Genomic DNA, 115,343 nt, shown 5'->3' on the forward strand with positions numbered 1-115,343 from the left:
AGCGATAATCTGTAAATGAGGATTCCCCTTTTAGGCCCTCGTCTGAATTGGCTCCGAGAAATTTTGGAACTACACCCACACTGACGCCCAAAAACTCATAATCCAACGAAAGAAACAAGCGGTACACGTTGTTGGGAATAAGATGCAATCGTGTGCCATCGTCCTCATTAAGATATTGGTATTCATCTGTTTGGGTTTCAAGATTGGCCTTTACAATAATCTTATCCAAATAGGGAACAAGATAAGTGGTGTCTCTTTGGGTTGAATCACCTTGTGAAATGCCCAATGTCGTCAAAAAGGAAAAGCAAATTAAGACCAGTCCTGATGAAGGCCTAAGATGAGGTCGAAATTCCGTGCCGGTGTTCATGCAAACACAAGATACACAGCTTATCTGATACTTTCTTGGTTTTCTTTGAATTGTATTTCCCTGAAGATTTTACAGATAGTTCTTCAGGATTGGGATTTGATGACGGTTCAGCCAAGCCAGAATCAAACAGAAAATAAACGTAACAGCGGCTAGAGTAAATAAGGTTCCACCATCATTTTGCACCACAATACCTAATTGCGTCAAATGGGAGAAAATGGCCCCGGCCATGAGTCCAATACCCAAGAGAGCCCCTGCCCAGGTTGTTCTAGGGATGAGAATAAGAATGGCGGTGATCAGTTCAAGGATTCCAATGCCAATTCGGCCAAACGGTTCAAGTCCCAAGGTTTCAAAAATGTAAACCGACTCAGGTGCAGCGGAAAATTTAAAGTAAAGGGTTTGTAACAGGATTACGGCAGGAACAATTTTAAGCGCTAGATTGATGATGGATTTTAGGTTCATTGTTGTCAGTGTTTTTAGGATACCCTAACTTGGTCGTAAAAGTTTGATTCAGATAACTTTAAAAATGTCAGAAAGTTTTCAAAATGCTTCCGCATTAGAGTGTATCCATTAAAAGAGTATCACTGATTTCGACAATATAGTACCATAACTCGCTAATATTTAGTGCAGAATCCATGCGCTTAGTCCTAATTTTACTGGAATTGCTTTTTACCTACTGATTTTTAATGTGTTGAAAAGGCGATGTATTAAGTTGGAACAGAAACAGTAAGTAGGAGCAAAACCAATCGTCACTTAAAATTGAAAACAAATACCATGAAAAAATCAGCCGACCAACGCTTCGTTTTATTTTTGATCAGTTGTGCTTTTTTCGGTCTATCCCTAAGTGCACAATCCACAGAGATAGAGACAATAAGTACAGATGACTTCGAAGTGGAATTCAATAATAGGGGAATTTCAAGCTTTTGGTCAAAATCTGATGAGCACAAGGCCAACATTGTTGGAAGAAGAGGTGTTTGGGGCGATGCTGACATAAAGTACAGAGTTGCGGATGGTGATTGGCTCAACATTTATAAAGGAGCATCCTCACGGGAAGTTATATCTCCGGAGAAAGTTAAGTACACCGATTACAAAGAAGGGGTGGTCCTAAAAATGGAGCGGACCTTTGAGCGCGTTGGAAATGGTATTGACTGGACCATTAAACTGGAATCCATGTTTGATTACCCAATGACCATTGGCGATTTTTCAATTCCTATTCCATGGCCAAGACCTTCAGGCGAGGAACCCAACTATATATTTGAAGAAACCTTCATTAAACACCAATATATTGGTGGCAACAGTTCGTTTATTTACTTCTCTAGACCCTCAGGGGAGCCTCCTTTTTTGGTGTTGATGACAAAACCGGGCACCAAATTGGAGTATTTTGATTCTGCATCAGGCTATTCTGCCCATATTCATTCCCAATGGGCGGCCGCGCAAGAGGAGGGAAGCTGGCGCATGGAGAATACCGCCGTGGAACTTGCTCCAAAAGGAAAAACGGGCAGCAGCGTTGAATACGGATTTCGAATGCAATGGGTGAACAGTTATGACGAATTAAGGGATGCACTTTACCAAAACAATCTTTTTGATGTTCGTGTGGTTCCCGGAATGACCGTTCCGCAGGGTTTGAGTGCTAAATTTTCATTGCGTACCAAAAATAAGATAGACTCCATTTCTGCCGAGTTTCCCGAGCAGACTAAAATAAATTTCATCAAGGAAAAGGAAAAAGACCTGTACATCTACGAAGTACAATTTGAACGTTTGGGTGAAAACAAGCTCACCATCCATTATAATGGGGACGAAAAATCCATATTGGAGTTTTTCTCCACGGAACCTGTGGAAACCTTGATCAAAAAGCGAAGTACCTTTTTAACGCAGTCACAACAGCACAAAGACCCATCCAAATGGTACAATGGCCTATATTCAGTTTGGGACATGAGTGAAGGTGTACTCCGTGGACCAGATAATACCGATGGTTTTGACCATTGGTGGGGCTATGTGTTGGCCAGTGATGATATTGGTCTAGTGAAAGCACCCTACATCGCCTCCAAGAATGTTCATTTTCCTGATGATGATGAAATAGCCTCTGTGGAATATCACATCGAAAACTACGTTTGGGGAGGCCTTCAACGTACTACTGAGGAAACAAACCCTTACGGAGTGCACGGAGTGCCTAACTGGCATGAGGCCAGGGACCCACTATTAAGGGCAAGGTCGAGGGACTACAATTTGGACAAAATGAAAATATGGAGGTCCTATGATTACCCCCACATTGCAAAAATGTATTACCACATGTTCCAAATTGCGGAGTATTATCCGGATAAGGTCCATTATTTGGATGCAAAAGGGTATTTGGAGCGCGCTTTTCAAACGGCCAAAGCCTATTTTACCTATCCTTATCAAATCCTACCTTGGTATGACACTTATAAATGGGGCTGCTATAATGAATTGATTATTATTCCCCTCATAAAGGATTTGGAACGCTACGGTAGAAAATCCGATGCAGATTGGTTACGTAAGGAATGGGAGAAAAAGGTAAAGTATTTTGTGTATGACGACAAGTACCCGTTTCGTTCCGAATATAGCATTGACCGAACTGCTTTTGAATCCAGTTACGCTTTTGCCAAATATGGTACCCTTAACAAAATGCAGCCGGATGAAAAACTGTGGTACGATGTCAATCTAGAAAAATGGTATTCACACCCCAATGTGGATCAGGAGGACAGCAGGGATTTCATGAACAGACAGAATACGGCCGGACTTGCGGTTCGTGGCTGGGTAAATCCCACCTATTATTCCTTGGGTTCAGATGATTCCGAAGGAGGCGGATTGAGCTACATGGCACGTATGGGAGGATGGAGTATTTTGGATTATGGTCTCCATTTTGCCGACAAACCCTTTGATTGGATTCAGTTGGGATATGCCTCCTATTTGAGTTCTTATGCACTGATGAATACAGGGACCGAAGAAAGCAACTATGGCTATTGGTTTCCTGGAAAAGAAAATGATGGCGCACTCGGTTGGGCTTTCAATTCACAAAAACATGGTAGAATTTGGCTCCAAGGACGAGAAATTGAACGTGGCCCATGGAATTATGATGGAGAAGCCGATTTGGGTATGGGAGCCATTGAACATACCGCAACCACCGTACTGGTCAACGACCCCATTTTTGAATGGTTCGCTTATGGTGGAAATCTTGAAGAGAACAATGATGATTTTTCCATTGTACCAAAAGATGGTCTGCGCACCCGTTTTGCCATTGTGGCCAATGACACAAGGTTTCAAATGGAGTTGGAACGCGATGGATTTGCAAAGGATGTGCCCATTTCAGTTTCCAAATCCTTGAATGAAGTTCGTTTTGTTTTGGAGAATCGCGCGGACAAGCGTCATCGTACAAAACTAAATCTGGAAACCTATGGAAACCAAACCTTCGAATGTTTTGTGGATGGTAAGTCGGTCAAAATAAAAAAGGAGGGCAACATGCAAACTGTTGAGATTCCAGTATCAGGGAAAACACACAATATAACCCTTACATTGAACTAAGGGAAACCGTTAAATAACCACTAAATAACCAATGAAAAAGCCCCATGTAAAAGTGGGGCTTTTGCTTTTTGTATGGATTGACGTATTAGAACATGAATCCAAGTCCAGCAGACCATACGGAATTATGTAAATCCACATCCTCTATCATTTCAGAGAAGCCGTAGCTATATCTTCCTTGGATAAAGAATCCACTAGGAAATTTATACTCAAGTCCAGCGGCACCCTGAAGGTCAAACCCATTGATGGAGTCTGTGTCAAAATCACCACCGTCTTCTGTTGGGTCAAAATCTATCTCTTCATTCACTTTAAAACCAAACTGTGGTCCAGCCTGAATGTTAAGTCCATCTGCAATGTAGAATTTCAAAAGTACAGGCACCTGAATGTAGTCCACTTGAAATTGGGCATCCGGCGTATCTGGCTCATCGGTAATATCAAAACCTTGGGCTGAGTAATACACCTCTGGTTGTAGGGAAACATGGTCAGACAAAGGAGCTTCGGCCAAAAGACCCAAATAAAATGAAGTCCTGGAATCTGGGCTATCAAAATCATCACCAGCCACTGTGGCAAAATTTGCACCACCACGTACTCCTAATTGTACGTTGTTCGTGTTTTGGGCGAGACAAATAGATCCCACCATAAGAGCTGCTATAATCAATACATTTTTTTTCATCATCATTAAGATTTAAGGGTTATTGATTGTTATCATCGCAAACGAAAGTAGTATGCAATAATCCGCAGGGTTGACCCAATGAGCACAAAAATTGACGGAAACAAATAAGTATCACATTATCAAGTTATTAAAAGTGTAAGTTGATGAGTAAATAGAATTATGAAGTATCCGAAAACAAAGAGAGCCCCATTTTGGGGCTCTTTTACATGCGTTTGAATTACGTCACCTATTCTGTTTTAAGGCTGCTTAAAAAGGTGATGAGGTCTCTGAGTTCCCGTTTGGAAACCATTTTACCCATCGCCGGCATTCCAGATGGTAAATTTCTTCTGCTTTGTATCCGTGAGTGCGCAACTTCCAACGGTTCGGCATCTGAGGTTCGCAAAATGAGTCCCTCTTCGTTCTCTTCCTCCAAAAGTCCGGTTACTTCCTGTCCGTTGGTCAGGGTCAGGGTTACACTCCCAAAACCAGGGGCTATCCGTTTTGAAGGTTCAATCAAGGCTTCCAAAATCTGTTCTCGTGATAGTATATTTCCAATATTATCTAAAGCAGGCCCCACTTTTCCACCGGCACCTCCCAAGGCATGACAGCGCACACACTGAGCGGTAGGATTGCTCATAAAGACAGTTTGTCCATCCCATCGGTTACCTCCATGGAGGGTTTCGGTATAAGCATCTGTTCCATAACCTTGGTTCTGCAGCGTCGCTAGTTGGTCATTCAATTTTTGGGAGCCGTTATTTGAGGCAGCTTCAATTAAATCCAGCATGACTTCGTCATCGATCCCCCCCCGAATGGCTTGCTGAACCAAACTTGAAAGCACCGTTTCGCTTTTTTCTTGAGGCATCTTGGACAAGACTTCCAGTACAGCCTGTTGTTCGCCCGTTCCACCCTTGCTGAAAATAGGATTTACAACTCCAGGTAATTCTTCTTTTGTCAGGGAGAGTTCTCCGATTAAGCTTACGGCGGTTCGTCTTACCAGAGCATTTTCGTCACTCATGCCCATGCGCATTACCTGAGCCAATCCGTCATAACCTGAGCTACCCAAGGCGTTCAAGGCTTCGGACCTTGCTTGGGGTGAAGGATGGGTTCTCAGAATTTGCACCAAACGGGTTTCATGTCCTTTTAGTTGAAGGTTGGATACTAATTTTAATGCACCAACCAATACTTCAGGGTTGTTATCATTCAAGAAGCCAGACATATTTCCGCTCAATTTATTTTGAATGGGTTCCAGGGGCCTGGATACTTCACCCAAATGATATCCGTCCACGCGGTCCATTACAGATGGTTCTATCCAAGTGCTCAATGCGGCCAAAGCTTCGCCCCGTAACACAGAAGAAGCATTTTCATTCATGGCGTAACCTATCAAATCATCCAATTGTTTTTCCCCGCCCACCCGAAGCGCGGCATTAATGGCACGGCGAATTAGGGGTTCAGAGCTCGATTTTGGATTTTCCAATAGCGCCGCCAATTGAGGCAGGGCTTTTTCAATTCCTCTATCATCATTTATGGCCCGGGCGGCCTCCGTTACAATATATTCATCAGCATCGCTTAGGAAAGTGGCTACTTCGGGACGCTTCATTCTGCGTAAAACAAGGACAGCCGCAATTTTAAGGGAACGATTTTCGCTTTTTGCCAATTCCACCAAAGGTTGATAATCACCAATTCTTGAAAGGGCCAATACGGCTGCATGTCTCAGGTAAATGTCTTTGTCCGCATTTTTGGCGAGCATATCCAATAAGGGTTGTACTGCATCCTTGGCTTTTATTCGACCTAGTGCCTGAGCTGCGAAAAATTGGATTCTTGGATGTTCGGATTGTAAGAGCGAAATCATTTTTTCACTTCCTTCAGATTGACGTACATCTCCAAGTACTTTTAAACTTTGGGCCACAATTTCTGGGTCTGGGTCGTTCAAAAGTTCCAAAAGGATATCAGCTTTATCCAAATCTTTTGCAGCCTGTTGACCAATACCCCAAATGGCATGGATGCGCGCCAATTGATTGGTATTTTCCTCCGCTACACTTTTTAATTTTCGATACCCCCAAAAGGTACTTTTTGCCAATTGAAACTGTGCTTTTTGTCGGATGCGCATATCTGGGTATTGAAGCAATTCGGCCAACTCACTTGTGCTCAACTCCTCAAAATCGGTCGTCATCCATTTTTGGGTTTCTTCCCGTTGTTCCGCTAGATCATTTTCAGATTCGGTTACATCCAACTTCCAGACACGCCCAGAATTTTTGGTTCCCCAGCCATTCATCCAGTCGGCCAAATAGAGTGCGCCATCTGGCCCAAATTTTATCGCCGTGGGCAATATGCCGCTAATCATGTCCACTTCAGAATTGAGTTCAAATGATGCGCCTTTTGGTTTTAAATCGAAAGACCAAATGTGGGAAAGCGAAGGGTCTCCTACAAATTCCACCAAAAAGAATTTGTCCACCCAATCTGAACCTAATGCAGTTCCAGGGTTAAATTGCATTCCTGTTGGACCATTATGGTAGTTCATGATAGGAGGGATGATATGGGCCGCTTGGCCTTCCCATCGAGGCTGATAGAACCGTTCGTCCATCCATACTTTATATTCATTGTTTTTGGGGTCGGTGTACTTTCCATATTGCCAGTTGGAACGCCATCCAGCATCCGAACCTTCCACAATGTGTACCAATCGCTCACTTTCACCGCGGTGGTCCCCATCATTGTCTGAAGAGATGATATTTCCGTATTTGTCAAAAACAAATTCGTGCGTATTTCTTAACCCATGGGCATATACCTCAAAGTTGGACCCATCGGGATTGCAACGGACAATCACCCCTTGGTTGGGATATGGATAACGATTACCATCTTTATCCGTGATATTGGCACCGATATCGCCAATACCCCAATAGAGTTTTCCATCCGGACCCATGATTGCTCCCGACATGCCATGACCACTGAAACCAATATGGATTCCGAATCCAGTGGCCAAGGAAGTTTTGGTATCGAATACTTCGTCCCCGTTGGTGTCTTCCATGCGCCACATGTCTGGGGCGATACCAACAAATAGGTTTTCACCATCTACGAGTAGAGCGTTGGCCACATCGCTTTCCACGGAATTAAAATCATGGACGACGCGAGTCGCTTTCTCGGCCATCCCGTCGTTATCAGCATCTTCCAAACGCCATACTTCATCTTCTTCCACGGCTAAATCCTTCCAATCATGGCTGCCATCTAGGTTAAGGTCTGCAACCCAAGAATTTTCTTCACTTTTTTCTGGAGCAAAGGTCTCGTGTAGAAAAGCGATTCGGTCAGCAACAGATTCAAAGCTATTGGAAGCGGTCATCCAATGGCGATATCCCCGAATATCAAATTCGGAGTTTTTTTGTCGATTGGTCCGGGTAAAGAAAATTCTTCCCTGGGGATCAATATCCATTGCAATAGGGTCTGGAGCTAGAGTGTCCGGTGCCCACAGTTGAAGCCTAAGTCCATCAGCAATCTGTATTGTACCTACTTTATCGGCCTCAGCGGCTTCTGCATTGAGGTAGGTGGTGTCCAGCTCAATTACAATGGGCTCTTCAATGGGTTTTAGGGGTTCTTTTTTGCAAGAAACAATGATGAATATGCCGTGTAGAAGTATCACAGCTAAAAATTTTATGCGCCTCATTTTTTCGGTTTGGTATGTTTGGCGCTGAAAAGGTATAAAAAACACACTTATAACCGTAGCTAATGGGAAAAGTAATTGCCTATAATTTTCAAAACAGAATTTTTTCTAAGTTAAAATGAAGAATTGTCAACCAAAAAACAAAAGCCCCTAAAACAGGGGCTTTTCACGTCATAAAGCGGAGGAAGAGGGATTCGAACCCCCGGAGGTGTGACCCTCAACAGTTTTCAAGACTGCCGCATTCGACCACTCTGCCATTCCTCCCTAAAAAAATGCGGGCTTACCCGCCGTAGCCTTTGCGTAGGCGGGTGCAAATATAAAAAGCTTTTTTGGTTCTGTGAAAGTTTATAAACTTTAAATTTTTCATTCTTCACTTTCTAAAATTACCTAGTACATTTATGCCAATGGAAGAATGGTATCACTATCCACTTTTGGTGGCCGTAGGTTTTGCCGTAGGCTTTATCAACACTGTTGCTGGGGGTGGTTCTCTGCTATCGCTGCCGACCCTTATATTTTTGGGATTGCCTTCTGCCGTGGCCAACGGAACCAATCGGGTGGCCATTGTTATTCAGACGGCTATGGCAACTGCAGGTTTTAAAAGCAAGGGGGTAAGCACCTTTCCGTTCAATATTTATCTGGGAATATCTGCTTTACTAGGGTCCATTTTAGGGGCGCGAATTGCTGTGGATGTCGATGGCAGTCTCTTCAACCGCATTTTGGCTATTGTCATGATAGCGGTAATCTTGATTATTGTGTTTAAGCCTAAAATGCGCCTAGAAGACATGCAAGAGCGGCTTACTGGCAAATACCTTTGGCTGGGGATTATTGTTTTCTTCTTCTTTGGAATTTATGGTGGTTTCATCAATGCGGGCCTTGGTTTGTTGATGATCATCTTTTTGCATTACGTAAACCGGATGAATTTGGTGCGAAGCAACGCTACCAAGGTCGTTGTGGTCTTTATTTACATGTTAGCGGCACTGGCAGTGTTTGCGTTCAACGATAAGGTCAACTGGAAAATGGGATTGATTTTGGCCATTGGAAATGGTTCCGGAGCATGGGTGGCCAGTCGGTTTTCAGTGAAAAAAGGCGATGGATTCATTAAGACCTTTATGGTGGTCGTGGTGGTGGCCATGGCGATAAAACTTTGGTTTTTTGGCTAAAATTAATAGGCACTGTATGATAACAGGAAATAAAGGAGATAAAATTGAGATTTTGTAGTTTCAATAACCAATAACCAATAACCAATAACCAATAACCAATAACCAATAACCAATAACACAATACACTATGCCGGGTTTTGAACTTTTTGGAGATAAAGAACGGGAACAGGTACAGGACGTGCTGGATTCAGGGGTGCTCATGCGCTACGGATTTGATGGAATGCGCAACGGACATTGGAAGGCAAAAGAGCTAGAAACCGCTTTGGCCAAAGTTATGCGGACACAACATGTGCATCTGGTCAGTAGTGGCACTGCAGCACTTACCGTTGCCTTGGCCAGTGCTGGGATAGGAGCAGGGGATGAGGTCATTATGCCCACCTTCACCTTTGTCGCCAGTTTTGAGTCCATTTTGGCACTCGGGGCCATTCCTGTGTTAGTGGATGTCGATGATACGTTGACGTTGGACCCTTCTGCGGTGGAAAAGGCCATCACACCAAAAACCAAAGTTATCATGCCTGTGCACATGTGTGGTTCCATGGCCGATTTGGATGCACTTCAACAAATCTGCAAAAAGCATAACCTTTTACTGTTGGAAGATGCCTGTCAGGCCATTGGTGGCGGTTATCACGGAAAACCTTTGGGCAGTATTGGGGATTTGGGTTGCTTTTCTTTCGATTACGTAAAGACCATCACCTGTGGTGAAGGTGGTGCCGTCATCACGAATAATGAGGCTTATTATCAGAATGCACATAAATATTCGGACCACGGTCATGACCACATCGGAAATGATAGGGGAGCGGAAGGGCATCCATTTTTAGGATATAATTTCCGTATTTCAGAATTGAATGCTGCGGTTGGAGTGGCCCAATTGGCGCGATTGGATGAATTCATCGGCATTCAAAAAAGAAACTATACCATTTTACGCGAAGCCTTAGCGACTATTCCAGAGGTGACGTTTAGAAGAGTTCCCAGTGGCGGGGAAGAGAATTATTCCTTTTTGAGTTTCTTTCTTCCTTCGGAAGCAGTGACCCAAAAAGTACATCAGGCCTTGGGAAAAAATGGGATTGACGCCTGTTTTTACTGGTACAATAACAATTGGCATTATTACCGAAAATGGGCACATTTGACCCATCTTACATCCTTGGGGAAATTGCCAAAAGATGTTATTGAAGGTCTTCCAGATTATACCCAGGCTGATTTCACCAAGTCGGACAAATGGGTAGGAAGAACCATCTCCTGTTTGATAAAATTAGGCTGGTCGGAAAAAGAAATGGAAGCGAGGTCACGGATTATAAAATCAACTATCTTCGAGTGCTTAAAGTAAGTAAGTCACTCATTTTATGAAACTAGGTTTTCTCTCATTTCTACTTTTGATGGCTATCAATGTATTGACTGCCCAAAAGGATTTTCACACCATTTCACTGCTGCCAAACAAAACTGAATCTGCCGAAAATGTAGATTTTTACATCTCTGGGATAGTGGATAATAGAGTTTATAAGGACCATGTGGGCATCGCGCAAAAAGGCATGCTCAACAGAAAGGTACAGGCCCAATTTGAACAGCCCTTTGAGGAAGAACTCTTGGCTTATTTGAATACTGTTTTTCCGCCAGAGGCTTCAAAAAAGCCGCTAATCCTTCGGATAAACCAATTGTTGATTTCCGAGAATACCGGTGCTTTCAAGGAAACAGGCACGGCAACGGTCAATCTAGACGTTTTAATCTATTTGAACAACGAGTACAATTACCTGGGCAGTTTTGCTTCCGAAGCAGAAAAGAACAGTATGGATGTTACCGGAAAACATGATGACCGAATTAGGGCTATCTTAAAAGAGTGCTTGATGGAATTTGATTCCTTGCCCAATAAGTATGAAGCCAAAAAAGTTGTTACGCTGGAGCGTCCAGAGGTGGCCAACATTTTAACGGAATCTCCCGGTACAGGCTACTATTTTTCATTCAATGAGTTGTACAACAATGAGCCGGTTCAGGATACAGCTGTTTCTATCAAGCCTAAGGATGAGAATTTGTTCAGGGTGGAGGATGCCAAAGGTAAACCTGCACCATACTATGGTTTCTTTGATGGAACTGATTTTTATCTGAATGCGCAAAATTATTCAGGGGACAGGCATTTTGTGAAAGCCCAAAAAGTCAATGATTTTTTACTCTTCAATGACATTTTCATAAACCAGGACAAGGTAAGTGGTCTTGGGTTGGCCTTTGGTATTATTGGTGTTTTGGCTTCCAATGAAAGAAGCAACACCTTGTTGGACCTAAATACGGGAAAATTCATTGTGCTCACCCACAAAAGGGTAAAGCTCCTGCTTGAAAAAGACTATCCTGAATATTATGAGCGATATACCAAATACGAAAACAATCCCATTTTGGTCCGAGGTATTTTGGAGCAGGTAATCAATGAAAAGGGTTACGAATATATTATCAATACGGCCATCTAGTAGTTGACGTATTCCACAATTTCCAAACCATAACCCACCATTCCCACGCGACGGGTCTGTCCGGAATTGGACAGCAAACGAATCTTGGAAATATTCAAATCGTGCAGGATTTGTGCGCCAATACCAAAATCCTTGGTGTCCATGTCGATTTTGGGAGCTTTGTCAATACCTTGGGCCTGCAATTTCTTGAATTCGGCCAGGCGGCTCAACAAATTCATGGATTGGTTTCCTTGGTTGATAAAAATCATCGCACCCTTTTCTTGGGAATTCAACACATGGAACATGCGTTGTAAAGCTTCATCTGGGTTATTGGTCAGGGTGCCCAACATATCATTATTGACCAGTGTAGAATTGATGCGGGTGAGAACCGGCTCACCAGATTTCCAACTTCCTTTTACCAAAGCAATATGGACTTGGTCATTGGTGGTCTGTTTGTAAGCACGTAAACGGAATTCACCAAAGCGTGTTTTTATATCGAAGGACTCCCTAAGTTCAATTAGACTGTCGTGCTCCATGCGATAGGCAATCAAATCCTCGATGGAAACGATTTTCAAATCGAATTTCTTGGCTACGTCCAGCAATTCTGGCAATCGGGCCATACTGCCATCCTCATTCATGATTTCAACGATGACTCCAGCTGGTTCCAAACCGGCCAATCGTGCAAAATCAATGGCGGCCTCTGTATGGCCAGTACGACGTAAAACACCACCTTCCTTTGCTATTAATGGAAAAATATGTCCAGGGCGCCCCAACTCATGGGGTTTGGTAGCTGCATCTGTCAATGCCAGCACAGTTTTGGCTCTATCCGCAGCTGAAATTCCGGTGGTTACCCCGTTTCCCCTTAAATCCACCGAAACGGTAAAGGCCGTTTCCAGTGGGTCTGAGTTATGGGTTACCATTTTATGAAGTCCCAAGTCCTTGCATCTTCCCTCGGTCAAAGGAGCGCATATAAGCCCGCGACCGTAGGTGGCCATAAAGTTTATGGTCTCTGGGGTAACAAGCTCCGCAGCGGCCAGAAAATCTCCTTCATTCTCTCTATTTTCATCATCTACCACAATAATGACCTTGCCTTGACGGATGTCCTCAATAGCCTCTTCTATGGCGTTCAGTTGAATTTTCTTGTCCTTGGTAACCATTACTCTTCTTCTTCAGAATCTTTATCTTTCTTTTTAAATAGGGATTTAATTCGGTCGAAAATATGTCCAAATCCAAACAACCCTCTATCCGCAGTGGCTCTCCTGGTCAATGATATGCCCAATGGTAACATGATCAGTGTGGATAGCCAAGCTCCAATTGCGGGATGGATATTTCCTTCCTTGGCATAGTTCCCAGCAAACACCCCAATAAAATAATAGGTCAAAAATAAGACAATGGCAATCACCATGGGCAAACCAAGTCCTCCTTTTCTAATAATGGCCCCCAACGGCGCCCCAACAAAAAAGAGAATGATGCAGGAAAATGCCAAAGCATATTTATTGTGCAATGAAAGAATATGACTGTTGTAAAATTTATATCTCTTTTGGAGCTCGTCCTTTTTGGACACTACCGTATTTAAAATTCCAGTGATGGAATTTTTGGCATTGTTCACTACCTGAAGTCGCTGCCATTCCTGAAGTTTGTCCAACAGTTGGTCTGTATCTGTGATGGGAGCTTCTTCAATGGAATCCTTTTCAATTTCCTTTGCTTCATTTTTTACCAGCTGCAGAGTGTCAATTCGGGGAGGTGGGGGGAAGGCTCCCATTCTGTTGACAATGTTTTTTGAAAATGCCTCTACCTTTTCCAGGTTGTTTTTTCCCAAGGAATCGATATCCTTGATCAAACGCCCCACATTTTTCATCTTGTCCGTGGTGATGTTCCCATCCTCTTCCAAATCTTGGTCGTTCAATTCAGAAATATCAATATTGATGATATACCGTTCAAACTCAGATTTTGCAAATGGATATTTTCTTCGCTCTTTACCATCTTTGGCTGAAATTTCCTCATAGTAATGGCCATCTTTCAATACCAATTGAATGATGTCTGACTCTTCGCTACTGATCAACTCACCTGTTTTGGCTTTTATGACTGTGTTATTAATGTTTTGGGCGGTTTTTTTATGGATGATGACATTATCCAAAAAACGGTCTTGCTCCCCGTATTTTTTGTCAACCTTGATGTTCATTCCCTGTCCTGTGCCTTCAAAATCGCTGAAAACTCCTTCGGTGATGGCCGCAGCGGGCTTTACCTTGGCAATGTTCCGTCTAAGGTTGAACATTTTTTGTTCGGATTTTGGTATGACGTTGTTGGCAAAGAAAAAAGTGACCACACCCAAGAAAAGTACAAAGACAATCAAGCTGCGCATTCCTCGTTGGAGCGAGATGCCCGAAGCTTTCATGGCGGCAAACTCATAATTTTCGGCAAAGGTTCCAAAAGTAAGGATGGAGGAAAGTAATACGGTTAATGGGAGAACCTTATCAACCAAAGTGGGGATGAAGTAGAAAATAAACTTTCCAATAATGACAATACCTAGACCTTTTCCAGCCAAATCATCGATGAAAAGCCATATTCCCTGAAATATGAATATGACGATCAAGATGAAAAATGAACTGAAGAAATTGTAGAGAAACCTCTTTAATATATACTGGTCTAGTATTTTCAATCCCTAGTTTCTTGTAATGTAATACCCTTTGTCTTCGAATTTTTTCTCGTCAAAGGTAAACAGCGTACTCGAAAGTGGCTGATTGGTTTTGAAAGAATTAACGGTGATAGTGGTCTTGGTGCCATTATTCCCCGTCTGAATGAGCTTGTAAATATGCTTGGTCTGCGTGTCAACCCCCAACAGAATGGATTTGATCTCAGTGTTGGAATCGATGGGAATCAATTTGACATACTGGATTTTTCGTCCGTCTACATTTTGAAGAATGTCCCACTGATAGTTATGTCCCGTTTTGTAGAATGTCAACATTTTTGAAGGGCTTACATTGTCATCTTCCTCGTTGACATCCTCAATGGTGACCTCTTCATTTTCAGGAACGATAGTGTATACTTTCTTTCCGTCAAAAAGTTGTTGGGCGCCGAGATAATTTAGGAAATACTTTTCACCATCCAAGGTTACGTTTCCGTTTGTTTCCTGCTTTAGGTTAGCTTCAGTATTCTCCAAAGTGGACCTAAAATCGATATAAATGTTGTCGTAGCTTTTTACTTTGTTGTAGACTTCATCAAGCAAGGCTTTGGCCTTGTCCGAATTTTGTCCGTAGGAAAAAAGAGCAACGGTAAACAGTCCGATAAAAAGAATATGTTTCTTGAGCATGATTTTATTTTGATTCATTTTCTAACAATTGATCTAAAGAGTAAATGTCTGGCACTAAAACCTGACGAGCCTTGCTGCCTTCAAAAGGACCAACAATTCCGGCAGCCTCCAATTGGTCAATAATTCTACCAGCCCTGTTGTATCCCAATTTTAATTTACGCTGTATGAGGGAAGCGGAACCTTGCTGCGCCGTTACAATCACTTCAGCAGCTTCGCGGAACATGGCATCCCTGTCCGAAATATCATAATCAATACCCGTGCCAGATTCTTCACCGACATACTCTGGCAGTAGGTGGGCTTCTGGGTAGGCACGTTGGGACCCAATGTATTCCGTAATCTTACCGACTTCGGGGGTGTCAACAAAGGCACACTGTAAACGGGTAACGTCGTTTCCTTGCGTGAAGAGCATGTCACCACGACCGATAAGCTGGTCGGCGCCTTGAGCGTCCAAAATGGTTCTGGAATCTATTTTAGAGGTTACCCGAAACGCAATCCGTGCGGGGAAGTTGGCTTTAATAATACCGGTAATCACATTCACGGATGGACGTTGCGTAGCAATGATCAAGTGGATTCCTATGGCCCGTGCCAATTGCGCCAATCGAGCAATAGGGGTTTCCACTTCCTTACCTGCGGTCATGATCAGGTCGGCAAACTCGTCAATCACCAAAACAATATACGGTAGGAATTTGTGCCCGTCATTCGGGTTCAGTTTTCTCGCCTTAAACTTGGCGTTGTACTCCTTAATGTTTCGTACCATGGCCGTTTTGAGCAGCTCATAGCGATTATCCATCTCAATACAGAGCGAATTCAAAGTATTGATGACCTTGGTGTTGTCCGTAATAATGGCATCATCGGAATCGTCTGGAAGCTTTGCCAAAAAGTGCCGTTCAATCTTGTTGTATAGGGTGAGCTCCACTTTTTTGGGATCTACCAGAACAAACTTTACTTCTGCAGGGTGCTTTTTATAAAGCAGGGAAGTGATAACGGCATTCAATCCAACAGATTTACCTTGACCGGTGGCTCCTGCCATGAGCATGTGGGGCATTTTGGCCAAATCCACCACAAAAGTTTCATTGCTGATGGTTTTTCCGAAAGCAATGGGCAACTCCATTTCGGCTTTTTGGAATTTGTTGGAAGCAATCACCGAACGCATGGAAACCACAGTGGCATTTTTATTGGGTACCTCTATACCGATGGTTCCTTTTCCGGGGATAGGGGCAATGATACGAATCCCCAAAGCTGCCAAGGAAAGCGCAATATCATCCTCCAAATTTTTGATCTTGGAAATACGGATACCGGCCTCAGGCACAATCTCATAAAGGGTCACTGTTGGACCAATGGTTGCCTTGATCTGCGCAATGCCGATTTTATAATTTTTGAGGGTGCTAACAATACGGTTTTTGTTTTCCTCAAGTTCTTCTTGGTTGATGGTAATCCCTCCTGAAGCGCCGTGGGCCTCTAGCAAATCCAACGGCGGAAATTTATAATTGCCTAACTCCAGTTTTGGGTCGAACTCCCCAAAATCCTTGACGAGTTTTTCGGATTTGATATCTTTTTCCTCTTTCTCTTCTTCAACTTTTTCAACTTCCAGACTAATATCGACGTCTTCTTCCTCTGGAAGATTGACATCGAGCCCAGCTTCATTTGTAAGGGGTGGGATATCTTTTTTGTGAGTGTATGTATCCACCTTTATAGGCTCGTTATCTTCTGGACTTAGATCCAAACTATGTTCTTCGGATTCTTCAGTCTCATCTGAAACGGATGACGTTTTTTGAAAATCGGATTTGATTTGTTCCCGTTGCTTCCTGAAGAAATTGGCAGCACCTTCGGGGGTAAAATTGAACAGTCGTACCATGATGACCATCAACACAAACACCAAAATGAGGAACACCCCAATTTTCCCAGTGTAGTCTTGCAGGAAATCATTCATTTCATAGCCGATAAGTCCACCTAAAAGAGGTTGGTCAATCGCGAAGAAACCAAGAGCCACGGAAACCCAAATGATTCCCGTTAATCCCCAAATCCATTTTCCTATCAAGCCTTTTCCGCTGAGCCCCAAGAACAAATAGAGTCCGGTGACGGCCAATAATAGCGGGAAGGCAAACGACGCCAATCCAAATCCACGGTACATAAAAAAGTGGCTTACACTAGCACCAAACTTGTTTAGTAGGTTGCTGGCTTCGGCATTTCTATTGGCAAACTCGGAGAGCATGCTTTGGTCTTCCTGCCATGTGAAATAATAGGATAGAAAGGAAAAGAAAAGCGCAATGCTCAGGACAATAAGCAAACTGCCGAAGATAATCTTGTTTTGCTTAGAAGGTTTCAAGGAAACCTTCTTTTTGGCAGCAGTAGGTTTGGATTTAGATTTTGTCCTTTTTTTTGCCATTGAAACTGGTTTATGCGGGGCTAATTTACAAATTTACGATGCTACATTGACCTTGGATGTTGCTTATAGCAATTTGGGTACGTAGATGATGAGTCCAATGATGCTTGCAACAATGGATACTATCATAACGGCTCCCGCGGAAATATCTTTTATGAAACCGATTTTGGGGTCATTTTTCGGTTGGATGTAGTCCGATATTTTCTCGATGGCCGTATTCACACCTTCAATGCCCATGACCAAGCCAATGGCAAAGAGTTGTAGAATCCATTCCGTATGGGAAATTTGAAAATAGAACCCGGCAATGGTCATGATGACCGCAATACCAAATTGGATTTGTATGCTGGCCTCGGTACGCAAGAGTAAAATCATGCCCCTTAGTGCGTAGCCCACACTCCGAATCCTATTCTTCAAAAAAGATTCCTTAGGCATCCATCAATGCTTCAAGCGCAGCTTTATAGTTGGGTTCGTCCACGGTTTCAGCAACCTGTTCCGAATAAACCACATCGCCATTCTCGTTCAAAACAACAACGGAACGTGATAATAAGCTCTTTAAAGGGCCATCTGTGAACTCAACATTGTAGGCCTTACCAAAGTTACCATCCCTAAAATCAGATAGCGTTTCCACTTTATCAATTCCCTCAGCACCACAAAAACGGGCCTGGGCAAATGGAAGGTCTTTGGAGATACACAAAATGGTGGTATTGTCGAGTTCAGCGGCTTCTTGGTTGAACTGACGCACCGATTGCGCACAGGTTCCGGTATCGATACTTGGAAAAATGTTCAAGACCACCTTTTTCCCTTTGTAATCTGACAGGGAAGTTGATGAAAGGTCGTTCTTGGTCAATGTAAAATCTGGAGCTTTGGCACCATTTGTAGGGAGGTTGCCAAGCGTATGTATTTCGTTTCCTTTTAAGGTAACAGTAGCCATATTTTCATATTTTGGTTCGAGGCCAAAAATACTTAAAAAAAACCTTCCCACCGGGGGTTGTGAGAAGGTTCTTTGGAAAAAATGGTTGGCATTTATTTGTCAATGGAACTCAGTACCCGAGACATAAAGCTGTTCATCGCTTCTTTCTTGGGTGCTCCATTTCTGATTTCGTTTGAAACCTCGAGGGCACCGTAAATATTGGAGATCAATTCACCAATAAGATTCAGTTCCTCATCTTTTAAACTTGGAACTTCGCAGATGCTTTCCAAGGTTTCTGCTGTTTCCAGCAAAAAGTCCTCGTCATTTTCCTCAGCAAAATTGACCAGTTGTTTAATTATGGGCAACTTCATTGATCAAGGTTTTTAAAACATCATATTTGTTGGTCTGCACCTGATTCTTCAAGGCCCCATTTGAAAATGCAGCGAATGTGGGCAGGTTGTCCACATTGGCCAATTTTCGTGATTCCGGGAACTTTTCTGCATCCACTACCACAAATGTTACGTTCTCGTTCAAAGAGGCTTCCTTCTTGAACTTTGGTTTCATGATTCGGCAATTACCGCACCATGATGCCGAGTATTGCACCACAACATTGTTGTTGTTGGCAATTACTTTGCTCAAATTATCTTGTTCCAGTTCTAATAGCATGGCAATTAGTTTACGTGGTTGGCCAAATAGGAGGAAACACCATCACGGTTGGCGTCCATGGCTTCTTTACCTTCTTCCCAGTTGGCTGGGCAAACCTCTCCTTTTACTTGAACGTGGGTGTAGGCATCCACCAAGCGTAAAAATTCGTTTACGTTTCTACCCAATGGCATGTGGTTGATGCTTTCATGGAATACAGTACCTTCCTCGTCAATTAAATAGGTGGCTCTGTAGGTAACATTGTCACCTTCCACGATGGGGGAACCGGTTTCCTCGTTATAGTCTTCGTTGGTAATGTCCAAAATGCCCAATGCATTGGAAAGGTTTCTGTTGCTATCGGAAATGATAGGGTAGGTAACCCCTTCAATACCTCCGTTGTCCTTGGCGGTGTTCAACCAAGCAAAATGTACTTCGGGAGTATCGCATGAAGCACCGATGACCAAGGTGTTTCTTTTTTCAAACGCTCCTAAACTTTGTTGAAATGCAAACAACTCGGTAGGGCAAACAAATGTGAAATCTTTCGGATACCAGAAAAGCAAAATCTTCTTTTTTTCTGCTTTGGCTTTCTCTACAATGTTGATTTTGAATGTGTCGCCCAATTCATCAATGGCATTTACCTCTAGATTTGGAAATTTTTTTCCGACTACTGTCATTCGTGTTGATTTTATTTATGGTTTAGCCGCAAAAATAGCCCGACAATTGGGCTTAGCACCACTAGAAAATCACTATTTCTTATCCATGGATAAACGGCGTTTATGGCACCAAAAAGAGCATATATTTTTTAGGACACCCATAAAATCGGGATATGAAAATTGTGGACTTCACAAATCTGAAGGTGTAACTACAAAAAGCAGGTTGAAAATTTTTTAGGCAGGCTCACTTTTTGTAACAAGCATCTTGATTTTGATTTTGAGGGCAGCGAAGAGCAAGGTCATCATTGGGCTCAACCAATTGAAGATTGCATAAATCCCATATTCAGCTACCCCAACGCCCAAAACACTGCTGTGGTAAGCCCCACAGGTGTTCCATGGCACCAATACGGACGTGACGGTCCCGGAATCTTCCAGCGTCCGGCTTAAGTTCTCAGGGGCCAATCCACGTTCTTTATAAGCTTTGGAGAACATTTTTCCAGGAACCACAATGGCCAAATATTGGTCGGAAGCAGTTACATTCAACGCCAAACAGCTTCCCACAGTGCTCGCAAAAAGCCCGAAAGTTGTCTTGGCCATTTTCAATAAGGACTCTGTGATTCGTTCCAAAGCACCAATTCCATCCATAATCCCGCCAAAGACCATGGCACACATAATCAACCAGATAGTACCCATCATTCCGGACATTCCTCCGGAAGAAAAGAGGTCATTCAACGCTGGGTCATCTGTGGCAATGTTGGTATCTACGGTGATGGCATTCAAAATCCCTTTATAACCCGATTCCAAAGTTAAATTTGTGCCCCCTCCAATGGTGGCAACAATGTCTGGTTGAAAAATAAGAGCGAACAATCCACCTAAAAGTGTTCCAATCAACAAGGCTAAAAGTGGTGGTGCCTTTTTTACAATCAGAAGGATAACCGCAACGGGAACAATAAAAAGCCAACCACTGACATTGAAGGTTCCCCTGATATTTTCCAAGATGGAACTGGTATCAGCAACCCCTGTGGTGTCGATGGTAAACCCAAGAATGATAAAAACAATCAAAGTGATGATAATGGTAGGGGTGGTGGTGAGCGCCATATATTTAATGTGCGAAAACAAATCCCCACCCGCCATGGCAGGGGCCAGATTCGTTGTATCACTTAAAGGAGACATCTTGTCTCCAAAATAGGCTCCAGAAAGCACAGCGCCAGCTGTCATTCCCAAAGAAATGCCTAAGGCATCACCAATACCCACCAAGGCTATCCCCACAGTGGCGGCCGTGGTCCAACTACTTCCTGTGGCCACAGAAATGATGGCACAAATGATTACGCAGGCAGCCAAAAATATGGTGGGATTCAAGATTTGAAGCCCATAATAAATCATGGCGGGAATGATCCCACTGACCAACCAAGTTCCAGAGAGGGCCCCTACCATCAACAGGATGAGCAAAGCTCCAGTGGTGGACCGGATGTTCTCGGCCACTTCGGCAATCATCTGATCGTAAGAAACCTTATTGAAAAATCCAACGATGGCAGCAACAGCACCGCCCAAGAGCAAGATGAATTGGTTGGAACCGCTGAGGGCATCATCACCAAAGACAAAGACATTATAGGCCAGCATGCCCACTAGGGCAAATACGGGAATTAGGGCTTCCCATATACTCAATTCTTTATTTTCTACAATGTGTTCATTTTCCCTGTACTTTGATTCTTCCTCGTGGTTTGGCATGTGGTCTGAGTTTGTAAGGAAGTAATATTACAACTTTGAGGCTTGTTCTCCAAACGGCAAATAGTAAGTTGTTAGGCCAATGTTACATCCTCGGATAGAATTCCCAACTTTTCCATACAGCTGCGCATGGATAGGTAGGTTTTGTGAATGTCATTGTCCAAGCCAATGGAAAATCGGATTAAACCTTGGGTCAGTCCAAGTTCTTCTTGTTCCTCCAACGGAATTTCGGAAGAGGTAGAGGTGCCCGATGCACTAAAGAGGGTTTTGTAAAACCCGAGGCTCACCGCCAGATAGCCCAACTTCTCTTCCTGCATCATTTCCATAAGCGCATTGGCTTTGTCCAACGTTCCCACATCCAACGTAAGGAGACCGCCAAATCCGTATTCTGGATTCATCTGGGCTTTCATGGTTTGATGTCCTGGATGACTTTCCAGACCGGGGTAGACCACCGTAAGACCGTCTTTTTCGAATTGTTGGGCCAAATAATGGGCATTTTCACTATGCTTTTTGATTCGGATGTGTAGCGTCCTCATGTTTTTTAGGATGGAAGCCGCCCGTAAACTGTCCAACGTACTACCCAGTAACATTCCGGCACCATCATTTACATCCTTTAGGCTGAGGCAAAAGTCAGAAGAGGCGCATACCGCTCCTGCTACGCAATCGCTCGTCCCGTTGATGAATTTGGTAAGGCTGTGCACCACAATATCCGCTCCCAGTTTGGCAGCGTTGATGCTCAATGGTGAAAAGGTGTTGTCGACCACCAAGGGAATGCCATGTTTTTTTGCCAATTTGGACAAGGCCTGGATATCGGCAACTTCCAATAAGGGATTACTGATGGCCTCGCAATAAATCATTTTGGTTTTTGGGGTGATGGACTTTTCAACAATTTCCAGATCGGTGATATCGATAAAAGATGTGGAGATGTTGAACTTTTTCACAAAGTTTTTCAGGAAAGCGTAGGTGCCTCCGTAAATGGTTCGGCTGCACACAATATGGTCGCCAGCATCACACAATTGAAAGATGACGGAGGTTATCGCGCCCATGCCACTAGCGAAAACATTGGCTGACTCGGTTCCTTCCAGTTGGGCCATGGCCTCGCCCAAATAAAGATTGGAAGGGGAGGAGTGCCTACTATACAGATAGCAGCCTTCCGTGTTGCCTTCAAACGTATCGAACATGGTCTTTGCCGACAGAAAGGTGTAGGTGGATGAATCTGATATTGAAGGGTTTACACCGCCAAATTCACCAAAATATTGAAGGTCTTGGATGTGTTCTGATGCTTTATAGTCCATAGTTGAAAGTTTTTGTGAAATTACCAAATACAGGTTCTAAAGTCAATAAATACAACAAAATATAGAATATAAGTCTATAATAATTGATAAGTAACGAATAATAGTCTAATTTTGATGGATTCACTTCTTAAAATAGAATATTCGTCATGGATACTTTGGACAAACAATTGATTCAACTCCTTCAAGAAGATTGCAAAAAGACCACCAAGCAATACGCAGACCAACTCCAATTATCCAAAACCGCGGTATATGAGCGAATCCGAAGATTGGAACGAATGGGAATCATCACCGATTATGTGGCGCTAGTGGATAAGCAAAAGGTAAACCGCGATTTTACCGTCTTATGTCACGTTAGATTGGTGCAGCATACCAAGGAAAATGTTTTAAAATTTGAACGCGAAGTGCTAAAACTGGAAGAAGTTTCCGAATGCTTTCATGTGGGCGGCGATTATGATTACATCCTTAAAATTAATGTGGAGGACATGAAGAGCTATCGGGAATTTATGGTGACCAAACTGACGGTCATCAATAATATCGGAAACACCCAGAGTTCCTTCGTAATCAGTGAAGTAAAGAACCGACCATCCGTACATATTTAGCAAAGTTTAACCTAAAGCGATGTTAAAATAGACAGCCCCAACGGTTGGTATTTCTATTTTGGGGTATCAAAAAACGAACTGACCGCATAATATCGTCATGCAATCCCGAACTAGAATTTTTCTGACCGTACTGGCCACGGCAATTGGAGGATGTTGTTTGCAACTGTATGTTACCCTCTCCAAAGACGTCCTTTTTAATGGAATACAGTTTTGTACGTCGTCCAACCAAGATTTGGTCCTGGGTACTGTTGCTATGTTCCTTTCTGCTACTTTCGCAGGATTTATTTCCTCATTGATTGTGGTGCGTGACAATTTTTGGCCACACTTCTTTATTTCACTTTTTATAATAGGCAAACTTTCAGTAGCTGCGCTTTGTGCGCCTTGGGGTGGTCCCCTTTGGTTTGAGATTGGCCTGCACAGTTCCCTGTTGGCCGGACTCTGGCTTGGGTGGTACAGTGCCGAAAAATTTCCATTGGCACCCGTTTAGTGGAATTATACCAGTTTTTCTCTATCGACCCCTATCTTGTTGATGAATGACATTCGGTGTAGATTTGATAAAGTATGAACTTGGATAATATATTGTTGTTATTCACACATATTGAATAAAGCCCGTCCCGAAAAACATTCGTATTTTTACAGTCGTTTTTACGAAAAACAGCTAATAAAATTATCCTTACAAATTCAATAATATGAATCAATACGATGTAGCCGTTATCGGCTCCGGACCTGGAGGCTATGTAGCGGCAATTCGATGTGCCCAATTGGGAATGAAGACTGCTATCATTGAAAAGTATGACACTTTGGGGGGCACTTGCCTTAATGTGGGCTGCATTCCTTCCAAGGCGTTGTTGGACTCTTCGCACCATTATGAAGATGCCATCAAGCATTTTGAAGAGCATGGAATCGACATTCCCGGCGAAATCAAAGTCAACCTAAAACAGATGATTGCCCGCAAACAAGATGTGGTCGACCAAAATACCAAAGGCATTGAGTTTTTGATGGGCAAGAACAAAATTGAGGTATACCACGGAATGGGTAGCTTTAAGGATGCCACTCACATCAACATTGTTAAAGATGGAAAAACGGAGACCATTGAAGCGAAGAATATCATCATCGCCACGGGTTCCAAACCCTCTACTTTGCCGTTCATCAAATTGGATAAGGAGCGCATTATCACCTCAACCGAAGCCTTAAAACTCACAGAAGTTCCAAAGCACATGATTGTCATCGGAGGTGGTGTCATTGGTTTGGAATTGGGCCAAGTCTACAAGCGTTTGGGTGCTGAGGTTACCGTGGTAGAGTTTATGGACCGAATTATTCCGGGTATGGACGGTGCACTTTCCAAGGAGTTGATGAAGGTGTTGAAAAAACAAAAAATGCAGTTTAACCTATCGCACAAGGTAAAATCTGTGGAGCGAAAGGGGAAAGAGGTCATTGTTAAGGCTGATAATAAAAAAGGTGAAGAGGTAACATTCACAGGTGATTATTGCTTGGTTTCCGTAGGAAGAAGACCGTATACCGATGGATTGAATGCAGAAGCTGCTGGGGTAAAGTTGGATGACCGCGGAAGAATAGCGGTGAACGACCACCTTCAAACAAATGTTTCCAACATTTATGCGATTGGTGATGTGGTAAAAGGTGCCATGTTGGCCCATAAGGCAGAAGAAGAAGGAGTTCTGGTCGCTGAAGTTTTGGCTGGCCAAAAACCACATATCGATTACAACTTAATCCCAGGGGTGGTTTACACTTGGCCTGAGGTTGCTGCTGTCGGAAAAACCGAGGAGGAACTCAAAGATGCTGGGGTTGACTACAAAGTGGGTCAATTCTCCATGCGTGCTTTGGGCAGGGCTAGAGCCAGTATGGACTTGGATGGATTTGTAAAAATCATTGCGGATAAAAAGACCGACGAAGTCCTTGGCGTCCACATGATTGGTGCACGTTGTGCCGATTTGATTGCGGAAGGCGTTACAGCTATGGAATTTAGGGCATCCGCTGAGGATATTGCCCGAATGAGCCATGCACACCCAACCTATGCCGAAGCTGTGAAAGAAGCTGCGTTGGCTGCCACGGCAGACCGGGCATTGCACGCTTAAGCCCAGACAGAAAGTTTATAAGTATAAAAATGAGAAAGCATTCAACTTGGTTGGATGCTTTTTTTTGTGGGATTTTTTAGCTTCGAACCGTTCTGAACAGGCGTCTGAGCACCAACCGTATTCTTGCAACAAGCTCAAGAATAACTGGAATGGACGCTTCTTTTAAGTCAACTACCCACAATTTAGCATTGGTGACGGCCTGCGAAAGTTGTGTTTTGATTTCAGCTTCGTGGCGATTGTATTTCAGGGCCAAATAGGAGCAGCTTACCATGAACAACAACGCTCCCGGGATTGCAACCGCTGGAGTCAGGGAATGGTTGAAAAAGCGATACAGCCCCAATCCGGTAAACGTTCCATACAGGATAATAAAGTGTATAATGTAAATGGAAAGCGTGCTTGCCCCAAGTTGCAATATCGTTTTATTGGTCAAAAAGCGCCTCAACAACATAAATACGGCAAATACCATGAATACGTTCCCCAACCGAATGAACAGGTAATTGTTATCATTAATCAATTTGAACAATTCCAATCCAGTGAATTTGTACAATGAAATAAACGCTTGGGAGGAGTGGTAAATCAAAATATAGCCTACAAGCGTAGCAATTGAAATTGCAACAGGATATAAATATTTAAAATCCTTATATCGGGTAAAAAGCACCGAAATAAATGCTCCCAATGTTGTATAGCCCAACCACGGAATTATCGTAAAAACTGAACCGTTGGTTTTGGTAAGGTAGTTGGCAAATAGGTCGGGTAAAAATGAGAACGACCACTGTTTGTACATTGGCTCAAACAAGAAAAGAACTATGGTGATGCCCGCAAGTACCATTGGGAAAACAAACTTTTTTCGACTAGATGAGAATAAATACACCCCAATCAGAGCCAAAATGGAAAGTCCAATACAATGGAGTACATCCACTTGGTAAAACGAGTTGTAAAGTTGTCCTTTAAAAAGTCCAAAAAGGTTCAAGCGAAGCAAGTAACCTATCAACAACAATTGCAAACCACGACGAATTCCCTTGTTCACTCTTGGGTTGTCAAAGCCTTTCTGCTCCCCACGTATCAACAAGTAGGTGAAAATGAATCCAGAGACCGTAAAGAAAACAGGTGCGGTAATGCCTCGGAAATAATGCCAGATATTGAAAACCATATTGGTTTTGTCCCTAAAGATGGGGTCCAATAGTCCGTCTATAAAATGACCTTGAAGCATCATCAAGATGGCCCATGCACGCATGGCATCGATAAAGAACAGTCTGTTAGTTTGTGGTTTCATCTAGTAATAAATACCCTATATACTTGTTTAGCAGTGTGTTTGGATGCTTTCGTGGCCAAAATTATATAAAATACTCGCATCTAAGCATCAATTGGGGTATTTTAGCGAAACAATCAAACTTTTACCTTTATGGCTGCAATTTTGGCATTTGCCGGAAGCAATTCTTCAACTTCTATTAATTACCGACTCGTGCAATACACCACTTCCTTATTGGGAAATCGGGAGTTTCGCCTGTTGAACATGACCCGTTATCCATTTCCAATGTACAGCGAGGATGACGAACGGCAAAAAGGATACTCCAATTCTTTGGTGGAATTGAAGGAAGATATTCAAAATGCAGATGGTTTGATTCTTTCTGTAAATGAGCATAATGGCAATCCATCTGCCTATTTTAAAAATGTGTTGGATTGGCTATCGCGATTGGACCGAAATTTTTTGGAGGGAACCAAGGTGTTTCTCATGTCAACATCCGGAGGAAAACGAGGAGCAAAAGGCTCTTTTGAGGTAATTCATAACCTTTTGCCCCGATTTGGCGGCGAGATTGTAGCAACCTTTTCATTGCCGCTTTTTTATGAGAATTTTGAAAATGAACGCATTATAAACGAGGAGTTTAAAAAGGAACACGCTGCTGCTTTGACTACTTTTTTGGAATCCTTAACGTAAATAACCCTTGCGACAACATCGCACTTTCCGCATTTCAAACCCATCCCAGTTTAAAAGAGCGCTTCTGGAATGGTCTCGACCATTTTCCAAGGTGGTTTGGTTGGATAGCAATGGGCATGCTCAAAAATACAGCTCTTTTGATTTTTTACTGGCGGTTGATATACAGACCGATAAGTCCAACTTCGTGGATATGCTGGACCAATTAAAAATAATGGTGGACCAAAAACAGGATTGGTTATTTGGTTTCTTCACCTATGACATAAAAAATCAGCTGGAAGATTTGGTTTCCCAAAATTTTGATGGATTGGGGTTTCCTACCCTTCATTTCTTTCAACCTTCAAAAATTATAAAATGCATAGGGGGCAACCTTCATTTTATGTATTTGGAAGATTGTGCCGATGAGATTGAATCAGACTTTGCCCAAATAAAAGCGTTGGTGAATTTTGAGAAGTCGGAAACGGAACAGTCCCCAGTCAAAATTAAAATGCGGATTCACAAAGATGCCTACTTTGAAAAAGTAACCCAGCTTTTGGAGCACATCCATCGAGGTGACGTCTACGAGGCCAATTTTTGTCAAGAATTTTACGCGGAAGATGTATCCATCGACCCTTGGGAAACCTATCAGCGCTTGAATAGCATTTCCGAACCACCATTTGCAACTTTCATGCGATTAGAGGACAAGTATTTGATGTGCGCTTCTCCCGAGCGGTATCTTAGAAAACAAGGCTCGACCCTTATTTCGCAACCCATAAAAGGTACGGCACGAAGAGATGACAATGAGACGGAGGATGAAAAATTAAAACATCAACTGGCTTTGGATGAAAAGGAACGCGCCGAAAATATCATGATCACCGACTTGGTACGAAACGATTTATCCAAAAGTGCCCTAAGGGGCAGTGTTGAGGTGGAAGAATTGTGCAAGGTCTATACCTACAAACAAGTCCACCAAATGATTTCCACAGTTATTGCCGAAATTCCTGCGGATAAAAACCCAGTGGAGCTGATTGAAGAAACCTTTCCTATGGGAAGCATGACGGGAGCTCCCAAGATTTCGGCGATGAAAATTATTGAAGAATTGGAAGAGACCAAACGTGGTCTCTACAGTGGGGCCGTCGGCTATTTTGACCCAGATGGCAATTTCGATTTCAATGTGGTCATCCGAAGTATTTTGTATAATTCAACCCGTAATTATGTATCCTATTCCGTAGGGAGTGCCATAACGGCTAAATCCAACCCAGAGCACGAGTATCAGGAATGTTTGCTGAAAGCCAAAGCTATGCGAAGTGTTTTGGAAACAGGCGAATGATTATTCGTAATTTTGTGCTATGCTGTCACCCTTTAAAAAACATATAAAAACCAACCTGTCTTTCTTGCAAAAGGCAAGATTGTTGGTGGCTTGTAGTGGGGGAGTGGACAGTGTGGTTTTGGCGCATCTTTCCGTTAAAGCCGGTTTGAACATTACCTTGGCGCACTGCAATTTTCACTTACGGGGTACGGACAGCAATGGAGATGAAAATTTTGTTCGAGATTTGGCCAAGGATTTAGGGATTGGGGTCGAGGTAAAATCGTTCAAAACCAAAAAATATGCCCGTGAAAACAGAGGGTCTATGCAAATGGCCGCCCGGGAACTACGTTATCAGTGGTTCAATGAACTCTTGGCAACCAAAGGTTTTGACTACCTCTTGACAGCGCATCATGCCGATGATAGTTTGGAAACATTTCTCATCAATCTATCTCGTGGGACAGGAATCGATGGTCTCTCAGGAATCCCTGTCCAAAATGGAAAGGTGGTTCGACCCTTATTGGAATTTTCCCAGAACGATATCATGGCGTATGCCAAAAAGCACCATATACAATGGCGGGAAGACAGCAGCAATAGCGACACAAAATACCTGCGAAATAAAATTAGGTTAGAGCTAGTGTCCAAATTAAAGGAGCTTCACCCTGCATTTCTGGAAAACTTTAAACGCACTCAGGTTCATTTACAGGACACCAATAGTCTGGTTCAAAATCACTTGAAAGAAATCAAATCCATTTTGTTTGCAGAGGATGGCGATGTCATTAAAATTGCCTTGGAGCCTTTGCAGGAGTTACACCCAATCGAGGCCTATCTCTATGGACTTTTTAAAGAATATGGTTTCACAGAATGGGATGATGTAAAAGGACTTTTGCATGCCATGAGTGGTAAGGAGGTCATTTCCAAAACCCACAGATTACTGAAAGATCGGGAATATTTGATACTTTCAGAACTTAAAAATAGGGTAAACGAAACCTATCCTGTCTATAACAAGGAAGGTCTGCTAAGGTCTCCTGTAAAACTGAAACTGGAAAACGTAGAAGCCGCCGAAAAATCAAGTCCTGACACTATCTTTTTGGATAAGAAAAAGTTAAACTTTCCACTGGTGTTAAGAAATTGGGAAAAAGGCGACTATTTTTATCCCTACGGGATGAAAGGAGGAAAAAAGCTGTCCAAGTTTTTTAAGGATGAAAAAGTGGACGTTTTTTCCAAAGAAAAGCAATGGCTACTATGCTCGGACAATGAGATTGTTTGGGTGGTGGGCCGACGAGCGGATGAACGTTTTAAGGTTGATGGTTCAACCCAAAATATTATAAAGATTACACTTGTTGCATGAAATTTTTAGTCCCCCTTTTAGGATTCTTGCTAATCCCCCTTTACATTTTTGCACAGACCGATGCCAATCCGGCGATTTGGAGCCATAAGGTCAACAAACTATCAGACACGGAGTATGAATTGGTCTTTACCGGCAAAATTGCGGAGGGATGGCATGTGTATTCCCAATATACGGCTGAAGGAGGTTCACTTCCCAGCGAATTCACTTTTGAAAAGGCAGGGGAGGATTATGAGCTTATCGGAAAAACAACCGAAAGTGAGACTTTAGTAGAATACAGTGATATTTTTGAAGTGGATGAGACCTTTTTTAAGAAAGAGGCCATCTTCACGCAAAAAATCAAATTGCTGAACCCAGAAGTGCGACAGATTTCCGTCAACCTGTTTTATCAAATTTGCAAGGAAGTCTGTATTCCAAAAGATGAGTTGTTCCAGATTTCGTTGGATGGCAATGCCTTTGTGGACAGTCAAAAAGAGATTGATTTAAAAAGCGTAGCGCTTGGTGAATCCTTAAAGTTGGATTTGAAGAACAAAAACCTACTGAACCAAGGTGGTATAACCGATTCAGAAGGGAAATCCAATCTTTGGATGATATTTGGACTTGGATTCTTGGGTGGGCTCATTGCGTTGTTAACGCCATGCGTTTTCCCTATGATTCCACTGACCGTTTCATTCTTCACCAAACAATCACAACAAAAATCGAAGGGAATTGCCAATGCAGTACTCTACGGATTTTTCATTGTATTGATTTACTTCCTGTTGAGCTTACCGTTCCATTTGTTCAACTCAGTGGACTCCCAAATACTGAACACCATCGCCACTAATATTTGGCTAAATGTGTTCTTCTTTGTCATTTTTGTGGTGTTCGCCTTTTCCTTTTTCGGATATTTTGAGCTTACATTGCCAAGCTCTTGGGCCAACAAGATGGATTCCGCTTCCTCCAAAGTAGGAGGGGGACTTGGCATCTTTTTTATGGCATTGACCTTGGCCATCGTTTCGTTTTCCTGCACCGGACCCATTTTGGGAGGACTTTTAGGGAGTACAACCCTTGCCGAAGGTAATGTGGCTACCAACTTAACTATTGGTATGACAGGCTTTGGCTTGGCACTGGCGTTGCCATTTGCTTTATTTGCGCTCTTTCCTGCATGGTTGAATTCCCTGCCAAAATCAGGAGGTTGGATGACCACCGTGAAAGTGGTTTTGGGATTTTTGGAGTTGGCGCTAGCCTTCAAATTTCTTTCCAACGCTGATTTGGTCGGAAACTGGGGCATATTCAAACGAGAAATCTTCTTGGGTATATGGATTGTACTTTTTGTATTGATGACCCTGTATCTATTCGGAATTTTCAAATTTCCGCACGATGGTCCAAAAAAGAAACTGACATCGACCCGAAAACTATTTGGGGCTTTGAGTATGGCTTTTTCAGTGTACCTGGTTCTAGGCTTATTTCATGTAACCCCGTTAAAACTGTTGAGTGGATTCCCGCCACCAGATTTCTACAGCGTAGTGGAGACCGAGAGCGATTGCCCATTGGGATTAGATTGTTTCAAGGATTTTGAAGAAGGCGTGGCGTATGCCAAAGCTGCCAACAAACCCATTTTATTGGATTTTACAGGATGGGCCTGCGTAAACTGCAGGAAGATGGAAGAAAACGTCTGGAGTCATTCAAGCGTATACCCTATATTGAAAGACGAATACGTGCTCATTTCTTTATACGTGGACGACCGCAAAGAACTCCCAGAAGCCGAAAAATTCGATTTTAAATATGATTCCGGTCGCATAAAATCAATAGAGACCATCGGTCAAAAATGGGGTACGTTCCAAACCGTGAATTTCAATGCAGCATCACAACCCTACTACGTTTTGCTTTCACCAAACCTGGAAATCTTGAATGATGCTGTCCAGTACGTGGACGTGGAAACGTATGAAAATTGGCTGAAGTCTGGCTTGGAAACCTATCAGCTTTCCATGAATAAATGAGTTGGCTTTTCAGCGTGTTTTTTCTATTCGATTAGTGAAAATAGTTTACCTTAGAGACTAATTGACTTACCTCAAAACTCGTGAAAAAACTGAAAAAAGTACTTTTGGTGCTGGTATACCTCGTGCTGCTCGTTGTTATAGGCGTATTCTTGTTTTTTAACAGCCTAAAACCAGATTATGCAGGCAAAAAAACGCTTCATGGGCTACAGAGCGTGGTTAATGTCTACTACGACAACTACGGAATCCCACATATCTATGCCGAAACCGAAACAGATGCATTAAAGGCTTTGGGGTATGTGCATGCCCAAGACCGGTTATGGCAGATGGAGTTGTTGCGAAGGGTGGCCAAGGGAAGACTTTCTGAAGTATTTGGTGAAGATTTGGTGAAGACGGATAAATTCTTTCTTTCACTAGGGATTGATGACCATTCTGCCGAGACGGTGGCCAATTTGGACAGGCAAAGTGAGATGGCGGTGCTTTCCCAAGCCTATTTGGATGGCGTGAATGAATTTATAGAAAAAGGTCCAACCCCAATTGAGTTTTATCTCACTGGATTGGACAAAGAACCATTCACTATTGAAGATGTTTACAATGCCGTTGGCTATATGGCCTTCAGTTTTGCCATGGCGCACAAAACGGACCCCTTGCTGACCAGCATGCGAGATAAATTAGGGGAAGAATACCTGAAGGATTTAGCCATCAGTTCCGACACTTCCACGGTTTGGATTAAAAATTACCACAAAACCGAAATGGATTCCTTGGGTTCGGACATAACAGCCAGTGTTTCTGAAGCACTGGAAAAATTGCCCATTCCCCAATTTATTGGAAGTAATAGCTGGGTGATCGCACCCGAAAAGACCAAGAATGGCAAAGTTATTTTCGCCAATGACCCGCACATTGGTTTTGCACAGCCGTCCGTTTGGTATGAGGCTCATGTGAATACACCTTCCTATGAAAAGTATGGATATCATTTAGCTGGAGTGCCATTTCCGTTGTTGGCACACAATAGGGATGTGGCTTACGGACTTACCATGTTCGAAAACGATGATATTGATTTTTATTACGAAGAAACCAATCCTTCGGATAGCACACAATATAAGACCGCTGAGGGTTGGAAGAAGTTTGAATATGTCTCCAAGACCATCAAGGTGAAGGATGGGGAAGATGTGGAGTTCACCTATTCCAAAACACAACATGGACCTGTTTTGAACCATATAGCCGAGCAGATATCGGGGGAGCGACCCGTAGCCATGTCTTGGATTTATACCAGAGAAAAAAATGAGGTGTTGAACGGACTGTTTGGCATCAGTCATGCCACCAACATCGATGAATTCAAAAGTGCATTACCCAACATTCATGCACCCGGTCTCAATGTTATGTACGGTGACGCACAAGGAAATGTGGCATGGTGGGCCACGGCAAAGCTTTACCAAATGCCGGATAGCCTTTCAACAAAGTTCATTTTGGATGGTGCTTCAGGGAAGGAAGAGCCTTTGCGTTATTTGGATTTTTCAGAAAACCCCAGTGCTATAAATCCGCCTTGGCACTACGTGTACTCTGCAAACAACCAACCCGATTCCATTGCTGGTATGCTGTATCCGGGATATTATTTACCGGAAGATAGGGCCAAGCGAATCGTTCAGCTATTGGATGCCAAGGATGATTGGGACAAAGAATCTGCATCCGAAATGATATTGGATGTGACTTCTTCGGTCAACCCCGGGTTGATTACCGAACTCATAAAGCTCTTTAATGTTATTCCGTTGTCCAACGAACAATTGGTTCAAATTGATTCTCTTCAAAATTGGGATGGACATTATTCGTTGAAAAGCACAAATCCGACACTGTACCATCGTTGCGAGTATTTTATGGTAAAGAACACTATGGAAGATGAGCTGGGGACCGAGCAATTCAATCAATTTTTGGCAACACACCTTTTTAAGCGGCAGATTGCATGGGGTGCCCGTATGGAAAAAGGAAAATGGTGGGACAACATCAACACAACGGACAAGGTGGAAACCCGCCAAGATATTGTCCTTAAATCTTTTGCGGATGCCTGGAATTCATTGGTGGAAGATTTTGGGCCTGACCCCAACCAATGGACTTGGGAAAAGGTACACACCCTGGAGCATCAACACCCTATTGGACAAGTGGAATCCTTGAGGAAATATTTCAACGTAGGGCCATTCCCTGTGAACGGGACCCGGGAAGTCATCAATAATTTGGCTTTCCCATATGATAGCACAGGGTACTACAAAGTAAATTCAGGACCATCAACGCGTCGCATCATTGATTTTTCCGATATAGAAAATAGTATCAGTATATTGCCAACAGGTCAATCGGGAAATCCTTTCAGCAAGCACTACAAAGACCAAGCTGAAATGTATGTACGCGGCGAGTTTCGGAAAATGATGATGAACACCGAAGAAATCAAAAAAAGTGCCGCTTCCGTTTTGACTTTCAAAAGTCAGTAAGAAGTCAGCAGGTTGACCCCAAAAGGGGTTACGTCAAATGGAAACCCGGTATCCGTCAAAAGAGCGCTTGTGGTTGAGTGAGATCGTTTACTTTTTCGTTCTCGTTTAATCAGAAACACTGCTAAATGCTCATTAAAGTTTATGGAAGTGCCGTTTTTGGCATCGATGCCACTACCGTGGTCGTTGAAGTAAATGTGGACAAAGGGATTGGATATCACTTGGTGGGACTCCCGGACAATGCCATCAAGGAAAGTAACTATAGGATTGCGGCCGCGCTTCAAAATATTGGATACAAAATTCCTGGAAAAAAAATCACCATCAATATGGCTCCGGCCGATTTGCGAAAAGAAGGTTCTGCCTATGACCTTACGCTCGCATTGGGCATATTGGCGGCGCCCCATCAAATTAATTCTGAAGAAATTGGAGATTATCTCATTATGGGCGAATTGTCTTTGGACGGAAGCCTTCAACCCATAAAAGGGGCCCTCCCCATCGCCATCAAAGCCAAGGAAGAAGGCTTTAAAGGCTTTATCCTTCCCAATGAAAATGCTATGGAAGCTGCCGTGGTCGAGGATTTTAAGGTCTATGGTGTGGATAATATCAAAGAGGTCATTGACTTTTTCGATTCCGGGAAACCATTGGAAGAGGTGCAAGTAGAGAACCAAGTGGAATTTTCCGAACAGTCCAGCCATCTGGATTTTGATTTTTCGGATGTAAGAGGACAAGAAAGTATTAAGCGCTGTATGGAAATTGCCGCAGCTGGCGGACACAACATTATTTTGATTGGTCCACCCGGAGCAGGAAAGACGATGCTGGCTAAACGACTACCTTCCATTTTACCGCCCATGACGATTCAGGAGGCTTTGGAGACCACCAAAATACACAGTGTGGTGGGGAAGGTTAAAAATCGAGGGTTGATGCGCCAACGGCCGTTTCGAAACCCGCATCATACAATTAGCGCCGCAGCGCTTGTTGGAGGGGGCAGTTATCCACAACCAGGGGAAATTTCACTTTCCCATAACGGAGTGCTCTTTTTGGATGAACTCCCAGAGTTTGAACGTCGCGTTTTGGAGGTAATGCGTCAGCCCATGGAAGACCGAGAAGTTACGATTGCCCGAGCCCAATATACCGTGACCTATCCGAGCAGTTTCATGCTGGTGGCCAGTATGAATCCAAGTCCCAGTGGATATTTTAACGACCCAGATGCGCCTTTGACCTCTTCCCCGATGGAAATGCAGCGATATTTAGCCAAAATTTCTGGTCCGTTGTTGGATAGGATTGACATTCATATTGAAGTGACCCCAGTTCCGTTTGATAAACTTTCCGATGAACGAAAAGGGGAGGGCAGTGCCATAATTCGGGATAGGGTCATTGTGGCCCGTAAAATTCAAGCTGAGCGATTTTCATCATTGGAGGACATCCATTACAATGCTCAAATGGGGACCAAATTGATTCGGAAGTTTTGTGTATTGGACGAAGCCTCCAAAACATTGCTGAAAAACGCCATGCAACGATTGAACCTCTCCGCAAGAGCTTATGACCGTATTTTAAAAGTATCCCGAACCATCGCCGATTTGGAACAAGTGGACCAAATCAATACCCATCATATTTCCGAAGCTATTCAATACCGGAGTCTAGATCGCGAAGGATGGTTAGGGTGATTAAAATCTATTATACTTTTTTATGGCGAAAAAACCCAAGTATAATAGTTTGCTACACTATCATATAGCCTAAAGTATGTTGTCCCTTTAGCACAGATTGCAAGATTATTCCAATACGTTCCACTCTTCTTCTGTTGCTTTGGATTTCTGATATTCCATTACCAACAACCAAGCTTCAGCACGTTTTATCAGTAGGGCATTAAAATGCACGAACTGTTTTGGATTGTCGTTACCAGTCCCATTATTGGATTGGAACGCAAAAATTCCTGTTTCATGTGCGGTAGTTTCGTCACCCACCCGCTGGGAAAAACGGAATTCCACACTATTACGCGTTTTTCCTGACTTGGTGTCAATGAAATCTTGCTCCCAGTTTCGTAGCGCCTTGGCAATAGATACAGATCCTTTGTTTTCACCAGTTGTAAATACAACAACCGCATCTTCATGATAGGTAGCTTTGTAGCCTTCGAAGTCTCCCTCACTTACAGTTCTGGAAACCTCAGCCCAAAAGTCATTTAGTTCCGCTAGTCTTAACGAATCATTTGGAGTTTCAATTTTATCGTTTTTAGGGGTACCCGCATTGGAAATTGTAATGCTTAGTGTAAGCATTAAAGTAATAACGATTCTAATGTTTTTCATATGTAAATTTGATTTTAGTCGAATCTCTTGATCAGATTATAGCAAAATACTATCATTTCCTTGTAATTGTCCTTACTGATTTTTTCATCGATGCCATGGAATCGCGTCATGCTTTCTGGGCTGATGCGAACCGGATAAAATCGGTAAACATCATCCGAAACATCATAGAAATAGCGCGCATCAGTACCCCCACCAATCAGTCCAGGTACCACAATGGCATCAGGAAAAACAGACCGAATAGTTTTTTCCAAAGTCTTGAAGGCATCCGAATCAATTCCAGAAACGGGGGAGGGATTGGTGACAAAACCCGCTTCCTCAACCTTTACTTTGTCGTTAACCACACTTTGGATATGCTCTTTGGTGGAGGCGATGGTTTCCCCAGGTAAAATCCGAAAGTTGACAGTGGCCTCCGCCACAGTGGGAATCACATTGTCCTTGACTCCACCATTTATAATGGTCGGTGCGGTGGTTGTATGTGCATTCAACGCTTCCAAAACGGGACCCTTGAACAACCAGGGATTGGCAAAAGCTATTTTTTTGAAAAACGGAAGTTCGGCACCCATATATTCAAATTGGTAGTCGATGGGTTTCACCAGCTTGTAGGGTAATTGATTGTTTTCAAGATCAACTATGGCCTTGGCCAATATGCCAATGGTATTCTCCTTGGGTGGGGCAGAGCTGTGTCCTCCAGTAGTTTCAACGGTTAAACGGAAAGAGGCATACCCTTTTTCGGCCAAATTCAGCATGGCCACGGTTTTATCGACTCCAGGGACTAAATTTTCAGCCAAAAGTCCACCTTCATCCAAAGTCATGGCCGCATGCACACCTTTTTCCTTCAAATGGGCGGCTATTTTATTAGCGCCATTGGACCCGCCGAGTTCTTCATCATGTCCAAAAGCCAAATAAATAGTGCGGGAAGGGACGAATGATTCACTCAATAGTCTTTCCACCGATTCCATCAGCGCGATCAAGGAACTCTTATCATCCAAGGTGCCGCGACCAATAATATGTGTGTTTGTAATAACCCCTTCAAATGGTGGAGCCTCCCAATCTTGCAAGGTGGGTTGGTCTACCGGAACCACATCTTGATGGGACATGAGGATGATGGGCTTTTTTGAGGCATCCGAGCCTTCCCATTTGTATAGCAAGCTATACCCGCTGATTTTTTCTAGGCTTAAATTTTGATGCGTCAAGGGAAAGGTTTCTTCCAAAAAACGGTGAAATCCATTGAAAGCGGTTGAATCCGGTATCGCTTCTTCACTATGCGAGATGGTTTGGTATTGTATGGCCTTGGAAAGATTTTGATAGATTGTTTCTGGAAATTGGATCGCTGCGAGTGGTTCGGGCTCAACTTGTTTGGATGTTAAAGAGAGGGTATTGAATACCAAAATAGCGGCGAGAATCAAAAAAATAGCCAAAAGGGCCAATAGTATTTTTTTCATGGAGGTTGGTTGGATATTGGTTTGTAAATTTTTCTATATGATCAGTGAGCTGATAAGTTACAAATTAGATATTTTTTTAGTGATTCCTCACTAAATGGGGTAAGATTGTGAAAATGATAATTTCAGACTTCGTTTTGATGAAAAAAAGCGGAATCGATTACAATAATGGCACGGAAGTTTAAAAAATACGTTAAACATTGGTAATAAATCCTCTATTGAATTGATTTAGAGATACTTTTGCGCTCATTTTAAAAAGTTCATGGAATGCAATGTGTTGAATTGAATCCTGCTGGGAACTTTGACCCGTGGGAACAGGAGAAGATTGATGAGTTGCTGCATCAGAAAATTACACAATCGTTGAGTGATCGATTGGTGTTTGAAAATGAAAGTGTCAAACTATGGGAACTGTCCTTGCTTCCTGGCGAGCGCATGCCGTTTAGAAGACACAATACCAACTACGGTTGGGTTTGTACAACCGGAGGTCTGGTCCTTACCCGATATGGGAATGGGAAAATAGACATGATAAAACTGAACCCTGGAGATACCGAATATTTTGAGAACAGAGGGAAAAACTACGTTAATGATCTAGAGAACATTGGCGAAGAATCTGTTGTCATCAATATTTTGGAATACAAGGAGACCAAACGGGACAAGCGATTACAGTTTTGTGATTAAATAGCCTTGATGTTGGCCTTAAGTCCAGAAATTATCCCCAGAATATTCTGGACAGTTTCCTCTAGATAATATTTTATGGCCAAATGGGGTATCCGTACCGTGGTGAACCCATTTTTAAAGGAGTGCATGGCATCTTCAAGATCACTTATGGCCTGTTCATGCGTAATCATGTTATAGTCCTTGTCAATCTCTATGTTCAATTTTACCCTTGAAATGGCAATGTCCACAGACTTTTTACCATCCCACCATTCCAACATAGGGTAGGCACCTGCTTCTTTCAACGCGTAAAATAAGTGAATGGCCTCTAATGGGGTATTGTTATCTAAGATGACTTTTTTAATAAGTCGTGTATGTCTCTCACAAAGTTGGACACCCAAAGAATCCATTGATTCTCTATATTGTTGGTGTCCAATACTTTTTTCACAATCCTTACATGTCATAAGTATTTGTCCAGTTTAAGGTCTAGTATGATTTGGGACTATTATAACTTCTGCTTTTTCATATTCGTATAAAAACTCGATGTAAAACATCCCACTTTTAGACGAAATGCATTTTTTTGGATGAAATACCTAGTTTGTCCCAATATCCTCTTAAATTCAAACCCTAAAACCAGCCCAAACTATGCTCAAAAAATTAGGCCCAGGTGTATTGGTGGCCGCGGCCTTTGTAGGGCCTGGAACACTTACCATGTGCACCCTGGCAGGAGCGCAGTTTGGTTATCCTTTAATTTGGGCCCTATTGGTTTCTGTATTGGCCACTATTATACTTCAAGGAATGGCCGGTAGAATTGGGGTTGTAGCCCAGACAGGTCTTGTGGATGTGGTGCGCACCGAGCTAAAAACACCGTGGATTAAAAAGTTTGTGATTATTGTTGTACTTGCCGCTATATTGGTAGGTAATGCAGCTTATGAAGCCGGAAATATTGGCGGAGCCACTTTGGGGCTCAATCAACTTTTTCCCAAAACATCAGTGACGTCATTTTATCCGGCTATTGTTGGCATATTCATTTTTGTATTGTTGTGGTTCAGCACGTATAAAATTCTGGAACGGGTTTTTGTTGGATTGGTGGGAATCATGGGCTTGAGTTTTCTCATCTGTGCCATCATGACCAAGCCTTCGCTGACGGCTATTTTAAAAGGCGCCTTTGTACCAACCATGCCAGAAGGTGGACTTTTTACGGTAATTGCCTTGGTGGGAACCACGGTTGTGCCCTATAATTTGTTCTTACACGCATCACTGGTGAAGCAAAAGTGGAAATCGAGCAAGGAGCTCAAAACCGTAAAATGGGATACCATAATTTCCATTGCTTTGGGCGGATTGGTCTCCATGGCCATTTTGGTGACCGCGGCATCTGCACCCATTGATAATATTACCAACGCCTTGGACATGGCGAAAGGTTTGGAACCTCTTTTCGGGAAAATGGCGGTGTATTTTATGGCAATAGGTTTGTTGGCAGCCGGCATTACTTCTGCAATAACTGCTCCTCTTGCTGCAGCCTTTGTGGCCAGTAGTTGTTTTGACTGGGGTGGAAATATGGAGGACAAGAGATTCAAAATGGTTTGGGCGATTGTGCTTTTTTGTGGAGTGTTCTTTTTGTCTTTTGACATCAAACCCATCGAAGTAATTCAATTTGCCCAAGTCGCCAATGGATTGTTACTGCCAATTATGGCTATCCTATTATTATGGATAGTGAATAGAAAAGCAGTTATGGGAGAACATAAGAATACGTTGATTCAAAATATATTGGGCTTTGCCATTGTGGGCTTTGCCATCTTTCTGGGTGTGAAAAGTATTCTTAAAGTAATGGGAGTCTATTGATGGAAGGTTGGGATATAGATATCAATTGTGATGTGGGTGAAGGTGTTGGCAACGAGGCCGAAATTTTCCCATTTATCAGTTCTTGTAATATTGCTTGCGGTGGACACGCAGGTAATACCGAGACCATGACCCAAATCGTGAAGCTGGCCCAACACCATAATGTAAAAATTGGGGCACATCCTTCCTATCCGGACCGCGAGAATTTTGGAAGACAGGTGATGGACATTTCAAAACAGGAGCTCCAGAAGAGCATCATTGAGCAATTAAAGAGCTTCGGCGCAATTCTAACACAAGAAGGGGGAGAGATGCATCATATCAAAGCCCATGGAGCACTCTACAATCAAACTGCAAAAGACAAGAATTTGGCGGAAACTTATTTGGAAGCCATTCAAGAATACAAAACCCAAACAGTACTTTATGTTCCCTTTGGTTCGGTGATTGCCGAGTTAGCCCTTCAACAGGGATTTGATATTTGGTATGAAGCCTTCGGGGACAGAAACTACAATAGCGATTTAAGTTTGGTGAACCGAAAACAAGCCAATGCACTCATTCAAGACCCTGAACAGGTGCTGGAACATATTCTTGCCATCATAAAAGAAGGTCATGTACGGGCAGTTTCGGGGGAGTTTATCAACATTGATGCAAAAACCCTTTGTATCCATGGCGATACCCCTTCCGCATTGGAAATATTAATGTATCTTTCCCAAGAATTTTCCAAACACCAGGTGCAATTACTACAGTGAAAAGTTACCCCATCAGCATCAAACCCTTTGGTGAGCGGGCCGTTTTAGTGGAATGGCCGAGCAAGGTAGAGGTGTCCATTTTAGCCGATATTCTGGATTTCATGGATGCATTCAAGGAGTTGCAACTCCCCGGATGGGAAATGTCCGTTGCCTATAATTCGTTGACCATGGTATGCAATGATGAGCATTTGGACTTTGACAATATCAAGAGGGTTATTTTGGAATGTCATGAAAAGCAAGCTGCTGCCAAGACCAAGCGAGTTCAACACTTATGGCGAATTCCTGTTTGCTACGATGCTGAATTCGGGATTGATATAGAGGAAGTCTGCAACACCCTAAAGCTTTCCAAAGAGGAGCTTATCAAACAGCATACATCCCATCAATATATTGTATATGGAATAGGATTCTTGCCCGGGTTCATGTATTTGGGTGGATTGCCAGCATCCCTCGAGATTCCAAGGCGAGCAGAACCACGACTTCAAGTAGCAAAAGGTTCGGTTGGGCTGGCAGGTAAGCAGACCGGAGTATATCCACAAGATTCCCCAGGCGGATGGAATATCATTGGCAATTGCCCCATTCCCTTGTTCAATCCAAGCCTAAAGGACCCTTGCTTTGTGAAAGTAGGGGATAAGATACAGTTTCAACAAATATCCAAGGCCGAGTATAACCTGCACAAGATTGAAGGCGAGGTAGGAATTTATAAACCAGAAAAAGTGTTGTTGGATGCTTAAGGTACTAAAGTCAGGTTTTTTCATTACCATTCAGGACTTGGGCCGATTTGGCCATCGAGATATTGGTGTTCCCATTTCAGGAGCTATGGATATCGAATCGGTGAAGAAAGCAAACCTTTTGTTGGAAAACGACCCTAATGATGCCGTCATGGAGATTACCATGATGGGGCCGAAACTTCAATTTGAAGAACCCACGGCCATCAGTCTTTCCGGCGCACATCTTGAAGCCAAATTGAATGACACAGTAATTGAAAACCATCAAGTGGTGCAAATCTCTGAAGGGGATATTTTGTCATTCGGAAAGCTAAAGAACGGATTCAGGACTTATTTGGCCATAAAAGGAGGTTTTCAAACCGAAAAGGTGTTGGACAGCCGTTCACAATATTCTCCAGTGACCAAAAAGAAGCGCATCAAAGATGGGGATGAAATTCCGTATCCAAAAACAGCTTCATATACCCCCATTATTTCCGAAGTAAAAATTGAAGACCATTTTCTTACGGATGAATTGGAGGTGTTCAAAGGACCAGAGTTCTCGCTCTTGACGGATAAACAATTAACGGAAATTTTCTCCAAGCCATTTACCGTTTCAAAGGCAAATGACCGTATGGCCTATCAACTCAATGAACTAATTGAGGAGCATTCCCATTCCATGCTCACTTCGGGAACACTGCCCGGTACCGTACAGTTGACTCCTGCAGGTCGTTTGATTATTTTGATGAAAGATGGGCAAACTACCGGCGGATACCCCAGAATTTTGCAACTTTCAGAGGCTGCAATTTGTGTTTTGGCCCAGAAAAAAGCAGGAGATTCTCTTTCCCTTAAATTGATTTAAGTTTTCGCCTTTTTTAAGGTTTATTTTTTGTAACATTGACCCATGAAAAGAAATATCCTAGTCAACGGTGTCGTCATTATTGTTCCCAATTGGGAATGATACAGTCGCGCTGTTGTTGGAGAAGGGCCTGTATCAAAGCGATACAGGCCCTTTTTCTTTACGAATAAAAATAAATGAATGTTGGATTTTGAATTAACCTAACTAATTGAATAACAGGTTTTTAATATGATTATTTTTTAAATGGATTTAAACAGCCCGAAACTGTTAAAAATATGGGCCTTTTTAAACATTTATCTTTGAATAACAGATTAAATTCAATGGAATTCTGTATTTGAATGAAAATTTTACAATGGAATTGAACAAGTTTAGCAAGACTGTGACCCAAGACCCTACGCTACCTGCTGCACAAGCAATGTTACACGCGCTAGGGCTCACTGATGAAGATTTACAAAAACCCTTTATAGGAATAGCCAGCACTGGTTACGAGGGAAACCCCTGTAACATGCACCTGAACAAACTGGCCCTTGATGTCAAAAGAGGAGCGGAGGCTTCCAATTTGGTCGGTCTAATTTTCAATACCATTGGTGTGAGTGATGGTATCTCCAACGGTACACCAGGGATGCGGTATTCGCTTCCATCCAGGGATATCATTGCGGATTCCATGGAAACCGTGGTACAAGCCATGGCGTATGATGGTTTGGTAACAGTTGTTGGATGCGATAAGAATATGCCAGGTGCCTTAATGGCGCAACTCCGTTTGAACCGCCCCTCCATTTTAGTATATGGTGGAACAATTGCTCCTGGATGCCATAAGGATAAAAAATTGGATATCATTTCTGCTTTTGAAGCCTATGGTCAGCGCGTAGCGGGAACAATTGATGAAGTTGAATTCAAGGAAGTCATTCACAAAGCGTGTCCCGGAGCTGGGGCTTGCGGTGGAATGTATACAGCAAATACCATGGCCTCGGCTATCGAAGCTATGGGCATGTCATTGCCATTTAACTCATCCATCCCTGCGGTGAATGCCAAAAAAGGCGCGGATTGCGAAGCTGCGGGTGAGGCTATGCTTCACTTATTGCGTGAGGATATTAAACCGCGTGACATTGTTACCAAAAAAGCTTTGGAGAACGCTTTCCGATTGGTAACGGTATTGGGTGGCTCAACCAATGCGGTTTTGCACTTTATGGCCATAGCCCATGCTGGCGATGTGGATTTCACCTTGGAAGACATCACTCGAATCAGTGAAACCACCCCCTTGTTGGCCGATTTAAAGCCTAGCGGAAAGTATTTGATGGAAGACCTACACAAAGTGGGTGGGGTTCCAGCAGTCCTAAAATATATGTTGAAGGAAGGTATGTTGCATGGTGACTGTATGACAGTGACCGGAAGAACATTGGCCGAAAACCTATTGGATGCTCCAGATTTGGTAGAAGGTCAGGATATTATCCGAAAGAAAGACCAACCCATCAAGGAAACGGGGCACATCAGAATCCTTTACGGAAACTTAGCTACCGAAGGTGCTGTAGCTAAAATCACAGGAAAAGAAGGATTGGAATTTACCGGAACTGCCCGTGTTTTTGATAGCGAAACTGCCGTTAACGAGGGGATTCATACTGGGAAGGTGCAAAAAGGAGATGTTGTGGTCATTCGGTATGAAGGCCCAAAAGGCGCCCCCGGAATGCCTGAAATGTTGAAACCAACCTCTGCCATTATGGGTGCTGGTCTAGGAAAAGATGTCGCTTTGATTACTGACGGTCGCTTTTCTGGAGGTTCCCACGGTTTTGTGGTAGGGCATGTTTCACCCGAAGCCCAAGTGGGTGGAGGAATTGCCTTGGTGAAAGATGGCGATGAAATTACCATCGATGCAGTGAACAATACCATCAACATCAATATTTCAAACGAAGAGCTGGAGCAACGAAGAAAAGAGTGGAAACAACCTGAGTTGAAAATCAAATCAGGAAGTCTATACAAATACGCAAAAATGGTATCATCAGCTTCCAAAGGCTGTGTTACCGATATGTTCTAACAGTTAAAGTTCCAATATAGGAACAAGGGTGTATTTCCCTAAAATATACGCTTATGGAGACGTTAAAAGCACAAAAGAAAGACAAGAAAAAAAGCACTTCGATTCGTATTACCGGTGCTGAGGCCATTATACATTGTTTGTTGGCGGAAGGGGTCGATTTGATTTATGGATATCCCGGAGGAGCCATCATGCCAGTGTATGATGAGTTATATAAATTTCAGGATAAACTGACACATATCCTCACCCGTCATGAACAAGGGGCTACCCATGCTGCTCAGGGGTATGCACGGGTAAGTGGAAGAGTAGGTGTAGCCATGGCTACGTCCGGTCCTGGTGCCACAAATTTGGTGACAGGCATCGCCGATGCACAGATAGATTCTACCCCAATGGTGTGTATCACCGGACAGGTAGCGCGTCATCTATTGGGTTCTGATGCCTTCCAAGAAACGGATATCGTTGGCATTTCAACACCAGTGACCAAATGGAATTATCAGATTACCCGTGCCGAGGAAATCCCAGAGATCATGGCAAAGGCATTCTACATTGCCAAATCAGGTAGACCGGGTCCAGTTTTGGTGGATATCACCAAAAATGCCCAATTTGATGAATTGGATTTCGTGTACGAAAAATGTACTGGGGTACGAAGCTATAAACCTGCTCCAGCTCCAGATTTGAGCGCTATTGAAAAAGCAGCCGAATTGATTAACAACGCCAAAAAACCTTATATCGTCTTTGGACAAGGGGTTATTTTAGGTGAAGCAGAGGAACAGCTCAAAGCCTTGGTTGAGAAAGCAGGAATACCTGCTGCATGGACCATTTTGGGACTTTCCGCCATGGATACCGACCATCCTTTGAATGTAGGTATGGTGGGCATGCATGGAAATTACGGCCCCAATGTCCTGACCAATGAGTGCGATGTACTTGTGGCTATCGGTATGCGCTTTGATGATAGGGTGACAGGTAATTTGGAAACCTATGCCAAGCAGGCAAAAGTCATTCATTTTGAGATTGATCCAGCGGAAGTAAATAAAAACGTAAAAGCGGATGTTGCTGTTTTGGGGAATGCCAAACAAACTTTGGAATTGCTCTTGCCTTTGGTCAACAAAAATGAACACAAAGAATGGTTGGCCGAGTTTGAAAAAAAGCACAAAATCGAATACGACACACTGATTGAAAAGGATATTTATCCCACCAAGCCAGGACTTACGATGGGTGAGGTGATTGAACAAATCAATGTGGCTTCAAAACACAAGGCAGTAATTGTGTCTGACGTGGGTCAGCACCAAATGATCGCGTGTCGTTATGCCAAATTCAAACAGACCAAGAGTAATATCACCTCTGGTGGTTTGGGTACGATGGGATTTGCACTTCCGGCGGCTATTGGAGCCAAAATGGGTGCCATGGACCGTGAAGTGGTCGCAATTATCGGAGATGGTGGGTACCAAATGACCATTCAAGAGCTTGGGGTTATTTTTCAACATAAACTTCCCGTGAAAATTGTGGTTTTGAATAACGACCACTTGGGGATGGTACGTCAATGGCAAGAGCTTTTCTTTGAAAGACGTTACGCTTCAACCGTTATGACCAATCCTGACTTCGTGAAAATCGCAGAAGGATATCACATTAAATCCAGAAGAGTAGTGGAGCGTTCCGAATTGAAGGATGCTGTTGAGGAAATGATGGCTTCCAAAGACCCTTATTTCTTGGAAGTTAGGGTGGAGAAGGAAGACAATGTGTTCCCAATGGTACCCACAGGAGCTTCTATTTCCGATATCATATTAAAATAACAAGGTTTGATTCGCACAGCGTTGCAGTTAAAATAAAATAAGCATGGAAAAACAATGGTTTACCATTTCGGTATATTCCGAAAATCATGTAGGATTGCTGAATAGAATATCAGGAATATTCTTAAAGCGACACATCAATATAGAAAGTTTAAATGTTTCAAAATCAGAGATAGAAGGGGTTTCAAAATTCACGATTGTAATTTTTTCAACCGAGGATTGGGCGATAAAAATCGTCAACCAAATCGAGAAACAGGTAGAAGTCATAAAGGCCTACTATCATACCGATGATGAAACCATTTATCAAGAGTCTGCTTTGTTCAAAGTAGCGTCCCACTTGTTGTTTGATGAACGTCAAATTCAAAATATCATCAAAGAGCATCATTCTCAGATTGTCACCGTAAGCCGCGAATTTTTTGTTTTGGCCAAAACTGGCCGTCGGCATGAGATTGATGAAATGCACGAGGCCTTGGAACCGTATGGCATCATGCAGTTTGTGCGTACCGGTAGAATTGCAGTGAGTAAGGACGCCATGCCTATTACCAATATTTTAGCAGAATTTCAAAATCAATAAATAGCAAAATCAGATACTAAAAATGACAAATTACTTCAATACACTGTCGCTTCGTGAGCAATTGACCCAATTGGGAAAATGTAGGTTTATGGACCCAAGCGAGTTTGCTGATGGTGTTACCGCCCTAAAAGGCAAGAAAATTGTAATTGTGGGCTGTGGCGCACAAGGGTTGAACCAAGGGTTGAACATGAGGGATTCCGGTTTGGATATTTCCTATGCACTACGTGCCGCCGCCATAAAAGAAAAGAGACAATCCTTTAAAAATGCCAGTGAGAACAACTTCACTGTAGGGACCTATGAAGAATTGATTCCTACTGCGGATTTGGTCATCAACTTGACTCCAGATAAGCAACACACCAATGTTGTGGGTACGGTTATGCCATTGATGAAGAAGGGAGCTACCTTGTCATATTCCCACGGATTCAACATTGTGGAAGAAGGAATGCAGGTGCGTGAGGACCTTACCGTAATCATGGTGGCACCAAAAAGTCCAGGTTCTGAAGTGCGTGAAGAATACAAAAGAGGATTCGGGGTACCTACCTTGATTGCCGTTCACCCAGAAAATGACCCTGAGGGTAAAGGGTTGGAGCAGGCCAAGGCCTATGCCGCTGGTACAGGTGGTGATAAAGCCGGTGTGTTGGAATCTTCCTTTGTGGCGGAAGTAAAGTCGGATTTGATGGGTGAGCAGACCATTCTTTGTGGTTTGTTGCAGACTGGATCTATCCTTTCTTTCAATAAAATGATTGAAAAAGGAGTGGATGCTGGATATGCCTCCAAATTGATTCAATACGGATGGGAAACCATCACCGAAGGATTGAAACAAGGGGGGATCACCAACATGATGGACCGTTTGTCCAACCCTGCCAAGATCAAAGCCTTTGATTTGGCCGAAGAATTGAAAGCAATCATGCGTCCGTTGTTCCAAAAGCATATGGATGATATCATGAGTGGTCATTTCTCCAAAACCATGATGGAAGATTGGAACAATGGTGATAAAAATCTATTGGATTGGCGTGCCGCTACCGGAGAAACTGATTTTGAGAAGACTCCTGCTGGCGATGTGTCCATTTCTGAGCAAGAATATTATGACAATGGCGTGTTGATGGTCGCTTTTGTGAAATCCGGGGTAGAATTGGCCTATGAAACCATGACGGAATCAGGAATCATTGGAGACTCTGCGTACTACGAGTCACTGCATGAAACGCCTTTGATTGCCAATACCATCGCTAGAAAGAAATTGTTCGAGATGAACCGTGTTATTTCTGATACAGCTGAGTATGGTTGCTATTTGTTTGACCATGCTTGTAAACCTTTGTTGACTGATTTCATGAAGAAAATCGAAACAGATGTTATCGGTAAGCACTTTGGTGAAGGAAAAAATAATGGTGTGGATAATGTGAAACTTATTGCAGTGAACAAAGCCATCCGCACCCATGATGTAGAAGTGGTTGGAGCTCGTTTGCGTGCTTCCATGACCGCAATGAAGCCTATCGGATAATAAATCTATTGGCCCCATGAACAAAGCAGTGGATATGTATTTTCCACAGATAGCGGATATTTATCAGGCAGCGAAAACGATTCGGCAGGTTGCTGACGAGACGCCATTGCAGCAAAGTATCCGCTATTCCAAAAAGTATGGGGCCAATATCCTTTTAAAACGAGAGGATTTGCACCGCGTCCGAAGTTACAAGATTCGCGGCGCATACAACAAAATCAGTTCATTGACCCAAGATGAACTAAAAAGGGGAGTGGTCTGCGCCAGTGCAGGAAACCATGCCCAAGGTGTTGCTTTTGCGTGCAGTCATTTGCATGTGGAAGGGACAATCTACATGCCTGTTGTTACGCCAAAACAAAAAATTGACCAGACCAAAATGTTTGGCGGGGAATGGGTGACAGTGGTGTTGGAAGGTGATACGTTTGATGATTCCAACAAAGCGGCCCAAGCGTTCTGTTCTCAAGAAGGCAAGACTTTTGTGCATCCTTTTGATGATGAAAAAATCATTGAAGGTCAGGCAACCGTAGGGTTGGAAATCTTACAGCAAGCCAATGAGCCCATCGATTATGTGTTTGCTGCCGTTGGCGGTGGTGGATTGGCCTCTGGATTGTGCGGAACGTTTCAGGCACTATCTCCACAAACGAAAATCATTGGAGTCGAACCAGAAGGAGCACCTTCACTTAAAAAATCAATAGAAAAAGGGGAATTGGTTGAATTGCAGCATATTGACAAGTTCATTGATGGGGCTGCTGTACAAAAAGTGGGACAGTTGACCTTTCCCATTTGTCGAGATTACCTCTATCAAGTGTCTACTGTTCCCGAAGGGAAAGTATGTCAAACCATTCTAGACCTCTATAATCGAGATGCCATTGTGGTGGAACCAGCGGGAGCATTGACCATTGCCGCTTTGGACGATTATGCAGAGGAAATCAAAGGAAAAAATGTGGTCTGCGTCATTAGCGGAAGCAATAACGACATTACCCGCACCGCTGAAATCAAAGAACGGGCCTTGCTGTATGCCAATCTAAAGCATTATTTCATTGTCCGATTTCCACAGCGTCCTGGCGCCTTAAAGGAGTTTGTCGCTGATATATTGGGGCCGGATGACGACATCACCCATTTTGAATATTCCAAAAAATCCAGCCGAGAAAATGCCCCTGCCGTTGTGGGGATAGAATTGAAGTCATCGGCGGATTTGGAACCCTTGATTCAACGCATGAAGGCCAACAACTTTTTTGGCGACTACCTCAACGACAAACCCGACCTGTTCCAATACCTCGTGTGATTGATATAACAAATTTTCAATCGTTTGCGATTTTAAGGCGGTGTAAATGAGGTCGTTTTCATCTGTTTTTATGTTAGCTTTGCAATAGGTGAACGACAATTCACTAGGATAACACATATTAAAACAACAACACATGCCAGCTACAACAACAGCAATACCTGAAGCGCTTCAGATTACTCAAGAAATCCATCAAAATACATATTTGGTAAACGGCGAACTTCGGAAATGGGAGGGAAGCACCACACCGGTAATTTCAACGATATCATCTACCGAAGAATATGCGCCCACAACTTTGGGTAGCATCCCTGATATGGGCGAGCCTGAGGCTTTTGAAGCCTTAGATGCCGCGTTGGGTGCCTATGACCAAGGGCAAGGTGTATGGCCAACCATGAAGGTGAAGGATCGTATTGAATGCATGTTGGCTTTTGTGAAAAGGATGGAACAGAAGCGGGAAGAAGTGGTAAAACTGCTCATGTGGGAGATTGGGAAGTCCGAGCCGGACTCGTACAAAGAGTTTGATCGTACCGTTGAGTATATTTATGATACCATTGAGGACTACAAGCAGCTGGATCGCGATTCCGCAAAGTTTCAAAAGCACGATGGAGTTTATGCGCATATCCGCAGAGGGCCTCTTGGGGTTGTACTTTGCTTGGGGCCGTACAACTACCCCTTGAACGAAACTTTTGCCTTGCTGATTCCGGCCATCATTATGGGAAATACCACCATATTTAAGCCTGCAAAACATGGGGTGTTGTTGATCACACCACTGTTGGAGGCATTTAGAAGCAGTTTCCCAAAAGGAGTGGTGAACATTCTTTTTGGTCGCGGAAGGGCTGTGGCCGCCCCAATCATGAAAACTGGAAAAGTGGATGTCTTGGCTTTGATTGGTAATAGTAAATCAGCTAACGCGTTGCAAGAACAACACCCAAAAAGTAACCGACTTCGTTTGGTGTTGGGGTTGGAAGCCAAAAACCCTGCAATTGTTTTACCCGATGCCGATTTAGACCTTACCATCAACGAATGTATTTCTGGAACGCTTTCCTTTAATGGGCAACGGTGTACCGCGCTGAAGGTGGTGTATGTGCATGAGGACATCAAAGATGAGTTTTTAAAACGTTTCTCTGAAAAAGTGGATTCCCTGAAATTTGGAAACCCTTGGGAAAAAGGGGTGAATCTGACCCCACTTCCAGAGCCGGATAAACCAGCCTATATCCAAGAATTGTTGGATGACGCTCAAATAAAGGGCGCCAAAATAAAGAACAAAAAAGGAGGGAAGCATTTTGATAATTACATCTGGCCAGCCGTTTTGTATCCAGTGACCAAAGATATGCGGGTGTATGAAGAGGAGCAATTTGGCCCGGTGATTCCTGTGCTGTCTTTTAGTGATATTGAGGAGCCTTTGAATGATATGGCGGAGTCCAACTACGGACAGCAGGTGAGTCTCTTTGGAAAAGATGTGTACACCTTGTCTCCGCTGATTGATTCCTTGGCCAACTTGGTGTGCCGTGTTAACCTGAACAGTTCGTGCCAGCGTGGCCCAGACGTATATCCATTCACTGGCCGAAAGGACTCTGCGCAATCTACCTTAAGTGTGCATGATGCGTTGCGTTCCTTCTCTATTCGAACTTTTGTGGCCTTTAAGGACAATGAACTCAACACGAGTACCATTGAGCAATTGATGGAGGCTAAAGTGAGCAACTTTTTGAGTACGGATTATATTTTGTAAAAGCTTTGCTTTTGCAATGCTCAATGATCAATGTACAATTAGCAATATAAGGTCATTTCGAGTGAGTGCCGCAGGTACGACGAGAAATCTCAACTCAGGTATGTTCTTTCAACATGCTGAATTCCTGTCTGCCGACAAGGTATTTCAGCATCTCACTAGTTTTGTAACTGGACGGGATTCTGATTATTGATGAATTTTCCCGTTTCACTTAAAAAATATTAGTGGTTTGACACGAAATCGCACAAATTCCTCGAATTGATGCAAAGGTGATTTCCTTGTCGTTTCGAGTGAGTGCCGCAGGTACGACGAGAAATCTTTTTTTTGAATCAAATAGGGTTGCTTTATTTGAGATTTCTCACTTCTCTTTCGACTGCCTGCCTGCCGCAGGCGGGCGCTCAAGATGACAGTTCGAAATGACCTTGGAGTGATTTGTTTGTCATTTCGAGTGAGTACTGCAGGTACGACGAGAAATCTCAACGTATTTACATTTTTTCGTAATACTGAACTAGTTCAAGCATCTCATTAGTCTCCATGACAATGGATTCTGAAACACCATGCCTGCCACACGGGTAAGTTTTAAATTTTTTGGTTTGACACTAATGGCACGAATTCCTCGAATTGATGCAAAGGTGATTTCCTTGTCATTTCGACAGAGTCACGTCTAGCAGGGCGACGATAAATCTTTTTTTTGAATCAAATAGGGTTGCTTTATTTGAGATTTCTCACTTCTCTTTCGACTGCCTGCCTGCCGCAGGCGGGCGCTCAAGATGACAGTTCGAAATGACCTTGGTGTGAATAGTTTCTGTCATTTCGAGTGAGTGCTGCAGGTACGACGAGAAATCTCAACTCAGGTATGTTCTTTCAACATGCTGAATTCCTGCCTGCCGACAAGGTATTTCAGCATCTCACTAGTTTTGTGACTGGACGGGATTCTGATTGAAGCTAAATTTTCCCCGTTTCACTTAAAAATATTGGTGGTTTGACACAAATTGCACGAATTACTCGAAATGAAATCTACATCTATTAAAAAGAAAAAGCCTTGGGATTATCCCAAGGCTTTTTACAGGGTAACAATGAAACAAAAAAAATTGCATCTTTAATTCGGTGTGGAACGGGTATAGGAAAAGGAACCGCCTCCATTTTGACCTTCACCCCATTCGGTAAAGGTTAGGGTAAAGTAGATGTCTTCTTCCACTAACCATACGCCCAGTTTTTGGCCGATTATTGACTGGAAATTAAACTCGTCAAAATCTTCTCCTCCTTCAGCAAGTACACTAAAGTTATCGTGTACTTCAGTAACTGGTATTGCCCCTTCATTGAAACCGTTATCAATGAGGGATATTATGGTTATGATATTATGAAAGCTGTAGAAATGGGTGGGATCTCCCAATGTTCCATATAATGGGAAATCATCCCAGGTTGGGCCTGGATTTTGGGCTCCCGTATCGTCCAACAAAGCCCAACGTACCCCTTTGGTGCCTCCAGAGGCCATGATTGCTTCAAAATCTTTGGAATCAGAAGTTAAATCCGATTGATTCCAAAAATCAGCCTCCAAATCTGAAGCTTCTCCTTCAAAATGATATGCATCCTCTCCAAAAGTGTCCTGCCACCATTGGTAATTATACATTAAACCAGTGTTTTGGCGAGTAAAGACCACATTTTCGGTGATTTGGTCTTGGTTTTCGGGCAAGGTCCAATCGGCATTGGCCGCTTTGGTAAAGGTAAGGTCCGCTCCAGTCCAGATAATCCCTTGGATTCCATCACAGTTATTGTCGATGTTATCACCGGCCACTTCCTCGGCTCCTGGGTTCAAGGCTGGATTGGTGTCGTCACAGTCCGTATTGTCAAGAACATATTTGTCATCCCCGGGGTTGCAGGTGATGGTAAAGGCATTGGGGTCGCCATAGCCGTCGCCATCTTCGTCTCTGTACCAAGTTTCCTCGGTACATCCTGGAAATATTTTTGGGTCGCTATCATCCGGATCTGTGTTGTTGGCCACATAGCCATCAGGTTGTATGCAGGCAGAGATGGAGACCAAGGGATCTCCATAGGTGTCCCCATCGGCATCTTCGTAGAAGGTGATTTCGGCACAGCTGTTTGGGGTAATGGTGGCATCGGCATCGTTGGGGTCGGTCTTATCATCTACAAAACCGTCTGGTGCCGCACATGCATTTTGGCTGTTTGCTGGGTCACCAAAACCATCACCATCTGCATCCCTATAAAAGGCAACTGCGGTACAGCCGGGGAAGATGGACGCGTCGGTATCATCCGTATCGGTCTTGTCGGCCACATAGCCTGTGGGCTGGGTACAGGCGTTTTTGGAATTGGCTGGGTCGCCAAAGCCATCGCCATCGGCATCTTTGTAAAAGGTTGACTCTTTGCAAGGGTCGTCCTTGCTGCAGGAGACCACCAAGCAAAAGGAAGTCAAAAATAGAAATAGTAAAAGATTGGAGTTTTTCATAGTAATAGATTTGTGTTACTTCCAGAGTCAATACCCACTTCTTTATATGAAGGAATGGTATTGAACTCAAATCTATAGGTACTCCTTATTTTAATATGAGTTCAATTGACGGATGGGCGGTTTGAGTTGATATACAAGAGACGAGCGAAATTTGAAATAGTGATTGGTTTTCGCATTTACGTATGAAATGGCATAGAGGTAATTCTTGTCATTTCGAGTGAATACCGCAGGCAAGAAGAGCAATCTTAACGCATTTACATCTTTTCGTCATACTGAACTAGTTTCAGCATCTCATTAGTCTCCATGACAATGGGTTCTGAAACACCATGCCTGCCACACGAGTAAGTTTTAAACTTTTTGGTTTGACACTAATGGCACGAATTTCTCGAATTGATGCAAAGGTGATTTCCATGTCATTTCGAGTGAGTGCCGCAGGCACGATGAGAAATCTCTACGCAGTTATGTGTTTTCCGTATCTCACTAGTTTTGTGACTGGATGGGATTCTGAACCGAGTTCAGAATGACCCAAAAGATAATGCAAAGAAAAAGCCTTGGGAAACCCCAAGGCTTTTGCCATAAAAAAATAATGAAACAAAAAAAATTGCATTTTTAATACGGTGTGGAACGGGTATAGGAAATGGCTCTGTCATTTCCTTGAACCTCAATCAGTAAAGGTTAGGGTTGATAAATGACCGCACGAGGCCCGTATTTTTCTTTTAATTCCAATGCATCAGCCAACCCACGTAGGTAGTAGGTGAAACTTCCCTCAAAAATGGTCTTTTTGTCCAATGCCTCATACTCTGGAATGTTGCTAATGTGCAATTTCACGGCATCCATATCTTCTAAAATTAAGGAAGCCAATGCTATGTTATAATTAAGGATGTCCTGCATTTCTGGCTCGCCGATTTTGACCAGCTCGGTCTGCCAATCAACAATGGCTGATGTTAAACTTGGTTTTATTTGATCGTGACTTTGGCGTTTTTTCTTGCTAAAGGCTGAAAGGGAGTTTATATCAGATTTTACGTTTTCGGCATATTCGGTAATTTTCTCATATTCTTTGTTCTTTACTCCAAATGTGGCCCCGTATGCATTGAATGTTTGGGTTAAAAAATGATTCTTTAATATACTTCCACCTTCCTTGAAAAAATACTCCAAGGCAAAGGCTTCCAATTTTTCCAATTTTCTCTCCAATAATTCCCGTTTTTTCTCCGGTTTCTTTTTCAACTTGAATTTTAATTTAAAAACAGGGTTGAGTAGAAATTGTTTCAATTTAAAAAATGGGGTTTTCCCATCGGTGTCATCCAAAAGATAGACCATCTGCTCATCGAGCAATATGTTGCCCTCTGAGGTTTTGACAATAATCCTAGCAGTGGCATTTATTTTACAAAGAACGCTTTCGTCATCATCATAGTCCACATCCAATTGTGTGTTCTCTACTTGGAAAGTTTCCGTTTGTAGCACTATGGTGAAATCTGGATTGGCGCTGCTTTCAACATAAGGTTGCTGATGTAGGGCCAAATAACGTTCACTCCAATTGGCCAATGTATCCTGAATTGCTTCCTGTCTCAATTTTTCCCGAACCTTATAATCGCTCTCGTCCACCTGCATAGACCATGCGGTTTCATCATCGGCGTCCATTGGATTGAGGTTGGTTTTTACATCAATGGTATAGGTTTTTAGATTTTCACTCAAAGGTGTTTGTGGTGCGACTTCATAAGTCCATCCCACAGGATTTTTAATGGTCTTTATTTTTTGTTGCCCAAAACAAAGAAAGGGGGCAATGATAGCCAGAGTGAACAAGATTCTTTTCATTTTAAATGGAATATTTTGCTCAAAGCTAGCTTCGGACCACTTAAAGTGATGGTAGTATTTGATGAATGCAGTCTCTCAATTGACGGATTGCGGTGTGAATGGATGAAAGGGGTAGTTTTAATTGATTCGCGGTGGTAAGTTTTAAGGCATAAAAAAAGCCCCGAGTGTCTCGGGGCCTTTATTTTTGGTTTTTATGGGGGGTTGATTAAATATTTTTCGCTAGCCAGTCCCCAACTTCACTGGTTTTGTAAGCCTTGCCTCCTTCAGCAAGATCTTCGGTGACCACACCTTCGGCAAGTGACCTGTTGACCACGGCGCGAATGGCATCCGCTTCGTCCTGAAGTCCAAAAGCTGTTTCAAACATCATAGCAGCGGATAAAACGGTCGCCAATGGATTTGCAATGTCTTTTCCAGCGGCTTGTGGATAGGAACCGTGGATAGGTTCAAACAAGGATGTTTTTTCTCCCAATGAGGCAGACGGCATCAATCCCATGGAACCAGAGATTACTGAGGCTTCATCGGTCAAAATATCCCCAAAAAGGTTTTCGGTGATCAATACATCATAGGAATTGGGCCATTGCACCAACCTCATAGCCACTGCGTCTACAAGCTCATAAGAAACTTCTACCTCTGGATATTCTTTCTCTAATCTTTGGACAGTCTCGCGCCATAGGCGAGAGGTTTCCAATACATTGGCTTTGTCTACACAGCATAGCTTCTTAGAGCGTTGTAAGGCCATGTCAAAGCCTTTGCGAGCCAAACGCTCCACTTCGGCACGGGTATAGGTACAGGTATCATAGGCCGTGTTGTCGTTGTCCTCACGACCTCGTTTACCAAAATAAATCCCTCCGGTCAATTCTCTTAAGAAGACCAAGTCGGTTCCTTCAATGCGTTCCCTTTTCAAAGGTGATTTGTCAATCAAGGAAGGAAAGGTAAACGTGGGACGCACATTGGCAAAAAGCCCTAACGCCTTACGCATTTTCAATAAGCCTTGTTCTGGCCGCACTTTAGCGGATGGATCATTGTCAAAACGGGGAAGTCCAATTGCACCAAATAGTACAGCATCGGCAGCCATACAGATTTCATGGGTTTCATCTGGATAGGGTTCTCCCACGGCGTCGATGGCGGCTGCACCTGTCAAAGCGGGTGTCCAAGATATTTCATGTCCGAATTTAGCCGCAACGGCATCGGATACTTTTACAGCTTGATCTATAACTTCCGGGCCGATTCCATCCCCGGCCAAAAGGGCTATGTTCAATTTCATGTATTCTGGGTATTCGTTATTCGTTTGTGGTTTATTGTTTTTAAACTAGGTTGAGCATTTTTTCTGTAGCCTTTATGGCAGAAACGGTTTGGTCTGAATCCAGTCCGCGAGTGGTAAAATCCTTTTCCTTGGTCTGCCATGTAATTACGGTCTCGCAAAGGGCATCCGAGTTACTTCCTGGTGGGATGCGCACTGCGTAGTCCACTAATTTGGGCAATTCCCTGCTCTCTTTTTTGTAAACTTTTTTTAGCGCGTTGATGAAAGCATCGAACTGTCCATCCCCTTGGGCATTTTCCTCATAGGATTTACCGTCAATTTCAATGGAAAGGGTGGTGGAGGGTTTCAATCCTTTGGAATGTGTCAGAACGTAGGATTTCACAAAAACCTTTTGCTGGTGCAAATTGCTGTCTAATACATCCGAAATGATATATGGCAGGTCATCTTTGGTGACTCGTTCCTTTTTATCGCCTAGTTCGATGATGCGTTCGGTAACCTTTTTCAACTCATCATCATTTAAGGTCAACCCAAGTTCCTGAAGGTTCTTTTGGATGTTAGCCTTTCCTGATGTTTTTCCTAACGCATACTTGCGTTTTCGTCCGAATCTTTCGGGTAATAAATCATTAAAGTAAAGATTCTTTTTGCTATCGCCATCCGCATGTATTCCAGCAGTTTGCGTAAAAACATTGTCTCCAACAATCGGTTTGTTGTCAGGAATGGTGAATCCGGTAAAAGCGGACACCAATTTACTCACTTTATACAGTGATGATTCTTTAACGCCGATAGTAATTTCTGGAAGAAAATCGTTGATGACAGCCACTACACTGGCCAAAGGAGCGTTACCTGCACGTTCGCCCATACCATTTACGGTGAGGTGTAACCCGTGGCAACCTGCTTTTACAGCTTCCATGACGTTGGCAACACTCAGGTCATAATCATTATGTCCATGAAAATCGAAATGGGTATCTGGATACCGTTCAATGATTTTCTTGAAAAAAGCACCGGTTTCGGTATGCGTCAGTATCCCAAGTGTATCAGGTAACAAAATACGTTTGATGGGTTGGGCGGTCAAGAAATCCAAAAATTGAAAAACATAGTCTTCGGAATTGCGCATGCCGTTGCTCCAATCTTCCAGATACACATTGGTTTCAATACCCAATTCTTTTCCTTTGGAAATGACGGTTGCAATTTCATTGAAATGCTGTTCTGGTGTTTTCTTTAATTGGTGAGTCAAATGGTTCAGCGACCCTTTGGTCAACAAGTTTTGAACCTTAGCACCCGCTTCCTGCATCCATTTTAAGGAAACCCCATTATCAACAAAAGTCAACACCTCCACTTTGGAAAGATACCCTTCTGCTTCGGCCCACTCCGTAATGTTTTGGACGGCTTTCAATTCTCCTTCGGAGACTCGTGCGGAAGCCACTTCAATGCGGTCTACCTTGAGTTCTTCCAGTAGCAATTTTGCCAAGGTGAGTTTTTCGGAAGCGGAGAAGGAAACCCCAGAGGTTTGTTCACCATCCCTCAGCGTGGTGTCCATTATTTCAATGGTGCGTGCTTTCATTTTGTGGTGCAGTGTTCTATGGGCCTGTTTTACAACGGAGTATTTTCAGCAAATTCCTCGATACCTTTTTTGATGTTCAATAGGTAATCGATGTCATCAAAACCATTGAGCATGTTCTGTTTTTTATATCCGTTGATTTCAAAGCCTTCACTTTCTCCGGTTGCCAAAATGGTGATTTTTTGCTCAGGCAGATTGACCTCCAACTCGGTATTCGGGTCGGCTTCAATCGCTGTAAAAATCTTATCCAAAAATTCTGGACTCACCTGAACCGGAAGAACTCCGATGTTTAAGCAGTTTCCCCTAAAAATGTCTGCAAAGAAACTGGAAACCACACATCTGAAACCATAGTCATATACAGCCCAAGCAGCGTGCTCTCGTGAGGAGCCAGAACCGAAGTTTTTGCCACCCACCAAAATTTTCCCGCTGTAGATGGGGTTGTTCAGCACAAAGTGCTCTTTTGGGGTTCCATCAGAATTGTATCTCCAATCCCTGAAAAGGTTATCGCCAAAACCTTTACGTTCTGTAGCTTTTAGGAAACGAGCTGGGATGATTTGGTCGGTATCCACATTCTCAATCGGCATGGGTACCGCAGTGCTTTTTAGTATGTTGAATTTATCGTAAGCCATTATTATTCAATTTTCAGTTGTCAATAATCAATTAACAATGCTTGATTTTATTGCTAATTGTTCCTTGTAAATTGTTTATTGTTACACCAAAGCTTCTTCTTGCATAAGTTCTCTTGGGTCGGTCACTTTTCCAGTTACGGCGGCGGCGGCGGCTACCAATGGACTTGCCAAAAGGGTACGAGCTCCAGGACCTTGTCTTCCTTCAAAGTTTCGGTTGGAGGTACTCACGGCATATTTTCCGGCAGGAATCTTATCATCGTTCATGGCCAAACAGGCAGAACATCCAGGTTCCCGAAGTTCAAAACCAGCTTCTTCCAAAATATCCAAAAGACCTTCGGTTTTGATGGCTTCCTCTACTTGATGCGAACCAGGCACCAACCATGCGGTGACATTATCAGCCTTTTTTCTGCCTTTTACGATGGAGGCAAAGGCTCTAAAATCTTCAATTCTACCATTGGTGCAACTTCCCAAGAACACAAAGTCGATTGGTTTGCCAATCATGGCATCCCCTTCGTTGAAGGCCATATATTCCAATGATTTTTTATAGGTAGCAACGCCACCTTCAACGGCTTCAGCAAGTGGGATATCATTTTTGATTCCCATACCCATCCCTGGGTTTGTTCCGAAGGTGATCATCGGTTCAATCTCGCTGGCTTCAAACGTAAGCTCTTTGTCAAAAACGGCATCGGCATCAGAATGCAAGGTTTTCCAATAGTCCATTGCGGTATCCCAATCGTTGCCTTTTGGAGTATACTCACGTCCTTTGATATAATCGAAGGTGGTTTCGTCTGGGGCAATCATACCACCACGGGCACCCATTTCTATACTTAGGTTACATACGGTCATCCGTCCCTCCATCGACATGTTTTTGAACACATCCCCAGCGTATTCCACAAAATAACCGGTGGCACCGGAGGTGGTCAACTTGGAAATGATAAAAAGCGCCACATCTTTAGGGGTAACGGCTTTATTCAATGAGCCGTTAATATTGATACGCATCTTTTTTGGTTTGGGCTGCATGATGCATTGCGTGGAAAGCACCATTTCAACCTCGCTGGTTCCAATCCCGAAAGCTATGGCTCCAAAAGCACCGTGGGTTGAGGTGTGGGAATCCCCACATACGATAGTGGCTCCGGGAACGGTAATTCCGTTTTCTGGCCCAATGACGTGTACAATTCCATTTTTTTGATGTCCAAGTCCCCAATATGGAATATTGTGAGCATTGGCGTTCTCTTCCAAAGCCTTTAACTGATTTGCGGATAAGGGGTCCTTAACGGGCAAATGTTGGTTTCGGGTTGGCGTATTGTGATCGGCAGTGGCAAAGGTGCGCTCCGGATAGAGCACTTTAATTCCTCTGTTCTTTAATCCCAAGAAAGCTACGGGACTCGTTACCTCATGTACCAGATGTCGGTCTATAAACAGTACATCCGGACCATTTTCAATATGTTGAACCACATGGGAATCCCATACTTTGTCAAATAGTGTTTTACTCATCGTCTGATTCAATAATTTGTAAGCAAACAAAGTTAAAATTTGATTTATAACCTGTCTTCTTTTTGTCTGTAAAATTACGATGTTCAACCTCGACTTTCATGAAATTGGTGGAATGCTAACAAATGACCTTCCAACATTTTCAAATATCACTTGGATTGAATCAAATCCCTCAAAAGTATAAGGTAATGCATTGAAATTTAGATATCTACTTATTTTTTTAACAAACTCCAGTGTATTTTAACATTGCTGTAACGTTGCCAAAAGGACAACCGCCATACTTTAGGGAAATTCTACTCAATAACATATTCATTAACAAAATCAAACAACGAACAATGAACAAATTTTACACGGCCTTATCGGCTACACTCATGACTGTAGGACTGTTTATCTCAACTACAGTAACTGCACAATTGGACTTTCTACCGCAGGGAAGTCAATTGGCAAGCGTATCCCAGCGAATTGGAAATACCGATGTCACCATTACCTATTCGCGACCTAGCGTCAACGAAAGGGAAATCTGGGGCGCCTTGGTTCCTTATGGGATGAACAATCTCGGATTTGGAACAGCAACTGAATCCCCATGGAGGGCTGGGGCCAACGAAAACACGGTATTCAAAACCACGCATGACCTTACCATTGGCGGCAAAACGCTTCCAGCAGGAGAATACGGGTTGCACATGATTGTGAATGAAGACAATACCGCAACAGTGATTTTTTCCAAAAATCACGGAGCTTGGGGAAGCTATTTTTATGACCCGTCCGAGGATGCCCTTCGGGTGGATGTGGAAACCAAGGAAATTCCGCATACGGAACTTCTGACCTATTCTTTTGATGAAGTGGGACCAAATTCTGCCGAAGCTTCCTTAAAATGGGAGAAAAAGCAAATACCATTTACCGTTGAGACCGACGTAACTGCCAATGTATTGGCAGAAATCCGTCAGCAATTGCAAACCGCACCAGGATTTAATCGACAAACCTGGGAACAAGCGGCTGCCTATGCGCTGAACAATGGAGGTGACTTGGATGAAGCCCTCGCCTGGGCCAATGCAGCGATTGAAGGTCAGTTTTTTAGCCAGAAAAATTTCAATAATCTGAGCCTTAAGGCCCAGATTTTAGAGCGACAGGGCAAAACCGCCGAGGCCAAAGCCGTTATGGATGAAGCCATGCCCATGGCCACTGTTTTGGAAATCCATACGTATGGAAGACAGCTTATCGCACAAGGCAAAAAATCTGAGGCTCTAGAAGTCTTTAAATACAATGCCAAAACCCATAAAAATACATGGCCAGTTGACTTTGGACTGGCGAGAGGCTATTCAGCGGTCGGAGATTATAAAACGGCACTGAAACATCTTAAAATAGCTGAAGGTAGAGCTCCAGACCAACCCAATAAGGATGCCATTGCTTCTTATATCACTAGATTGGAAGCGGGAACGGATATCAATTAGTACGTGACGAAGTAGAATGAAAAGCCCGGCTTTCGCTGGGCTTTTTTAACTGATATAGTTCCAAATCGTCTTGTTGGCCATCATTTTGGCATAGGCGATACGAACGGGACGGTTTTCTTCTTTTTCCAAACGTGGGTCCTCCTTCAGCAATTGGATGGCATGATACCGGGCGGTTTTTAAGATTTGATTGTCTTTCACAATATCAGCAATCTTTAAGGTCAACAATCCGCTCTGTTGGGTGCCCATTAAATCTCCCGGGCCGCGAAGTTTTAAATCTACCTCTGCGATTTCAAAGCCATCATTGGTCTGTACCATGGTTTGTAACCGGGTTTTGGCATCTTCGGATAGTTTATGGCCCGTCATCAAAATACAAAAGCTCTGTTCCGCACCTCGTCCCACACGACCCCGAAGCTGGTGTAATTGCGAAAGCCCAAATCGTTCTGCACTTTCAATGATCATAACGGAGGCATTGGGCACATTCACCCCAACCTCGATTACGGTAGTGGCCACCATGATTTGGGTTTCTCCTTTTACAAAGCGGTCCATCTCATAATCCTTGTCGGCTGGTTTCATCTTACCGTGGACGATGGAAATTTGATAATCCGGTATTGGAAATTCCCGTGCAATACTTTCATAGCCGTCCATCAAATCTTTGTAATCCAAGGCTTCGGACTCCTGAATTAAAGGATAAACGATATAAATCTGCCGCCCCTTTTTGATTTCATCTTTAATGAATCTGAACACTTTTAAGCGATTACTGTCATACCGATGAACCGTCTTCACTGGTTTTCGCCCCGGTGGAAGTTCATCAATGACCGAAACATCCAAATCACCATACAAGCTCATGGCCAATGTTCTGGGAATCGGCGTAGCCGTCATGACTAGAATATGGGGAGGAATAGCCCCTCCATCTTCCCCAGAGGAGCTTTGGGTCGGGCTTCCTTTATGCCATAATTTTGACCGTTGTGCCACCCCAAATCGATGTTGCTCGTCCACAATGGCTAAGCCCAAATTTTTGAATTGTACCTTATCTTCCAGAACAGCATGGGTACCCACCAAAATGTTCAGATTTCCGTTTTCAAGTTGATTGTGAAGTAAAGTCCGTTCGGATTTTTTGGTGGAACCCGTCAGCAAGGCAATTTTCACATCCATTTTGCCCAAGAGTTCCTTCAATCCATTGTAATGTTGATTGGCGAGGATTTCCGTGGGAGCCATCAAACAAGCTTGGAAGCCATTGTCCATGGCCAAAAGCATACACATGAGCGCCACAATGGTCTTTCCTGAGCCCACATCACCCTGCAATAAGCGGTTCATCTGTGCATTGCTGCCCAAATCCCCCCGAATTTCTTTGATAACGCGTTTTTGGGCATCGGTCAGCTCAAAAGGAAGATGATTTTCAAAAAAAGAGGTGAAATTTTCCCCGACATTTTCAAAAGGCAAGCCTTTTATTTTCTGTTTTCGAATAAGTTTTTTGGAAATCAACTGCAGTTGCACAAAGAACAACTCCTCGAATTTTAATCGAAATTGGGCCTTCGCCAACAATTCCTGATTCTTTGGGAAATGTATGTTGAAAAGCGCCTCACTTTTTGAAATCAACCGCAATTCCTCCAAAATATTCTGGGGCAACGATTCTAAAAACTGCCCTTTGGATTCCAAAAACAGTTGCTGCATCATTTTTCCCACCACCCGATTGGTGATTCCTTTGGCGCTCAATTTTTCCGTAGAGGGATAAATGGGCTGCATGGCCACTTTCAATCCTTTTTGATGTTCTGAAAGTAGTTCCATCTCGGGGTGGGGCATGGAAAAGGTACTCCCATACTTGGAAATCCGACCAAAGACCACATAAGGTTCGTTGATTTTGAGATTCTCCCGAATCCATTTGTGGCTGCGGAACCAAACGAGTTCCATTTGCCCGGTTTCATCTACAAAAGTGGCTACAAGACGTTTTCCCCGTTTTTGTTCAATGGTTTTAAGATGAATGATTTTCCCCACCACCTGCACATCAGCGCCACTAGCCTGTAGTTGCGCAATTTTGTAGTATTGTGTCTTGTCCAAATACCGATTGGGAAACAGATGAAGTAGGTCTCGGTAGGTCTCAATCCCCAGTTCTGCCTTTAGGATATCCGCCCGGTTGGGGCCAACACCTTTTAAATAGGGAATGGGAGTTTGCAGAAAATTGGGATTCATCGAACTAAAATATGTAATTTGGAAGGACTTTTGATAGTATGACGGTATGAACCGAAGCCCATTTCTTATTTTTTTTCTTCTCACTCAGTTGCTTTCCGCCCAGGTTCAGGATAAGGTGGACTTTGAATTCAGTGGAGCAGATATTTATATCCAACCATCGGAAAAGAAAATTTCTGGAAGATATAACACTAGTTTTTGGGTTTTGAAAGATGTGGATTCCATCTTTTTAGATGCGCATAACATGTCATTTGATTCAATAAAGATGACTAGGTATCATACGCATAAGAATGCTGTCATCAAAGTGAATCCGATTGTGACTGATAGTAAACTGATAGTAAAAGGAAAATTCGAAAAGGGAGAATTTTATACTTTAAGTTTTGAATACCAGGTAAGTCCAAAGCAAACGGTCTATTTTTTGGGCTGGGATGATGCTATTGAAGGAAACGAACAAATCTGGACTCAAGGTCAAGGCAAATATACCAGTCACTGGTTGCCCAGTTTTGATGATATGACGGAAAAAGTAAAATTCGATTTGAATTTTATTCTTGAGGAAGATTATCCAGTAGTTTCAAATGGTAAGCTTGTTAAAAAAGATACACTTCCTGATTCAAAAGCTTTTTTATGGCAGTTCGATATGCAAAAACCTATGAGTAGCTACCTCGTTGCGTTTGCTATTGGTAATTTTGAAAAAGAGACCATTCATTCCGCATCGGGCATTCCCATTGAACTCTACTATGAACCCAAGGACAGCCTAAAAGCTGAACCCACCTATCGCTATTCCCAGCATATTTTTGATTTTTTGGAAAAGGAGATTGGCGTACCCTATCCTTGGCAGAACTACAAACAAATTCCGGTTCAGGATTTTTTGTATGCGGGAATGGAAAATACGGGAGCTACCATTTTTTCCAATACCCTTGTGGTGGATTCCATTGCCTTTAAGGACAAAAATTATGTAAATGTCAATGCACATGAGTTGGCACACCAATGGTTCGGGGATTTGGTGACGGAGAAAAGTGGGGCGCACCATTGGTTGCACGAAGGGTTTGCTACCTTTTATGCCTATTTGGCCGAGAAGGACATTTTTGGTGACGACTATTATTACTGGCATTTGTTGGAAACCGCTCAAGCCTTGGCCAATTTCTCTGGTGATGGCACAGGAGAGGCATTGACCAATTCCAGCGCAGGGAGCCTGACATTCTACGAAAAAGGAGCTTGGGCTTTAGTGATGCTCAAAGAGAAAGTGGGAGATGCCAATTTTAAAAAGGCGATAAAGAATTACCTGAACAAATACGCATATAGAAATGTAACCATTCCGGATTTTATGTGGGAAATGGAAAAAGCTTCGGGAATGAAACTTTCAGATTTTGAGGAAACCTGGCTCCAAGAATCGGAATTCCCGTTTGATGAAGTGAAAACCTTTTTAATGGACAAAAGCCCATCCATCAAAACTTATTTTGAGCTGCAAGACCAGATTGGGGGAAATTTGGAATCTGCCGAAACCATTTTACAAAACAAATGGGGGATGCTTCATTCCGAGCAGATAAAGCATCAGCTGGTTTTGGATTATGGCAGTACGTTTTCCATTCCCATCATTTCAAAAATGTTGGGCACAGAAAACCTGAAGGTGCGACAAGCACTGGCGTTGTCCATGGACAAAATTGCACCCGAGGTTCAATTGAATTTTGAAACATTGTTGGAGGATGAGAGTTACATCACTTTGGAATCCGCATTGTACAAACTTTGGACAGATTTTCCTGAGAGTCGAAAGAAATACTTGGACAAGACGGATGGGATTATAGGCTTTCCCAATAAAAATATCCGACTGCTTTGGTTGACCTTGGCCTTGGTGACCCCCGAGTACAATCCTGATTTGAAGCCCAACTATTTTGAGGAGCTCAGCAGCTATACCAGCTCAGAATATCACTTTGAAGTACGGTTACTGGCCTTTCAATACCTTAAAAGTATTGGTGGATTTGATGACGCCTCACTCAAGAATTTGGTGGAAGCCTGCAGTCACCATGTATGGCATTTTAAAAAATCATCCCGACAAATTTTAAAGGAATTTTTAAAAAGCGAAGACAGTACGGCCCGATTAAAAGCGCTTTATCCTTTGCTAAATCAAGAAGAACAGCAATATTTGGACAAAACTTTGGGTAAATGAGGGCATTGGTCATTTCAGGAGGTGGGAGCAAAGGTGCTTTTGCAGGTGGCGTTGCACAGTTTTTGATTGAGGAGGCCCGACACAAGTACGATATATTTGTGGGGACCTCTACAGGAAGCCTTTTGATATCACATTTGGCATTGAACAAATTGGATAAAATAAAGGAAATCTACTCTTCTGTAAATCAAGATAGTATTTTTAACAATTGCCCTTTTCTGATTAAGAAAAAGCATGGGGTGGAAATCATTGCCATCAACCATTGGAATGTGGTAAAAAATTTCATCCGAGGGAAGAAAACCTTTGGAGAAAGCGAAAACCTGCGAGACCTCATACGCGAATCCATAACTGTGGAGGAATTCAACGAGCTTAAGCAAAGCGATATTGATGTGGTGGTCACCGTATCAAATTTGTCCCTGAATCAGGTTGAGTATAAATCCATCAACGAATGCACTTACGATGAATTCTGCGATTGGATTTGGATTTCTTCCAACTACACACCGTTTATGAGTCTTGTAAAAAAAGATGGATGCGAATATGCAGACGGCGGTTTGGGAACTTTAGTTCCCATTGAAGAAGCCCTCAATCGGGGAGCTACTGAAGTTGATGTGGTGGTGCTGCATACCGAAGTGAATCACCTCAACCGAATGTCCACCAAAAACCCCTTTGATTTGATCACCACCATTTTCGGTTTCATGTTGGACCGTATTGAGAACCAAAATATTCGGATTGGGAAATTGGTGGCCAATCAAAAAGATGCCATCATCAATTTCTACTATACGCCAACGGTGTTGACCACAAATTCCTTGATTTTTGATAAGGAGCGAATGACCTTATGGTGGAAAAGAGGCTATCTCTATGCCAAAAACAAAAATGAGGAAACCAGCCCCATTCAGCCCGAACTTCAGGAATAGGTTAATCCCAAAGTTCGCTTACTTCCTTTTTAACAAAGGCCAAGGCCGTGTTGGAAGGGGATTGCTTTTCCATGGTCTGGTTCAAAATATCTTCCCGTAGCTTGTCGGGCGAGTCCGTTTCACTCATTCCCGCGGAGCGGATAATCTGAATGGTGGCATTCTTTGCTGCTTTGATGATATTCCAGCATTCTTCGGACATGTAAATCTGTTGGGAAAGATTGTGTTCGAACTCTGTTTCAACCTGACTGATCAAAAGATTTTCGTAATCCCGCTTGCTTTTTCCTTTAGGTCCTACGCGCACCACAAGACTGTTAATTGCAATTCGTTCCAAGAATAGTGCCATACGCTCATAGGCTTGAAGTCGAACAGGAAGGGTCTCTTTTTGGGAATCTTTGTGCAAAAGAAATCGCCTACGACCATCTTCATTTCGGGTATGTAGTCTAAAAAAGTAAAAGGCAACTGCGCCGGTTACAACGGCTGGCATTAAATACGCAAAAAGTTGAAGGATATCATCTCCACTCATAGGATAGTTTGGTTTTTGTTGATTTTACACAACAAGAACGAACCAAATTTGCAAAAAGTATTTTTACCTACAATCTTATTGGGCCGCCTTGGCACTTTCCTTGGCCTTGGCGTAAAAAGCTTTGTAATTTGGTTGGAGTTTAATATTTACACCTTCCTTGAAGTTGCCATCCTTAGCGGAAATAATGATGCTTTCGCCAGGTACGCCTAAGGTTCCAACCAATTCTTTGGATACAGTAGCAACTTGGTCATACGTAGGACCGAACTCTCCTGTGATGTTCAAACCTTCCACCTCCGTCTTAAAATTAGGGTTCGATTTGATGACTTTGGAAACATTGGTCAACCATTCTTTTCCGGTCTCGGTAAGTTCAGAAGACGTATCGGAACCGAACAGATTGCTTAGGCTGCTTGAAATTACAATGGTACCTTCTGCCACACTTACATTGGCATTTTCACCCAAAGTTTGCTTAATACGGGTCAAAGAAACAATAGCGGTGGAATCGTTGGCGGATATCATATCGTTGATGCCGCTCAATTGCTTTTCCTTTCTAGCCAAGGCTTCCATGGCCCTGTTCACATTATTGGAGTTTTGTTTGGAAAGCTCGGAGAAGTTACTCAGATTACCCAACAATGTAGCGTTGGCGTCACGTAAGCCTACATTTTCCACTTCCAAGGCTTCCGCTTTGGCACTGCTCGAAGAGATTTCACGCTTGGCCTTGGCCAATTCCTGTTCCACTTCTGCCATTTTGGACTTTAGGTCATCGATTTCCGCAATAAGATCGCTCTTTCTTTGGGCAAAAGCCGAAGTAGCAACGAAAAGCAGAACTATAGGGAGTAACAATTTTTTCATAAGTAGTATGTATTTGGATGTTCAATTTTGAAGCTAAAGTATAATGTTTTTTTTAATTGGACTTACCTCCAAGATGGGAACAATCATAAAGTTCTTGCATGGAAGTAAAAGGAACCGCAGCTTTTTTGTAGCCATAAACCGCCTCAAGGTCACTGCTTAGGTAATCATCATCCACGTTCACTTGAATGTCGTTCATGGTAAACTGACAGGGATGTTCGTATCCCGCTGCATGGGTAATTTCCAAAAACTCTTTGCGAAAGGTCTTAAAATATTGGGCCAATCGGTCTGACTTTAATGGAACGTCGATGCCTTGCTGCAACCATTTGTTTTGTGTGGCCACTCCGGATGGGCATCGGTTGGTGTGGCATACCTGCGCTTGGATGCATCCAATACTCATCATGGCTTCACGGGCGACATTGATGCAATCCGCACCCATGGAAAAGGCCATGGCTGCTTTGGCCGGAAAGCCCAATTTTCCGCTTCCGATAAACACAATGCGTTCTGCCAAGCCCATATCATTAAAGATTTTATAGACCGAAGAAAACCCATACGTCCAAGGTAAGGACACATGGTCGGCAAAACTGGGTGGGGCCGCTCCGGTTCCCCCTTCACCACCATCAATGGTGATAAAGTCCGGACCTTTCCCTGTTTTCTTCATCAGGTTGGCCAATTCTTCCCACTGGTCCAATTTGCCAATGGCAGCTTTGATTCCCACGGGCAATCCGGTTTCGTCAGCAATGGATTCGATTAAATCCAAAAGTTCGGGTATATTACTAAAGGCTTTGTGGGTAGGAGGGGAGATGACATCTTTTCCAACTTCAACTCCTCTTATTTCTGCCAATTCATGCGTGATTTTGGCTCCGGGCAGTACACCGCCTTTTCCAGGTTTGGCCCCTTGTGAAAGTTTGATTTCCACTGCTTTGATACAGGGATTTTCATCCACTAGGATTTTCATTTTTTCCATGGAAAAATTCCCATCCCGACTACGCACCCCAAAATAACCAGTACCGAAGTGAAAAATCACATCGCCGCCTTGTTTATGGTAGGGCGAAAGGCCTCCTTCACCCGTGTTGTGATAAGCGCCGCACTTTTTCACCCCATTGTTCAAGGATTCAACTGCAGCTGCCGATAATGAACCAAAACTCATGGCCGATACATTGATTATGGAAGCGGGTCGAAATGGCTTCTTCCGTCTGTTGTATCCTCCAATGACTTTGGCACAGGGAACAAAATAGGGGTCTTTGGCATTCGGATGGCCTTCTGGAAGCTGATAGGCGATCATGGCATTCTTCACAAAAATGTGCTGATGCTTGTAGATGTCCCGTTCTGTTCCAAAGCCCTCATAATTGTTCTCCTTTTTGGCCGAAGCGTAAATCCAACTGCGTTCAATCCGGTTGAAGGGGAGCTCCTCGCGATTGTTGGCCACAAAATATTGACGCATTTCTGGTCCAATGCTTTCCAACCAGTACCGCAAATGCCCAACAATGGGAAAATTATGGCTTATGGTGTGCGCCTTTTGGAAAAAGATATCCCGAATCGCGACTATACATAGAAAAATCAATATCCATCCCCACCAAGGAATGTCGGCCAAAAAATCTAAAATTGAATCCATTATTACATGTTCAAATAATCCAACGTAAGCTGGGTCATAGCTTTCACGCCCAACAACAACCCACTGTCATCAATCTTAAAATCTGGTGTGTGGTGCGGAAAGGACTCAGTGGTACCGGGAGCCATTCCTCCCAAAATAAAGAAGAGTCCAGGCACTTTTTCTTGGAAATAACTGAAATCCTCGGCACCGGTAACAGCCTTAGTTAAAGTAACATTTTCCTTGCCGGCGGCTTTCTCCAAGCTGGGTAGCATTTTAGCCGTCAAATCCAAATCGTTGAACGTAATGGCCGTGGAAGTGGTGATTTCAATATCAGCATCGCCACCGTACGCCTTGGCAATGGCGGGAACCATTTCCATCATTCGGTCATTTAGCTTTTTCTGCATGTCATAATCCAAAGTTCGGATGGTACCAATCATTTCAGCACTTTCTGGAATGATATTGAAACGTACCCCACTGGTAATCTTTCCTACGGAAATAACCGCAGCTTCGTTTGTAAGTTCCGTTTCCCGGCTGATGATGGTCTGAAGTCCATCAATAATCTTTGCACTGATCAAAATGGGGTCAACTCCGGCCCAAGGTTGGGAACCGTGGGTTTGCTTCCCTTTTACATTGATTACAAAACGCTGGGCAGATGCCAATGCACCACCTGGCTTATATTTAATGGTATTGATAGGCGTTTGTGAATTGATGTGCAATCCAAAAATAGCATCCACATCAGGATTGGTAAGTACGCCTTCCTTCACCATTAATTTGGCGCCGCCTTCTTCTCCTGGAGGCGCTCCTTCTTCAGCCGGCTGGAATATGAATTTCACCGTGCCTTTTATTTTATCCTTGTTTTTGGCGAGTACTTCGGCCACTCCCATTAAAATGGCGGTGTGCGTGTCATGACCACAGGCATGCATCACTCCGACCTCGGTTCCCAAAAACTCTGATTTCACCGTGGATTTGAAAGGCAAATCATTACGTTCAGTGACAGGAAGCGCATCAATATCTGCTCTTAGGCCAACCACTTTTCCGGGTTTATTACCTTTAAGGATTCCAACCACTCCCGTGTGGGCCACTCCCGTCTGAACTTCAATGCCTAGAGATTTTAAGTGGGCTGCAATTTTTTCAGCGGTTTTAAATTCCCGGTTACTGAGTTCAGGATGTTCATGGATGTCGCGTCGCCATTCAATCACTTTGGATTCAACTGCGGCGATGTCTTTTCCTAAGTCTTGTGCGTAGATGGATGCACCAGTTGCGAGTAGTGCAAGAGCTAGAATTTTCTTCATAATGTTGTGTTAGTTATAGTTTCATTAGACGATATCCGTCATTTTGTAATTGAATCAGTGCGGTCATGGCCGAAAGTGCAATCTTTTCACCAGGAATAAGGCTTTCCTTGGGAACATTACGGGATTTTGAGGATTGACCACAAAGAATGATTTCAACGCCGTTATCCATAAGTTCCTGCAATAATTCTGCATTAGGGTTAGGAACTCCAAACCGTTTTTCATGGGCCTCATTGTTCATGATATTAGTCGTGGCACTACCATGAATGATCATTGCGGCTTTTAACTGGGATAAAGGAATACCGTTCTGTGCGTGCATGTTCAAAAATCGAGCGGCAGTATCTATCCGTAAATTTAATTCCTCAGGTGAATCTGGGCCAATGGCCACATCAAAAACAACCTTGAATTCTTCATTGATGTTGGTTTTAAAATCAGGGTTCTTTACTGGAAAGACTGCCCCGTAATTTTCTATGATTGGACCTGCTTTTTTCTCTTGGGACAGTGCTAAAAGACTGAAAAGCGCACATATCCAGATGGGGAAACGGTTATATTTCATCAATATATTGGGTTATGGCGTTAAATATATTCAATTCAAATCAAAACACCTCCGTGTTTATAAATATTGAAAGCTTGATTTTAGCATAAGGCCATTATTGGCTAATTTCACACTTACTTTTTAAAAATCCGAGCCTTTGAGTACTTTTTTGGACGAATTGAATGATGCGCAACGGGCCCCTGTATTGCACAAGGATGGGCCATTGATGGTGATAGCGGGTGCCGGTTCTGGGAAGACCCGAGTTTTAACATATCGCATTGCCCACCTGATGAACCAAGGAGTGGATTCTTTCAATATTCTGGCCTTGACTTTTACCAATAAAGCGGCCCGTGAAATGAAAAAACGGATTTCATCCATTGTTGGGGCTTCTGAAGCTAAGAACCTTTGGATGGGTACCTTTCACTCTGTCTTTGCCAAATTGCTGCGCTATGATGGGGATAAATTGGGATTCCCCAGCAACTTTACCATTTATGACACCCAGGATTCCCAACGATTGATTGCTGCCATCATAAAGGAGATGGGGTTGGACAAGGACATTTATAAATACAAACAGATTCAAAACCGAATCTCATCCTACAAGAATAGCCTTATCACGGTCAAGGCCTATTTTCAAAACCCTGAATTGGTGGAGGCCGATGCCATGGCCAAGCGACCTAGAATGGGGGAGATTTACAAAAATTATGTGGACCGTTGCTTTAAGGCCGGTGCCATGGATTTTGATGACCTTCTACTTCGTACCAATGAGCTGTTGACCCGATTCCCGGAGGTTTTGATGAAATATCAGGATAGGTTCCGGTATATTTTGGTGGATGAGTACCAAGATACCAACCATTCACAGTATTTGATAGTTAAAGCATTGTCAGACCGCTACCAAAATATCTGTGTGGTTGGGGATGATGCGCAAAGTATTTATTCATTCCGTGGCGCGAACATCAGCAATATTCTCAATTTTCAACGGGATTATGATGATGTGGCCGTATACCGTTTGGAACAGAACTACCGGTCAACCCAAAATATTGTAAAAGCGGCGAATTCCATCATTGCCAAAAACCGCGACCAGTTGGAAAAAGTGGTGTGGACTTCCAACGATGAGGGCCATAAAATAAAAATACATCGAAGTCCCACCGATGCAGAGGAGGGGAGGTATGTGGCAGGTTCCATTTTTGAGACCAAAATGCAACAACAGCTTCAAAATGGGGATTTTGCGGTGTTGTACCGAACCAATTCGCAGTCCCGCGCTATTGAGGATGCGCTCAGAAAAAGAGATATTCCATATCGTATTTATGGTGGACTTTCTTTTTACCAACGCAAGGAAATCAAGGATGTTTTGGCGTATTTGCGGTTGATTGTCAATCCAAAAGATGAGGAGGCGTTGAAACGGGTCATCAATTTTCCGGCACGTGGTATCGGACAAACTACTATAGACCGACTTGTTGTAGCCGCTAACCATTATGGGAGGTCCATTTTTGAGGTCATGGAGCATTTGGATAAGCTTAACCTGAACATTAATGCAGGAACCAAACGCAAGTTGGATGATTTTGTGACCATGATAAAGAGTTTCCAAATCATGAATGAAGGAACCGATGCCTTCACACTGGCAGAACATGTGTCCAAGAAAACAGGTGTTTTGCTGGAGTTCAAGAAAGATGGAACCCCTGAGGGTATCGCCCGCATGGAGAATATTGAAGAACTCTTGAATGGAATCAAGGATTTTGTAGAGGGACAAAAAGAATTGGTGGATGCCACAGGCAGTCTCACTGAGTTTTTGGAAGATGTTGCCTTGGCAACAGATATGGATAAAGAGGTAGGAGATGATGACCGAGTTGCATTGATGACCATTCACTTGGCCAAGGGTTTGGAGTTTCCATACGTGTATGTGGTGGGTATGGAGGAAGACCTTTTTCCGTCGGCCATGAGTATGAATACGCGTAGCGAGTTGGAAGAAGAACGCCGATTGTTTTATGTGGCCTTGACTCGGGCTGAAAAGCAGGCCACGCTCACCTATACGCAAAATAGATATCGATGGGGTAAACTCATCGATGCGGAACCCAGTCGATTTTTGGAGGAAATCGATGAACAGTATGTGGAAAACCTCACTCCGGTAAATGATGGGTACCGCTATAAATCGTTGATCAATGCGGATATTTTTGGAGAGGTTGACAAAAGTAAGCTCAGACAGATAAAGCCCACAAGTGGAACGCCACCCAGCACCCACAGACCCAACGAGCAACAATTGCGAAAGTTGCGGAAGCTAAAGCCAGAACTCTCCAGTTCAACCACAAACAACAATGTCATCGATTCCAATCTTGCCGAAGGCGCTTTGGTGAACCATACCCGTTTTGGCAGGGGCAAAATCTTAAAGATTGAGGGTGTAGGGAACGACAAGAAAGCTGAAATCCATTTTGAGCAAGGCGGCATGAAAAAGTTATTGCTTCGTTTTGCCAAGCTCGAGGTTATCGATAATGCATAAATCAATTTTAGGTAGCTTGGAAATGTATTCCCATAACCAAATCTCCTCTAGATCAAGGATGACGTAAAATATATTCCCAAGAGGGTAGGGGGCTGAAAAAATGTTTAAATTCAAGACCACTAAGTTTTGAATACCATACCAAACCCTCTATGAAAAAGTTATTTTCCGACCCAGTCTTTCTCGCCACTGTTTTACTAGTTGCATTACTTTTTGGTATTGCTGGATTCCATTTTGAATTAGGATTGCCCCCTGTTGTTGGAATGGTGTTCGGCGTCATTATTGGGTGGATGCTCTTGATCAGCCTAAAACTTCTCACTTCCTTGGCCAAACCGCTTTTCAAAATAGTATCCATTGGTTTGTTTACGACTTTTTTGAGCGGCTTGTTGACCTTGGTCATCTTACGGATGTTTGCCTTCCGGTGGCCTTCTTTATTGTTCTATCTACTTGCGCTCTTGATCTTTGTGTGTTGTGTGCTATTGACTTTTGGGTTGGAGAAAATTATCAAAAAAAGGAATCACAAGGGTTGGCTATTGGTTATTGCATCATTGGCAATTGTAGTATTGGGGCTCTATGGATTCAATAGTTTGGATGGAGACCCATACATAAACGATAAGCCTCAGACAGAGAGTAGCACAAAGATTTCTATGCTTTCAGAATCGGGATTGGAAGACCCTTCCCAGAAAGGACCCTTTGAGGTTGATATCTTTACATATGGCAGTGGAACCGATAAAAAAAGACCCGAATATGCAGGTGAGGTCAAGATAAAAACACCTACCATTGATGCATCCCTACTTTTACCCGACTGGAAGGGTAAAAAGAAAAAGTGGCGGGAAAAATTCTGGGGTTTCGGGGTTGAAAATTTTCCATTGAATGGACGAGTATACATGCCTAAAGGAGAAGGTCCTTTTCCACTAGTGGTTATGGTGCACGGTAACCATAGTATGATAGATTATTCAGATGCTGGTTATGCCTATCTGGGCGAATTGTTGGCCAGTAGGGGCTCCATTGCAGTATCTGTGGATGAAAATTTCATCAATGCCCATTGGTCGGGTGATTTCAGGGGAAAAGAAATGCCGGCAAGGGGTTGGTTATTGTTAAAGCATCTGGAGCAATGGAAAAAATGGAATGATGGCACTGAAACCGCCATCAGAGGAAAGGTGGACATGGACAATATTGTATTGGTGGGCCATTCAAGAGGAGGGGAGGCCGTTTCCATCGCGGCGGCTTTTAATGAATTGGAGCGATTTCCAGATAATGCCCAACAAACTTTCGATTTTAATTTTGGGATAAGGGGCATCATCACTGTTGCGCCAACGGATTATCGATATGACCGGCAAATCACTTTAAAAAACATCAATTATTTATCACTTCAAGGTGCCTATGATTCGGATGAAGTGAGTTTTTGGGGGATGCGACCCTACCACAGATTACAATTTTCTGATGATTTTAAAGGATTCAAGGCAGGAGTGTATATGAATCATGCCAATCATGGGCAATTCAATTCCACTTGGGGTCGGTCGGACTTTGGAGCCCCCATGAAATGGTTGTTGAATCTTAAACCGCTAGTTTCAGGCGAAGAGCAACGCCAAGTGGCCAAAGTATATGTCAGCGCCTTTGTGGAAGCCGTATTAAAGGGCAATACAAAGTATAAAAATATATTCAAAAGTGTGGATGGGGTAAAAAATTGGCTCCCGGAAGAATCCTATCTAAGTCAATATGCAGATGCTTCCAAGAAAATACTGCTGGATTTTGAAGATGATATTGATGTAACTACAGGTGGGGAAAATATTCAAATTAATGCCGAAAACTTTAAAATATGGCGTGAAGAGGGATTAAAATCCCGCGACAATGACGAACAAGAGAATAATGCGCTGGTTTTAGGGTGGAAATATGGAAGCAAGGCTGGAAAAGATTCGCTGCCACAATATCGAATACTTATTCCAGCTAGTTTAAAGGATTTTAGTACAATGGATACCCTGGAGTTGACCGTTGGTACAGGAAATATTTCTGAATTAAAACTTAAGGAGCAGGAAAAGGATTTCTCAAATGCTGCGTTCGATTTCAGCTTGGTTCTCCGCGATAGTCTTGGTAACAAAGCGTCTGTAGCTTTATCCAATACCACGGTCTTGCCTGCACCTATTCGGAGTAAGTTCACCAAATTCAAGTTTTTGGATAAGGACATGATAGGTGGCGATTGGGAAGTGCAATTAAAGAGTTGTTACATTCCGATTTCATCCTTTTTGAGCAAAAACCCCAATTTGGAAACGGCTAAATTACATTCAATCAGCTTGGTTTTTGACCGGGATTCCTTGGGGATAGTGGTTCTAGATGATATTGGCATCTATAGTGATGTGGAGGTAAAGGAGGAACCCGCCATTTTGGAATAAAAATCAGTCAAAAACGTATTCGCCATTTTCGATAGATATTGTTTGCTGGGCAATGGCCATATAAAGAGAATCTGAAACCAAGCTGCCGTTTTTGGTTTTCAGGCATTTCTCAAGGTCGTTTCCATCGCAACGTAAAGTTATCGTACTTTCTCCATTAGGAAAAGCTTGGGTTTCCTCGATTCCGCCACCTCGAATCAAATATGCACTTAGATGGTAACTATGGGGAGTCTTAGAAGGATCTTCAAAGCCACCCAGGATGTATGAAGGAGGCCCTAATTCGTTTTGGATGGTGTATATGCGATCATAGTTGATGGGATTACCATAGAGCGAAGTGGGAACAACTTTGTTGTTGTTCACGTAAAGGCCAATGTTTTTAATAGGAAAGTCATTTTTACCCGTATTCCAAGAAAACACACCAAATTTCTTGTCGTTGGACAGAACAAATGAAAAAGCATGCTTCTTTTTGGGGAGATAGGCCTGGATTTCATTTAAAATTTGGGTATTGGTAATATTGCGCTCAATGGTTTGTCTGATTTGCTCATTCGTTGAAACAATCGACTCTTGAAGATTAGTACCATTTTGTTTTGTGTTTGCCATTTTCGCAAAGAGATGGTCCAATTGATCTACAATTGCTTTCCCACTATCTAATTCTTCCTTGTGTTGATTTTGCCCTTGAAAAGTGCAGTTTATGAACATTGGAAATAAAAGAACGAGGGCTATATTTCTTGTGATTTGTATGAATTTCATTTTGAAATTAAATTGGGTTATGGGCAAAGCTGTTGTTTTCTTTTCTATTCGAACGCCTCAAATGCATGAATGCCCATTTTCAATTGATGTATTCTTGTTTTTGGTGGAGATGATGGAATAACGAAAGGTTGGCTATAAATATTACTTTTAACATTTTCTCTTGATTTCTATCATGCGCCATGCGGGTAATCTTCTTTACTTTGTAGTGTTATTGGTAAAGAGAAATGGCGGAATTCATAAAACTTTACGAGGAAAATCCAAATGCGAGGCAAATTGAAAAGATTGGCAATGTGCTTCGGAAGGGAGGTCTTGTTATCTATCCTACAGATACGGTGTATGGTTTGGGATGCGATATTACCAATTCCAAAGCATTGCAACGGATAGCTCGCATTAAAGGAGTGAAACTCGAAAAGGCCAATTGGTCTTTTGTATGTGCGGATTTAAGTAATTTATCGGACTACGTGCGACAGATTGATTCTTCCACGTTCAAGATTTTGAAACGGGCCTTACCAGGGCCGTACACCTTTATTTTGCCTGGGAATAATAACCTCCCAAAAGATTTTAAAAAGAAAAAAACGGTGGGTATACGTATCCCTGATAATAATATCGCCAGAGCATTGGTATCCGAATTGGGCAATCCCATTGTTTCCACTTCAATTCATGATGAGGATGATATTTTGGAATACACCACGGATCCAGAATTGATTTTTGAGAAATGGCAGAATTTGGTGGATGTAGTGATAGATGGGGGGTATGGAGATAACGTAGCCTCAACGGTGATTGACCTTTCTGAAAGTATTCCAGAAGTAGTTCGGGAAGGAAAAGGAAGTCTAGACATATTTTAGCATAAAAAAAGCGGCCTTTTGGGCCGCTTTTCAATTTATACTTTATCAGGTTTACTGACCACCACCAATTGCAGGGTCTTTCATACCTTCTTCAATCATGTTGTAGAACTGATCGATTTTTGGAAGTACCACAATACGGGTTCTTCTGTTTTTAGCTCTATCAGCAGAAGTGTCATTGCTTACAAGTGGCACATAGTAGCTACGTCCTGCAGCAGTCATTCTAGCTGGATCTACACCAAAGTCATTTTGAAGGATTCTAACAACAGAAGTTGCTCTTTTTGCACTCAAATCCCAGTTGTCCAATAGGACACCGCTGCGATAAGGTACGTTGTCTGTGTGACCTTCAACCATAAATTCAAAATCAGGCTTGTTGTTAACCACCTTGGCTACTTTACCCAATACTTCTTTTGCAGCACTGGTTACGTTGTAGCTTCCGCTTCTAAACAACAACTTATCAGAGATGGAAACGAATACAACGCCTTTTTCAACGCTGATTTCGATGTCTTCATCATCCAAGTTGCCCAACACACCTTTTAAGCTCTGTACCAAAGAAAGGTTTACAGAATCTCTACGGGTAACGGCATCTTGCAATTTTCTGATGGTAAGGTCTTTTTCTTTAAGACTTTCCAAAGATTTCTCAAGGTTTTCGGCACCTTTAGTGGTAAGCGTTGTCAAGTTACCCATGTTGTTGATGAGTTCTTGGTTGTTCGCTTTCAAAAATGCGTTTTGGTCTTCGAGGGTTTTTAATCTTGAATCTGCAGTGGCTTTTTCTTCCAAGCAGTCGTTAAGTTTAACGGTTGCAGAGTTCAATAAATCTTGGGTTTCTTTCTGTTTGGCTTCAAGCTCAGCGTATTTTTTTTGAGATACGCATGATGATAATAAAATGGCCATAGCCAATGTTCCTAGAAAAACTTTTTTCATAGTTCAGGGTATAATTTAAGGATTGTTAGATATATCAATGTTAAAATTTGTCGACCAAAATTAGAGAAAAAGCAAATTTTCTAAATTTCGGTATAGTTAATCTTTTACTAAAATGTTAAAATTCTTTACTTGATTTACGAAATGCGACCAGACTATGGATGTCGTAGTATAGTACTTTAATAAAAAATTAGCTTTTTCCCGCTTCTTGTAAAGTGCCCTAAAGTTACCATAAAAACTGATATGTGCCCGCAGAATGGCCCAACAATGTGCAAACTTCAATTGAAAAACAAATCGCAAGGCTGCGATGCCGTCCAATAATAGTCGCAAGAAGATAATTGGGAAGGCCTTTTTTGTTGGTAGGTTTTTGGTGATGGAGTACAATGAGTTCCTGAAATTGAGAAAAGTCTTTTTAGGATTCATGTTACTCAGGGTTGAACCCCCAAGATGAAACACATGGCTTTTTCCGACATAAAGAACCTTGTGCCCCGCATTTTTTGCGCGCCAGCATAGGTCCACTTCTTCTTGGTGGGCAAAATAGTCCTCATCAAACCCGCCAAGGGAATGGAACAATTCGCTTTTTATGAACATGCAGGCCCCGGTTGCCCAGAAAATCTCAATCACATCATCATATTGTCCTTTGTCTTTTTCCAAAGCCTGAAATATTCGGCCTCTGCAAAACGGATAGCCAAGCATATCGATGAAACCACCAGCCGCCCCGGCATATTCAAAATAGTCTTTGTTCTTTAGATCTAATATTTTAGGTTGGATGATTGCGGCTTCAGGATATATTGAAAATGCTTCTCGAATTGGTCCCAGCCAATTTGGGGTGACCTCCACATCAGAATTCAGCAGACAAAATACATCAGCTTGAATGTGTTTTAAACCATCATTATACCCTTTGGCAAAACCTCCATTCCCCGAATTTTGAACAATTCCGATTTCAGGATATTCACTTTTTAGAAAGGCTACGGAATTATCGGTACTGGCATTGTCCACCACATAGATATCCGCTCCAGTGGAGTAGGCCATGACAGAGGGAAGGAACTGTTTTAGCAAGGATTCCCCGTTCCAGTTGAGTATGACTACGGCGATTTTCAAAACGAGGGCAAATTAACGGCTAAAATCAGGAATATCCTTCAAAAACGTATATTTTTCATTTTCATGGTCCATTTGGCAGTAGTAATGTTCCAAGCCGTTGGTCACCATAAGGTATTCGGATTTCAATTGATAATTGTAGCGGGCAATTTGGTCAAAAGTGGTCTGTACTATTTTCACCTCTGGGGCTTTGCATTCCACCAAAAGAAAGATGGAACCGTCTGGATTAAAAACCACAATATCATATCGTTTCTTTAACCGGTTGACCATCAACTGCTTTTCCACATTAATGAGACTCTTGGGATAATTTCTAGTGAATATTAGAAAATGCAATACATGTTGCCGCACCCATTCTTCAGGTTGCAGCAAAACAAATTTTTTGCGGATGCCGTCAAAAATGTAGCGCCTATTTTGGCTATTTTTGAGTCGAAACGAATACGCTGGAAAGTTCAAGGATTGCATTGAACAAAATTGATGATTTTTTTTCGGAATGGACAAGGTAAAGGAAATAGTTGCGAATATTGATGCGGGAAAGCCAAAACCCATCTACTTTTTAATGGGGGAGGAGCCGTATTATATTGACAAGATTTCGCAATATATCTCGGACAATGTGCTTACTGAAGATGAAAAAGGATTTAATCAAATGGTGCTTTATGGGCGGGATACCTCTGTGGATGAGGTGATTTCAAATGCCAAACGTTTCCCCATGATGGCCGAACATCAGGTGGTCATTGTCAAAGAGGCTCAAGACCTTTCCCGGACCATTGAGAACTTCACCTCCTATGTTGAACATCCACAGCCCACTACCATTTTGGTGATTTGTTACAAGTACAAGAAATTGGACAAGCGTAAAAAGCTCTACAAAGCCGTTCAGAAGAATGGGGAGCTTTTTGAGAGTAAAAAGCTGTATGAAAACCAGGTGGCCGAGTGGATTCGTAGAACGCTGAGCAGTAAAAATTATAGGATTTCGCCCAAAGCGTGTGTACTGCTTGTGGAATTTTTGGGGACGGATTTGGGGAAAATCAATAATGAGCTCACCAAATTGACCCTAGTGGTTCCTGCGTCAACGGAGATTACCCCAGAATTGATAGAGCAACATATCGGGATCAGTAAGGACTTCAACAATTTTGAGTTAAAGAAGGCTATTGGGGAGCGAGATGTGCGCAAGGCATCCCAGATTCTCGACTATTTTGCCCAAAACCCCAAAGACAATCCTTTTGTAGTGACGGTAACCTTGTTGAATACCTTCTTTACCCAATTATTACAATACCATGGCCTCAAAGACCATTCTCCAGGCAATGTGGCCAAAGTGCTGGGTGTGAATCCGTATTTCGTAAAAGAGTATACCGTTGCCGCCCGAAATTACCCCATGAAGCGTGTCAGTGGCATCATTTCAAGTTTACGGGAGCTGGATTTAAAGGGCAAAGGTGTAGGCGCCAATAACATGGCACAATCAGAACTTCTTAAAGAATTACTTACCGAAATAATTTAAGATTACTTTTTATCCACGCTGTATTTACCGGGACCCAATAAGAAAACAACCAAGAAAATCACGAAAAAGAGCAATGCTTTTTCCTTGGTGCCAAATGGGTCTGCACTGTGAATAACAAAGGCAGCGATAAACATGGTGAATGCTGTTGGAATTGCGGCCCACCGCGTTTTAAACCCGATAATCATAAGCACAGGGCAAAGGAATTCGGCAATAACGGTTAAAAATAGAGTAGGAGCTTGACCTATCCCAAACGGGTTGGCAAACTCGGTATTTCCATTGATTAGGTTAAGAAGTTTTGGGTATCCATGGGTGATCATAAATGCGGAGGGAGCTATTCTTAATATGGCCAAACCCAAGTGGACTAAAGCATTATTTTTCATGTAGGGGAATTTTTAGTTCACGTGAAATTAGGAATAATGTCTTAATGACCATTAAAATAATTGATGAAATATGGTTCTCAATTGACATTTTCGTTGAAAATCAATTATCTGAGGCTTGGATAGGATTTTGGGTTGGCCTCATGCATGATTTCATATACTTTTTCAAAAATGTCCTCTGCATTGGGTTTGGAAAAATAGTCACCGTCCGAAGCATAGGCCGGTCTGTGGGCTTTTGCAGTGAGTGTTCTTGGGGCGCTGTCCAAATAGCGATATCCTTTTTGGTTTTCCAAGACCTCTTGCAAGAGATAGGCAGAACATCCACCAGGGACATCTTCGTCCACGATTAGGAATCTATTGGTCTTTTTCAAGCTTTTTACCACATCATGTTCCAAATCAAAAGGTAATAAGGACTGTGCGTCGATAACCTCGGCATCAATACCTACTTCCAAGAGGTCTTGCGCCACTTTTTCCACGATCCGTAGCGTGGAGCCATACGAAAGTATCGTAATGTCTGTACCCTTCTTTAAGGTTTCCACTTTCCCAATTGGAGTGCAAAATGCGCCAAGATTGGCAGGCTTTTTCTCTTTTAAACGATACCCGTTTAAACTTTCGATGATGAGGGCAGGTTCATCGCTTTTCATCAACGTGTTATAAAAACCAGCGGCCTGCGTCATATTTCTGGGTACCAAAATGTACATTCCCCGCAATAGGCTTATCAAGCCGGCCATGGGAGACCCCGAATGCCATATACCTTCCAGTCGATGACCTCGCGTGCGCACAATAAGTGGAGCTTTTTGTTTACCAACTGTCCGGTACATCAAGGAAGCCAAATCATCACTTAGGGTTTGAATGGCATAGAGGATGTAGTCCAAATATTGGATTTCTGCGATAGGCCTCAAGCCCCTAAGAGCAAGCCCAACACCTTGTCCAATTATCGTGGTTTCCCGTATCCCTGTATCGGCAACACGCATGTCGCCAAATTTCTTCTGAAGTCCTTCCAGCCCTTGGTTTACATCACCGATGTTTCCTGTATCCTCCCCAAAGACCAAGGCTTCCGGGTATTTTGTGAAAAGGGCATCAAAATTATCCCGTAGAATAATCCGTCCATCAACCTCTTCCATATCTTCTGAATAAGATGGTGCAACGGGAGCTATCTTGGTTGCCTTGCTAGGTAATTCGCTGTATAAATGGGAACTGTATTTAGGCTGGGTGTTCGCCATGAATGTATTGATCCATTCCTGGAGCTGTTTCTTTTCTGGGGTTGATTCTCCCAAAAGATACCGCAATGCACTTCTGGATTTGGAGGCCAAATCTTTTTTCAGTGGCTCTTCGATGGCGATTAAATCATTCTTGATTTTAGTGATGAAGGAGCGATTTGGACTTTTTCCGGCAACACTGTCCAACAACTGAACGAGTTGTTTTTTGGCTTGAAGGTGCGGTTTCAAGAACTCGTTCCAGGCTTCTTTCTTGGCCGAACGCACTTTGTGCTTGATTTCACGCTCCAATTTTTTAAGCTCTTCCTCCGTACTGATGTTGTTTTCAAGAATCCACTCGCGAAATCGTTTATTGCAGTCATTTTCGCGTTCCCATTCCAAACGTTCTGGTGATTTATAACGTTCGTGGGAGCCTGAAGTGGAATGCCCTTGGGGTTGGGTCAGTTCGGTGACATGAATCAGGACAGGGACATGATTTTCCCGGGCAATGTCCGAAGCATTTTCAAAAGCATGGATAAGACCTGTGTAATCCCATCCTTTGATTTTTAAAATTTCAAAACCTTCTTTATCCTCAGTACGCTGAAATCCTTTCAACGCCTCGGAAATATTTCCTTTGGTGGTATGGAACTCAGAAGGAACGGAGATTCCGTATTCATCATCCCAGATACATATTACCATGGGAATTTGCATCACACCAGCCGCATTCATGGCCTCAAAAAAGTGGCCTTCACTCGTGCTGGCATTTCCGATGGTTCCCCAAGCCACTTCATTTCCATTTTTGGAAAAATTGGTTTGGTCTATTCCCTTGACGTTTCGGTATATTTTTGATGCTTGCGCCAATCCTACCAATCGCGGCATTTGCCCAGCGGTACAGGAAATATCAGCGCTACTATTCTTTTGTTGGGTAAGATCTTTCCAAGAACCATCTTCGTTGAGGCTGTGCGTTACAAAATGGCCTCCCATCTGCCGTCCAGCACTCATAGGTTCCTTTTCCAGGTCGGTTGTGGCGTAAAGTCCGTGGAAGAATTCTTTTGGGTTTAGATAGCCGAGGGCCATCATGAAAGTTTGATCGCGGTAGTAGCCACTCCTAAAATCACCATCTTGAAAAGCCCTTGCCATAGCCAACTGGGGAAGTTCTTTTCCATCACCAAAAATCCCGAATTTGGCCTTGCCGGAGAGCACTTCACGTCTACCCATCAAACTACATTCCCGGCTAGTGACAGCAGTCTCATAATCTTGTAGAATCTGCGATTGAAAGTCTGCAAAGGAAATGTCGTTGCTCGTACTCGGGTCAGGTTTCATGTAGGCTATAGTCGATTTCTGCGAAAATACTAAAATACATTCAATTTAGCAATATGAAATCCTGTTAATAAAATGAAAATATGATAAAAATATAGATATTAATCAATAAAAAATTCAAAACAGACCTATTAAAACGCTTTTTTATTGAGAATGTATTAATGCTAAAACCACTTTCGAGTGAAGAGGCCAATGAGTGTTTTTGGACTTATAGTCACCACAAAACGAATGCTTTGACCGTAGTCGTCCTGACCAATTTCCCAACCTCTGTTGGAATATATAGGGAAATATAGCTCAAAATAGTCAGTAACCAAATTTAAACGGATACCCGAATCGTAAACAAAGCGGGGGTCCTGGCCTCTACTTCGAATAAAGCCCATGTCTCCGTAAGCTTCAACCCACCTCCAAATATTGGTGCTGGCATTGGTGGTCAAAATCCAGTCGTTTGCAAACGGATTCTCCAATTTGGATTTAAAACCGCCTTCCGCTATAATGATTTGTTGGCTGTATATCCCAGAACTCTCCGACCTTCCCAGATAGGCCAAATCAAACATATAATCCGTTGGTCTGTCCAAAGCAAAACTAAAAAAGTCCGAGTCGGTATTGTTGCGCAAAAACTTTCCTGCAAAAAGTCTTAGATTCAATTGTCTATTGCTCTGGAACAGTTTTCTATACTCAAATTCAAAAGAGAGTTTGGTGAAGTTATTGGAGTGTTGGGCATCCAAATACCAAGAGTTATAGTGCAAAATGTTGTTGTCCACATCAATGAAACGTACATTCATGACACCGTAATCGGGGTCGGTATCTATTTCATCAGCGATATTGTCATCAATACTTCTGAACACGTTTCGGTATCTAAAAAGAAGACTTTGCCTTCTGTTGGAAATTAAATCATTGGGCCTCCATCCAAAGCTGACCGCCGGTGTAAGTGTGGAAAAGCGAGAATTTTTCTGAAAATGGGACGTAGACCCTGAAATGGAATAGTCTGAGACATAGAGCCCTGTTTTTTTGTGATATTTCCGATACCTGAAGCCTGCCTTACCTACCAACGTGCGCTCTAGGAAGGAGTAGGTGGGGGAAATGTCATACTGAAATGGACGTTCCAAGAAGGTCTTGTTATAGATACGCATTCCCGGAGTAATTCCATCATACAGGTTAAAGTTTGCAATAGGCACATAGAAGACTTGATTGTAATAGGGGTCTTCGGTATCCTTGAAAAATTGGAATTTCAACTTTTTGTTGCTCGAAAAGAAGCCGTTGAGGGTCTTCCAGTTGTCTCGCTGGTTGAACTCTGGAATTTTTTGGTCGTAGTTGAGAACCATTCGGTCTTCCCCATTTCGGGGAATGGTCACCAACTTGGTGGTGTCAATATCCGTGAACCAGTATTTGGAAACAACAGAATCGTTCTGCAAGCCAAACAACGAAATGGGGACATTGGTGCCTCGCTTGTTTTTAATGACCAACGAAATGGAATCCTCTGTTTTATCGATGCTCTTGATTTTAAAATCAATCTTTTTGTCCGTGGCTACGTACTCATCAAAAAACCAATCCACATCCTTGGTTGAAAATTTCTCTATGGTTTTTCTGAAATCCAGCGCGGAAACCTTTGGTTGTAAATGGAAATCCCTGTAGAAATCGATAATACTGCTATCAATTTCCTTTCCGCCCATATACTCGGACAGATAAGACATACCCAGTCCTGCTTTATAACCATTTGCAATTTTTTCGTTGAACTTTATCAAGGAATCATTTCGGGTAGTAAGTGCTTGGTCAATGTTCTTGCGTGCGGACAACATGCTCAGCATGGTATATTGCTCGTTAAAATCCATTTGCGCCAAATGGAATCCTTTTATTCCCCAAATTTTGGAAAGTTTCCCCGCCAATTTCTGATTGGGATAATAATCCTCCACATATTTGATCATGAGATAATAGGCGATTGCATCGTTCACCCATCGTTCTTCCCTCGGGTTTAAAAACAAGGTTTCCTGCAAATAGCTTCGAATGGCAGTTTTCAAGAATTTCATCTCAAATTGAAACTGTTCTTCATACGGTCTTATAAAAGAAGGAAGTTGGTTAATCCCGTAAAGTGGAGAGCGGTTGTAATCAAATTCGCTGACCAATAAATTGTTATGGGGATAATCGCCTAAGTTTTCCTGTAAATAATGGATGATCTTGTTGATTGAGATTCCTTGATAAACATCATCATACTTATTGGATTCCAAATCAGTAGTCACCGTCAAGTTCTCAAAAACATGTTTATCGAATCGGTTTGTAGTGGATAGGATGATTTCACAACTTTTTCTATCCTCTCCTACAAGCTTGATGTACTGTCCACCCGGAAATTTAGTGCTGCTGGACTCCCCAAAATTAGAGGCCAGTTGCAATTTATCCGGATAGGTGAAATTGATGACGCTTTTGGTGACGCCAGTGTATAGATCATCTAGATTGATGTTGTCGTAAAGTTTCCATTGATCAGTATAGACTGCAGGCGTTAAATACCAGTTCTTGAGGTTGTACCCCAAGCCAGGGGCATAGCCATACGATGTAAATTTTGCTTCGGGAAGTTGTACGGTATAGGTAAAGAATAACTGGATTGAATCGTTGGGTTCGAGTGCTTCATTCAAAGTAACAGAGATGATATCCCTATTGCCCAAACGCTTCCAATCCAATCCGGCGTAATCTTTGGCAACAACGCTTTTTATGTCGGTAAATCCCCTTTCCTTATCCTTTGCCAAATGGAGACTTCTATTGAACTCTTCCCCAAAACGTTTGGCCAATGCCGTATTTTTGTTTGAATACGCGTGGTTCCAATCATTGAAATACAACACAGAAAGCCCCTCATCGGCTTGATTGACATAGGTGAATTTTTGGGTGATCTTGATGTCTCTGGAGCCACTATCCAAAACAGCCGTAACCTCATTGTAATGCTGTGCCCACGTTTGGGAGCAAAGCACAAACAAAAACAAGAATAATCTAAATGGGGTATAGCGGGTAATCAAATGGTACAGATTAGAAATTGGGACTTAGATTGCGTTCTTTGTAGAAGGAGTCCAAAATTTCCACGACCTCATCCTCGGTGTCAACCAGTTTGATCAAATCCAAGTCCCGTGGACTGATGTTACCAGCTTCCAGCATTGTATTTTTTATCCAGTCGATAAGACCGCTCCAAAATTTGGTTCCGACCAAAATGATGGGGAATGTATGTATTTTATGCGTTTGAATCAACGTGAGTGCTTCAAAAAACTCATCCAAGGTTCCAAATCCACCGGGCATCACAACAAAACCTTGGGAATACTTCACGAACATCACTTTGCGAACAAAGAAGTAATCAAAATCCAAGCTTTTATCTTCATCAATAAATGGATTGTCGTGCTGTTCAAAGGGAAGTTCAATGTTGAGCCCAACCGAAGTTCCTCCAGCCAAATGGGCACCTTTGTTTCCAGCTTCCATGATACCGGGGCCACCTCCCGTGATGATTCCATAGCCGGCTTCCGCTACTTTTTGGGCCACTTTTACGGCCAAATCGTAATACGGTTGCCCTTCACGCACCCGCGCGGAACCAAAGATGGACACACATGGGCCAATGGCACTCATCTTCTCAAACCCATAGACAAATTCACCCATAATCTTGAAAATGGCCCATGAGTCATTGGTCTTTATCTCGTTCCAGCCTTTGGTATGCTGTTCTTTTCGCATTTGCATATCTATTTTATTTAAACGGCTCTTGCTATTTTTTGTTTACTGTGTTCCAGTTCCTTCCTCAAAAACTTTGCCGTATAGCTTTTTTTATCTTTTGAAACTTCTTCAGGGGTCCCTTTGGCAACAATCATACCGCCACCACGACCTCCTTCATACCCGATGTCGATAATATGATCCATCATTTTTATCACATCCATATTGTGTTCAATCACCAAAATGGTGTTGCCCTTGTCCACGAGTTGGTTCAGCACCTCCATGAGCACACGGATGTCTTCAAAATGTAGTCCAGTTGTAGGTTCGTCGAGGATGTAAAAGGTGTTTCCAGTGTCGCGTTTGGAAAGTTCCGTAGCTAACTTCACCCGCTGCGCTTCACCACCGGAAAGGGTAGTGGATTGCTGCCCCAATGATATATAACCCAGTCCTACATCTTTTATTGTCTTTAACTTACGATGTATTTTGGGAATGTTTTCGAAAAAGTCCACGGCTTCGTTGATGGTCATTTCCAAAACATCGGAAATGGATTTTCCTTTGTATCGAATTTCCAAAGTCTCCCTATTGAAACGTTTGCCATTGCAGGTTTCACATTCCACATAAACATCGGGAAGAAAGTTCATTTCGATGACCTTTAGACCACCTCCTTGGCAGGTCTCACATCGACCTCCGGCCACATTAAAGCTAAAGCGTCCTGGTTTGTATCCCCGGATTGAAGCTTCCGTAGTTTTTGCGAACAGTGCCCGAATCTCACTAAAAACGCCCGTATAGGTTGCAGGATTTGAACGTGGTGTCCGTCCAATAGGAGATTGGTTGATGTCGATGACCTTATCAATATGTTGAAGTCCGGTAATTTTCTTGTAGGGCATCGGTTTTTTGACGCCGTTGAAATAATGGGCATTCATGATAGGGTAGAGGGTCTCGTTGATGAGGGTGGATTTTCCACTTCCGGAAACTCCTGTTACGCCAATCAATTTTCCCAGAGGGAATTCAGCGGTAATGTCTTTTAAGTTGTTTCCTGTGCTGCCCGAAAGCACAATTTTCTTCCCAGTTCCTTTTCTTCGCTCTGCGGGTACTGGAATTTCCAATTTCCCGGTAATGTATTGGGCAGTGAGGGTATGATGGTCCTTTAATTCTTGCGGTGTTCCTTCGGAAATGATTTCCCCGCCATGTTTTCCGGCTCTTGGCCCAATATCGATGACGTGGTCGGCGCACTCAATCATGTCGCGGTCGTGTTCCACCACAATAACCGAATTGCCAATATCTCGAAGCGATTCCAGGGAACGAATCAACCGCTCATTGTCCCTTTGGTGCAGTCCAATGCTGGGTTCGTCCAAAATATAGAGTACACCTACCAATTGCGACCCAATTTGCGTGGCCAACCGAATCCGTTGCGCCTCACCACCAGAGAGCGATTTGGAACCTCGGTTCAAAGAGAGATAATCCAAGCCCACATCCAGTAAAAATTGGATACGCGTCCTGATTTCTTTAATGATTTCCTCTGCGATTATTTTTTGGTTTCCTTCAAGCGAACTGTCCAATTCCGCGAAGAAATTGGCCAGTTCGGCTATGTCCATGTGGGCGAGTTCGGCAATATTCTTTTCACCAATCTTAAAATAAAGTGATTCCTTGCGCAAGCGAGCCCCTTCACATTCTGGGCATTTGACCTTGTCCATATAATCCTTGGCCCACCGCTTGATGGAAGTAGAATTGGCTTCTTCAAACTGGGTCTTGATAAAGTTGGAAATGCCCTCGTAGTCAATTTTGTATTGTCGTTTTACACCCAACGTTTTAGAATCGACCTCAAAGCTTTCCTGTCCGCCGTTTAAAATGACCTCCATGGCTTCAGCGGGGATTTTTTCAATGGCATCCGATAAATCAAAACCATACCGTTGCGCAATGGTCTCCAACTGCTTGAAGGCCCAAGATTTTTTGTATTCACCTAATGGGGCCAAACCTCCGGCCTTGATGGACAGTTTTTTATTCGGGATAATTTTATGCTCGTTTACTTCGTAAACATGCCCCAGTCCATTACACTCTGGGCACATGCCCTTAGGTGAGTTGAAGGAGAACGTATTGGGTTCTGGAGTGGGGTAGGAGATTCCAGTGGAGGGGCACATAAGGTCCCGACTAAAATATCGGGGTACACTTTCGCCTTCTTCCAAGACCATGAGTACATTTTCACCACTGTACATGGCTGTATTGATGGTCTCTCCGAGCCGTTTATGAAAATCTTCCGTGTCAGAAACTTTTAATCGGTCAATGACAATCTCAATATCGTGGGTTTTGTAGCGGTCCACTTTCATGCCCTTGGTGATGTCCAAAATTTCACCATCCACACGTACCTTTACAAAACCTTGTTTGGCAATCTGCTCGAACAATTCCCGATAATGCCCCTTTCTGGATTTGACCACTGGGGCCAAAACATTGATTTTCTTATCGAGATACGACTCAATAATCAGGTTTTTGATTTGCTCATCACTGTAACTCACCATTTTTTCACCCGTATTGAAGCTGTACGCATCTCCAGCCCTTGCAAAAAGCAAGCGAAGGAAATCATATATCTCGGTAATGGTACCCACAGTGGAACGGGGCGATTTTGAGGTCGTTTTCTGTTCAATGGCGATAACAGGGGAGAGTCCATCGATTTTGTCCACATCTGGGCGCTCCAATCCACCCAAGAATTGACGTGCGTAAGCTGAGAAGGTTTCGATGTACCTACGCTGTCCTTCGGCATAAATGGTATCGAAGGCCAAAGAGGATTTTCCACTGCCGGAAAGTCCGGTGATTACCACAAGCTTTTCGCGTGGAATGGTTACATCTATATTCTTAAGGTTATGGACTCTGGCGCCCCTGACCTCAATATGTTCTTCGTAATTGATCATAAATCATAGCAAACCTCAAAAATAGCGATTTGACACGTAAAAAAGAAGGAGGAAAAGGTTTCGTTTGCGTTAATGGGACACAAAACTTTCCTGCACAATTCCAATCAAATTATTAACCGCACTCCACCCAGTTCTTGTAATGGATACGGGAACTTGTCACTTGGGCTTCCGATAAACATAAAATTGATGGGAATGTTCCATTCCTTGGAGAGTTTTTTGATCAGCGAAGGGGTAAATTTCCCATGTAATTGAATGTATTCCACCTTAATCTCTGGGTATTCCCGGTCCAAAACGTCCAAATCTGATATAAAACTTGACGTGGCCTTTTCACCTTCTGGGAAAACAGAAACAATCTTTAATTTACGGGTATGCTCGTTGTTTCGGATGTAGAGCAAGACCTTGTTCAATAAAGCGATGTCATCCTTTTTGGTAAAGTAGACAAATTCTTGGTCGTTGATTTTGTTGATGGTGTTGTTGATACCTTTGTAGGATTTCACCAAAAACCGATTGATGGGGTCTAAGAAATACCGAATAAGGCGCAGTACAAATTTCAACAGTGCGGTACGGTTGAGCATCACCAAGACTACGGCAATGGTCGGGATGAAGTACTCCATGAACACCGCCAAATAATCTGGATTTAAAATAATGTTTCCAGCCAATGCAACAATAACGGCCAAGATGGCAATCAATAAGGATAACCACCCAGAGCGTTCGGGTCGCGGTAGGTGTTTTCTTCGAACTTTCAACAAAATATTGCCAATACCAAAAAGAGCCATTACAGAAAGAAAAGCAATGGTATATACGCCCGCCAAAGCTTCCAAATCCCCATCGGTGATAAGTAAGATGGAAACACAAAGGATAAAAAAGAAAATGGCGATGCGATAAGTGCTTCCATTTTTGTTTCGCTTCAAGAGGAAGGGTGGAAGAATTCGGTCCAACGTAATACGCTCCACCAAACCAGAAACCCCCACAAAAGAAGTCAAAACTGCACCACTCAGCACAAGAACCGCATCAACAGAAACCAAAATGGAAAGCCAAGAACCGCTTACTTCACTACCCATGATGGATAGAAGAGCGTCTTTATTGGTTTCAATGGCGGTAATGGGCAATACAGCCAGGGCTAAAAAAGCAATTAGGGGGTTGAAAATGGTAACCACCGCCCACATATTACGCAAGGTTTTTGGGAAGACCCCTTTTTTCTGTTCCTCAACAAAGTTGGCCGAACTTTCAAATCCACTGATTCCTAACATAGCTGCCGAAAAACCAAAGAACAATGCCATGGTTAGTCCTCCATGCTTTACAGGAAGAGCATTGTTGTCCATAAAAACGCCCATTCCATGTTCAAAGAGATAAAATCCTGTGAAGGTGGATAATAAAATCAGCGAGGTAAGGTGGAAAATAAAAATCCCGATGGCTACTTTGGATGATTCTCCAATACCGATAATGACCAAGCCCATAAAAATGGATAGGAGCACTATGGTCGCCAAAATAACGGGTAATTGAGGCACCATGGTGTAGAGGTACTTCATGGCTTCATTTGCTGAAATGACCGCAGTGGCCATATACGAAAGCAATGTCAGCGAAGCTGCCAGGGATGCCATTCCCTTGCTCGTGGTGTTCAAAAGCGCATTATACGCTCCACCGTTCATGGGTAAGGCTCCGACGACCTCACCGTAAATTTTTCGAAACAGAAAGAGGACAACCCCAACAATCAGCAGTGAAATCCATGCATACTGACCCGCATGTAACACGGCCAAGGCCGATACGTACAGACAAGAAGAACTGATATCGTTACCACTGATGGAAGTAGAGGCTAACTCTCCGAGTTTTACTCTAAGTTTTTGTGGTTCCATGAAAGAATGGTTTATAAAACCGAGAACGAAAGTAGGGCAAAGTTCCAAAAATTCTAAATTTGTGGGCAACAAAAAACTGGATTTATGAAATTATTGGGTATTGGCTCCCGTATAGATCATCCCGAATATGGAAAAGGGGTGGTGACCAACGTATCATCTAAACATTATTGGGTCACTTTTTTGGAAAATGGACTGGAAACCATTGACCTTGACTCCGAATTTGAAGTGATTGAAGGGGTAGAGGGTGAAGTGGACACTGTCAGTTTTTTTGATGTAGAGCGTTCCTTGGTCAAGATTTTGGAAAAGTGGAGCGACACCCATGAGAAAGTAGCCATTGCCGACAAATGGAAAGGTGGTAAATTGATTTTGGACCCGGGCGACGCCACCCAAAACAAGGAAATGCCCATTGACACCTTTTTTCACAAGATTGTGATGGTTCGTGACCGAATCCGAGTGATGGAACAAAAAATTAACAGTAGCACTAATCTGGATGATCAGGAAAAGATAGATCTACAGCAATACATTACCCGCATCTATGGCAGCTTGACCAGTTTTAATGTGCTCTTTAAAAACAAGAGTGATTATTTTGTGGGGGAGAGGAGTAAGTAGCTAAGCTATTAACCTATAATTGGGCATTTGGTCATATGTACGACCATTGAGCAAACGCCCGTTCTTTTTCTTATTGGTGCCGCCCCATTGCTTAAAGAAGAAGGCAACACCTGCTTCTTCACATTGACTTTGTATGTCATTTACCCACTCGGCTTTTATGGGGCGTGGTTTTCTACCGCTTTCTCCTCCAACGATAACCCATTTTATTTCATCCAAATTCAAGTCTGGTAAGGGACCTATCAAAGGTTCAAGAGACAAAAACTTTATACGTGCATTGGTTTTTCGTAAGTAACTAATCCTATGCTGGACTTGTTGGTTTTCCACAGAGACCCCCATCCAAATGTTCGATGTCCAATTGAGCTTTTCATGAAGTTCTAGTAGTCTCTCATGTCTTTTGGTTAATACTTGAAAAATATGTTGTTGATTATCGTTCATGACTTCGAAGACCTTTTGAATAAATGAGAGTGGAACCTCTGGGTGGAACAAATCACTCATGGAATTTACAAAGACCATTTTCGGTTTTTTCCATGAATAGGGAGTGCTTAATTCTGATGTATGGATCCTAACCTTAAAATTATCTTTATATTTTTCTATTCCCATGGCTTGAAGTCGTTTAGACATCACCTCTGCGTAGCAGAATTTACAACCTTGACTAATTTTGGTGCAGCCAGTTGTTGGGTTCCATGTCATTTCTGTCCATTCGATACTTGATTGTGCCATTTTATTGTAATGTTACTTTTGTTATCCATGCATTTTTTTTACAAACTTTATTTGAAAGGTCAAACTTTTCTTTTTTCATAACAGCTTCTTTAATAAGTAAATTGACAATATTCCGACTAATTGAGATTTTCATGCCGTTATCAATAGTATACAAATAAATGTCTTTATCCGATTTCAGAGTGCCGTTTTTTATTTTTGACTTAAGATTCTCTTCAAACACTTCTATTTTTTTTGGTTTTTGAACTTCTCCTGTAAAAAGATCTATTTGCCCAGGCAAAATATTGTCATTGTCTATGTCAAAATTAGCTGTCCCCCTTTCAGAATCAATTCTCCATGCGCTATTCAAAAACTTTTCAATTCCCAAAACATTGTTGCTGCCAAAGATAATTCCATACAGACCAGCATTCTTTTTAATTGAAAATGGAGCCAGATAATATTCTTTTTCTTTAGGAACTTGCGATTTGTAAAATTGCAAAACTAATTCATGGATTTTGTGGTAAGGCGTTAGTTCAACCTCCTTTTTATTTAGTTTAAGGTGCTTAGCTATTCCAGGATGATCCACAAACCTTTTAACGGTAGACGATGAAATAAAAAATAAAAAATCAGTTCTTGGGAGTGAAATTATAGTTTTAAATCTGGTTACATTAATCTGTTTAACCCCAGTTTGATCGAAAAACAACAAATTAGCTTTGTCACTTCCTTTTAAAGAACCATATTTTTTTGAAAATGATTCAGAAAATTCCAGAGAATCTGTTTCAACTTTGATTGGTAAACCTGCTATTTTTTGAAACAAAATACTTTCTAATTCTTGAAATTTTTCAACATCATATTCATTAAAATAGAGATTTACAATAATTTGCTTTTTTTCTATTTCATCGTAATAAGGCTTCAATTCTTCAAGAATTATCAAAGGAGTGCCTTTAATTCCATTTATGTCTTGTCCTGGACCGGCAAAAAAGTCGTAGATATTTAGAGTCCTCCAATATATTTTTTTTGCGGAGATAAAAACTGGAAGCCATTCCCGTATGTAAAACCTAAACAAGTCAAGTTTTACAAGGGTTCCCTCGTCAAAAGGTTTAGAGTGTAAATTTCTTTCTCCCATATAATCATTAATTCATGTTCAATGGGGTTATATTGGAGGAATTTTACCACAAAATAATATTTTATTTATCAAACCGCCTCCTTTTTCTCACTCAAATACTTCCAATACCGTTTGGGCACATGTTGCGTGTGCAATTTGGGATTGATACGGGATTTAATACTGGTGCTTTTGAAATAGTCGTTCCATAAGGTTTGGTAATCGTATTCCTCGGTTTTGAAAACATCACTTTTAACGGTCTTGTTGTGGTGGATGTCTTTCAGGTTTAACGAAACCATTTCTACATGGTCCAGATTGTAAAAAATGCCATAGTTGCGCTTTACATCATAGATTAACCATTGTTGGTCCGCGTAGCGGTCCCGAAAATGTTTGGAGATTAAAGGCAACACATCAAAATCGGGTTCAATGTTGGCAAAATAAATCTCATCCTTGGTCAATTGAAACCGAACAAAGGCCTCCATCCGATGCTTTTCCCGACCCACCTTTCGAGCCAATTGGCTAATGTGCAACACAATCCCATCCGAATAATCCAATTGCTTTCCATTTTTAGAGGACATCAATTTTTGGATATAGGTGTACAACATCAATTCTACCCCTTCGGTTTCACTCAAATAAGCAAAATAGACGTTTGATATGGCGTTGTGGCTCTTGTTTCGGATACCATTCCAAACACGCTTGGCTTTTTCCACGTTGGTGAAAATGGTTTCGGTTTCAGAAAAGAGTCCATTTTGGCATTCGGCATTTTTTTGAATGTCGGCCACATTGATTTTTTCATCAAAAGCGACGAAGACGGCGGTGAGGAAGCCATTAAAGCTGCCGTCATAAATTAAGGTTGTTGAAGGGTTCATAGTGTTCGTTTTTTCATTGACCTCTCGACAGCTCCTTCGACTGCGCTCAGGATGACAGCGCGAGGTTAAATAATTGTTTACTGTTCATTATTAATTAAATAACGACAATTGTGTACTGTACTGATTCCGAAACTTACCAGACGAAGTCTGCAGAATCATGCCTTTGATTTTCTCCGCATCCAAATCGCGGCGTTCCCAATGGCGGGAATCGCATATCATAAAATATTGGGCACGGTTGAGGGCCACTCCAATTTTCTTGAGGTGGTCCCAGTTCAATTTTCGAAATTTGCGAGCCTTCATAATTTTTTCCACGGATTGCATACCAATGCCGGGGATACGGGCCAAAAGTTGCTTTTCAGCAGTATTCACATCCACAGGAAAGAGATGCAGGTTGCGCAGGGCCCATGAAAGCTTTGGGTCCACGTCAATATCCAAATTGGGATGGTCGTTGTTCAAAATTTCATTGACGGCAAAGCCGTAAAATCGCAACAACCAATCCGTTTGGTACAATCGATTCTCGCGAAGCATTGGGACTTGGGAACCAATAGCAGGTAGGCGTGCATCGTCAGCCACCGGCACATAACCGGAATAATACACACGACGCATTTGGTAGGTTTTATAATAATAGGTTGCGGAATACATGATGTCCTTGTCAGATTCACCCGAGGCACCCACAATCATTTGGGTACTTTGCCCAGCAGGGGCATATTTTGGGGTGTTCTTGATGATTTTCCGCTCCGATTTGTAGCGCACAATCTCATTTTTCACTTTCAGCATGGGTTTGGTGAAATCTTCATGTTTTTTATCCGGCGCCAACAATTTCAGTCCAGAAATAGTGGGCACTTCAATATTTACAGAAAGTCGGTCTGCATACAAACCAGCCTCATACATGAGTTCATCACTGGCCCCTGGAATGGATTTAAGATGGATGTACCCATTGAAATTCTCTTCCAACCGCAATTTTTTGGCCACGGCCACCAAGCGTTCCATGGTGTAATCAGGACTTTTAAAAATGCCAGAGCTCAAAAACAGCCCTTCGATATAATTCCTTCGGTAAAAATTAATAGTTAGGTCCACCACTTCCTGAATTTTAAAAGCAGCCCGCTTTACATCGTTGCTTTTTCGGGTGACGCAATACGCGCAATCAAAAATGCAATGATTTGTCAATAAAATTTTAAGGAGGGATATACAGCGACCATCCGATGTATAGCTATGGCAAATCCCCATGCGCGAAGCATTTCCCAGCCCTTGATTCTTGTTGGTTCGGTCGCTGCCACTACTGGCGCATGACACGTCATATTTGGCGGCATCAGCAAGGATATTTAGCTTTTCTCGGATTCTGTTAAAGTCCATAACTTGGAAATATTCCAATCAAAGATATGGAAATATTCCAAATAATGGATATAATCCAGTTTAATTTTTGGAAATAATCCTAATTTAGGTATGTTTTATGATTTAACAGCTACTCCAAAAGAATTTCCTTCGCCTTCGGGTCTGATGGTCGCGGAGCATTGGCGCTAATGATTTGACCATTTTCGTCGATAATTAAGAATCGAGGGATTCCAGAAATATTGTAGTCAGCTACCAATTGCGAATTCCAGGCACCTTCGGTATAGAGTTGCAGTCCGCCCAATTCTTTTTCTTCAATAAAGTTGTCCCATTTTTCTTTGTCCTTTTGATCATCGATGGAAATACTGACCAATTGAACTGGTTCATCTTCCAAGTCTTTTTCCAATTGCTTCAATGCTGGAATTTCACGGATACAGGGCCCGCACCATGTGGCCCACACATCAACATAGACTTTCTTGCCTTTTAAGCTATCCAAAGTCACTTTGTGGCCATCTCGGGTCTGCCCGATAAAATTGGGAGCTTTGTTTCCAGCTTTTAACGCTTCCCAAGGTGCATTGTTCTTTTCCAACAAAGTTTTGAGCACTTCACTCTGGGCATTGTTGTTAAATGCTATTATTTTCTCCTGATTGGCATCAAATCCGGAACCAAAATTCACGTCCTGAGCCAATTGTTGATAGGTGTAATATTCGTTGAGCTTGGATGTCCCGAATGCGCTATCTAATTTTTTGGAAATGGCAGCATAATAATCAGGAACGGTTTCATAGTCTTCAAAATTAATATCCTTGGTCACCCATGTGCGAGCTAAACCCAAATTTTCGCGGAAGGACAGGTGGGAAGGGTCATTTAAATCCATAGATTCCATCTCATCATAGAAGCCTGAAGGCAATTCGGGCTCTACATTTTTGGAATATTTGTAATAGGTGGGATATTCCACGTAGGGACGAAGCAAATCCATTTGTATTCTGGACATCATTCCTTTTTTAAAACTTTCATCCAAATCCTCTGTGGACTCCAACTTGGCATAAAGTTCACTTAGGGGGCTGTTGTATTTTTTGATTTCTATCAAAAAGCTGTCTGCCTCTTTGACATAAAGATTATAGGGGCCACCTTTATAGTTGATATCGGTGAAGGTTTTGTTGTATTTGTTCAAAAAGTTGTTCTCCTCGGATAATTGGTCGCCCATTGCCCCCAAAACATTAGGTTTTTCGGATATAAGACCCAGTTGCACGTTTGCTTCGGGTTTTAAAAAGACATATCCCATGGTGGTTTTTGATGAAATGGTAAAGAACCCAGCTTCTTTTAAAGGGAATACATTCTTGATACGGGTAGAATCAAACTCAAAAAGAAGGTCTTTATCCAAGGAATATACCTCCAATTTTTTAAATTCAGGATTAGTGGTCGCTATTTGAAGTTGAACATCTTTTGGTTCTTTATGACAAGAGGCTACAATCAATGCAGCGACAATGAAAAGCAAAAATCTGATGGGTTTCATAGGCTTTTTTTCTTAGATGATGTAAAAGATAAGGAAATCGTTCTAAAGTAGTTACCATAGTTTAATTGGAAATAATCCAAAAAATATGTTGGAAATAATCCAAATTTTCTATATTTGAAAAGAGATGTCAGGTTGAGCGCAGTCGAGACCTAATTTAAGGTAAAGGACATTGACTTCTCGACTGCGTTCGAAGTGACGCAAAAATGCAGAAATGGAAAATGAACTTACCTTAAAACGGTTTATCGATATTCGGAGAGAATTGGGCTATACCCAGACCGAGTTCGCCCAATTGTTGGGGGTGAAGAATACTACTGCCGATATTGAACGGGGCCGAACCAAATTGTCAGGAAAAGTCGTGGAAGAACTGTTGAAGCAGTTCAAGATAAATCCGCTTTGGCTTTTTGGTGATAGTGACCAAAAACATTTGGATACGTCAAAAACCAGCGTCATTCCAAAAGTGGTCACGGTGGATAGTTCTGATCAGGACAACATGGTTTTGGTAAATGCCAAAGCCGCCGCAGGATATCCACAAAATATTGCGGATACCAGTTGGTACCGACAACTTCCCGCCTTTGATTTGCCTATTCCCGAGTTCCGAAATGCCACTTACCGTGGTTTTCAGGTTGAAGGGGACAGTATGTTGCCCAATTTACGCCCCAATGATTGGGTGTTGGCACGAGCCATTGAGCATATTGATTATGTGAGCGCCAATAAAATGTATGTCGTGGTTCTTCAAGATTCTGTGATGGTGAAGAAGATTGAGCGAAAGCCAAATTCCAATAACATTACTTTGGTTTCCTTGAATGAATCGTACCCTCCGTATGACATCAAACCGTTCCAGATTCAGGAAATATGGGAGGTGAGCAGCAAACTTACCTTTAATATTGATGCTACCACAGAAACGGGATTGCTGAAACAATTGCAACAATCCATGGAGGAATTAAAAAAGCAAATGGGTCAAATCAAATAGTTAGAACCCGTCACCGACGGTTTTAGTCTGCACTCGCATCAAAGAATGATTGGCGGTCATGTAAAGTACCGAGCCATCATCACCCCAAGCACAATTGGCAGTGGGTTGTCCAGTATGAATTCGCCCCAAGTATTTACCTTCCGAAGTTATGACCAAAACCCCACCTGGACCTGTGGAAAAAACGGTTCCGTCTTTGGCCACTTTTAAACCATCGGGTAATCCCATTAAACCGGGTTTCAGTATGGTTTTGGCATCAAAAAATACGGTTCCTTCATCTACTGAGCCATCAGCTTGAATATTGTAAGCCATTATATAAGGAGCGTTAAAATCCGACTGGGCTACATAAAGTGTTTTTTCATCTGGGGAAAGGGCCACGCCATTAGGTCGGCTTAGGTTGCTGACCACCATTTCCACACTTCCATCCGTTCCGATTTTATACACCCCAAAAGCATCAATTTCCCGTATTTCCGAGTCCTGTTGCTTGGGTAACCCATAGGGAGGGTCGGTAAAATAATAGGTGCCGTTGGAGGCTTGAACCACATCATTCGGGCTATTGAATCGTTTTCCTTCCCAAGTGTCTGCGAGCGTAAATTTTCCACCGCCTACCAATGGCATCTTAGTTATTCTGCGGTCACCATGTTCGCTCGCCACCAGTTCACCATCATTGTTAATGGTAAGTCCGTTGCTGCCAGGTTCACGGCTGTAGGGAAGTATTCCCGTGTACCCCGAAGGTTTCAGAAATTCAGAAATACTGTCACCCTCCTTCCATTTAAAAATGGTGTTTTGGGGCACATCGGAGAAAAGAAGATAACTGCCCTCTTTAATCCAGACAGGGCCTTCCGACCATGTGAAACCTTCGGCCAAAACTTCAATTTCGGCGTCTTTGGCCACGTAATTATAGAATGCATCGTCTTCGGCAACTAGTTTTGGAGCCGCATTTTCTTGGGCTGCGCAACCCAATGTGATTCCCAACAGAAGGAATGATAATTTTTTCATTTTGAATTATTTACAGCTTTAAATATAATGATACTATACATTGAAAACTTAGACGAGCATGGAAAAATAGGTGTCCTTGATGGATTTTGCCAAAATTTCTGCCGCTGCCGGATTTAGTCGAAACCATAATTCGGGCTCAAAGATTTCCAGTTCGGCCAAGGCCCAATTGCCGTCGTTGTCTTTGAACATGTCCACTCTCGCATACATTGGGAGTTCTGGTGCAGCATGGACCACACGGGTAGCGAAATCGATTTGTGCTGTCGTGGGTTCAAATGAATGTACGGTACCGCCAAAATCATCCTGAACACGAAAATCACCGGGTTTTGCAATTTTTAAAACCGCATGGGTGACCTGTCCATTAAAAACCATCATGGAGATCTCCCCTTCTTTCACGATGTTTTCCTGAAATTCTTGGAGCATCATCGCTTCTTCTGAAATCAATTTCTGGAATATATCCTCATACTCGTCAATCGAATCCTTTTGTATTTTGTAGGTATGTCGTGCGGCTCCGGAGACACAAGGTTTTATAATAAATGTGGAAGGACGAAACTCTAATTTTTCAACGGCATGCAGGTAGGCTTCTTTTAAACTGATTTGAGTTCCCTGCTCCACAAAATAGGTTTTGGGAATGGTGACACCGGCTAAAGAAAGATCGCGCAAATAATGTTTGTCAATGTTCCAATAGATCAGCTTTTTGGAATTGATGAATTGTGTTTTCCGGGAAGTGCACTCCAACCATTTTGAAAACTCAGGAAAGCGGTCAAAATAGTCCCAAGTAGTTCGGAACAAGGCATATTTGGTGGTGGACCAATCAAAATCTGGGTCATCCCATGATTTCCGAATAGCCTTTAATCCTTCTTTTTGTAACCCTTCCAAAACCAATCGGTCTTCCAGAAGCACATTATCAATGTAGGCACTTTGCTTTGTGGGATTGATGTACCTTGGGTCGGTGAGTACTACAACATCATAGTTCATTCGACAGCTATTTAAAAACCAACGGCTTTGTCATCACCTCGTTTGTCGGCACCGCCCTCCAGTTTCCCATCGGAAAGTACCCGAATCGCATCCACTTTTCCAATAATCGGCGTACGTTCTTCATTGATGATGTATCCTTTGGATTTCAGTTCGGTAATGAGTTCTTCAGGAAATCCATCGGGTTCGAAGATAATCATGTCCGGAAGCCATTGATGATGAAAACGGGGAGCGTTCACGGCTTCTTGCATGCTTAAATTGAATTCATACACATTGAGTATGGTCTGGGCAACTGCCGTGATGATGGTGGAGCCTCCGGGTGTACCCACAACCATGTATAACTTTCCGTCTTTTTCCACAATGGTGGGCGTCATGCTACTCAACATTCGTTTTTCTGGCGCAATACTGTTGGCTTCGGCACCTACAAGTCCAAACATATTGGGAACTCCAGGTTTGGCGCTAAAATCGTCCATTTCATTGTTCAGAAAGAAACCCAACTCAGCGCAGTAGAGTTTTGAGCCGTAACCGCCATTAAGCGTGGTAGTGGTTGAAATGGCATTTCCTTCGCTATCCACGATGGAGTAGTGGGTGGTTTCCATACTTTCCACAATTTCCACCTCACCGTGACTTACTTCGGAAGAAAGCGTAGCCTTGTCAAACGAGAAGTTTTCCATTCTTTCTTGTAAATAGGAGTCACTTAACAGTTCATCCAATGGAATGTCCACAAAATCAGGGTCACCCAAAAAATAGTTTCTGTCGGCATAAGCACGGCGCGAGGCTTCAGTGAACAATTGGATGGTCTTGGTAGAATTATGACCATATTTGGATACATCATAGGGTTCCATAATCTTAAAAATCTGATTGATGGTAACCCCACCACTGCTGGGTGGGCTCATGGAAATGATGTGAAGGTCCTTGTAATCAAATTCGATGGGTTCCCTCCACTTGGCTTCGTATCTGGCCAAATCTTCTTCAGTGATAAAACCGCCGTTCTCTTGAACAAAAGCGGCCAATTTTTGTGCAACTTCACCTTTGTAGAAACCATCCCTGCCATTTTCCAGTATTTTTTGAAGGGTATTGGCCAATTCAGGATAGGTGATGATGTCCCCTTCCTTAAAATTAGCCGCAAACTTGGTGCTGTCGCCATTGGCTTCGATGAATTGTTCTTTATAGCTTTGTAATCGGTCCGCTTGTTTTTTGGTAACCACCACCCCTTTTTTAGCCAAAGCAATGATCGGCCTCAAAATTTCGGATAGGGGAAGAGAACCAAATTTTTTGTGTACTTCCATAACCCCTGCTACGGTTCCTGGCACACCTGCTGCAGTTCCTCCTTTGGTGCTCATATTGGGGATGACATTGCCCAGAGAATCCAGATACATGTCTTTATGAGCGGATAGCGGTGCTTTTTCGCGATAATCTAGAGCACCTACCTCGCCATTACTCTTTCGGTAGACCATAAAACCGCCTCCGCCTAGGTTTCCAGCAAAGGGATAGGCCACGGCCAAAGCTAGTTCCGTTGCGACCATGGCATCGAAAACATTTCCGCCTTTTTTCATGATATCAACTCCAATTTGTGAGGCTTCCTCTCGTGCGGAGACCACCATGGCCCTTTCAGTGACCAGCCCGGTTGGAACGGCAGGTTGTTGTTTGCAGTGTATGAATAAGATAAGAGGAAGGAGGAGTATCAGTCTTCGCATAAGGAAATGAATTTTTGACGGGAAAAGGTAATCAATTCTTCAAAAAAAGCGGTGAATTCGTTTTCAAAATCAGTGTAGTGTTCCTCCAAGTCCATGATGGCAAAGTTCATCTTGGATTTATTTTTCGTCCTTCGGTTCATACCATTGAGAACTCGGTCAATCCCAGCAAGATTGGCGTAGTTCAACAGCCAATTGTCAGCAATCATATAAGGCATCAAACGTTTGGTTCCCAATGGCAGAATTTCATAGTTGTTTTCTAGCAGGTCATAAAAATTGTTCACATAGTCATCCAACGGTGTGTTAGAATAATCACTCCAATTCTTCGCTAAAAAATGGTCATAGAAAATATCCACAATCACTCGGCTGTAATGACTGTAATTTTTGTGGAGTCGTTTACTGCTCTGTTTAGCAATAGGGTGGGAGTCGGTAAACGTGTCAATCTCCCGATGTAAAAGAATCCCTTTTTGGATTTTTTCTGGAAGGTGTTTGTACTTGTTTCCCCGAATGTGGTCGGCAAAAAAGTTTCCCAAAGTAATCTCCGGGTCATCAAAGGACAAATAAATATGAGCCAAGAAGTTCATCGGGACTTTAGCTTTTCTGATGAAAATTACAAATTCAAAAGATGGATTCAGAAATGCCCAACTATATTTGCAAAAACTTTTTTAACAATTTATGACACTCATCAAATCAATTTCAGGAATACGAGGAACCATAGGAGGTAAAACCAATGACAACTTAACTCCTTTGGACGCGGTTAAGTTCGCGGCTTCATACGGAACATGGCTAAAATCGTATGCCAATAAAGAAAAATTGACCGTTGTGATTGGAAGGGATGCCCGACTTTCGGGCGAAATGATTCAGAATCTGGTGGTTTCTACTTTAGTAGGATTGGGAATTGATGTGATTGATTTGGGATTGTCGACCACACCAACGGTTGAAATTGCCGTGCCTTTGGAAAAAGCTGATGGAGGTATCATTTTAACGGCAAGCCATAATCCAAAGCAGTGGAATGCCCTTAAATTGTTGAATGAGAAGGGCGAATTTTTGGATGCAGAGCAAGGGGCCAAGATTTTAGCGCTGGCTGAAAAGGAGGATTTTGATTTTGCCGAAGTCGATGATTTGGGAAAAATAACCAAGAACGACTCTTATATGGACATTCATGTGGATGAAGTGTTGGAATTGCCTTTGGTGGATGCCGAGGTCATCAAAAACGCCGGTTTTAAGGTAGTGGTGGATGGAGTAAACTCCTCAGGGGGAATAGCCATCCCGAAATTATTGCAAGAGTTGGGAGTAGAAGTCATTAAATTGTACTGCAACCCTACGGGTCATTTTCCCCATAACCCAGAACCTTTGAAGGAACATTTGGGGGACATCTGCAAAAAAGTGGTAGAGGAGCAAGCTGATTTTGGAATCGTGGTGGACCCTGATGTGGACCGTTTGGCCTTTATCAGTAATGATGGGGAAATGTTTGGCGAAGAATACACTTTAGTGGCCTGTGCCGACTACGTATTGGGTAAAACCAAAGGAAATACGGTCTCCAATTTGTCTTCATCTCGGGCATTGCGGGATATCACCGAAAAACATGGCGGAACGTATGAAGCTGCGGCGGTTGGTGAGGTAAACGTGGTAGCTAAAATGAAGGCCAACAACGCTATTATTGGCGGTGAAGGAAATGGCGGTATCATTTATCCTGAAAGCCATTACGGTCGTGATGCTTTGGTGGGTACAGCCTTGTTTTTAATGTTGATGGCAGAGCGCGGCGGGACTGTAGCTGAACTCCGGGCCAGTTACCCCAGTTATTTCATGAGCAAAAAGAAGATTGAGCTAACACGGGAATTGGATGTGGATGCGCTATTGGACGCCATGCACACCAAATACAAGGATGAGCAAGTCTCTACCATTGACGGGGTGAAAATTGATTTTGCCGAGAACTGGGTTCATTTGCGCAAATCCAATACAGAGCCCATTATCCGAATCTACACTGAGGCTAAATCACAGGAAGCAGCGGATAATCTTGCGGACCGCATTATTGGTGAAATCAAGGAAGTGGCAGGACTTAATTAGGTTTCTCCAATTCGTAAACAATTTCCTGGGCATTGAATTCTTCATGGGCTAGGTCGATGTGTTTGTCGGAATCCAGCCAAATTTTCCATGAACCGTTCTCTTTTTTGAGTCCGACACTGAATTGGCCATAGCCCCTAACAACAAGGTTTTCCTCATCTCCGTTTTTGGAATTGAATCGGTAGTATCCTGTTTGGTAAGCTAGTTCTCCGCTATCATCCATGGCAGTGGAAAGAATGGCAAAAGCGATTCCGAGCTGACTCCCTCTAGCTTTTACCGATTCCACAAAATCACCAAAGCCCTGTAGGTAGCTTTCACCCGTCTCAATTTGATTTTGGTCTTGGGTCACTCGAACAATGTCTTTGGAGTGAATGGACTTTAATTTTTGCGAATCGGATTGATCATAAGTTTCCATAAACGGAATCCAAACATCATTTTTGATGGCTTCAAGGGTTTCATTTGGAATTTGTTTTGCTGGACGTTGTCCATAGGAAAGTGCAAAGCAGCACAGAAGTAAAAGGGTTGCTAATTGTTTCATTTTTTGATTGATTGAATAACTGTGAATGTAAAAAACAAAGCAAAATCCTGTACATCTTTTAAGAAAAGAATAGGATTTTTATTCTGATAACCAATCAAATAAGTTTTTCTACCTAAGCGTATTTGATGTAACTATATCCTTGTCATGTACCGCTTTGGGTGCTTTGTTTCGGTGTTTCCACCGTTTATGTGTCCAAAAATAGTATTCCGGAGCTTCACGGATGGATTTTTCGGTTTCCCTCAAAAAGGCATCGGTGATTTTGTAATCCTCAACTTTGGTTGGATTTTCAGTGATTATTTTAAAGGTCCCTTCATAGTACCCTCTTTTCTTTTTTCTAACTTTTAGATAAACGGGAACAATATCGTTCACTTTGCAGATTTCCTCACCACCCACATGAACCGGCACAACAATACCCATAAAGTCAGTCCAATACTTTGCTCTGCCAACCATGGGCGATTGGTCGCTGATGATACCTACCATTAATAGTTCCTTACTTTCTTTTGCGGCTTTAAGAATTTTTCTAGATTCCTTCGTGGAAATCAAAGTAGTATTGAATTTGCCTCGAATTTGTCGAACCAATTTATCAAAATACTTGTTCTGTATTTTTTGATAAATGCCATACCCTTTGGACTTAATTTGAAGATTTAATGACAATACCCACTCCCAGCTGGCATAGTGGGGAAGCATAAGCATTGTGTTGATGCCTTTTTCTTCAAGATTGGTCAGCAACTCCATGTTCGTGACCGTAAATCGCTTTTGAATCTCTTTTTTGCTGATGCCCATGGTTTTGATCATTTCCATGAACATATCACACATGTGGTGGTAGAATTTTTTTTCGATTTTAAGTCGTTCCTTTTCTGATTTTTCTGGGAAGACCAAGGCCAGATTTTCACGTACTACTTTTTTGCGATAGCCTATAACATAGTACAATAGCCCATATATTCCATCCGAAAGAAGGTAGATTATTGTAAAAGGAAGTCTGGAAACCAGCCAGAGCAATGGGTAAGCAAGGATAAATACTGCTAACTGCATAACAATTCTTGTGTGCAAATATAGCTATATTTGAATCCAAACCTGTATTAACATGTTCAATTTACACATAGCAACTATTGGCATTATCGCCGCGAATGTAATTGTATCCTTGCGAGGATTTAGTGATGCCACTTTTTTTGACCGATATAAATTCAGTATCAGTGGTATTCGGGCAGGACAGCGGGAAAGAACCGTAACATCGGGCTTTTTACATGTTGATATTTCCCATTTGTTCTTCAATATGTTCACCCTGTACTTTTTTGCCAATGTGGTCATCAATTGGTTTGGGCCCGGGAAGTTTTTGATCATTTATTTCATCAGCCTGATCGCCGGAAGCCTCTTGGCCTTGTTTTTCCATAAGGATGAACCCTATTATAGTGCTGTTGGGGCCAGTGGAGCTGTTACAGGAATCTTGTATGCCGCCATTCTACTGAATCCAGATATGCAACTTGGGATAATGTTCATCCCCATTCCGTTGCCTGCATACGTTTTGGGGATTGCGTATTTGCTCTATTCCATTTACGGGATGAAAAGTAGATTGGGGAACATTGGACACACGGCCCACTTTGGCGGCGCCATTGGAGGTTACGCCACAACGTTATTGTTTAGACCAGAACTGTTTGTCACGGACACTTGGATTGTGATTCTATTGGCCGTTCCAATTGTGATTTTGTTTGTTTTGGAGAAGATGGGTAAAATTTAGCCCATAAAAAAAGGTCCAAGAACCCTTGAACCTTCCTATTTCGAATTGATTTCTTTTTAATTGAGAAGTTCGGCCACTTTTTCTTCCAAAGCTGGTCCGCGCAAGTCCCTTGCAACAATAACACCATTCTCATCCAATAGAAAGGCGGCAGGGATAGCATCAATATTGTAAAGTTCCGCGATGGGGTCCTGAAAACGCTTTAGGTTGGAAATGTGGTTCCAAGCCAATCCATCTGCTTCAATGGCGCCTTTCCAGTCCTCTGCACGAGTATCCAAGGAAACTCCGATAATATTGAATCCTTTGTCTTTGTACTTATTGTAAACTGAAACGATGTTTGGGTTTTCCATGCGACAAGGTCTGCACCAAGCTGCCCAAAAATCAACCAAAGTAAGCTTACCTTGGGTGGTAACCTCGCTCAGCGCCAATGGCTCCCCACTTGGAGTTGGGGCTGAAAAATTAGGTGCCACAGCACCGATTTCCGTAGACTTCATGGTATCCAAACGCGCTTTTAATTCTTTTGCAGGTTCAGTGGCCTTCATTTCTGGGGTAAGTCCTTCAAACAAGGCTTTGATCTCATCTGCAGGAAGGGCCTTACTCATCATAAGGTTACCAATGATCAATACGGATATCAGGGCATCAGGATGGCTCTTCGCAAATTCAATATTGAAGTTTTTGGCTTCTTCTTGAAATTCAATAACCTCTTCACGCAGAGCGTTCACCGTGGCTGTATCTCGCTGTTGAGCGGCAGTTCTCATATCATTCTGCATGGACATAGCCCTTTCAGATAATGATCTGGATTCATTCATAAAGTCCATGAAAAGCTCATTTTGGGGAGTTCCTTTCAGCTTGGCATAGTTCATACTATCTTTTTGGAATTCGATTTCTATATCCCCGTTTTCAAGCACAAAGGGAATGTTTCCTCGGTTGGGTTGCAAGAAAATATAGTGCAGCTTTGGCTCAGCCTGAACTCCTTTAAAACTGAAAACTCCATTTTGAACAGTGGTGGTGTCAATATCTACCACTTGATTAAGGGAATCCGTAGTTTTTAGGTATACCAGCGTGCCATTCTCCAAATCGCCTTCAACCGTACCATTCAATGTATATCCATCGGATTTTGAACCACATGATGCCAAGAATACAACTCCCAGCACAATCGCAAATACTTTTTTCATTTCTCGTAGTTTAAGCCGCTAAGGTATTCAATCCTTATTGCATAAAAAAACCCTTGACCTAATGAAAAGCCAAGGGTATCTATAAAAAAGTGTTTTTTTAAAACTGATATCGGATTCCCAGTGCGATGTCAAAGTCAAAATCATCGTTGAAACCATCGTAACCAATCAGTCCAATTTCAGGTCTGAAATCCAGCGAAATGACGAGGGGAATATCAAAATTATATTCCACCCCAATATCACCGGCGGCAAACACAAACAGTCCGTCATTGTCATCATTGGAATTGGGTACGGGTTCAAAATCAACGCTACCCAATCCACCACCTGCGCCGTAGAACCAGTTGAAATTCCCATCCAATTGATGCACCCACTGATAGATACCGGCAAGTTTAAAGGCATCAAAATACCTACTGTCACGCCACCCGAGGTCAAATTCGGCCCGGTTATACCTTCCAATGGATTTCTGGTACGAAATCTCAGCCCCAAAACCATCGCTATCACCTAAGCGAAGACCTAGCGCATGGTCGGAAATCTCCTGTGCGCTAAGAGAGGCTGTTACAAACAAAAAAAGCACTGCAAATAATGTGGTAATCTTCATAAGTTTACTCGTTAAGTTAAAAATTAGAGATAGTTTTGTACATCTACTAGAGCATATAAACTTTCTTTGAAGTTAAAAATTATTCCAAATTGAATAAAAATTTGTTAAAAGCCCTTTCTGAAGAATTGCAGGGAGAATTGAAGGTTGATGACCTCAGTAGGGCACTCTATTCCACCGATGCATCGGTGTACAGAAAGCGACCTTTGGCGGTGGCGTATCCCAAAAATACGGCCGACCTAAAGAAATTGATAGCTTTTGCCAATGAGAACGCGGTTGGGCTCATTCCAAGGACGGCAGGTACTTCGCTGGCGGGCCAATGTGTGGGTGATGGCCTAGTTGTGGATGTATCCAAACATTTCACGCAAATTTTGGAACTCGATAAGGACAATAAGCGCATAAAAGTACAACCTGGAGTTGTCCGTGATGAGCTCAATCAATATTTAAAACCATTCGGTTTATTTTTTGGCCCGAATACCTCTACCTCCAATCGCTGCATGATAGGAGGGATGGTAGGAAACAATTCCTCGGGGACAACCTCCATTCAATATGGGGTTACACGCGATAAGGTTTTGGAGATGCATTGCATCCTGTCTGATGGTAGCGAGGCCACTTTTTCAGATATATCCAAAGAAACATTTGATTCCAAAAAGCAAGAAGATTCATTGGAAGGGATGATATACGCATCCTTGGAGAAAGAGCTTTCAGATGATGAAAACAAAAAGAACATTCTTGCCGAGTTTCCAAAACCCAGCATACACCGAAGGAATACCGGTTATGCGGTAGACGAACTTTTAAAGAACAACCTTTTTGGGAACGACAAGGAAGACTTCAATCTCTGTAAATTATTGGCGGGAAGTGAAGGAACTTTAGCATTTACCACAGAAATTACGCTTCAGTTGGATGATTTACCACCTTCCTTATCGGCCATGGTGGCAACGCATTATAAAACCTTGGAGGATTGTTTGAGCGATGTAGCTCCAGTAATGCGGCACAATCTGCATACCTGCGAAATGATGGATAAGGTTATCTTGGATTGTACCAAGAACAACAGGGCGCAATTGGCCAACCGTTTTTTTGTGGATGGAGACCCTGCAGCCATTTTAATGCTGGAAATTAAGGCACATACCGAGGAAGACCTTCAGAAACAACTCAACTTGTTGTTAAAAACTGTTGAGAAATCCGGATTGAGCTATGCGAGTCCCATTTTAATGGGAGACGACATCACCAAGGCCATTGAGCTTCGGAAAGCTGGATTGGGCTTGTTGGGGAACATGGTGGGCGACCGAAAGGCGGTGGCCTGCATTGAGGATACCGCGGTGGCCCTGGAGGATTTGAAGGATTTCATCATGGAATTTTCCCAAATCATGAAAGGCTATGACCAGCAAGCGGTGTACTACGCGCATGCCGGGGCAGGGGAGTTGCATTTGCGTCCCATCCTTAACCTTAAAAAGTCCGAAGACGTAGTCTTGTTCCGTTCAATCACCACAGATGTGGCCAAGCTTACCAAAAAATACCACGGAAGTTTTAGCGGGGAACATGGCGATGGTATTGTTCGTGCTGAATTCATCCCGTTGATGATTGGCGAAACCAATTACGAGCTTTTAAAACGGGTGAAGAAGCTCTTTGACCCGAAGAATATTTTCAATCCCGGGAAGATTGTGGATGCATTTCCCATGGATGAATCCCTTCGGTATGAAGTCGACCGCGAAGAACCACAAGTGAAGACCTTGATGGACTTCTCGGACAGCGAAGGCATTTTAAAAGCGGCCGAAAAATGCAACGGAAGCGGTGACTGTAGAAAAAGCCACACTATGCCCGGGGGGATGTGCCCCAGTTATCATGCCACGAAAAATGAAAAGGATACCACGCGCGGTCGTGCCAATGCACTTCGGGAGTTTTTGACCCAATCCGAAAAGCCAAATCGCTTTGACCAAAAGGAACTTAAGGAAGTCTTCGACCTTTGTTTAAGCTGTAAGGCGTGTGCCAGCGAATGCCCCAGTAATGTGGATGTGGCAACCTTAAAGGCGGAGTTCCTCTATCAATATCAAGAATCCAATGGATATCCGTTGCGTAGCAAACTGTTTGCCTACAATACCAAATTGAATGCCTTGGGAAGCAAGCTTTCAGGTATTACCAATGCCATGTATACCTCCAAAACGGTTGGTGGATTATTGAAGAAGGCATCGGGAGTGGCTCCAGAGCGCAGTCTTCCAAAGGTGTATAATTTCAATTTTGACAAGCATCTGGAAAAATTCAAATTGAAGAACACCGACCTTTCCAAAAAGAAGGTGGTGCTCTATCTGGATGAGTTCACCAACTACTTGGATGTTGAGGTGGGAAGGGATGCCATTGAACTCCTTTGCAAATTGGGCTATGATGTGGAGCTGTTCTATGCGGAAAGCGGAAGGACATATTTGTCGAAAGGATTTTTAAAACAGGCCAAGAAACTGGTGGACAGGAATATGGCACAATTGGCGCCGTATCTGAATAAAGACATCCCCATTGTGGGATTGGAGCCCTCAGCGATTCTTTCCTTCCGGGATGAGTACCAAAGACTGCACGGGGATAAGACGCAATTGGCCAAACTGGCTTCCCAATCGTTTTTGATTGAGGAGTTTTTGGCCAAGGAAATCGCAGAAGGGCACATCACTCCAGAAAGTTTTACCGAAGAGGAGAAAACCGTGAAAATCCATAACCATTGCCATCAAAAAGCGTTGAGCAATCAGAAAGTGACGTTTGATGTTTTGAATCTCCCAAAAAATTATAAGGTCACCATCATTGCATCGGGTTGTTGTGGAATGGCGGGTTCATTTGGCTATGAAAAGGAACATTATGAAACCAGTATGAAGGTAGGAGGCTTAAAATTGTTCCCTGCGGTGAAGAAAAGTGAAGAAAGCACGTTGATTGCGGCCAATGGAACAAGCTGTAGACATCAAATTAAGGATGGGACGGACCGAGAGGCCCAGCATCCTGTCTCAATCTTGCGTAAGGCCTTGGTTATCTAGGCTTTTGTGATTTTGTTTGGGTTCGTTTGAATCTTCACTTGGGGTATCATCAATAAAGAAATCATCGTTGACCTCCTCCATGTCCACCTCTTTGTCGGTGATGGAAGCAATCAATTCATCCATATCCATTTCCTTGAGGTCTTCATCCACAAAGAAAGGTGATAGCCTATCGTGGTTGTAGTGATAGATTCTCCAGCGCTTGAATGAATATTCCAAAGCGGTCAAGTTTTCAACCCAATCCCCTGAATTGAGATAGGTGCAGCTTCCATATTTATTTTCGTAGTGCTCTTTTTTTGGCTGATGGATATGCCCGCAGATCACATAATCGTATTCATTTTCAATGGCAAGGTCGGCAGCGGTCTTTTCAAAATTATCGATGTATTTCACAGCGCTCTTTACGCTGTTTTTGATGCGTTTGGATAGGGAATATTTTTCACGTCCCAACCGCACCAACCACCAATTCACAAAGCTGTTGATTAAAATCAAGAGGTCATAACCATATCCACCTAACTTGGCCAGCCATTTTGCATTTTGAATGGAGACATCAAACACGTCGCCATGAAAAATCCATGCTTTTTTGCCATCCAAATTCAAGACGAGTTTGTTCATGATTTTAAAATTCCCCATTGAAGTATCGCTAAACTTACGGAGCATTTCATCGTGATTTCCAGTGATATAGTAAACTTCAGTGCCCTTTGAAGCCATCCCAATGATTTTTCTCAGGACCTTTAAATGCGATGGGGGGAAATACCGTTTGCTAAACTGCCAAATATCGATAATATCCCCGTTTAAAATGAGCTTTTTGGGCTGGATGCTGTTGAGGTAGGCAATGAGTTCATCCGCGTGGCAGCCATAGGTTCCAAGGTGGACATCCGAAATAACTGCCAGTTCTATCTTCCTTCTTTTCAAAAGTATAGGGTTTAGTTGCAAAATAACGGTGTAGGAATAAACTGAAAATCAATTTCAAATCAATAATTCATGAGATAATAGTTATTAAAACATCAAGGCTAAGAATGTTATGTTACATTAATATTAACTCCGTGAGTTACTTTTGAATTCGGTTTAGAACACCTACCTTTGGACTACCATAAATTTTTATACCGGATGGCAGGAAATTCTTTTGGGCAATTGTTTAGGCTCACCACCTTTGGTGAATCGCATGGAAAAGCCATTGGCGGAGTGTTGGATGGCTGTCCGGCTGGAGTGGAATTGGATATCGAAAAAATCCAATTGGAATTAAACCGAAGAAAGCCAGGCCAATCCGCAATCGTCACCCAACGAAAAGAACCTGATACCGTTGAAATCTATTCAGGAATATTTGAAGGAAAGACCACTGGTACACCCATTGGCTTTGCCATTCATAATACCAATCAAAAATCCAACGATTACTCCCACATAAAGGATTCGTATAGACCTTCGCATGCCGATTATGTGTATGATAAGAAGTATGGTTTTCGTGATTATCGGGGTGGTGGACGAAGCTCTGCGCGGGAAACCGCTAGTAGGGTAGTGGCCGGGGCCATCGCAAAGCAATTTTTGAACGATATTCGAATCAATGCTTTTGTATCCCAAGTTGGGGAATTGAAATTGGACAAACCGTATCAAGAATTGGACTTTGCCAATATTGAATC

The 115,343-nt window shown here is 42.7% G+C and carries 92 protein-coding genes and 1 tRNA gene (2 of these 93 cut by a window edge); 37 read left to right on the top strand and 56 right to left on the bottom strand.

Going from position 1 to position 115,343, the window contains the following annotated elements; genetic code table 11:
• Together ACFSJE_RS01555 and ACFSJE_RS01560 are read right to left on the bottom strand one after the other, a co-directional pair.
• On the bottom strand, positions 1-367 hold the 5' portion of the coding sequence (locus ACFSJE_RS01555) for a DUF4421 family protein (RefSeq protein ID WP_379829217.1). 680 nt of this gene lie to the left of the window's left edge; 367 of the gene's 1,047 nt are visible here — the first part of the coding sequence; it begins with the start codon at positions 365-367; its stop codon lies beyond the left edge, outside the window.
• A 69-nt stretch (positions 368-436) separates the two neighbouring features.
• On the bottom strand, positions 437-826 hold the full coding sequence (locus ACFSJE_RS01560) for a DoxX family protein (protein ID WP_379829218.1): 390 nt from the start codon (positions 824-826) through the stop codon (positions 437-439).
• Between the two features lie 312 nt (positions 827-1,138).
• Between ACFSJE_RS01560 and ACFSJE_RS01565 the strand changes: the two genes are divergently transcribed.
• On the top strand, positions 1,139-3,904 hold the full coding sequence (locus ACFSJE_RS01565; protein ID WP_379829219.1) for a DUF5695 domain-containing protein: 2,766 nt from the start codon (positions 1,139-1,141) through the stop codon (positions 3,902-3,904).
• Positions 3,905-3,989: 85 nt separating this feature from the next.
• Here the strand turns inward: ACFSJE_RS01565 and ACFSJE_RS01570 are convergent, their stop codons facing one another.
• From ACFSJE_RS01570 to ACFSJE_RS01580, 3 genes are all read right to left on the bottom strand, one after another.
• Positions 3,990-4,574 carry a porin family protein gene (locus ACFSJE_RS01570; protein ID WP_379829220.1) on the bottom strand — a complete coding sequence of 195 codons (585 nt, stop codon included), beginning with the start codon at positions 4,572-4,574 and terminating at the stop codon, positions 3,990-3,992.
• A gap of 226 nt (positions 4,575-4,800) precedes the next feature.
• A complete protein-coding gene (locus ACFSJE_RS01575) occupies positions 4,801-8,205 on the bottom strand; it encodes a PVC-type heme-binding CxxCH protein (protein ID WP_379829221.1) in 3,405 nt (1,134 codons plus the stop codon).
• Positions 8,206-8,381: 176 nt separating this feature from the next.
• Positions 8,382-8,466, bottom strand: a tRNA-Ser gene (locus ACFSJE_RS01580).
• Positions 8,467-8,606: 140 nt separating this feature from the next.
• Between ACFSJE_RS01580 and ACFSJE_RS01585 the strand changes: the two genes are divergently transcribed.
• The 3 genes from ACFSJE_RS01585 to ACFSJE_RS01595 all read left to right on the top strand — a co-directional run bounded on the left by ACFSJE_RS01585 (position 8,607) and on the right by ACFSJE_RS01595 (position 11,812).
• Positions 8,607-9,362 (top strand): sulfite exporter TauE/SafE family protein, encoded by a 756-nt coding sequence (locus ACFSJE_RS01585; protein WP_379830032.1) that lies wholly within the window; start codon positions 8,607-8,609, stop codon positions 9,360-9,362.
• A 127-nt stretch (positions 9,363-9,489) separates the two neighbouring features.
• On the top strand, positions 9,490-10,686 hold the full coding sequence (locus tag ACFSJE_RS01590) for a DegT/DnrJ/EryC1/StrS family aminotransferase (protein ID WP_379829222.1): 1,197 nt from the start codon (positions 9,490-9,492) through the stop codon (positions 10,684-10,686).
• Between the two features lie 16 nt (positions 10,687-10,702).
• Complete coding sequence (locus tag ACFSJE_RS01595) at positions 10,703-11,812, top strand: hypothetical protein (RefSeq protein ID WP_379829223.1); 1,110 nt, start codon at positions 10,703-10,705, stop codon at positions 11,810-11,812.
• Here ACFSJE_RS01595 and ribB read toward each other — a convergent pair.
• The 11 genes from ribB to ACFSJE_RS01650 form a co-directional block, all read right to left on the bottom strand.
• Positions 11,809-12,948 (bottom strand): 3,4-dihydroxy-2-butanone-4-phosphate synthase, encoded by a 1,140-nt coding sequence (ribB, locus tag ACFSJE_RS01600; protein WP_379829224.1) that lies wholly within the window; start codon positions 12,946-12,948, stop codon positions 11,809-11,811. The genes ACFSJE_RS01595 and ribB overlap by 4 nt on opposite strands.
• The gene (locus tag ACFSJE_RS01605) at positions 12,948-14,450 is read right to left on the bottom strand and encodes an LptF/LptG family permease (protein ID WP_379829225.1); all 1,503 of its coding nucleotides are present in this window, start codon (positions 14,448-14,450) and stop codon (positions 12,948-12,950) included. Before ACFSJE_RS01605 ends, ribB begins: the two co-directional genes overlap by 1 nt.
• A gap of 3 nt (positions 14,451-14,453) precedes the next feature.
• The gene (lolA1, locus tag ACFSJE_RS01610) at positions 14,454-15,101 is read right to left on the bottom strand and encodes an outer membrane lipoprotein periplasmic chaperone LolA1 (RefSeq protein ID WP_379829226.1); all 648 of its coding nucleotides are present in this window, start codon (positions 15,099-15,101) and stop codon (positions 14,454-14,456) included.
• A gap of 4 nt (positions 15,102-15,105) precedes the next feature.
• Positions 15,106-17,487, bottom strand: a complete 2,382-nt coding sequence (locus ACFSJE_RS01615; protein WP_379829227.1) for a DNA translocase FtsK — start codon at positions 17,485-17,487, stop codon at positions 15,106-15,108.
• Between the two features lie 63 nt (positions 17,488-17,550).
• A complete protein-coding gene (locus ACFSJE_RS01620) occupies positions 17,551-17,916 on the bottom strand; it encodes a diacylglycerol kinase family protein (RefSeq protein ID WP_379829228.1) in 366 nt (121 codons plus the stop codon).
• Positions 17,909-18,415 carry a thiol peroxidase gene (gene tpx, locus ACFSJE_RS01625; RefSeq protein WP_379829229.1) on the bottom strand — a complete coding sequence of 169 codons (507 nt, stop codon included), beginning with the start codon at positions 18,413-18,415 and terminating at the stop codon, positions 17,909-17,911. Before tpx ends, ACFSJE_RS01620 begins: the two co-directional genes overlap by 8 nt.
• A 92-nt stretch (positions 18,416-18,507) precedes the next feature.
• The gene (locus ACFSJE_RS01630) at positions 18,508-18,765 is read right to left on the bottom strand and encodes a DUF6952 family protein (RefSeq protein ID WP_379829230.1); all 258 of its coding nucleotides are present in this window, start codon (positions 18,763-18,765) and stop codon (positions 18,508-18,510) included.
• A complete protein-coding gene (locus ACFSJE_RS01635; protein WP_379829231.1) occupies positions 18,746-19,060 on the bottom strand; it encodes a thioredoxin family protein in 315 nt (104 codons plus the stop codon). Before ACFSJE_RS01635 ends, ACFSJE_RS01630 begins: the two co-directional genes overlap by 20 nt.
• Before the next feature lie 5 nt (positions 19,061-19,065).
• A complete protein-coding gene (locus ACFSJE_RS01640) occupies positions 19,066-19,710 on the bottom strand; it encodes a peroxiredoxin (RefSeq protein ID WP_379829232.1) in 645 nt (214 codons plus the stop codon).
• Positions 19,711-19,923: 213 nt separating this feature from the next.
• The gene (gene nhaC, locus ACFSJE_RS01645; RefSeq protein WP_379829233.1) at positions 19,924-21,417 is read right to left on the bottom strand and encodes a Na+/H+ antiporter NhaC; all 1,494 of its coding nucleotides are present in this window, start codon (positions 21,415-21,417) and stop codon (positions 19,924-19,926) included.
• 71 nt (positions 21,418-21,488) lie between these two features.
• Positions 21,489-22,709 carry an aminotransferase class I/II-fold pyridoxal phosphate-dependent enzyme gene (locus ACFSJE_RS01650; RefSeq protein WP_379829234.1) on the bottom strand — a complete coding sequence of 407 codons (1,221 nt, stop codon included), beginning with the start codon at positions 22,707-22,709 and terminating at the stop codon, positions 21,489-21,491.
• A gap of 146 nt (positions 22,710-22,855) precedes the next feature.
• Between ACFSJE_RS01650 and ACFSJE_RS01655 the strand changes: the two genes are divergently transcribed.
• The 3 genes from ACFSJE_RS01655 to lpdA all read left to right on the top strand — a co-directional run bounded on the left by ACFSJE_RS01655 (position 22,856) and on the right by lpdA (position 25,401).
• The gene (locus ACFSJE_RS01655; RefSeq protein ID WP_379829235.1) at positions 22,856-23,308 is read left to right on the top strand and encodes an Lrp/AsnC family transcriptional regulator; all 453 of its coding nucleotides are present in this window, start codon (positions 22,856-22,858) and stop codon (positions 23,306-23,308) included.
• Positions 23,309-23,405: 97 nt separating this feature from the next.
• Complete coding sequence (locus ACFSJE_RS01660) at positions 23,406-23,795, top strand: hypothetical protein (RefSeq protein ID WP_379829236.1); 390 nt, start codon at positions 23,406-23,408, stop codon at positions 23,793-23,795.
• Between the two features lie 202 nt (positions 23,796-23,997).
• The gene (gene lpdA / locus ACFSJE_RS01665) at positions 23,998-25,401 is read left to right on the top strand and encodes a dihydrolipoyl dehydrogenase (protein WP_379829237.1); all 1,404 of its coding nucleotides are present in this window, start codon (positions 23,998-24,000) and stop codon (positions 25,399-25,401) included.
• Between the two features lie 76 nt (positions 25,402-25,477).
• On the opposite strand, the gene ACFSJE_RS01670 is transcribed toward lpdA, so the two are convergent.
• On the bottom strand, positions 25,478-26,674 hold the full coding sequence (locus tag ACFSJE_RS01670) for an acyltransferase family protein (protein WP_379829238.1): 1,197 nt from the start codon (positions 26,672-26,674) through the stop codon (positions 25,478-25,480).
• A gap of 129 nt (positions 26,675-26,803) precedes the next feature.
• Between ACFSJE_RS01670 and ACFSJE_RS01675 the strand changes: the two genes are divergently transcribed.
• From ACFSJE_RS01675 to ACFSJE_RS01700, 6 genes are all read left to right on the top strand, one after another.
• The gene (locus ACFSJE_RS01675) at positions 26,804-27,337 is read left to right on the top strand and encodes an NADPH-dependent FMN reductase (RefSeq protein WP_379829239.1); all 534 of its coding nucleotides are present in this window, start codon (positions 26,804-26,806) and stop codon (positions 27,335-27,337) included.
• 7 nt (positions 27,338-27,344) lie between these two features.
• Positions 27,345-28,643: an anthranilate synthase component I family protein gene (locus ACFSJE_RS01680; protein WP_379829240.1), complete on the top strand. Its 1,299-nt coding sequence runs from the start codon at positions 27,345-27,347 to the stop codon at positions 28,641-28,643.
• 64 nt (positions 28,644-28,707) lie between these two features.
• Positions 28,708-29,970 (top strand): tRNA lysidine(34) synthetase TilS, encoded by a 1,263-nt coding sequence (gene tilS, locus ACFSJE_RS01685; RefSeq protein WP_379829241.1) that lies wholly within the window; start codon positions 28,708-28,710, stop codon positions 29,968-29,970.
• On the top strand, positions 29,967-31,946 hold the full coding sequence (locus ACFSJE_RS01690; RefSeq protein ID WP_379829242.1) for a protein-disulfide reductase DsbD family protein: 1,980 nt from the start codon (positions 29,967-29,969) through the stop codon (positions 31,944-31,946). Before tilS ends, ACFSJE_RS01690 begins: the two co-directional genes overlap by 4 nt.
• Before the next feature lie 80 nt (positions 31,947-32,026).
• Positions 32,027-34,420, top strand: a complete 2,394-nt coding sequence (locus ACFSJE_RS01695) for a penicillin acylase family protein (RefSeq protein WP_379829243.1) — start codon at positions 32,027-32,029, stop codon at positions 34,418-34,420.
• A gap of 125 nt (positions 34,421-34,545) precedes the next feature.
• Positions 34,546-36,081: a YifB family Mg chelatase-like AAA ATPase gene (locus ACFSJE_RS01700; protein ID WP_379829244.1), complete on the top strand. Its 1,536-nt coding sequence runs from the start codon at positions 34,546-34,548 to the stop codon at positions 36,079-36,081.
• Between the two features lie 105 nt (positions 36,082-36,186).
• On the opposite strand, the gene ACFSJE_RS01705 is transcribed toward ACFSJE_RS01700, so the two are convergent.
• Positions 36,187-36,717, bottom strand: a complete 531-nt coding sequence (locus ACFSJE_RS01705; RefSeq protein ID WP_379829245.1) for a nuclear transport factor 2 family protein — start codon at positions 36,715-36,717, stop codon at positions 36,187-36,189.
• A gap of 14 nt (positions 36,718-36,731) precedes the next feature.
• Entirely contained in the window at positions 36,732-38,159 is a 1,428-nt protein-coding gene (locus tag ACFSJE_RS01710) for a M20 family peptidase (RefSeq protein ID WP_379829246.1), read from the bottom strand.
• Between the two features lie 264 nt (positions 38,160-38,423).
• Between ACFSJE_RS01710 and ACFSJE_RS01715 the strand changes: the two genes are divergently transcribed.
• Complete coding sequence (locus ACFSJE_RS01715) at positions 38,424-38,834, top strand: hypothetical protein (protein ID WP_379829247.1); 411 nt, start codon at positions 38,424-38,426, stop codon at positions 38,832-38,834.
• Here the strand turns inward: ACFSJE_RS01715 and ACFSJE_RS01720 are convergent.
• On the bottom strand, positions 38,831-39,274 hold the full coding sequence (locus ACFSJE_RS01720; protein WP_379829248.1) for a hypothetical protein: 444 nt from the start codon (positions 39,272-39,274) through the stop codon (positions 38,831-38,833). The two genes, ACFSJE_RS01715 and ACFSJE_RS01720, sit on opposite strands and share 4 nt — an antisense overlap.
• Before the next feature lie 181 nt (positions 39,275-39,455).
• On the opposite strand from ACFSJE_RS01720, the gene ACFSJE_RS01725 reads away from it, so the two are divergent.
• The 10 genes from ACFSJE_RS01725 to ACFSJE_RS01770 all read left to right on the top strand — a co-directional run bounded on the left by ACFSJE_RS01725 (position 39,456) and on the right by ACFSJE_RS01770 (position 51,848).
• On the top strand, positions 39,456-40,652 hold the full coding sequence (locus ACFSJE_RS01725) for an Nramp family divalent metal transporter (RefSeq protein ID WP_379829249.1): 1,197 nt from the start codon (positions 39,456-39,458) through the stop codon (positions 40,650-40,652).
• Positions 40,652-41,395: a 5-oxoprolinase subunit PxpA gene (pxpA, locus tag ACFSJE_RS01730; protein WP_379829250.1), complete on the top strand. Its 744-nt coding sequence runs from the start codon at positions 40,652-40,654 to the stop codon at positions 41,393-41,395. Before ACFSJE_RS01725 ends, pxpA begins: the two co-directional genes overlap by 1 nt.
• Complete coding sequence (pxpB, locus tag ACFSJE_RS01735; RefSeq protein WP_379829251.1) at positions 41,392-42,126, top strand: 5-oxoprolinase subunit PxpB; 735 nt, start codon at positions 41,392-41,394, stop codon at positions 42,124-42,126. Before pxpA ends, pxpB begins: the two co-directional genes overlap by 4 nt.
• Positions 42,119-42,958 (top strand): 5-oxoprolinase subunit C family protein, encoded by an 840-nt coding sequence (locus ACFSJE_RS01740; protein ID WP_379829252.1) that lies wholly within the window; start codon positions 42,119-42,121, stop codon positions 42,956-42,958. The genes pxpB and ACFSJE_RS01740 overlap by 8 nt, the downstream gene beginning before the upstream one ends.
• Before the next feature lie 349 nt (positions 42,959-43,307).
• A complete protein-coding gene (ilvD, locus tag ACFSJE_RS01745; protein ID WP_379829253.1) occupies positions 43,308-44,984 on the top strand; it encodes a dihydroxy-acid dehydratase in 1,677 nt (558 codons plus the stop codon).
• Between the two features lie 53 nt (positions 44,985-45,037).
• Positions 45,038-46,771 carry a biosynthetic-type acetolactate synthase large subunit gene (gene ilvB / locus ACFSJE_RS01750; RefSeq protein ID WP_379829254.1) on the top strand — a complete coding sequence of 578 codons (1,734 nt, stop codon included), beginning with the start codon at positions 45,038-45,040 and terminating at the stop codon, positions 46,769-46,771.
• Between the two features lie 43 nt (positions 46,772-46,814).
• Entirely contained in the window at positions 46,815-47,342 is a 528-nt protein-coding gene (gene ilvN, locus ACFSJE_RS01755) for an acetolactate synthase small subunit (RefSeq protein WP_379829255.1), read from the top strand.
• A gap of 22 nt (positions 47,343-47,364) precedes the next feature.
• A complete protein-coding gene (gene ilvC, locus ACFSJE_RS01760; RefSeq protein ID WP_379829256.1) occupies positions 47,365-48,840 on the top strand; it encodes a ketol-acid reductoisomerase in 1,476 nt (491 codons plus the stop codon).
• 16 nt (positions 48,841-48,856) lie between these two features.
• Positions 48,857-50,122 carry a threonine ammonia-lyase gene (gene ilvA / locus ACFSJE_RS01765; protein ID WP_379829257.1) on the top strand — a complete coding sequence of 422 codons (1,266 nt, stop codon included), beginning with the start codon at positions 48,857-48,859 and terminating at the stop codon, positions 50,120-50,122.
• Positions 50,123-50,255: 133 nt separating this feature from the next.
• Positions 50,256-51,848, top strand: coding sequence for an NADP-dependent glyceraldehyde-3-phosphate dehydrogenase (locus tag ACFSJE_RS01770; protein ID WP_379829258.1), 1,593 nt, complete (start codon positions 50,256-50,258; stop codon positions 51,846-51,848).
• A 1,096-nt stretch (positions 51,849-52,944) separates the two neighbouring features.
• On the opposite strand, the gene ACFSJE_RS01775 is transcribed toward ACFSJE_RS01770, so the two are convergent.
• The 6 genes from ACFSJE_RS01775 to leuC form a co-directional block, all read right to left on the bottom strand.
• Positions 52,945-54,309 (bottom strand): putative metal-binding motif-containing protein, encoded by a 1,365-nt coding sequence (locus tag ACFSJE_RS01775; protein ID WP_379829259.1) that lies wholly within the window; start codon positions 54,307-54,309, stop codon positions 52,945-52,947.
• A gap of 675 nt (positions 54,310-54,984) precedes the next feature.
• Entirely contained in the window at positions 54,985-56,121 is a 1,137-nt protein-coding gene (locus tag ACFSJE_RS01780; RefSeq protein WP_379829260.1) for a hypothetical protein, read from the bottom strand.
• Positions 56,122-56,326: 205 nt separating this feature from the next.
• A complete protein-coding gene (leuB, locus tag ACFSJE_RS01785) occupies positions 56,327-57,385 on the bottom strand; it encodes a 3-isopropylmalate dehydrogenase (protein ID WP_379829261.1) in 1,059 nt (352 codons plus the stop codon).
• 40 nt (positions 57,386-57,425) lie between these two features.
• Positions 57,426-58,943, bottom strand: coding sequence for an alpha-isopropylmalate synthase regulatory domain-containing protein (locus ACFSJE_RS01790; RefSeq protein WP_379829262.1), 1,518 nt, complete (start codon positions 58,941-58,943; stop codon positions 57,426-57,428).
• Positions 58,944-58,972: 29 nt separating this feature from the next.
• Positions 58,973-59,569 (bottom strand): 3-isopropylmalate dehydratase small subunit, encoded by a 597-nt coding sequence (gene leuD / locus ACFSJE_RS01795; protein WP_379829263.1) that lies wholly within the window; start codon positions 59,567-59,569, stop codon positions 58,973-58,975.
• 81 nt (positions 59,570-59,650) lie between these two features.
• Positions 59,651-61,063, bottom strand: a complete 1,413-nt coding sequence (leuC, locus tag ACFSJE_RS01800; protein WP_379829264.1) for a 3-isopropylmalate dehydratase large subunit — start codon at positions 61,061-61,063, stop codon at positions 59,651-59,653.
• A 332-nt stretch (positions 61,064-61,395) separates the two neighbouring features.
• Between leuC and ACFSJE_RS01805 the strand changes: the two genes are divergently transcribed.
• Positions 61,396-62,508, top strand: coding sequence for a DUF2911 domain-containing protein (locus ACFSJE_RS01805; RefSeq protein WP_379829265.1), 1,113 nt, complete (start codon positions 61,396-61,398; stop codon positions 62,506-62,508).
• Between the two features lie 45 nt (positions 62,509-62,553).
• Here ACFSJE_RS01805 and recG read toward each other — a convergent pair whose 3' ends face one another.
• Entirely contained in the window at positions 62,554-64,695 is a 2,142-nt protein-coding gene (gene recG, locus ACFSJE_RS01810) for an ATP-dependent DNA helicase RecG (protein ID WP_379829266.1), read from the bottom strand.
• Positions 64,696-64,741: 46 nt separating this feature from the next.
• Between recG and ACFSJE_RS01815 the strand changes: the two genes are divergently transcribed.
• Together ACFSJE_RS01815 and ACFSJE_RS01820 are read left to right on the top strand one after the other, a co-directional pair.
• Complete coding sequence (locus ACFSJE_RS01815) at positions 64,742-66,856, top strand: M1 family metallopeptidase (protein ID WP_379829267.1); 2,115 nt, start codon at positions 64,742-64,744, stop codon at positions 66,854-66,856.
• Positions 66,853-67,767: a patatin-like phospholipase family protein gene (locus ACFSJE_RS01820; protein WP_379829268.1), complete on the top strand. Its 915-nt coding sequence runs from the start codon at positions 66,853-66,855 to the stop codon at positions 67,765-67,767. The genes ACFSJE_RS01815 and ACFSJE_RS01820 overlap by 4 nt, the downstream gene beginning before the upstream one ends.
• Position 67,768: 1 nt before the next feature.
• Here ACFSJE_RS01820 and ACFSJE_RS01825 read toward each other — a convergent pair whose 3' ends face one another.
• The 5 genes from ACFSJE_RS01825 to ACFSJE_RS01845 all read right to left on the bottom strand — a co-directional run bounded on the left by ACFSJE_RS01825 (position 67,769) and on the right by ACFSJE_RS01845 (position 72,575).
• Positions 67,769-68,290: a DUF7935 family protein gene (locus ACFSJE_RS01825; protein WP_379829269.1), complete on the bottom strand. Its 522-nt coding sequence runs from the start codon at positions 68,288-68,290 to the stop codon at positions 67,769-67,771.
• Positions 68,291-68,365: 75 nt separating this feature from the next.
• Complete coding sequence (locus ACFSJE_RS01830; protein ID WP_379829270.1) at positions 68,366-69,139, bottom strand: hypothetical protein; 774 nt, start codon at positions 69,137-69,139, stop codon at positions 68,366-68,368.
• Positions 69,140-69,191: 52 nt separating this feature from the next.
• Entirely contained in the window at positions 69,192-70,751 is a 1,560-nt protein-coding gene (locus ACFSJE_RS01835) for an FMN-binding glutamate synthase family protein (protein WP_379829271.1), read from the bottom strand.
• Positions 70,752-70,753: 2 nt separating this feature from the next.
• Complete coding sequence (locus ACFSJE_RS01840; protein WP_379829272.1) at positions 70,754-72,022, bottom strand: amidohydrolase; 1,269 nt, start codon at positions 72,020-72,022, stop codon at positions 70,754-70,756.
• Between the two features lie 13 nt (positions 72,023-72,035).
• The gene (locus tag ACFSJE_RS01845) at positions 72,036-72,575 is read right to left on the bottom strand and encodes a DsrE family protein (protein ID WP_379829273.1); all 540 of its coding nucleotides are present in this window, start codon (positions 72,573-72,575) and stop codon (positions 72,036-72,038) included.
• A 136-nt stretch (positions 72,576-72,711) separates the two neighbouring features.
• Between ACFSJE_RS01845 and ACFSJE_RS01850 the strand changes: the two genes are divergently transcribed.
• Positions 72,712-75,045 carry an ATP-dependent helicase gene (locus ACFSJE_RS01850; RefSeq protein ID WP_379829274.1) on the top strand — a complete coding sequence of 778 codons (2,334 nt, stop codon included), beginning with the start codon at positions 72,712-72,714 and terminating at the stop codon, positions 75,043-75,045.
• Between the two features lie 149 nt (positions 75,046-75,194).
• Positions 75,195-77,432, top strand: coding sequence for an alpha/beta hydrolase (locus tag ACFSJE_RS01855; protein WP_379829275.1), 2,238 nt, complete (start codon positions 75,195-75,197; stop codon positions 77,430-77,432).
• A 3-nt stretch (positions 77,433-77,435) separates the two neighbouring features.
• Here ACFSJE_RS01855 and ACFSJE_RS01860 read toward each other — a convergent pair whose 3' ends face one another.
• Positions 77,436-78,029, bottom strand: a complete 594-nt coding sequence (locus ACFSJE_RS01860) for a hypothetical protein (RefSeq protein ID WP_379829276.1) — start codon at positions 78,027-78,029, stop codon at positions 77,436-77,438.
• 374 nt (positions 78,030-78,403) lie between these two features.
• Here ACFSJE_RS01860 and ACFSJE_RS01865 point away from each other — a divergent pair, with 374 nt between their 5' ends.
• Entirely contained in the window at positions 78,404-79,024 is a 621-nt protein-coding gene (locus tag ACFSJE_RS01865) for an L-threonylcarbamoyladenylate synthase (protein WP_379829277.1), read from the top strand.
• A gap of 51 nt (positions 79,025-79,075) precedes the next feature.
• Here ACFSJE_RS01865 and ACFSJE_RS01870 read toward each other — a convergent pair whose 3' ends face one another.
• From ACFSJE_RS01870 to ACFSJE_RS01880, 3 genes are all read right to left on the bottom strand, one after another.
• Positions 79,076-79,945 (bottom strand): OmpA family protein, encoded by an 870-nt coding sequence (locus ACFSJE_RS01870; RefSeq protein ID WP_379829278.1) that lies wholly within the window; start codon positions 79,943-79,945, stop codon positions 79,076-79,078.
• A gap of 96 nt (positions 79,946-80,041) precedes the next feature.
• Positions 80,042-81,043 carry a glycosyltransferase gene (locus ACFSJE_RS01875; RefSeq protein ID WP_379829279.1) on the bottom strand — a complete coding sequence of 334 codons (1,002 nt, stop codon included), beginning with the start codon at positions 81,041-81,043 and terminating at the stop codon, positions 80,042-80,044.
• Positions 81,044-81,055: 12 nt separating this feature from the next.
• Complete coding sequence (locus tag ACFSJE_RS01880; RefSeq protein ID WP_379829280.1) at positions 81,056-81,502, bottom strand: type I restriction enzyme HsdR N-terminal domain-containing protein; 447 nt, start codon at positions 81,500-81,502, stop codon at positions 81,056-81,058.
• Positions 81,503-81,530: 28 nt separating this feature from the next.
• Between ACFSJE_RS01880 and holA the strand changes: the two genes are divergently transcribed.
• Entirely contained in the window at positions 81,531-82,532 is a 1,002-nt protein-coding gene (holA, locus tag ACFSJE_RS01885; protein WP_379829281.1) for a DNA polymerase III subunit delta, read from the top strand.
• 2 nt (positions 82,533-82,534) lie between these two features.
• On the opposite strand, the gene ACFSJE_RS01890 is transcribed toward holA, so the two are convergent.
• The 6 genes from ACFSJE_RS01890 to ACFSJE_RS01915 all read right to left on the bottom strand — a co-directional run bounded on the left by ACFSJE_RS01890 (position 82,535) and on the right by ACFSJE_RS01915 (position 93,853).
• Positions 82,535-82,912 (bottom strand): DoxX family protein, encoded by a 378-nt coding sequence (locus tag ACFSJE_RS01890; protein ID WP_379829282.1) that lies wholly within the window; start codon positions 82,910-82,912, stop codon positions 82,535-82,537.
• A 104-nt stretch (positions 82,913-83,016) separates the two neighbouring features.
• Positions 83,017-85,428, bottom strand: coding sequence for an alpha-ketoacid dehydrogenase subunit alpha/beta (locus tag ACFSJE_RS01895; RefSeq protein ID WP_379829283.1), 2,412 nt, complete (start codon positions 85,426-85,428; stop codon positions 83,017-83,019).
• Positions 85,429-85,589: 161 nt separating this feature from the next.
• Positions 85,590-88,421: a gluzincin family metallopeptidase gene (locus tag ACFSJE_RS01900; protein WP_465254614.1), complete on the bottom strand. Its 2,832-nt coding sequence runs from the start codon at positions 88,419-88,421 to the stop codon at positions 85,590-85,592.
• Positions 88,422-88,434: 13 nt separating this feature from the next.
• Positions 88,435-89,121 carry an LOG family protein gene (locus tag ACFSJE_RS01905; RefSeq protein WP_379829285.1) on the bottom strand — a complete coding sequence of 229 codons (687 nt, stop codon included), beginning with the start codon at positions 89,119-89,121 and terminating at the stop codon, positions 88,435-88,437.
• 17 nt (positions 89,122-89,138) lie between these two features.
• The gene (gene uvrA / locus ACFSJE_RS01910) at positions 89,139-92,000 is read right to left on the bottom strand and encodes an excinuclease ABC subunit UvrA (protein ID WP_379829286.1); all 2,862 of its coding nucleotides are present in this window, start codon (positions 91,998-92,000) and stop codon (positions 89,139-89,141) included.
• 104 nt (positions 92,001-92,104) lie between these two features.
• Positions 92,105-93,853, bottom strand: coding sequence for an APC family permease (locus ACFSJE_RS01915; RefSeq protein ID WP_379829287.1), 1,749 nt, complete (start codon positions 93,851-93,853; stop codon positions 92,105-92,107).
• 84 nt (positions 93,854-93,937) lie between these two features.
• On the opposite strand from ACFSJE_RS01915, the gene ACFSJE_RS01920 reads away from it, so the two are divergent.
• Positions 93,938-94,462 carry a hypothetical protein gene (locus ACFSJE_RS01920; protein WP_379829288.1) on the top strand — a complete coding sequence of 175 codons (525 nt, stop codon included), beginning with the start codon at positions 93,938-93,940 and terminating at the stop codon, positions 94,460-94,462.
• On the opposite strand, the gene ACFSJE_RS01925 is transcribed toward ACFSJE_RS01920, so the two are convergent.
• The 5 genes from ACFSJE_RS01925 to ACFSJE_RS01945 form a co-directional block, all read right to left on the bottom strand.
• Entirely contained in the window at positions 94,463-95,182 is a 720-nt protein-coding gene (locus tag ACFSJE_RS01925; RefSeq protein ID WP_379829289.1) for a DUF5131 family protein, read from the bottom strand.
• A 1-nt stretch (position 95,183) separates the two neighbouring features.
• The gene (gene tcmP, locus ACFSJE_RS01930; protein ID WP_379829290.1) at positions 95,184-96,284 is read right to left on the bottom strand and encodes a three-Cys-motif partner protein TcmP; all 1,101 of its coding nucleotides are present in this window, start codon (positions 96,282-96,284) and stop codon (positions 95,184-95,186) included.
• A 68-nt stretch (positions 96,285-96,352) separates the two neighbouring features.
• A complete protein-coding gene (locus tag ACFSJE_RS01935) occupies positions 96,353-97,129 on the bottom strand; it encodes a TIGR03915 family putative DNA repair protein (RefSeq protein WP_379829291.1) in 777 nt (258 codons plus the stop codon).
• A 90-nt stretch (positions 97,130-97,219) separates the two neighbouring features.
• Positions 97,220-98,482: a putative DNA modification/repair radical SAM protein gene (locus ACFSJE_RS01940; RefSeq protein WP_379829292.1), complete on the bottom strand. Its 1,263-nt coding sequence runs from the start codon at positions 98,480-98,482 to the stop codon at positions 97,220-97,222.
• A gap of 109 nt (positions 98,483-98,591) precedes the next feature.
• Positions 98,592-99,971: a TlpA family protein disulfide reductase gene (locus tag ACFSJE_RS01945; protein WP_379829293.1), complete on the bottom strand. Its 1,380-nt coding sequence runs from the start codon at positions 99,969-99,971 to the stop codon at positions 98,592-98,594.
• A 211-nt stretch (positions 99,972-100,182) separates the two neighbouring features.
• On the opposite strand from ACFSJE_RS01945, the gene ACFSJE_RS01950 reads away from it, so the two are divergent.
• A complete protein-coding gene (locus tag ACFSJE_RS01950; RefSeq protein WP_379829294.1) occupies positions 100,183-100,941 on the top strand; it encodes an XRE family transcriptional regulator in 759 nt (252 codons plus the stop codon).
• Here the strand turns inward: ACFSJE_RS01950 and ACFSJE_RS01955 are convergent, their stop codons facing one another.
• Genes ACFSJE_RS01955 through ACFSJE_RS01970 form a run of 4 tightly spaced genes read right to left on the bottom strand, consistent with a single transcriptional unit; the run spans position 100,942 to position 105,187 of the window.
• Entirely contained in the window at positions 100,942-101,937 is a 996-nt protein-coding gene (locus ACFSJE_RS01955) for an SMP-30/gluconolactonase/LRE family protein (RefSeq protein ID WP_379829295.1), read from the bottom strand.
• Positions 101,938-101,985: 48 nt separating this feature from the next.
• Positions 101,986-102,912 carry an ATP-grasp domain-containing protein gene (locus ACFSJE_RS01960; protein ID WP_379829296.1) on the bottom strand — a complete coding sequence of 309 codons (927 nt, stop codon included), beginning with the start codon at positions 102,910-102,912 and terminating at the stop codon, positions 101,986-101,988.
• A gap of 11 nt (positions 102,913-102,923) precedes the next feature.
• A complete protein-coding gene (gene ggt / locus ACFSJE_RS01965) occupies positions 102,924-104,606 on the bottom strand; it encodes a gamma-glutamyltransferase (RefSeq protein ID WP_379829297.1) in 1,683 nt (560 codons plus the stop codon).
• A complete protein-coding gene (locus ACFSJE_RS01970; RefSeq protein WP_379829298.1) occupies positions 104,594-105,187 on the bottom strand; it encodes an acyl carrier protein phosphodiesterase in 594 nt (197 codons plus the stop codon). The genes ggt and ACFSJE_RS01970 overlap by 13 nt, the downstream gene beginning before the upstream one ends.
• A 91-nt stretch (positions 105,188-105,278) precedes the next feature.
• Between ACFSJE_RS01970 and glmM the strand changes: the two genes are divergently transcribed.
• Positions 105,279-106,670, top strand: coding sequence for a phosphoglucosamine mutase (gene glmM, locus ACFSJE_RS01975; protein WP_379829299.1), 1,392 nt, complete (start codon positions 105,279-105,281; stop codon positions 106,668-106,670).
• On the opposite strand, the gene ACFSJE_RS01980 is transcribed toward glmM, so the two are convergent.
• Together ACFSJE_RS01980 and ACFSJE_RS01985 are read right to left on the bottom strand one after the other, a co-directional pair.
• The gene (locus ACFSJE_RS01980) at positions 106,663-107,205 is read right to left on the bottom strand and encodes a nuclear transport factor 2 family protein (protein ID WP_379829300.1); all 543 of its coding nucleotides are present in this window, start codon (positions 107,203-107,205) and stop codon (positions 106,663-106,665) included. The two genes, glmM and ACFSJE_RS01980, sit on opposite strands and share 8 nt — an antisense overlap.
• 108 nt (positions 107,206-107,313) lie before the next feature.
• Positions 107,314-108,237 (bottom strand): lysophospholipid acyltransferase family protein, encoded by a 924-nt coding sequence (locus ACFSJE_RS01985; protein ID WP_379829301.1) that lies wholly within the window; start codon positions 108,235-108,237, stop codon positions 107,314-107,316.
• 52 nt (positions 108,238-108,289) lie between these two features.
• On the opposite strand from ACFSJE_RS01985, the gene ACFSJE_RS01990 reads away from it, so the two are divergent.
• A complete protein-coding gene (locus tag ACFSJE_RS01990; RefSeq protein WP_379829302.1) occupies positions 108,290-108,940 on the top strand; it encodes a rhomboid family intramembrane serine protease in 651 nt (216 codons plus the stop codon).
• 56 nt (positions 108,941-108,996) lie between these two features.
• On the opposite strand, the gene ACFSJE_RS01995 is transcribed toward ACFSJE_RS01990, so the two are convergent.
• Positions 108,997-110,112: a DUF4369 domain-containing protein gene (locus tag ACFSJE_RS01995; protein ID WP_379829303.1), complete on the bottom strand. Its 1,116-nt coding sequence runs from the start codon at positions 110,110-110,112 to the stop codon at positions 108,997-108,999.
• A 97-nt stretch (positions 110,113-110,209) separates the two neighbouring features.
• A complete protein-coding gene (locus ACFSJE_RS02000) occupies positions 110,210-110,707 on the bottom strand; it encodes a hypothetical protein (protein WP_379829304.1) in 498 nt (165 codons plus the stop codon).
• Positions 110,708-110,796: 89 nt separating this feature from the next.
• On the opposite strand from ACFSJE_RS02000, the gene ACFSJE_RS02005 reads away from it, so the two are divergent.
• On the top strand, positions 110,797-113,712 hold the full coding sequence (locus tag ACFSJE_RS02005; protein WP_379829305.1) for an FAD-binding and (Fe-S)-binding domain-containing protein: 2,916 nt from the start codon (positions 110,797-110,799) through the stop codon (positions 113,710-113,712).
• On the opposite strand, the gene ACFSJE_RS02010 is transcribed toward ACFSJE_RS02005, so the two are convergent.
• Entirely contained in the window at positions 113,683-114,621 is a 939-nt protein-coding gene (locus ACFSJE_RS02010; RefSeq protein WP_379829306.1) for a UDP-2,3-diacylglucosamine diphosphatase, read from the bottom strand. The two genes, ACFSJE_RS02005 and ACFSJE_RS02010, sit on opposite strands and share 30 nt — an antisense overlap.
• A gap of 195 nt (positions 114,622-114,816) precedes the next feature.
• Between ACFSJE_RS02010 and aroC the strand changes: the two genes are divergently transcribed.
• Positions 114,817-115,343, top strand: partial view of a chorismate synthase gene (gene aroC / locus ACFSJE_RS02015; protein WP_379829307.1) — the 5' end (the start) only. Its footprint extends 538 nt past the window's final position; 527 of the gene's 1,065 nt are visible here — the first part of the coding sequence; its start codon is at positions 114,817-114,819; its stop codon lies beyond the right edge, outside the window.

Origin of the sequence: Flagellimonas iocasae (assembly GCF_042682725.1) — a bacterium.
GTDB lineage: Bacteria > Bacteroidota > Bacteroidia > Flavobacteriales > Flavobacteriaceae > Flagellimonas > Flagellimonas iocasae.

Coding starts and splice junctions, on each gene's coding strand:
- ACFSJE_RS01935 (WP_379829291.1), bottom strand. CDS start 97,129: ATGAACCCTTCAACAACCTTAATTTATGACGGCAGCTTTAATGGCTTC.
- ACFSJE_RS01815 (WP_379829267.1), top strand. CDS start 64,742: ATGAACCGAAGCCCATTTCTTATTTTTTTTCTTCTCACTCAGTTGCTT.
- ilvB (WP_379829254.1), top strand. CDS start 45,038: ATGGAGACGTTAAAAGCACAAAAGAAAGACAAGAAAAAAAGCACTTCG.
- recG (WP_379829266.1), bottom strand. CDS start 64,695: ATGAATCCCAATTTTCTGCAAACTCCCATTCCCTATTTAAAAGGTGTT.
- ACFSJE_RS01720 (WP_379829248.1), bottom strand. CDS start 39,274: ATGACATGTAAGGATTGTGAAAAAAGTATTGGACACCAACAATATAGA.
- ACFSJE_RS01670 (WP_379829238.1), bottom strand. CDS start 26,674: ATGAAACCACAAACTAACAGACTGTTCTTTATCGATGCCATGCGTGCA.
- ACFSJE_RS01640 (WP_379829232.1), bottom strand. CDS start 19,710: ATGACAGTAGTCGGAAAAAAATTTCCAAATCTAGAGGTAAATGCCATT.
- uvrA (WP_379829286.1), bottom strand. CDS start 92,000: ATGATCAATTACGAAGAACATATTGAGGTCAGGGGCGCCAGAGTCCAT.
- ribB (WP_379829224.1), bottom strand. CDS start 12,948: ATGGTTACCAAGGACAAGAAAATTCAACTGAACGCCATAGAAGAGGCT.
- ACFSJE_RS01700 (WP_379829244.1), top strand. CDS start 34,546: ATGCTCATTAAAGTTTATGGAAGTGCCGTTTTTGGCATCGATGCCACT.
- ACFSJE_RS01560 (WP_379829218.1), bottom strand. CDS start 826: ATGAACCTAAAATCCATCATCAATCTAGCGCTTAAAATTGTTCCTGCC.
- ACFSJE_RS01820 (WP_379829268.1), top strand. CDS start 66,853: ATGAGGGCATTGGTCATTTCAGGAGGTGGGAGCAAAGGTGCTTTTGCA.
- glmM (WP_379829299.1), top strand. CDS start 105,279: ATGACACTCATCAAATCAATTTCAGGAATACGAGGAACCATAGGAGGT.
- ACFSJE_RS01985 (WP_379829301.1), bottom strand. CDS start 108,237: ATGCAGTTAGCAGTATTTATCCTTGCTTACCCATTGCTCTGGCTGGTT.
- ACFSJE_RS01725 (WP_379829249.1), top strand. CDS start 39,456: ATGCTCAAAAAATTAGGCCCAGGTGTATTGGTGGCCGCGGCCTTTGTA.
- ACFSJE_RS01905 (WP_379829285.1), bottom strand. CDS start 89,121: ATGCGAAAAGAACAGCATACCAAAGGCTGGAACGAGATAAAGACCAAT.
- ACFSJE_RS01840 (WP_379829272.1), bottom strand. CDS start 72,022: ATGAAGAAAATTCTAGCTCTTGCACTACTCGCAACTGGTGCATCCATC.
- ACFSJE_RS01995 (WP_379829303.1), bottom strand. CDS start 110,112: ATGAAAAAAGTATTTGCGATTGTGCTGGGAGTTGTATTCTTGGCATCA.
- ACFSJE_RS01565 (WP_379829219.1), top strand. CDS start 1,139: ATGAAAAAATCAGCCGACCAACGCTTCGTTTTATTTTTGATCAGTTGT.
- nhaC (WP_379829233.1), bottom strand. CDS start 21,417: ATGCCAAACCACGAGGAAGAATCAAAGTACAGGGAAAATGAACACATT.
- ACFSJE_RS01570 (WP_379829220.1), bottom strand. CDS start 4,574: ATGAAAAAAAATGTATTGATTATAGCAGCTCTTATGGTGGGATCTATT.
- ACFSJE_RS01865 (WP_379829277.1), top strand. CDS start 78,404: ATGGCGGAATTCATAAAACTTTACGAGGAAAATCCAAATGCGAGGCAA.
- ACFSJE_RS01660 (WP_379829236.1), top strand. CDS start 23,406: ATGCAATCCCGAACTAGAATTTTTCTGACCGTACTGGCCACGGCAATT.
- ACFSJE_RS01915 (WP_379829287.1), bottom strand. CDS start 93,853: ATGGAACCACAAAAACTTAGAGTAAAACTCGGAGAGTTAGCCTCTACT.
- leuB (WP_379829261.1), bottom strand. CDS start 57,385: ATGAAATTGAACATAGCCCTTTTGGCCGGGGATGGAATCGGCCCGGAA.
- ACFSJE_RS01990 (WP_379829302.1), top strand. CDS start 108,290: ATGTTCAATTTACACATAGCAACTATTGGCATTATCGCCGCGAATGTA.
- tcmP (WP_379829290.1), bottom strand. CDS start 96,284: ATGGGAGAAAGAAATTTACACTCTAAACCTTTTGACGAGGGAACCCTT.
- ilvA (WP_379829257.1), top strand. CDS start 48,857: ATGAACAAAGCAGTGGATATGTATTTTCCACAGATAGCGGATATTTAT.
- ACFSJE_RS01585 (WP_379830032.1), top strand. CDS start 8,607: ATGGAAGAATGGTATCACTATCCACTTTTGGTGGCCGTAGGTTTTGCC.
- ACFSJE_RS01655 (WP_379829235.1), top strand. CDS start 22,856: ATGGATACTTTGGACAAACAATTGATTCAACTCCTTCAAGAAGATTGC.
- pxpA (WP_379829250.1), top strand. CDS start 40,652: ATGGAAGGTTGGGATATAGATATCAATTGTGATGTGGGTGAAGGTGTT.
- ilvC (WP_379829256.1), top strand. CDS start 47,365: ATGACAAATTACTTCAATACACTGTCGCTTCGTGAGCAATTGACCCAA.
- ACFSJE_RS01870 (WP_379829278.1), bottom strand. CDS start 79,945: ATGAAAAAAGTTTTTCTAGGAACATTGGCTATGGCCATTTTATTATCA.
- ACFSJE_RS01945 (WP_379829293.1), bottom strand. CDS start 99,971: ATGAAACCCATCAGATTTTTGCTTTTCATTGTCGCTGCATTGATTGTA.
- holA (WP_379829281.1), top strand. CDS start 81,531: ATGGACAAGGTAAAGGAAATAGTTGCGAATATTGATGCGGGAAAGCCA.
- ACFSJE_RS01575 (WP_379829221.1), bottom strand. CDS start 8,205: ATGAGGCGCATAAAATTTTTAGCTGTGATACTTCTACACGGCATATTC.
- ACFSJE_RS01805 (WP_379829265.1), top strand. CDS start 61,396: ATGAACAAATTTTACACGGCCTTATCGGCTACACTCATGACTGTAGGA.
- ACFSJE_RS01960 (WP_379829296.1), bottom strand. CDS start 102,912: ATGAACTATGATGTTGTAGTACTCACCGACCCAAGGTACATCAATCCC.
- ACFSJE_RS01650 (WP_379829234.1), bottom strand. CDS start 22,709: ATGGACTATAAAGCATCAGAACACATCCAAGACCTTCAATATTTTGGT.
- ACFSJE_RS01705 (WP_379829245.1), bottom strand. CDS start 36,717: ATGAAAAACATTAGAATCGTTATTACTTTAATGCTTACACTAAGCATT.
- ACFSJE_RS01715 (WP_379829247.1), top strand. CDS start 38,424: ATGCAATGTGTTGAATTGAATCCTGCTGGGAACTTTGACCCGTGGGAA.
- leuD (WP_379829263.1), bottom strand. CDS start 59,569: ATGGCTTACGATAAATTCAACATACTAAAAAGCACTGCGGTACCCATG.
- ACFSJE_RS01940 (WP_379829292.1), bottom strand. CDS start 98,482: ATGGACTTTAACAGAATCCGAGAAAAGCTAAATATCCTTGCTGATGCC.
- ACFSJE_RS01955 (WP_379829295.1), bottom strand. CDS start 101,937: ATGAAAAAATTATCATTCCTTCTGTTGGGAATCACATTGGGTTGCGCA.
- ACFSJE_RS01595 (WP_379829223.1), top strand. CDS start 10,703: ATGAAACTAGGTTTTCTCTCATTTCTACTTTTGATGGCTATCAATGTA.
- ACFSJE_RS01855 (WP_379829275.1), top strand. CDS start 75,195: ATGAAAAAGTTATTTTCCGACCCAGTCTTTCTCGCCACTGTTTTACTA.
- ilvD (WP_379829253.1), top strand. CDS start 43,308: ATGGAATTGAACAAGTTTAGCAAGACTGTGACCCAAGACCCTACGCTA.
- ACFSJE_RS01790 (WP_379829262.1), bottom strand. CDS start 58,943: ATGAAAGCACGCACCATTGAAATAATGGACACCACGCTGAGGGATGGT.
- ACFSJE_RS01620 (WP_379829228.1), bottom strand. CDS start 17,916: ATGCCTAAGGAATCTTTTTTGAAGAATAGGATTCGGAGTGTGGGCTAC.
- ACFSJE_RS01770 (WP_379829258.1), top strand. CDS start 50,256: ATGCCAGCTACAACAACAGCAATACCTGAAGCGCTTCAGATTACTCAA.
- ACFSJE_RS01780 (WP_379829260.1), bottom strand. CDS start 56,121: ATGAAAAGAATCTTGTTCACTCTGGCTATCATTGCCCCCTTTCTTTGT.
- ACFSJE_RS01630 (WP_379829230.1), bottom strand. CDS start 18,765: ATGAAGTTGCCCATAATTAAACAACTGGTCAATTTTGCTGAGGAAAAT.
- lolA1 (WP_379829226.1), bottom strand. CDS start 15,101: ATGCTCAAGAAACATATTCTTTTTATCGGACTGTTTACCGTTGCTCTT.
- ACFSJE_RS01920 (WP_379829288.1), top strand. CDS start 93,938: ATGAAATTATTGGGTATTGGCTCCCGTATAGATCATCCCGAATATGGA.
- ACFSJE_RS01615 (WP_379829227.1), bottom strand. CDS start 17,487: ATGGCAAAAAAAAGGACAAAATCTAAATCCAAACCTACTGCTGCCAAA.
- ACFSJE_RS01970 (WP_379829298.1), bottom strand. CDS start 105,187: ATGAACTTCTTGGCTCATATTTATTTGTCCTTTGATGACCCGGAGATT.
- ACFSJE_RS01740 (WP_379829252.1), top strand. CDS start 42,119: ATGCTTAAGGTACTAAAGTCAGGTTTTTTCATTACCATTCAGGACTTG.
- ACFSJE_RS01635 (WP_379829231.1), bottom strand. CDS start 19,060: ATGCTATTAGAACTGGAACAAGATAATTTGAGCAAAGTAATTGCCAAC.
- ACFSJE_RS01895 (WP_379829283.1), bottom strand. CDS start 85,428: ATGAAACCTGACCCGAGTACGAGCAACGACATTTCCTTTGCAGACTTT.
- ACFSJE_RS01845 (WP_379829273.1), bottom strand. CDS start 72,575: ATGAAATATAACCGTTTCCCCATCTGGATATGTGCGCTTTTCAGTCTT.
- ACFSJE_RS01710 (WP_379829246.1), bottom strand. CDS start 38,159: ATGAAAAAAATACTATTGGCCCTTTTGGCTATTTTTTTGATTCTCGCC.
- ACFSJE_RS01775 (WP_379829259.1), bottom strand. CDS start 54,309: ATGAAAAACTCCAATCTTTTACTATTTCTATTTTTGACTTCCTTTTGC.
- lpdA (WP_379829237.1), top strand. CDS start 23,998: ATGAATCAATACGATGTAGCCGTTATCGGCTCCGGACCTGGAGGCTAT.
- ACFSJE_RS01835 (WP_379829271.1), bottom strand. CDS start 70,751: ATGGATTCAATTTTAGATTTTTTGGCCGACATTCCTTGGTGGGGATGG.
- ACFSJE_RS01925 (WP_379829289.1), bottom strand. CDS start 95,182: ATGGCACAATCAAGTATCGAATGGACAGAAATGACATGGAACCCAACA.
- leuC (WP_379829264.1), bottom strand. CDS start 61,063: ATGAGTAAAACACTATTTGACAAAGTATGGGATTCCCATGTGGTTCAA.
- ggt (WP_379829297.1), bottom strand. CDS start 104,606: ATGCGAAGACTGATACTCCTCCTTCCTCTTATCTTATTCATACACTGC.
- ACFSJE_RS01880 (WP_379829280.1), bottom strand. CDS start 81,502: ATGCAATCCTTGAACTTTCCAGCGTATTCGTTTCGACTCAAAAATAGC.
- ACFSJE_RS01980 (WP_379829300.1), bottom strand. CDS start 107,205: ATGAAACAATTAGCAACCCTTTTACTTCTGTGCTGCTTTGCACTTTCC.
- tpx (WP_379829229.1), bottom strand. CDS start 18,415: ATGGCTACTGTTACCTTAAAAGGAAACGAAATACATACGCTTGGCAAC.
- ACFSJE_RS01950 (WP_379829294.1), top strand. CDS start 100,183: ATGGAAAATGAACTTACCTTAAAACGGTTTATCGATATTCGGAGAGAA.
- ACFSJE_RS02000 (WP_379829304.1), bottom strand. CDS start 110,707: ATGAAGATTACCACATTATTTGCAGTGCTTTTTTTGTTTGTAACAGCC.
- ACFSJE_RS01890 (WP_379829282.1), bottom strand. CDS start 82,912: ATGAAAAATAATGCTTTAGTCCACTTGGGTTTGGCCATATTAAGAATA.
- ACFSJE_RS01675 (WP_379829239.1), top strand. CDS start 26,804: ATGGCTGCAATTTTGGCATTTGCCGGAAGCAATTCTTCAACTTCTATT.
- ACFSJE_RS01690 (WP_379829242.1), top strand. CDS start 29,967: ATGAAATTTTTAGTCCCCCTTTTAGGATTCTTGCTAATCCCCCTTTAC.
- ACFSJE_RS01830 (WP_379829270.1), bottom strand. CDS start 69,139: ATGAAAAAATTGTTACTCCCTATAGTTCTGCTTTTCGTTGCTACTTCG.
- ACFSJE_RS01860 (WP_379829276.1), bottom strand. CDS start 78,029: ATGGCAAACACAAAACAAAATGGTACTAATCTTCAAGAGTCGATTGTT.
- ACFSJE_RS01590 (WP_379829222.1), top strand. CDS start 9,490: ATGCCGGGTTTTGAACTTTTTGGAGATAAAGAACGGGAACAGGTACAG.
- ACFSJE_RS01825 (WP_379829269.1), bottom strand. CDS start 68,290: ATGAGTGGAGATGATATCCTTCAACTTTTTGCGTATTTAATGCCAGCC.
- ilvN (WP_379829255.1), top strand. CDS start 46,815: ATGGAAAAACAATGGTTTACCATTTCGGTATATTCCGAAAATCATGTA.